The 82,590-nt window shown below is 57.1% G+C and carries 87 protein-coding genes, 1 tRNA gene and 1 pseudogene; 39 read left to right on the top strand and 50 right to left on the bottom strand.

The window, feature by feature from the left end; translation table 11 throughout:
* The 6 genes from ABLU88_RS22220 to ABLU88_RS22195 all read right to left on the bottom strand — a co-directional run.
* The coding region (locus ABLU88_RS22220; protein WP_117286265.1) for a BMC domain-containing protein at nucleotides 1-211 on the bottom strand (211 nt) is incomplete at its 3' end.
* Nucleotides 212-228: 17 nt separating this feature from the next.
* On the bottom strand, nucleotides 229-507 hold the full coding sequence (locus ABLU88_RS22215) for a BMC domain-containing protein (protein WP_004098239.1): 279 nt from the start codon (nucleotides 505-507) through the stop codon (nucleotides 229-231).
* A 404-nt stretch (nucleotides 508-911) separates the two neighbouring features.
* A complete protein-coding gene (locus ABLU88_RS22210) occupies nucleotides 912-1,430 on the bottom strand; it encodes a FidL-like protein (protein WP_004098240.1) in 519 nt (172 codons plus the stop codon).
* The gene (locus tag ABLU88_RS22205; RefSeq protein WP_046878031.1) at nucleotides 1,427-2,227 is read right to left on the bottom strand and encodes a winged helix-turn-helix domain-containing protein; all 801 of its coding nucleotides are present in this window, start codon (nucleotides 2,225-2,227) and stop codon (nucleotides 1,427-1,429) included. Before ABLU88_RS22205 ends, ABLU88_RS22210 begins: the two co-directional genes overlap by 4 nt.
* A gap of 17 nt (nucleotides 2,228-2,244) precedes the next feature.
* Nucleotides 2,245-2,829, bottom strand: a complete 585-nt coding sequence (locus tag ABLU88_RS22200; protein ID WP_004098242.1) for a TetR/AcrR family transcriptional regulator — start codon at nucleotides 2,827-2,829, stop codon at nucleotides 2,245-2,247.
* 147 nt (nucleotides 2,830-2,976) lie between these two features.
* The gene (locus ABLU88_RS22195; RefSeq protein WP_122117630.1) at nucleotides 2,977-3,759 is read right to left on the bottom strand and encodes an NAD(P)H-dependent oxidoreductase; all 783 of its coding nucleotides are present in this window, start codon (nucleotides 3,757-3,759) and stop codon (nucleotides 2,977-2,979) included.
* 87 nt (nucleotides 3,760-3,846) lie between these two features.
* On the opposite strand from ABLU88_RS22195, the gene ABLU88_RS22190 reads away from it, so the two are divergent.
* From ABLU88_RS22190 to ABLU88_RS22175, 4 genes are all read left to right on the top strand, one after another.
* Complete coding sequence (locus ABLU88_RS22190) at nucleotides 3,847-4,755, top strand: LysR family transcriptional regulator (RefSeq protein ID WP_014837311.1); 909 nt, start codon at nucleotides 3,847-3,849, stop codon at nucleotides 4,753-4,755.
* Nucleotides 4,749-5,192, top strand: coding sequence for a FosA family fosfomycin resistance glutathione transferase (locus ABLU88_RS22185; protein WP_064375701.1), 444 nt, complete (start codon nucleotides 4,749-4,751; stop codon nucleotides 5,190-5,192). The genes ABLU88_RS22190 and ABLU88_RS22185 overlap by 7 nt, the downstream gene beginning before the upstream one ends.
* 251 nt (nucleotides 5,193-5,443) lie before the next feature.
* Entirely contained in the window at nucleotides 5,444-5,731 is a 288-nt protein-coding gene (locus ABLU88_RS22180) for a BrnT family toxin (RefSeq protein WP_042933975.1), read from the top strand.
* Complete coding sequence (locus tag ABLU88_RS22175) at nucleotides 5,718-6,020, top strand: BrnA antitoxin family protein (RefSeq protein ID WP_025108476.1); 303 nt, start codon at nucleotides 5,718-5,720, stop codon at nucleotides 6,018-6,020. The genes ABLU88_RS22180 and ABLU88_RS22175 overlap by 14 nt, the downstream gene beginning before the upstream one ends.
* 120 nt (nucleotides 6,021-6,140) lie before the next feature.
* Here ABLU88_RS22175 and ABLU88_RS22170 read toward each other — a convergent pair whose 3' ends face one another.
* The 3 genes from ABLU88_RS22170 to ABLU88_RS22160 form a co-directional block, all read right to left on the bottom strand.
* Nucleotides 6,141-7,484: an APC family permease gene (locus ABLU88_RS22170; protein ID WP_004128506.1), complete on the bottom strand. Its 1,344-nt coding sequence runs from the start codon at nucleotides 7,482-7,484 to the stop codon at nucleotides 6,141-6,143.
* The gene (locus tag ABLU88_RS22165) at nucleotides 7,481-8,392 is read right to left on the bottom strand and encodes an acetamidase/formamidase family protein (RefSeq protein ID WP_185219634.1); all 912 of its coding nucleotides are present in this window, start codon (nucleotides 8,390-8,392) and stop codon (nucleotides 7,481-7,483) included. Before ABLU88_RS22165 ends, ABLU88_RS22170 begins: the two co-directional genes overlap by 4 nt.
* 441 nt (nucleotides 8,393-8,833) lie before the next feature.
* Nucleotides 8,834-10,258: a PLP-dependent aminotransferase family protein gene (locus ABLU88_RS22160; protein ID WP_038424026.1), complete on the bottom strand. Its 1,425-nt coding sequence runs from the start codon at nucleotides 10,256-10,258 to the stop codon at nucleotides 8,834-8,836.
* 177 nt (nucleotides 10,259-10,435) lie between these two features.
* Between ABLU88_RS22160 and ABLU88_RS22155 the strand changes: the two genes are divergently transcribed.
* The 4 genes from ABLU88_RS22155 (at nucleotide 10,436) to ABLU88_RS22140 (ending at nucleotide 13,586) form a co-directional block, all read left to right on the top strand.
* Nucleotides 10,436-10,600 carry a DUF1127 domain-containing protein gene (locus ABLU88_RS22155; protein WP_064507003.1) on the top strand — a complete coding sequence of 55 codons (165 nt, stop codon included), beginning with the start codon at nucleotides 10,436-10,438 and terminating at the stop codon, nucleotides 10,598-10,600.
* Nucleotides 10,601-10,993: 393 nt separating this feature from the next.
* The gene (locus ABLU88_RS22150; RefSeq protein WP_014227766.1) at nucleotides 10,994-11,458 is read left to right on the top strand and encodes a MarR family transcriptional regulator; all 465 of its coding nucleotides are present in this window, start codon (nucleotides 10,994-10,996) and stop codon (nucleotides 11,456-11,458) included.
* A gap of 6 nt (nucleotides 11,459-11,464) precedes the next feature.
* A complete protein-coding gene (locus ABLU88_RS22145; RefSeq protein ID WP_265810769.1) occupies nucleotides 11,465-12,532 on the top strand; it encodes an HlyD family secretion protein in 1,068 nt (355 codons plus the stop codon).
* Nucleotides 12,522-13,586: a DUF2955 domain-containing protein gene (locus ABLU88_RS22140; protein WP_004098265.1), complete on the top strand. Its 1,065-nt coding sequence runs from the start codon at nucleotides 12,522-12,524 to the stop codon at nucleotides 13,584-13,586. The genes ABLU88_RS22145 and ABLU88_RS22140 overlap by 11 nt, the downstream gene beginning before the upstream one ends.
* A 2-nt stretch (nucleotides 13,587-13,588) precedes the next feature.
* Here ABLU88_RS22140 and ABLU88_RS22135 read toward each other — a convergent pair whose 3' ends face one another.
* Complete coding sequence (locus ABLU88_RS22135) at nucleotides 13,589-14,503, bottom strand: LysR substrate-binding domain-containing protein (RefSeq protein WP_049102130.1); 915 nt, start codon at nucleotides 14,501-14,503, stop codon at nucleotides 13,589-13,591.
* Nucleotides 14,504-14,815: 312 nt separating this feature from the next.
* On the opposite strand from ABLU88_RS22135, the gene ABLU88_RS22130 reads away from it, so the two are divergent.
* The 3 genes from ABLU88_RS22130 to ABLU88_RS22120 are packed head-to-tail and all read left to right on the top strand — an operon-like array spanning nucleotide 14,816 to nucleotide 17,083.
* Entirely contained in the window at nucleotides 14,816-15,499 is a 684-nt protein-coding gene (locus ABLU88_RS22130; RefSeq protein WP_014227768.1) for a nucleoside recognition domain-containing protein, read from the top strand.
* Nucleotides 15,492-15,959 (top strand): YjiG family protein, encoded by a 468-nt coding sequence (locus tag ABLU88_RS22125; protein ID WP_004128539.1) that lies wholly within the window; start codon nucleotides 15,492-15,494, stop codon nucleotides 15,957-15,959. Before ABLU88_RS22130 ends, ABLU88_RS22125 begins: the two co-directional genes overlap by 8 nt.
* Nucleotides 15,960-15,979: 20 nt before the next feature.
* Nucleotides 15,980-17,083 (top strand): M20 peptidase aminoacylase family protein, encoded by a 1,104-nt coding sequence (locus ABLU88_RS22120; RefSeq protein WP_102803609.1) that lies wholly within the window; start codon nucleotides 15,980-15,982, stop codon nucleotides 17,081-17,083.
* Between the two features lie 59 nt (nucleotides 17,084-17,142).
* Here ABLU88_RS22120 and ABLU88_RS22115 read toward each other — a convergent pair whose 3' ends face one another.
* The 4 genes from ABLU88_RS22115 to ABLU88_RS22100 form a co-directional block, all read right to left on the bottom strand.
* The gene (locus ABLU88_RS22115; protein WP_014227770.1) at nucleotides 17,143-17,397 is read right to left on the bottom strand and encodes a DUF3343 domain-containing protein; all 255 of its coding nucleotides are present in this window, start codon (nucleotides 17,395-17,397) and stop codon (nucleotides 17,143-17,145) included.
* Nucleotides 17,394-18,161: a putative 2-hydroxyacyl-CoA dehydratase activator YjiL gene (gene yjiL, locus ABLU88_RS22110; RefSeq protein WP_102803610.1), complete on the bottom strand. Its 768-nt coding sequence runs from the start codon at nucleotides 18,159-18,161 to the stop codon at nucleotides 17,394-17,396. Before yjiL ends, ABLU88_RS22115 begins: the two co-directional genes overlap by 4 nt.
* A gap of 8 nt (nucleotides 18,162-18,169) precedes the next feature.
* Nucleotides 18,170-19,321, bottom strand: coding sequence for a double-cubane-cluster-containing anaerobic reductase (locus tag ABLU88_RS22105; protein ID WP_048262610.1), 1,152 nt, complete (start codon nucleotides 19,319-19,321; stop codon nucleotides 18,170-18,172).
* A gap of 82 nt (nucleotides 19,322-19,403) precedes the next feature.
* The gene (locus tag ABLU88_RS22100; RefSeq protein ID WP_009652824.1) at nucleotides 19,404-19,643 is read right to left on the bottom strand and encodes a DUF2164 domain-containing protein; all 240 of its coding nucleotides are present in this window, start codon (nucleotides 19,641-19,643) and stop codon (nucleotides 19,404-19,406) included.
* 374 nt (nucleotides 19,644-20,017) lie between these two features.
* Here ABLU88_RS22100 and ABLU88_RS22095 point away from each other — a divergent pair, with 374 nt between their 5' ends.
* Nucleotides 20,018-21,229 (top strand): DUF3440 domain-containing protein, encoded by a 1,212-nt coding sequence (locus ABLU88_RS22095; RefSeq protein ID WP_348837974.1) that lies wholly within the window; start codon nucleotides 20,018-20,020, stop codon nucleotides 21,227-21,229.
* On the top strand, nucleotides 21,229-21,855 hold the full coding sequence (locus ABLU88_RS22090; protein ID WP_348837972.1) for a ParB/RepB/Spo0J family partition protein: 627 nt from the start codon (nucleotides 21,229-21,231) through the stop codon (nucleotides 21,853-21,855). The genes ABLU88_RS22095 and ABLU88_RS22090 overlap by 1 nt, the downstream gene beginning before the upstream one ends.
* Before the next feature lie 10 nt (nucleotides 21,856-21,865).
* Here the strand turns inward: ABLU88_RS22090 and mdtM are convergent, their stop codons facing one another.
* Both mdtM and ABLU88_RS22080 read right to left on the bottom strand, forming a co-directional pair.
* Nucleotides 21,866-23,107: a multidrug efflux MFS transporter MdtM gene (gene mdtM / locus ABLU88_RS22085; protein ID WP_348837970.1), complete on the bottom strand. Its 1,242-nt coding sequence runs from the start codon at nucleotides 23,105-23,107 to the stop codon at nucleotides 21,866-21,868.
* A gap of 163 nt (nucleotides 23,108-23,270) precedes the next feature.
* Entirely contained in the window at nucleotides 23,271-24,560 is a 1,290-nt protein-coding gene (locus ABLU88_RS22080; RefSeq protein ID WP_265801736.1) for a DUF445 domain-containing protein, read from the bottom strand.
* A 300-nt stretch (nucleotides 24,561-24,860) separates the two neighbouring features.
* On the opposite strand from ABLU88_RS22080, the gene ABLU88_RS22075 reads away from it, so the two are divergent.
* Nucleotides 24,861-25,295, top strand: a complete 435-nt coding sequence (locus ABLU88_RS22075; RefSeq protein WP_348837967.1) for a hypothetical protein — start codon at nucleotides 24,861-24,863, stop codon at nucleotides 25,293-25,295.
* A gap of 89 nt (nucleotides 25,296-25,384) precedes the next feature.
* Here ABLU88_RS22075 and ABLU88_RS22070 read toward each other — a convergent pair whose 3' ends face one another.
* Nucleotides 25,385-26,026, bottom strand: coding sequence for a LysE family translocator (locus tag ABLU88_RS22070; protein ID WP_047724601.1), 642 nt, complete (start codon nucleotides 26,024-26,026; stop codon nucleotides 25,385-25,387).
* 46 nt (nucleotides 26,027-26,072) lie between these two features.
* Nucleotides 26,073-26,888: an AraC family transcriptional regulator gene (locus ABLU88_RS22065; RefSeq protein WP_049078854.1), complete on the bottom strand. Its 816-nt coding sequence runs from the start codon at nucleotides 26,886-26,888 to the stop codon at nucleotides 26,073-26,075.
* An 82-nt stretch (nucleotides 26,889-26,970) separates the two neighbouring features.
* Between ABLU88_RS22065 and ABLU88_RS22060 the strand changes: the two genes are divergently transcribed.
* Both ABLU88_RS22060 and ABLU88_RS22055 read left to right on the top strand, forming a co-directional pair.
* Complete coding sequence (locus tag ABLU88_RS22060) at nucleotides 26,971-27,426, top strand: Rpn family recombination-promoting nuclease/putative transposase (RefSeq protein WP_256662144.1); 456 nt, start codon at nucleotides 26,971-26,973, stop codon at nucleotides 27,424-27,426.
* Between the two features lie 178 nt (nucleotides 27,427-27,604).
* Nucleotides 27,605-28,975: an NAD-dependent succinate-semialdehyde dehydrogenase gene (locus ABLU88_RS22055; RefSeq protein WP_049082907.1), complete on the top strand. Its 1,371-nt coding sequence runs from the start codon at nucleotides 27,605-27,607 to the stop codon at nucleotides 28,973-28,975.
* Between the two features lie 44 nt (nucleotides 28,976-29,019).
* On the opposite strand, the gene ABLU88_RS22050 is transcribed toward ABLU88_RS22055, so the two are convergent.
* From ABLU88_RS22050 to ABLU88_RS21975, 16 genes are all read right to left on the bottom strand, one after another.
* A complete protein-coding gene (locus tag ABLU88_RS22050) occupies nucleotides 29,020-29,340 on the bottom strand; it encodes a hypothetical protein (protein WP_004098289.1) in 321 nt (106 codons plus the stop codon).
* Nucleotides 29,340-29,885, bottom strand: a complete 546-nt coding sequence (locus tag ABLU88_RS22045; RefSeq protein WP_014227782.1) for a YfaZ family outer membrane protein — start codon at nucleotides 29,883-29,885, stop codon at nucleotides 29,340-29,342. The genes ABLU88_RS22050 and ABLU88_RS22045 overlap by 1 nt, the downstream gene beginning before the upstream one ends.
* A 347-nt stretch (nucleotides 29,886-30,232) precedes the next feature.
* Entirely contained in the window at nucleotides 30,233-31,189 is a 957-nt protein-coding gene (gene yjiA / locus ABLU88_RS22040) for a GTPase (RefSeq protein WP_049082904.1), read from the bottom strand.
* Between the two features lie 11 nt (nucleotides 31,190-31,200).
* The gene (locus ABLU88_RS22035; RefSeq protein WP_004098292.1) at nucleotides 31,201-31,404 is read right to left on the bottom strand and encodes a YbdD/YjiX family protein; all 204 of its coding nucleotides are present in this window, start codon (nucleotides 31,402-31,404) and stop codon (nucleotides 31,201-31,203) included.
* Between the two features lie 109 nt (nucleotides 31,405-31,513).
* A complete protein-coding gene (gene btsT / locus ABLU88_RS22030) occupies nucleotides 31,514-33,664 on the bottom strand; it encodes a pyruvate/proton symporter BtsT (RefSeq protein WP_049078852.1) in 2,151 nt (716 codons plus the stop codon).
* A 297-nt stretch (nucleotides 33,665-33,961) separates the two neighbouring features.
* Nucleotides 33,962-34,474 carry a 4-hydroxyphenylacetate 3-monooxygenase reductase subunit gene (locus ABLU88_RS22025; protein WP_004098296.1) on the bottom strand — a complete coding sequence of 171 codons (513 nt, stop codon included), beginning with the start codon at nucleotides 34,472-34,474 and terminating at the stop codon, nucleotides 33,962-33,964.
* Between the two features lie 19 nt (nucleotides 34,475-34,493).
* Nucleotides 34,494-36,056: a 4-hydroxyphenylacetate 3-monooxygenase, oxygenase component gene (gene hpaB / locus ABLU88_RS22020; protein ID WP_049082901.1), complete on the bottom strand. Its 1,563-nt coding sequence runs from the start codon at nucleotides 36,054-36,056 to the stop codon at nucleotides 34,494-34,496.
* Between the two features lie 362 nt (nucleotides 36,057-36,418).
* Nucleotides 36,419-37,309, bottom strand: a complete 891-nt coding sequence (gene hpaA, locus ABLU88_RS22015; protein ID WP_009652862.1) for a 4-hydroxyphenylacetate catabolism regulatory protein HpaA — start codon at nucleotides 37,307-37,309, stop codon at nucleotides 36,419-36,421.
* 9 nt (nucleotides 37,310-37,318) lie between these two features.
* A complete protein-coding gene (gene hpaX / locus ABLU88_RS22010) occupies nucleotides 37,319-38,695 on the bottom strand; it encodes a 4-hydroxyphenylacetate permease (protein WP_014227785.1) in 1,377 nt (458 codons plus the stop codon).
* 43 nt (nucleotides 38,696-38,738) lie between these two features.
* Entirely contained in the window at nucleotides 38,739-39,530 is a 792-nt protein-coding gene (gene hpaI, locus ABLU88_RS22005; RefSeq protein WP_004098302.1) for a 4-hydroxy-2-oxoheptanedioate aldolase, read from the bottom strand.
* A gap of 10 nt (nucleotides 39,531-39,540) precedes the next feature.
* Nucleotides 39,541-40,344, bottom strand: a complete 804-nt coding sequence (gene hpaH, locus ABLU88_RS22000) for a 2-oxo-hept-4-ene-1,7-dioate hydratase (RefSeq protein WP_004098303.1) — start codon at nucleotides 40,342-40,344, stop codon at nucleotides 39,541-39,543.
* Between the two features lie 99 nt (nucleotides 40,345-40,443).
* Nucleotides 40,444-40,824: a 5-carboxymethyl-2-hydroxymuconate Delta-isomerase gene (locus tag ABLU88_RS21995; protein WP_014227786.1), complete on the bottom strand. Its 381-nt coding sequence runs from the start codon at nucleotides 40,822-40,824 to the stop codon at nucleotides 40,444-40,446.
* Between the two features lie 12 nt (nucleotides 40,825-40,836).
* Nucleotides 40,837-41,694 carry a 3,4-dihydroxyphenylacetate 2,3-dioxygenase gene (gene hpaD / locus ABLU88_RS21990; protein WP_004098307.1) on the bottom strand — a complete coding sequence of 286 codons (858 nt, stop codon included), beginning with the start codon at nucleotides 41,692-41,694 and terminating at the stop codon, nucleotides 40,837-40,839.
* A 1-nt stretch (nucleotide 41,695) separates the two neighbouring features.
* Nucleotides 41,696-43,162 (bottom strand): 5-carboxymethyl-2-hydroxymuconate semialdehyde dehydrogenase, encoded by a 1,467-nt coding sequence (gene hpaE, locus ABLU88_RS21985; protein ID WP_088168164.1) that lies wholly within the window; start codon nucleotides 43,160-43,162, stop codon nucleotides 41,696-41,698.
* Nucleotides 43,159-43,923 (bottom strand): fumarylacetoacetate hydrolase family protein, encoded by a 765-nt coding sequence (locus ABLU88_RS21980; RefSeq protein WP_032747783.1) that lies wholly within the window; start codon nucleotides 43,921-43,923, stop codon nucleotides 43,159-43,161. The genes hpaE and ABLU88_RS21980 overlap by 4 nt, the downstream gene beginning before the upstream one ends.
* Complete coding sequence (locus ABLU88_RS21975; RefSeq protein ID WP_088168163.1) at nucleotides 43,920-44,552, bottom strand: fumarylacetoacetate hydrolase family protein; 633 nt, start codon at nucleotides 44,550-44,552, stop codon at nucleotides 43,920-43,922. Before ABLU88_RS21975 ends, ABLU88_RS21980 begins: the two co-directional genes overlap by 4 nt.
* Before the next feature lie 285 nt (nucleotides 44,553-44,837).
* Here ABLU88_RS21975 and hpaR point away from each other — a divergent pair, with 285 nt between their 5' ends.
* A complete protein-coding gene (gene hpaR / locus ABLU88_RS21970) occupies nucleotides 44,838-45,275 on the top strand; it encodes a homoprotocatechuate degradation operon regulator HpaR (protein ID WP_014227790.1) in 438 nt (145 codons plus the stop codon).
* Nucleotides 45,276-45,396: 121 nt separating this feature from the next.
* On the opposite strand, the gene ABLU88_RS21965 is transcribed toward hpaR, so the two are convergent.
* Nucleotides 45,397-46,611, bottom strand: coding sequence for an amino acid deaminase (locus ABLU88_RS21965; RefSeq protein ID WP_088168162.1), 1,215 nt, complete (start codon nucleotides 46,609-46,611; stop codon nucleotides 45,397-45,399).
* Nucleotides 46,612-46,708: 97 nt separating this feature from the next.
* Nucleotides 46,709-46,835: pseudogene (locus ABLU88_RS21960) on the bottom strand (hypothetical protein); the annotation flags it as partial.
* Between ABLU88_RS21960 and ABLU88_RS21955 the strand changes: the two are divergent.
* The 5 genes from ABLU88_RS21955 (at nucleotide 46,813) to ABLU88_RS21935 (ending at nucleotide 51,701) form a co-directional block, all read left to right on the top strand.
* Entirely contained in the window at nucleotides 46,813-48,252 is a 1,440-nt protein-coding gene (locus ABLU88_RS21955; protein WP_049082892.1) for a D-aminoacylase, read from the top strand. The pseudogene ABLU88_RS21960 and the gene ABLU88_RS21955 overlap by 23 nt on opposite strands.
* Nucleotides 48,253-48,262: 10 nt before the next feature.
* Entirely contained in the window at nucleotides 48,263-48,655 is a 393-nt protein-coding gene (locus ABLU88_RS21950; protein WP_038424036.1) for a RidA family protein, read from the top strand.
* A 103-nt stretch (nucleotides 48,656-48,758) separates the two neighbouring features.
* The gene (locus tag ABLU88_RS21945) at nucleotides 48,759-50,243 is read left to right on the top strand and encodes a sodium:solute symporter family protein (protein ID WP_025106892.1); all 1,485 of its coding nucleotides are present in this window, start codon (nucleotides 48,759-48,761) and stop codon (nucleotides 50,241-50,243) included.
* Nucleotides 50,240-51,112, top strand: coding sequence for a 2-dehydro-3-deoxygalactonokinase (locus ABLU88_RS21940; protein ID WP_348837956.1), 873 nt, complete (start codon nucleotides 50,240-50,242; stop codon nucleotides 51,110-51,112). The genes ABLU88_RS21945 and ABLU88_RS21940 overlap by 4 nt, the downstream gene beginning before the upstream one ends.
* Nucleotides 51,099-51,701 carry a 2-dehydro-3-deoxy-6-phosphogalactonate aldolase gene (locus ABLU88_RS21935; protein WP_032747798.1) on the top strand — a complete coding sequence of 201 codons (603 nt, stop codon included), beginning with the start codon at nucleotides 51,099-51,101 and terminating at the stop codon, nucleotides 51,699-51,701. The genes ABLU88_RS21940 and ABLU88_RS21935 overlap by 14 nt, the downstream gene beginning before the upstream one ends.
* On the opposite strand, the gene ABLU88_RS21930 is transcribed toward ABLU88_RS21935, so the two are convergent.
* Nucleotides 51,698-52,561, bottom strand: a complete 864-nt coding sequence (locus ABLU88_RS21930) for a MurR/RpiR family transcriptional regulator (RefSeq protein ID WP_014227796.1) — start codon at nucleotides 52,559-52,561, stop codon at nucleotides 51,698-51,700. The two genes, ABLU88_RS21935 and ABLU88_RS21930, sit on opposite strands and share 4 nt — an antisense overlap.
* Nucleotides 52,562-52,631: 70 nt before the next feature.
* Nucleotides 52,632-53,165: a GNAT family N-acetyltransferase gene (locus ABLU88_RS21925; RefSeq protein WP_029946908.1), complete on the bottom strand. Its 534-nt coding sequence runs from the start codon at nucleotides 53,163-53,165 to the stop codon at nucleotides 52,632-52,634.
* 32 nt (nucleotides 53,166-53,197) lie between these two features.
* Between ABLU88_RS21925 and ABLU88_RS21920 the strand changes: the two genes are divergently transcribed.
* Nucleotides 53,198-54,034 carry a GNAT family N-acetyltransferase gene (locus ABLU88_RS21920; RefSeq protein WP_163461986.1) on the top strand — a complete coding sequence of 279 codons (837 nt, stop codon included), beginning with the start codon at nucleotides 53,198-53,200 and terminating at the stop codon, nucleotides 54,032-54,034.
* A 3-nt stretch (nucleotides 54,035-54,037) separates the two neighbouring features.
* On the opposite strand, the gene ABLU88_RS21915 is transcribed toward ABLU88_RS21920, so the two are convergent.
* Both ABLU88_RS21915 and ABLU88_RS21910 read right to left on the bottom strand, forming a co-directional pair.
* Nucleotides 54,038-55,399, bottom strand: a complete 1,362-nt coding sequence (locus tag ABLU88_RS21915) for an MFS transporter (RefSeq protein WP_014227799.1) — start codon at nucleotides 55,397-55,399, stop codon at nucleotides 54,038-54,040.
* Between the two features lie 179 nt (nucleotides 55,400-55,578).
* The gene (locus ABLU88_RS21910; protein ID WP_265801750.1) at nucleotides 55,579-56,493 is read right to left on the bottom strand and encodes a GntR family transcriptional regulator; all 915 of its coding nucleotides are present in this window, start codon (nucleotides 56,491-56,493) and stop codon (nucleotides 55,579-55,581) included.
* A gap of 139 nt (nucleotides 56,494-56,632) precedes the next feature.
* On the opposite strand from ABLU88_RS21910, the gene ABLU88_RS21905 reads away from it, so the two are divergent.
* The 10 genes from ABLU88_RS21905 (at nucleotide 56,633) to ABLU88_RS21860 (ending at nucleotide 68,048) form a co-directional block, all read left to right on the top strand.
* Entirely contained in the window at nucleotides 56,633-57,655 is a 1,023-nt protein-coding gene (locus tag ABLU88_RS21905; RefSeq protein WP_032692995.1) for a zinc-binding alcohol dehydrogenase family protein, read from the top strand.
* Nucleotides 57,656-57,666: 11 nt separating this feature from the next.
* On the top strand, nucleotides 57,667-59,112 hold the full coding sequence (locus tag ABLU88_RS21900) for a tagaturonate reductase (protein WP_064378330.1): 1,446 nt from the start codon (nucleotides 57,667-57,669) through the stop codon (nucleotides 59,110-59,112).
* Between the two features lie 344 nt (nucleotides 59,113-59,456).
* Nucleotides 59,457-62,222, top strand: a complete 2,766-nt coding sequence (locus ABLU88_RS21895; protein WP_348837951.1) for a sigma 54-interacting transcriptional regulator — start codon at nucleotides 59,457-59,459, stop codon at nucleotides 62,220-62,222.
* A gap of 99 nt (nucleotides 62,223-62,321) precedes the next feature.
* Complete coding sequence (locus ABLU88_RS21890; protein WP_004098345.1) at nucleotides 62,322-62,744, top strand: PTS sugar transporter subunit IIA; 423 nt, start codon at nucleotides 62,322-62,324, stop codon at nucleotides 62,742-62,744.
* A gap of 14 nt (nucleotides 62,745-62,758) precedes the next feature.
* Complete coding sequence (locus tag ABLU88_RS21885; protein WP_348837948.1) at nucleotides 62,759-63,229, top strand: PTS sugar transporter subunit IIB; 471 nt, start codon at nucleotides 62,759-62,761, stop codon at nucleotides 63,227-63,229.
* A gap of 18 nt (nucleotides 63,230-63,247) precedes the next feature.
* Nucleotides 63,248-64,027, top strand: coding sequence for a PTS mannose/fructose/sorbose/N-acetylgalactosamine transporter subunit IIC (locus ABLU88_RS21880; protein WP_025106880.1), 780 nt, complete (start codon nucleotides 63,248-63,250; stop codon nucleotides 64,025-64,027).
* A complete protein-coding gene (locus ABLU88_RS21875; protein WP_014227807.1) occupies nucleotides 64,005-64,856 on the top strand; it encodes a PTS system mannose/fructose/sorbose family transporter subunit IID in 852 nt (283 codons plus the stop codon). The genes ABLU88_RS21880 and ABLU88_RS21875 overlap by 23 nt, the downstream gene beginning before the upstream one ends.
* A gap of 12 nt (nucleotides 64,857-64,868) precedes the next feature.
* Entirely contained in the window at nucleotides 64,869-65,930 is a 1,062-nt protein-coding gene (locus ABLU88_RS21870) for an SIS domain-containing protein (protein ID WP_219557878.1), read from the top strand.
* 17 nt (nucleotides 65,931-65,947) lie between these two features.
* Complete coding sequence (locus tag ABLU88_RS21865) at nucleotides 65,948-66,958, top strand: SIS domain-containing protein (protein ID WP_025106878.1); 1,011 nt, start codon at nucleotides 65,948-65,950, stop codon at nucleotides 66,956-66,958.
* Between the two features lie 139 nt (nucleotides 66,959-67,097).
* Nucleotides 67,098-68,048, top strand: a complete 951-nt coding sequence (locus ABLU88_RS21860) for an Rpn family recombination-promoting nuclease/putative transposase (protein WP_201993268.1) — start codon at nucleotides 67,098-67,100, stop codon at nucleotides 68,046-68,048.
* Nucleotides 68,049-68,101: 53 nt separating this feature from the next.
* Here ABLU88_RS21860 and opgB read toward each other — a convergent pair whose 3' ends face one another.
* The 6 genes from opgB to ABLU88_RS21830 all read right to left on the bottom strand — a co-directional run bounded on the left by opgB (nucleotide 68,102) and on the right by ABLU88_RS21830 (nucleotide 73,839).
* A complete protein-coding gene (gene opgB, locus ABLU88_RS21855) occupies nucleotides 68,102-70,393 on the bottom strand; it encodes a phosphatidylglycerol--membrane-oligosaccharide glycerophosphotransferase (protein ID WP_348837944.1) in 2,292 nt (763 codons plus the stop codon).
* 257 nt (nucleotides 70,394-70,650) lie between these two features.
* Nucleotides 70,651-71,145: a DUF2501 domain-containing protein gene (locus ABLU88_RS21850; protein WP_014227812.1), complete on the bottom strand. Its 495-nt coding sequence runs from the start codon at nucleotides 71,143-71,145 to the stop codon at nucleotides 70,651-70,653.
* Nucleotides 71,146-71,210: 65 nt separating this feature from the next.
* The gene (gene dnaC / locus ABLU88_RS21845; protein WP_014227813.1) at nucleotides 71,211-71,948 is read right to left on the bottom strand and encodes a DNA replication protein DnaC; all 738 of its coding nucleotides are present in this window, start codon (nucleotides 71,946-71,948) and stop codon (nucleotides 71,211-71,213) included.
* A 2-nt stretch (nucleotides 71,949-71,950) separates the two neighbouring features.
* Complete coding sequence (gene dnaT / locus ABLU88_RS21840; RefSeq protein ID WP_009652817.1) at nucleotides 71,951-72,490, bottom strand: primosomal protein DnaT; 540 nt, start codon at nucleotides 72,488-72,490, stop codon at nucleotides 71,951-71,953.
* Nucleotides 72,491-72,598: 108 nt separating this feature from the next.
* Nucleotides 72,599-73,072 carry a threonine/serine exporter gene (locus tag ABLU88_RS21835; RefSeq protein ID WP_004098364.1) on the bottom strand — a complete coding sequence of 158 codons (474 nt, stop codon included), beginning with the start codon at nucleotides 73,070-73,072 and terminating at the stop codon, nucleotides 72,599-72,601.
* Nucleotides 73,063-73,839: a threonine/serine exporter ThrE family protein gene (locus ABLU88_RS21830; protein WP_025106875.1), complete on the bottom strand. Its 777-nt coding sequence runs from the start codon at nucleotides 73,837-73,839 to the stop codon at nucleotides 73,063-73,065. Before ABLU88_RS21830 ends, ABLU88_RS21835 begins: the two co-directional genes overlap by 10 nt.
* Before the next feature lie 283 nt (nucleotides 73,840-74,122).
* Between ABLU88_RS21830 and pobA the strand changes: the two genes are divergently transcribed.
* The 4 genes from pobA to bglJ all read left to right on the top strand — a co-directional run bounded on the left by pobA (nucleotide 74,123) and on the right by bglJ (nucleotide 77,841).
* Nucleotides 74,123-75,307: a 4-hydroxybenzoate 3-monooxygenase gene (gene pobA / locus ABLU88_RS21825; protein ID WP_032747826.1), complete on the top strand. Its 1,185-nt coding sequence runs from the start codon at nucleotides 74,123-74,125 to the stop codon at nucleotides 75,305-75,307.
* 22 nt (nucleotides 75,308-75,329) lie between these two features.
* Nucleotides 75,330-76,199 (top strand): helix-turn-helix domain-containing protein, encoded by an 870-nt coding sequence (locus ABLU88_RS21820; protein ID WP_064406235.1) that lies wholly within the window; start codon nucleotides 75,330-75,332, stop codon nucleotides 76,197-76,199.
* A gap of 278 nt (nucleotides 76,200-76,477) precedes the next feature.
* The gene (locus ABLU88_RS21815) at nucleotides 76,478-77,200 is read left to right on the top strand and encodes a LuxR C-terminal-related transcriptional regulator (protein ID WP_014227819.1); all 723 of its coding nucleotides are present in this window, start codon (nucleotides 76,478-76,480) and stop codon (nucleotides 77,198-77,200) included.
* Nucleotides 77,161-77,841, top strand: a complete 681-nt coding sequence (bglJ, locus tag ABLU88_RS21810) for a DNA-binding transcriptional activator BglJ (protein ID WP_025106872.1) — start codon at nucleotides 77,161-77,163, stop codon at nucleotides 77,839-77,841. Before ABLU88_RS21815 ends, bglJ begins: the two co-directional genes overlap by 40 nt.
* Before the next feature lie 13 nt (nucleotides 77,842-77,854).
* On the opposite strand, the gene ABLU88_RS21805 is transcribed toward bglJ, so the two are convergent.
* A complete protein-coding gene (locus tag ABLU88_RS21805) occupies nucleotides 77,855-78,307 on the bottom strand; it encodes a YbaK/EbsC family protein (RefSeq protein ID WP_348837939.1) in 453 nt (150 codons plus the stop codon).
* A gap of 340 nt (nucleotides 78,308-78,647) precedes the next feature.
* Here ABLU88_RS21805 and ABLU88_RS21800 point away from each other — a divergent pair, with 340 nt between their 5' ends.
* Complete coding sequence (locus tag ABLU88_RS21800; RefSeq protein WP_025106871.1) at nucleotides 78,648-79,991, top strand: PTS sugar transporter subunit IIC; 1,344 nt, start codon at nucleotides 78,648-78,650, stop codon at nucleotides 79,989-79,991.
* 46 nt (nucleotides 79,992-80,037) lie between these two features.
* Here the strand turns inward: ABLU88_RS21800 and fhuF are convergent, their stop codons facing one another.
* Together fhuF and ABLU88_RS21790 are read right to left on the bottom strand one after the other, a co-directional pair.
* Nucleotides 80,038-80,826: a siderophore-iron reductase FhuF gene (fhuF, locus tag ABLU88_RS21795; RefSeq protein WP_348837937.1), complete on the bottom strand. Its 789-nt coding sequence runs from the start codon at nucleotides 80,824-80,826 to the stop codon at nucleotides 80,038-80,040.
* Nucleotides 80,827-80,933: 107 nt separating this feature from the next.
* The gene (locus ABLU88_RS21790; protein WP_025106869.1) at nucleotides 80,934-81,980 is read right to left on the bottom strand and encodes a GGDEF domain-containing protein; all 1,047 of its coding nucleotides are present in this window, start codon (nucleotides 81,978-81,980) and stop codon (nucleotides 80,934-80,936) included.
* Nucleotides 81,981-82,243: 263 nt separating this feature from the next.
* Between ABLU88_RS21790 and ABLU88_RS21785 the strand changes: the two genes are divergently transcribed.
* Entirely contained in the window at nucleotides 82,244-82,483 is a 240-nt protein-coding gene (locus tag ABLU88_RS21785) for a DUF1435 domain-containing protein (RefSeq protein ID WP_049082693.1), read from the top strand.
* A gap of 19 nt (nucleotides 82,484-82,502) precedes the next feature.
* Here the strand turns inward: ABLU88_RS21785 and ABLU88_RS21780 are convergent.
* Nucleotides 82,503-82,589, bottom strand: a tRNA-Leu gene (locus ABLU88_RS21780).
* Nucleotide 82,590 lies beyond the last annotated feature (1 nt).

Raw genomic sequence — 82,590 nt, 5'->3', positions numbered from 1 at the left:
CCACTTCACCGATGCGCTGCGCGGATTCGACGCCGGAATCCACCGCCGCTTTCACCGCGCCGACGTCGCCTTTCACCATCGCGGTGACGAGGCCGGAGCCGACGTTTTCATAGCCAATCAGTTCCACGTTGGCGGCTTTACACATCGCATCCGCCGCTTCGATACAGGCCACCAGCCCTTTGGTTTCAATCAGACCTAATGCATCACCCATTTGCGTTCTCCTGGCCATCAGGCCTTGTGTTTAATGACGATTTTGTTGATGTCGTTATGCGGACGAGCGATAACCAGCGAGGTCACCACTTCACCGATGCGCTGCGCGGATTCGACGCCGGAATCCACCGCCGCTTTCACTGCGCCGACGTCGCCCTTCACCATCACGGTCACCAGCCCCGAGCCGATGTTTTCATAGCTAATCAGCTCGACGTTGGCGGCTTTACACATCGCATCCGCGGCTTCAATGCAGGCCACCAGACCTTTGGTTTCGATAAGCCCTAATGCATCACCCATGGTTTCTCCTCCAGAACAGTTTTGTGATTCGGAAAACCGACCGCGTAACGGCGTCAGGACGCGGATGCGGCGTTCGGAATTCACTATAGGGAATGGCGAGTGAAGGGAAATTTAAATCTGCTAGCGTGGTATTTTTAGTCTTTTGCTCTGTGATTTAGGTTGGTTAAGGCGCTGATTTATGCATTTGTGCTGCGATGGCGGGGCGAATTGAGTGACGATTGTGGCGCTTTTTTCACCATTTAACCGGAGGCGGATTGATGTTAATAAGTTGCTAATTTATTGCAGATCGGGGGTAATTTGACGATGTATGAAGTGTGGGGGGGATCGCGTTTTCTTCGGCAGGCTAAATGCAAAACGTGCGGTTTTACTAACGGGAAAGTGAGGAAGGAAAAGCGGGTGTGAGCTTAGTCAAGCTTGCTGCCGGACTTCAGCGTGCAGACGTAGAGCGGGGAGTTGATAGAGCTGAGAAGAATGGCTTTCTCATTGAGCTTCTGCGCGTTGAGAAACAGGCCATCGTGGCTGTCGGACATTTCACGCATAAAATAGTCGAAGATCACGTCAGGCGACTCATCGATGGACGAGGCGCTGGATTCCCACTTGCTGATGCGATAGTGGCGCTCGGTGGTGGAGATGCGTTTGCTGGTGTAGCTAAATTTGACGTAGCGCTGGAGATAAAGCCAGCCGGCGGCGGAATCGGTGTAGCCCTCGACGACCATCGACCCTTTGCCGTTGGCGGCAAAGTTGAAATGGATATTGCCGTTGACGTTCTCTTTCTCCATGTTCTCAAAGCGCATAATCGCTTTGGTCGAGCAGCTCATCACCCCGCCGTTTTCGACCGGCAGCAGCTTCCAGGCGCAGAACCCGGCGGCGGCAATAAATACCAGGCTGGAGAGGGCGAAAAAGGGGCGCGGGGCGAGTCTCATTGCGGTTTCCATGAATAGTAAAAATAGTTATCGCAGTAGCTGAACGGGTTATCTTCATGCATCGCGCAGTGGGCGAGGAATACCCGGCCCAGGCCGTTGGTTTCCAGCCGGTCGCCATAGAAGAAGACGAAGCGTTCGCCGGGCTTGCATTCCAGCTTCAGGCGCTGGCGCACGGCATCAAAATTCTTGCCGTAGGCGGTTCCGGCAACGGAGCGCAGCATCTCATCGCTGGCCAGCAGCTCGCACTGGCTGTGGCGCATTTGCGTCAGGGTGATGGGGTGCGATGTGCTGCCGCCGAGAAAACTGCAGACCACCAGCAGCAGGGCGATGGTGAGCAGGCAGCCGCCGGCGAGATACCAGCAGGTACCGCGCGCGTGGCGGCTGGAAACGGTCTTTTGTTCTTCCGGGACCGCGGCCGGGTCTGGCTCGGCTTCTGGCGCGGGCGGCTGCTCCGGCTCCGGGCTGGCGTCGAGCCTCTCGATGGTGAGATCAGGATTGAGCTGCAGCAGTCCGCGCGACACGGTGACGATAATGTTGTCGATATCGTAGTGGCGGAAGGTTTTGCGCAGCATGCTCAGGTACTGATTGAGATTGCTGTTGGATGAGGTTAACCCGTTGTCATCCCAGACTTTTTTAAGCACCTCATCGCGGCTGACCACCTCGGTGTGGCGCAGGAAGAACCACAGCAGCGCGTTGGCGGTGATGGACAGCTGGCTGTCCGCCTCATCGCTTCCCGGTAACGTTAGCGTGCCGTCCATTGCATCATAAATAAGACGGCCATGGATGTTATAGCGCATCGCGGCCTCAACATGCTTCACGCAGGAAGCGTCATCTTCGTCAGATCGCTGACCAGCGACTGCCGGTGCCCGGGGCTCATGGTGCGCCCCTCGGTTAATTCCGATAGCCAGATGCCGTCCGCCGCATAGCGCACCAGCGTGCCGGTATGGCTATTGTCCAGTTCATCGCCTTTCGCCAGATGGTCCAGCATCCAGTCGCGCCAGCATTTTCGCAGCACCGGTTCATCCGGCATGGCCAGCGACAGCACCATCAGCTGGCGGCTCTCCTGGGTATCCGTGAGTTCCGGCGCCGACAGATAGCGCAGATAGGCGCGGGTAAAGCGGCCATAAGAGACGTTATCCGCGGCCATAAGCTCTGCAATCGCCTCTTCCATAATCGCCAGCAGGCGGGCAAAGAGGGCGAAAATCAGCGCCTGCTTGTTGGGGAAATGGTGCAGTAAACCGCCTTTGCTGACGCCCGCTTCGCGCGCGACGGCGTTCAGCGACAGCGAGGCGATACCGTCCCGGCCGGCGATGGTGGCGGCGGATTCCAGCAGTTGCTTATGCAGGCGGACGGGATCTTTTTTACGATGTTGGGCTTCCATATTCATGGCCCGAATCATACCGACCAGACGGTATGATTATTCTTGATCGCTATCAATATGCGAAGGGGCGCAGCGGGGCGGGATGACGTTATTGCGTGGAGGCTCACAGTTCACCTTATGAATTGTGGTGATATTCGCCGCACCGCGAATATCACCCACCGAGATTCACACAGGCTTCACGTGGATAGCGAGGCCGTTTTCGCCCGGCGCCAGCTCCGGACGCAGGTTCAGAGAGGGGATCAGATAGTCGCCGTGATTCTGCCGACGGAAGGGAATGGGCGGCGTTTCGGATAGGGTATCCAGCCGCCGGGCCAGCGCCTCGCGCAGCGTGGCGAAGCGCTGTGCATCGAGTTTGTCGGTGCGGTAGAACACCACCGGCGGTAGCACCTCAAAGCCGGGATAGAACAGCATTCCGTGCTGAATGGGGAACAGGATGTCGTCGATAGACCCGTTAATTCCGCGCGGCGCGTAGTGTTCCGCCCATCCGCCGGCGGTAACGACCAGCATCGCCCGTTTCCCCGCGAACGTGCCTTCGCCGTAGCGATCGCCCCAGTGGGTTTCGCTGTGCTCGCCGACGCCGTAGGCAAAGCCGTAAGCGTAGACCCGATCAATCCAGCCCTTCATGATGGCGGGCAGCGAAAACCACCACAGCGGGAACTGAAAAATCACCGTATCGGCCCACAGCAGCTTCTCCTGTTCGCCCACGATATCCGCGCTTTGCGTGCCGTTAGCGAAGGCGTACTGCGAATCCCGCGTTGCCCGCCAGCTTTCACCGACCGGCGGGGCGCTGCTGTCATCGGCATCAAATCCTGCCTTCCAGCGCATGGCGTAGAGATCGGACACCTGCACGTCGTGGCCGGCGTTTTGCAGATGCTGGACGGTAAAATCTTTCAGCGCGCCGTTAAGCGAATGCGGTTCAGGATGGGCGTAAACCAGTAGTATTTTCATTGAAATCACCTCTGAGCAATGGAGAGCTGCAGAGTAGAGTCGGCGACGCTATAGTAGAAATGAATTGCTTCAATAACAGGTATAGCGATGATTAATCTCCAGGGGCTGGATCTCAATTTGCTGCGCACGCTGAACGTTCTGCTCAGCGAAAATAACGTCACCCGCGCGGCGCAGCGCCTCAACCTGTCGCAGCCTTCGGTCAGCGTGCAGCTGGCGCGACTGCGCGAGATTTTCGCCGACCCGCTGCTGCTGCCGGGGCCGCGCGGAATGCAGCCCACCGCCCGCGCCGATGAACTGCGCGGGCCGCTGCGCGATGCGCTGCTGGCGCTGGAGCTGGCGGTAGCGCCGGTTCAGCCCTTCGACCCGGCCACGGCGGCGCAGACCTGGCGGGTGGCGGCGACGGACTATATGGCGTCGGCGATTTTGCTGCCGGTGCTCAATACCCTGCGCATCGCCTCTCCGGCCAGCCGCCTGGCGCTGTTTGAGCTACAGCCCGCGCGGCTGGTACAGCAGGCGGATCGCGATGAAGTGGATCTGTTTTTTCACACGCGAGACGGCGCGCCGCCCGGGCTGCATCAGCGTTTGTTGTTCCGCGAACGCTACGTGCTGGCGGGCAGGGCCGGGCATCCGGCGCTGCGGTCGCCATTAAGCCTGGCGCAGTTCTGCCAGCTGGAGCAGGTGATTGTCTCGCCGGACGGCGGTGGATTCAGCGCCGCGACCGATAGCGCGCTGGCGAATCTCGGGCTGGCGCGGCGGGTTGTCCTTTCCGTGCCACATTTCCTGTTTATGCTGGAGACGCTGCGCAACAGCGAGCTGGTGGCGGTGCTGCCGGAGCGGCTGGTGCGTGGCGCTGGCGGCCTGACGGTGGTTGAACCGCCGCTGGCGGTCGCCGGGTTTGAGATGCTGATGCTGTGGCACGAGCGCTGGCACCGCGATCCGGCGCACCGGTGGCTGCGCCAGCAAATCGTAACGTCATTAGAGGAAAAGCCATGTTAAGCGGATTAAACCATCTGACCCTGGCGGTCAGCCAGCTGGCGCCGAGCGTGGCGTTTTATCAGCAGCTTCCGGGGATGACGCTGCGCGCGCGCTGGGATAACGGCGCATATTTTTCCTGCGGCGACCTCTGGCTGTGCCTGTCGCTGGACCCGCAGCGGCGCGTCATTTCGCCGGAGGAGAGCGACTACACCCACTACGCGTTCAGCATTGCGGAAGAGGATTTCGCGCTTGTTGTCGGGCGTCTGAATGCGGCTGGCGTTCCTGTTTGGAAAACCAATAAAAGCGAAGGCGCGTCGCACTATTTCCTCGACCCGGACGGCCACAAGCTGGAGCTGCACGTTGGCAATCTCGCCCAGCGCCTGGCGGCGTGCCGGGCGAAGCCCTATAAAGGTATGGTGTTTTTTGGCGAGGACGAACAGGCGGCCGGGAACCCGTAGCCCGGCTAAGCGCAGCGCGAGCCGGGGAAAAGTGGAGGCTGTATTGCGCGTTGTTTCCCCGGAGGCGGCGCTTGACGCGCCTTGTCCGGGCTACCGGCCCGTGCGCTCGGGTAGCCCGGCTAAACGCAGCGCGAGCCGGGAACATCTTTTACAATTCCTGCTTTAAAAATGTGAAGTTTTTTCCAACGTTGAGAGTATTATCCCTGGATAATTGTCTATACTTTTTTGTATATACAATCAGGATGAATATGATGCCAATGGAGTTTGAATGGGATGCAAACAAGGCAAGAAGTAATCTAAGAAAACATGGAATCCGGTTTGAAGAAGCGGTGCTCGTCTTTGACGATCCCCGGCATCTTTCCCGACAGGATCGTTATGAGAATGGTGAATATCGCTGGCAAACTATCGGTCTCGTTCATGGGGTCATTGTTATCATGGTTGCGCATTCGGTCCGTTTTGAAAGTGGAACAGAGGTCATTCGTATTATCAGCGCCCGGAAGGCGGACAGCAAAGAGAGAAATCGTTATGAACATGGTTAAACATAAACGTGACAATCCGGATACGCTTACGGCTAAGCGAGCTGATGAGCTTAAAGCGCTGGCCAACAAAACGGATGATGAAATCGATTATAGCGATATTCCCGCCACAGACGACGCACAGTGGTCAGATGCCGTACGCGGTAAATTTTACCGACCGCTAAAAACTCAGGCTTCTGTCCGTATTGATGCCGATATTATGGAGTGGCTTAAACGTCCCGGGAAAGGTTATCAAACGCGACTGAATGCGATCTTAAGAGAAGCGATGATTCGCGATCTTAACAAGAAATAGCCTGCCTCATGATTACCCCGGAGGCGGCGCTTGACGCGCCTTGTCCGGGCTACCGGCCCGCAGACGGCTGGGAACCTGTAGCCCGGCTAAGCGCAGCGCGAGCCGGGGAGATAAATCGCGTTAGCCTTCCAGCTTCAGTTCCACATTGCGCTTGAGCACCAGGCGCATCAGCAGGTAATAGACCACGCCAACCGCCAGCCAGCTCAGCCCCAGCACCTTGGCCTGCGCGTCCATTTCATAAATCACAAAGCCGATAATGCACAGCCCCACCACCGGGAACAGCAGGTGTACCACCAGATTGCGCGATTTCTGGCGAATGATGTAATGGTTTATCACGGCAATGTGCAGCACCAGGAAGCCCATCAGCGCCCCGAAGTTCACCAGACGGCTGAGGTTATCGATATCGCCGTAGAACCAGAGGCCGGAAGCCAGCGAAATCAGCGCCACAAACAGGGTGCTGACGTAAGGCGTTTTCAGCCGCGGGTGCACTTTCGCCAGCAGCTGCGGCAGCTGCTTGTCGCGCGCCATCGCAAACAGAATACGCGACACGGCGGCCTGCGCCACCAGGGCGTTAGCAATCCCCCAGGAGATCACCGTCGACCACATGGTGACGTACTTCAGCCAGCCGCCGCCCGCCAGATTCGCGGTATCGTAGAAGGCGGTATCGAGGCTGCTGAACGTCATGCCCTGCGCCAGGTCGGCGGCAATCCACGTTTGCAGGATAAACAGCGAACCGACCAGCATCAGCGCGCCCAGCGATGCCTTACCCACGGTATCCACGCCGCCTTTCGTTTCCTCGGACAGCGTGGAGATCCCGTCGAAGCCGAGGAACGAGAGCACGGCGATGGAGACCGCGCCCATCACCAGCGGCAGGCTGAACTTATCGGCGTTGTAGAGCGGGTCGAGGGTCAGATGGCCCGCCCCGGCGCCGGAGTAGAGCGCAATCAGCCCCAGCACGACGAACACTGACAGCACCACGATCTCCGCGATCAGAATCGTATTATTGGCGCGTGCGGTAAAGGTAATGCCGCGCAGGTTAATCAGGCTGTTAATCGCGATAAAGCCGACAATCCACAGCCAGCCCGGCACGCCCGGCAGCATGGGCGCCAGCGCCGCCGCGCTGACGATATAGAGCAGCGACGGCACCAGAATATAGTCCAGCAGGATCAGCCAGCCGGCAAAAAAGCCGACAATGGGATGAATACCGCGCTGGGCATAGGCGTATACCGAACCGGAAACCGGGAACGCGCGCGACATCGACCAGTAGCTCATGGCGGTAAAGAACATCGCCACCATGCCGATGAGATAGGCCAGCGCCACCATACCCTGCGCGCCGTCCCAGACGTAGCCAAAGACGCCAAACGGCGCGATGGGTACCATAAAAATCATGCCGTAGACCAGCAGGTCGCGGAACGTCAGCGCCCGGTGCAGCTCCTGCTTATAGCCAAACTGTTCGACGCTCATGCCTGCTCCCCTTCGATGCTCAGGGAGAGCTGCTTCGCCACCGATTTGGGTAACGCGTAGCGGCAGGTTTTCAGCGGGTCGACCACCTGACAGATTTGCAGGTCGCCGGCGATGCTCAGAATACTGATCGCTTCAGCCAGCGTCAGGGAGGTATTGTCGGCGATAAAGTGCGCCATATTGCGGGTGGCCAGGGCGGCGGCATCATCGAGGGTCAGCGCCGAGGCGAGGGTAAACAGGGTCTCGCTGTTTTCGAGCATCGGCAGCGGCAGGCGGCGGTTTTTAACCACCGTCAGTTCGACCAGCACTTCGCCAGGGATTTCCAGACCGCAGACCGAGACTTCACCATCGCCCATCGCGGCGTGTAAATCGCCCAGCCCGAACAGCGCGCCGGGGACGTTGACCGGCAGCCACAGGGTGCTGCCGGCGGTGATCATTTTGCAGTCCATATTGCCGCCGTGGCTATCCGGCGTGCCGCAGGAGATGGCTTCCCCGGCAGGCGCGACGCCGATCACGCCGACCATCGGGTTGAGCGGCACGCGCACGTTGCCGGGCAGTACGGCATGGTCGTTTTCAATGGGCACGATAGTGACCTTCGGGGCATCGAGCTCGTCGCCAATCACCCCCAGCTGCGGCGCGGTGACCATCACCGCCTGCTGGCTGCTCAGGGTGATGCGCTTGATGGTGACCTTGAGCGCATCGCCCGGCTCGGCGCCCTCGACGTAGACCGGCCCGGTCGCCGGGTTAATACGCTGCCAGTCCAGTTCGTTGAACACGGCATCGGCGGAGGTGATTTGGTCGGAGAAGCAGTCGCAGGTTTCGAACAGCACTTCACTTCCGCTGCTGACGGTAGCGACAGGAGCGTTATCCCGCGACATGGCGTAAACCACCCGATCTTTGGTTATTTTCATGACATTCATCCCGGTTATATTGTTGTGTTTTTTATATTTAGAGTTTCCCGTATAGGGAATGAGTGAATTTATCGGGATTATCACAGGAAGGCAATCAGGTCAGTTTTTTCAAAAATAAATGATATATATTTGCTGGTGAATCATGCGGTTGTATATTTTAATTTGATGTTTTTATATGCTGGTTATTAAGTCGTTTGACTATTCAATGTTTTATTACTGGTTGTCATTATTTCATTATTTACTGCTATTAATCGTTTATATAGCAGATTACTCTGCAAAAATTTACGTGCTGGTAATTTAGCGCAATATACCGTGGGGTATTGATGATAATGCCAGAGTATTTGGGCTCTCACAGAGGGGAACCCGGAGGCGGTGCTTGCGCACCTGTCCGGGCTACCGGCCCGCAGACGGCGGGGAACCGGTAGCACCGGCCAGCGCAGCTCACTCCGGCGCCCACTCCATCGCCACCTTCACCGCCATTCCCAGCTGCACCATCACCTCTTTATGTTTATCTGTCGGCGGCAGGGCGCAGTTGATCCTTAAGCAGTTGCGGTATTTCCCGGATGCTGAAAACAGCGATCCCGGCGCGACCTGGATCTTTAGCCGGCACAGCTGCTTCGCGACGCAGACCATGTCCACCTGCTCCGGCAGCTCGACCCACAGCATAAAGCCGCCTTTCGGGCGGGTAACGCAGATCCCGCAGGGGAAAAACTCCCGCAGCCAGCAGGTGTAAATCTCCATATTACGCTGGTAGATCTGCCGCATCCGCCGCACGTGGCGGTGATAGTGGCCTTCGCGAATAAAGTTACAGGCCGCCAGTTGGGTGGAGGGGACGTTGGTACCGCTGGCGGCATACTTCATCTGCAGCAGACGATCGTAATAACGGCCGGGGGCAATCCAGCCGATGCGCAGGCCGGGAGCGATGGTTTTGGTAAACGAACTGCAGAGCATCACCCGGCCGTCGATGTCCCAGGAATGGATCGTGCGCGGGCGCGGGTATTCGGTTGCCAGCTCGCCGTAGATATCATCCTCAAAGATAACGATATCGTGGCGCTGGGCGAGGCACAGCGCCGCTCGCTTGCGGGCATCCGGCATGATAAATCCCAGCGGATTATTGCAGTTGGGGACCAGGATCACCCCTTTGATCGGCCATTGATCGAGCGCCAGCTCTAACGCCTCGATGCTGATCCCGGTTTCCGGATCGGTGGGGATCTCGATGGTTTTTAGCCCTAATCCGCGCAGCATCTGCATGGTGCCGTAGTAGCAAGGGGATTCGACGGCAACGATATCACCGGGCTGGCACACCGACAGCAGCGCCAGCGACAGCGCGCTGTGGCAGCCGCTGGTGAGCACCAGGTCGTTGGCGGTGACCACCGATCCGCCGTCGAGCATCAGGCGGGCGATCTGTTCGCGCAGTTCGCGACGCCCGGCCAGCTCGTCGTAGTTCAGCACTTCGCTCAGGTTGTGCTGAATTGCCCGGCTCAGCTCGCGCCAGATAGGCTTCAGGCTCGGCTGAGTGACGTCCGGCGAGCCACCGCCGAAGGGGATAATCGATTTATCGTGGCGGGCGTCGAGCATGGTCAGCACCTGATCCCACTGGGTGATCTCGACGGGGCGCTGGACCGGACGCGACATCGGCGGTACCGGCGGCTGGGCTTTACGCGGAGCCACGAAATAGCCGGATCGCGGCTGCGGCACGATCAGCTGCTGCTGTTCCAGCATCTGGTAGGCCTGCTGAACGGTGCTGATGCTAACGCCGTGTTCCTGGCTCAGGCTGCGCACCGACGGCAGCTTTTCGCCGGGGCGATACAGCCCCTGTTCGATGCGTTCTGCCAGCAGGCTGGCCAGATGTTGATAGCGGGTCATGCTGTATCCTTGATCGTCGCCATACAGATCAATAAACCAGTACAGATTGGCGGTAAAAATGAGGTCTGCTGTACGTTTTAGCGAATCTGTATGTTAAAGAAAAGTATTTTGTGAATCTGTATTGTTTAGCCCCGGATCCGTGAAGATAAAGCCTCTGGCAAGGTGAGGAGGTAGAGGATGGAATTTCACGAGAATCGGGCAAGACAGCCGTTTATCGGCTTCGTATTTCTGGCGCGGGTGATCAAAAAATGGTGGCTTCGCGAACAAACGCGCAGAACATTGCAGCGTATGAGCGACGAACAGCTAAAAGATGTCGGGCTGCGTCGGGATCAGATCAATTAAAAAGTGCGATTTGTTACCCGGCATTTCCCCGGAGGCGGCGCTTGACGCGCCTGTCCGGGCGACCAGACCGCGCAGAGCCGTAGCCCCGGTAAGCGTGAGCGCGACCGGGGATTTTCCCGGAGGCGGCGCTTGACGCGCCTGGTCCGGGCGACCAGACCGCGCAGAGCTGTAGCCCCGGTAAGCGTGGGCGCGACCGGGGATTTTCCCGGAGGCGGCGCTTGACGCACCTGGTCCGGGCGACCATACCGCGCAGAGCTGTAGCCCCGGTAAGCGTGAGCGCGACCGGGGATAATACATTCACAGAATTTATCAATTCATGCTTATCCACTCTTCGTTTCTTGATACTTACCGTGATAAGTATTATTTTCCTCACCGTTAAGTGAGGAAAAAAAGATGACCGAAGACGACCTGTTTGCCCGCCGCCCGATGGGGATGCGCATGGCGATGGTGGTGCGCCAGTGGCGCGCGATTATTGATTCTGCCATTACCGACACCGGCCTGACCCAGTCAAGCTGGACGGTGCTAATGCAGCTGCATCAGCTGGGGGATAACGTCTCGGTCAGCGAGCTGGCGGAGGTGCAGGGCATTGAACTGCCGCCGCTGATGCGCACCCTCACGCAGCTGGAAAAGCAGGGCTATCTGCTGCGTTCTACATCGCCTTATGACAAACGCATACGCCTGCTGACGCTGACGGCGGAAGGCCGCGCTATTCTGGAGAAGCTGAACCGCGTGATTGAGACCTATCAACAGCGCGTCACCGAAACTATCCCTGAAGCGCAGCTCGCCGCCTTTAGCGCTACGTTAAATCAAATCGCCTGCAATCTGCGGACTATCCGCGAAGAAGATAACAAGATCTAAAACACTATGATGACCCCTGAACAGAAATTTGCCCGCTGGGTAAGGGTGAGTATTGCCGCCTTCCTGGCCATATTCGCCTGGTTTATCGTTGCCGATATCTGGATCCCGCTCACGCCGGACTCCACCGTGATGCGCGTGGTCACGCCGGTCTCGTCGCGCGTCTCCGGCTATGTCTCCCATGTCTATGTGCACAACAACAGCCAGGTGAAGAAGGGCGACCTGCTCTATGAACTGGACCCGACGCCGTTTATCAATAAAGTGGAAGCGGCGCAGATCGCCCTTGAACAGGCGAAACTCGGCAACCAGCAGCTGGACGCGCAGATCGCCTCTGCCCGCGCCAACCTGCGCACCGCCCAGTACACCGCGCGCAACGATAAGGTGACCTTCGAGCGCTACCAGCGCCTGAGCACCATGCAGAACGTTTCCCAGTCGGATCTGGATAAAGTGCGCACCACCTGGCAGACCAGCGAGCAGTCGGTCAGCGCGCTCAACGCCAGTATCCAGAATCTGCTGATCCAGCGCGGCGAGCGCGACGATGGGCGCAACGTCACGCTGCAGAAGTACCGCAATGCGCTGGAAGAGGCGCAGCTTAACCTCGGCTGGACGAAGGTCCGCGCGGAGACCGACGGGATGGTGAGCAACCTGCAGCTTAACCCCGGTCTGTACGCCACCGCCGCCACGCCGCTGCTGGCGCTGGTGAGCAATCAGACCGATATCGTCGCTGATTTCCGCGAGAAGAGCCTGCGCCACACCGGCGTCAATACCGATGCCGCGGTGGTGTTTGATGCGCTGCCGGGGAAAGTCTTCCCGGCGCACGTCACCAGCAGCGATGCCGGTATTCTGGCCGGACAGGAAGAGGTCAATGGCCAGCTGTCGCAGCCGGAGCAGTCCACCCGCTGGGTGCGCGACGCGCAGCGCATGCGTATTCACGTCGCCCTGGACGAGCCGCTGGATAAGCCGCTGCCCACCGGCGCCCGCGCGACGGTACAGCTCTATAACAGCGATGGCCCGTTCGCCCGTACCTTCGCCGGCGCGCAGATCCATCTGGTGAGCTTCCTGCACTATGTCTATTAATACCCTGGCGCGGGTCTTCACCCCGCACGGCAACATCGTCTACACGGCGAACGATTTTCGCCAGACGCTGCGCATCGCCGTGGCCGGCACTATCGCACTGAGCATTTCGACCTTCTACGACGTACAGTACGGCGTCTTTTTCGTGGTTTATCCGCTGATGCTGCTGTCGCTGGTGCCGGTATTTAACCGTCACGTGGCGCGGCAGTTTGTGTTCAGCGCAGCGGTGAACTGCGTCGAAATGGTGTTAATCGTCGGCTATCTGTCGCAGTGGCCGGTGATTATGACCCTGGTGGTGTTTGGCCTGTACGTGATGCGCTTTCGCTTTATGAGCCAGGGGCCGCTGTTTCTGCTGGGGTCGATGGGCGTGGTGTGTCAAAGCACGATGCTCAACTTTATGAGCTATCCCACCAGCAACTGGCACACCCTGATGTTCTCCAATATGGAGGCCTGCGTGATGGCGGTGGCGCTCAGCGCGCTGCTGAACTACTTCATCCCGGACGTTGAACCGCGCAAGCCGCCGCCGCGCATTGAAAAAGATGCTGCCCGTATTCGCCACGAATCGCTGCTCTCCGGCAGCGTGGCGACAATGATCTTTGTGATCTTTCAGGTCTGCGATCTGAGCGACTCGCTGTCGGCGCTGATGGCGGGAATTTTAATTCTGTTCCCGATGCACTATCGCGGCGCGGTGATTAGCTCGATCTGGCGCGTGGTGGGGGTGGTGCTGGCCTGCCTTTATATCCTGGTGGTGCAGCTGATTATCTACGACTTCAGCAATCATATGGTGCTGATGATGCCGCTGATTGGTCTCGGCCTGGCGTTTAGCGCCCGCCTGCACGTGATGGAGAAGGTGGGGGCCGGCGTTGGCTTCGCCAGCATTACCACCATCGGCATCATGTTCGGCCAGAACCTGCATCCGGACCAGGACCTGGTGTTCAGCGATCTGTACCGCATCACTTCCGTCACCGTGGCGCTGATCGTCACGCTGACCATGGTCTTCCTTATGCATCGGCTGCTGAACTGCTTTGCGCCAACCCGATTCGTAGTGACCGAATAAGCTCAGGCCGCCAGCGCCCGCTGCGCGTCCCGAAAAGCGTTGTGCAGCAGCCGCCACATATGATGCGCCGCCGGGGAAAAGCGGCGGTCGGAGTTGCGTAGCAGGTGGCACTGGGCGCTGCTGGCGATGGGATGATCGATGGGGACCGCGGTCAGAATACCGTGGGCTATTGCTTCCCGGGCGGCGTATGCGGTCATAAAAGAGATCCCCAATCCCGCCTGGCTCAGGCTCATGGCGGTGGAAAAGAGGTTGCAGCGATAGGCCGGATGAAACTGCCGTCCGGCGGTTTTAAACATGGCGTTCATATGGCGCTGCAGGCCAAAGCTGTCGGTGAGCGCGATCAGGCGATATTGCGTAAGCTCATCGATGGTGACGGCGGGCAGGGCAGCGATGGGATGCTGTGGCGAGACCACGGCGCAGATAGGGCCCCACTGAAAGCTGTGGCGTTTAAGCTCCGGGTTGCCGATGGGGCCGAAGGCGACCGCCATATCCGCTTCGCCGCTGGCGATATCGTTGAGCATCTCCTGCATGCTGCCGACAATAATATCCACGAACACGTTAGGCCAGGACTGAGAAAAGGTGCTCATCACCGATTCAATAAAGGTGGTGACCAGCCCGCCGCCAATCCTCACCGAGATAGTCCCGCCGCGCATATGGCGTAAATCCTTCAGGTGACTTTCCAGCTTTTCCCGGCGCTGACGGCTTTCGTAGTAGTCCTCCGCCAGCAGACGTCCGGCTTCGGTCAGCACCACGTTTCGTCCCTGGCGTTCCAGCAGCGGCAGCTCCAGCGCCCGTTCCAGCTGCGCTATCTGGCGGCTGATGACTGACGGGTTGATGCCCAGCATATCGGCGGCCCGGCGAATGCCTCCCTGAATCCCGACTTCATACAGATAGCTCATCGGCCTCTCATGCAACATCGTTTCTCGCTCCTTTGTTGACCTGTAGTCAACAATAACACCCTTTCACAGGTATTTATCATCCCGGCAAGTTATAGATAATCGTAATTCGGACAAAAACTGACAGGGAGGAAAATTCTCATCGCTTATTCCCGGCGCGCTATTAAGGCGGCAAGGCTCGGGGAGTTGAAGAATAAGAAATGGTGATGATGCTGATTAAGGGAATATGGAAAAGCTTATCAGTGAAAATAATAAATTCGAATAACAATAAATTGACATAATTTCAAATTGCAAACAACCGCACTAACATTTCATTATGTGAGAGGACAGGGTATGAGTGAAAATAAAACGTTGGAATGTTCCTCCGACGAAACGACAAATGAGTGGAAAGTCGGGCCCGGAGCCTGGATTTCACTGATCGTCGTATTGTTAGTTTTCTCCGGGTTGCTGTTTAAGGTTGAGGGCATGGCCTGGCTGGGGGCGTTTGACTTTACCACCCTCGGCGGCGCGTTCGGCACCATGAAAACGCCGGAAACCAACACCTTTATCGGCAGCGGCGGCATCAGCGCCAAGGCCGGCTTCCTGTTTGCCCTGTCGCTGGTGCCGACGGTGATGCTGGCGCTGGGGCTGCTGGAGATATTTACCCACTACGGCGCGATCCGCGCGGCGCATAAGCTGCTGACCCCGCTGCTTCGCCCGCTGCTCGGGATCCCGGGTTATACCGGCCTGGCGCTGATTACCGACTTACAGAGTACCGATGCCGGGGCGGCGCTGACCAAAGAGCTGTATGACAGCGACAAAATAAATCGTAAGGATCTGGTTATTATGGGCGCCTGGCAATATTCCGGCGCCGGTCTGATTAATAACTACTTCTCGATTGGCTCAGCGCTTTTCGCTTCGTTAACCATTCCTATCATTATTCCGCTGCTTTTAATGTTTGTGCTGAAGTTTGTCGGCGCGGCAATCACGCGTCTGGTTCTGAATACCGCTTATAAAAGGGATTTTGAAAATGAATAATTCGGCAAAAGTCGGCAGTAACCCGTTCGATATTTTCGTTATCGGCGCGCGCAAAGGATTTAATATCGCCATCAACAATCTGATGCCGAATGTATTAATGGCCTACGTGATCGCTGAAATGCTGAATTTGCTCGGCGTGATGCAGATCATCGGCCACGTCTGCGCGCCGCTGATGGGCCTGTTTGGCCTGCCGGGTGAAGCTATTACCGTATTGCTGACCTCCTGGCTTTCCGCCTCTGCGGGAACCGGCGTGGCGGTGAGCCTGTTGAGCAAAGGCACCCTCAACGTGGCGGATATCACGATTCTCATCCCGGCGATTTTCCTCATGGGTTCGCAGCTTCAGTACATGGGGCGCCTGCTCGGCGTGGCGGATGTCCCGAAAAAATATTGGCCGCTGCTGATGGCGGTGAGCATTATCAATGCCGTCATCGCCATGCTGGTCATGCGCGTGATTGCATAATAGAAGGCAAGGAGTAAGACGTGTCGCGAACTTTAGAGCATTTCAATTATCTGCATCAAATCCCTGAACTGGGCTTTGAGGAGCACAAAACGTCGGCATACATCGGCGATGCATTAGAAGCCGCGGGGTTTCAGGTTCAGCGCAACGTCGGCGGCACCACCGGCATTGTTGCACTGCTGGATAGCGGTAAGCCGGGGCCGGTCGTGGCGCTGCGGGCGGATATGGATGCGCTGGGCCATATCATCGATGGCCGCTTAGAGGCTCGCCATACCTGTGGTCATGACGGGCACTCTTCGGTGGTGTTGACCGCCGCGGAAGAGATCCTCGCCGAAGGGCTGGTGAAGCGCGGGAAGCTGAAAATACTCTTTCAGCCCGCCGAAGAGCTGGGCACCGGGGCGATCGCGCTGACGGACGCGGGCGCGCTGGACGACGTGGAGATGCTGTTCGGCTTCCACCTCAGGCCGCTGGAGGAGTGTCCGAAGGGCAAGGCGGTGCCGGCGATGTACTACTCCGCCTCGGCGACGGTGATGGTCGATTTCCACGGCAAAGCCGCGCATGCCGCCCGGCCTCACCTGGGCGTTAACGCGCTGGATGCCGCGTCGCACGCGGTGCAGGCGGTAAACGGGATTCATCTGGCGCCTTCGCTGACCTGGAGCGCTAAAGCGACGCGCTTTCTGTGCGATGCAGGGGTAACCAACTCGGTGCCGGCAAAAGCGCACGTGTGCTGGGATCTGCGCAGCGCGGAAAATGACGGCATGGCAACGCTGAAAGAGCGGGTGGTGCGGGCGATAGAGAGCAGCGCGGCGGCTTACGGCGCCACCGTCGATATCCAGATCGTCAAGGAGATGCCCGCCGCGATTATCGACGAACAGGCTACGGCTATCGTCAGCCAGGCGATCCGGGAAACGTTTGGCGAAACCGGCTTAACGGCGGCGAAGAGTACGCCGGGCAGCGAGGACTTTTTCCACTACCTGCGCCTGCGTCCACAGGTGAAGGGCGGGTTCTGGGGGCTGGGCTGCGACCTGCTGCCGGGGCTGCATCATCCGGAGATGCGCTTCGACCGCGCCGCGCTGGCGGATGGCGTGCGGGTGTTTAAATCCTGCGTTCGCCAGCTGCTGGGCTGAGGGAACAAACCCGGATATTGTGCTCGCTGTACGCCGCCGGGCGATGATTCGCGCCCTGGTTACGCCTGCGGCGGAAACTGAGCCAGCAGCTGATAATCATCCCCGGCGACGCGAAACAGAGCTTCCGTTTGGCCGGGGAGAATCCACTTCTGTTCTTCGCCCGGCTCACAGCTCAGATAAATGCAAAGCCCGCAGCCGCCGCGCAGCTGGCGCGGAATGTCCTTCACCCGGAAGGACGCTCCCGCCGCCTGCAGGGCTTTGCGCATCCGCACTACCCCCACCGTTGAGTGAAATAAAAACAGATATTCCGTCACCGGCGGCTCCTCTGACGTAAGCCGATCAGCGCCGCGCCGATCGCCCCGGCAAACTGCGCGTCGGGATGCGTCTGCACCGCCATACCCACGTGCCACTCCAGCCTCCGCGCGAAGGCCGCGCAGTGGCTGACGCCGCCGGTAAACAGCAGCGGCCCCTGCGCCGACAGACGGCCAATAAAATTGGCGCTGCGTCGGGCCATGGCGTTGATCACCCCGGCGAGGATCGCCTCCGGCGGCACCCCGGCCGAACGCAGGCTGATGACCTCGGATTCGGCGAATACCGTGCACATGCTGGTAATCGCATGGGGTTCAATACCGTCGGTGATGCTGTCGAGCTGCTCGACGCTGGCCCCCAGCGTACGCGAAATCACCTCCAGGAAGCGCCCGGTACCCGCCGCGCATTTATCGTTCATCAGGAAATCGGTGAGATTACCCGCTTCGTCCAGCTGGATAACCTTACTGTCCTGGCCGCCGATGTCGATGACCGTCCGGGTCTGCGGGGCCAGCAGGCGCGCGCCGAGCCCGTGGCACGAGATCTCAGTGACCTGCTTATCGGCGAAATCCACCAGCTGGCGACCGTAGCCGGTTAAGGTTAAAAAGGGGCGCTCGCTCAGGCCTGCGCGGAGCGTTTCCCACGCTTCAACGATGGCGTCGGCGGGGCGAAACGGCGTCGGGCAGAGAAAGCGGCGCTGAATCACGCCGTCTTCAAGCAGGATGCCTTTGGTGGCGGTCGATCCGGAATCAATCCCTACGGTAATGGTCACGCGCGCTCCTAAAGCATCTCGATAAAGGCCGCCACGCGGGTGCTGAGCTGGCCGATATCCGCCGTCGAATAGTCGGTCTCAATGGCGATATAGGGGATGTCGTGCTGCTGGCGCACGTGGCGTTTTATCGCCAGCGATTCCACTGCGTAGGTGTGGCAGGCCTGCAAAATGACATCCACCACGCCGTCCGCCTGATATTCATCCACCATCTGGCTGAGCAGGGACAGGCGCTGGTCGTTCGGCGAAATACAGGAGCAGCCGATGGCGAGATATTTCTCGGTCAGGGCGTCGTAAACGTCACCCGTCTCCTCCACGCAGCGCTCGGTGGCTTTCGCGCCGGTGCAGTTTTCAAAACCGACCACCCAGCCGCCGTTGTCCTCAATGGCTTTCACCACTTTTTCCGCCGCGCCGCCGATCGGGCAGCCGGTGATCAGAATACGCGGCCGCGCCTCCAGCCGTTTGCCCTCTTGCCACTGCAGGCGTACCCGATCGGCCATGTCGTTGAGCTCATCGATCAGCGCCGCTTTATCGAAGCGGAAGGTCGCGCCGTAAACCACTTTTAAGATATCGCTGCCGCTGAGCGCGGGCGGGTTGAGCTGCCCGACGCGATAAAAGTTCGCCAGCGCCCGCCGTTCGCGGTTCTTGAGGATAATCGCCTCGCGTAGGGCGGCTTCGGTAATCGGCGTACCAAAGCGATCTTCCACCACCTTCTGCAGGCGCAAAATTTCCGCTTTCCACAACGCTCGCGAGGCATCATCGCTGGCGCTGTTCGGCAGCTGCATCACGTGCACGGCTTTGAATTCGGCCATGTATTCGTACATTTTCTTTTTGCCATCGCAGGTGGTTTCGCCCACCACGAGGTCGGAAAAGTAGAAGTAGGGGCATTTGTCGGTCTTGCCAAAACCGTAGCTGCTTTTTATCAGCGGACAGAGGTTGCGCGGCAGATCCTTTTCCGCCTCTTCAATCGTCTCGTCGGAGGTGGAGCACAGCGACACCACCACCGCGCCGGCGGCCAGCGGAATTTCCTGCGGCATAAAGGTGCAGTAGGTGCCAACCAGCGGTATGTTTTGCTCTTTAAGCTCCATGACCGTGAGGAAACCCTGCTGGCGGGCTGCGGAGAAGTGGTCAAAAATGGCGGGTAGATCGGTGATAAGCGACATGGTTTTCCTTCCCCGTACACGGGAGATGATGAAAGAGGTCGCATTATAACCCTGTTTAATGTGGGTATTTATTGATCTTCCGCTAGTAGACTTTTTTCAGATCCATCTCTTCCTGAATCCGATCGCCCCACGCAAGGTGGGTGGCGATGGCCGCATCAATCCCGGCGTTATAAAACATTGGACCCAGCTCTTTCGCAATAAAGTCGACAAAGAATTCCGCGTCAAATTGCTCCAGTTCCAGCTCAAAATTCTCTTCGCAGTATTTAGACAGCTTCTCGCGCAGCAGATCGCGTTGCGGCGGGCTGAGATCGATATCGCTCATGGCGTTCCTTAATCAATATTGTTACGGTGGATCGGGGCTGCTGATTATATCCGATTGCGGAGAGTCAGTTGCGATATGGCGTGATGTTTTTGGCCGCAATAAAGGATATTGATGACCTCGCTCGGCGGAGAATTGTGACTGAGATCACAGTACTCCCGAGAAAACGAAGATAATAGGAGTTATTCTCGTAACTTTATGAATTTAAATGAGATAACATGATTTTTATGGTGTGAATAACATTTAGTCGCGCTCGCCTTTTTTCAGCATGTTCGGTATCTGGATGAATAATCTATGAACCTGATTTCAGGTTATCTGGCTTACGGAATTTTTCTATAAGTACATTCTGACGGCGATTCATTTATCAGGGGTGAAGGATGAAACGCGTAAAACTGAATATGAATGTTTTTGACGCTGCTCTGATGCGCCTGGATTGGGTATTTGATACTTTCGAGCAGGTCTGTTTATCTTTTTCGGGTGGTAAAGACTCGACGGTATTATTTCATCTGGCGGCAGCCGTTGCGCGTAAAAAAGGGAAAAAGTTTGCGGTATTGTTCGTGGACTGGGAAGCGCAATATTTATTAACCATCCAGCACGTACAAAATATGAAAGAGCGCTATCAGGACGTGGTAAGCCGCTTTTACTGGGTGGCGCTGCCGATGACCACGGTGAGCGGCGTATCGCAGCATGAGCCGGAATGGGTCGCCTGGCGGGCCGGGGAAGAATGGGTGAGGCAACCGCCGGATGACGCCATCACCGATGCCGGTTTTTTCCCTTTTTATCAGCCGGAAATGACCTTTGAAGCGTTTATACCGGCCTTTTCCCACTGGCTGGCTGCGGGGCGCAGTCTCGCTTCGCTGATCGGCATCCGCACCGACGAGTCGCTGCATCGCTATATGGCGCTCACCTCGCCGACCAAACTGCGCTTTGAGGAAGATAAACCCTGGACCACCGCCTCGCCGGAAGGGTTCAGCTATACCTGCTATCCCCTCTATGACTGGCGGACCCGCGACATCTGGATCTTTAATCATAAGTCGCGCCTCCCCTACAATCCGCTCTATGACCTGATGCACCGCGCCGGCGTACCGCTGAAAAATATGCGCGTCTGCGAGCCCTTCGGCCCCGAGCAGCGGCGCGGGCTGTGGCTCTATCACATTCTTGAGCCGGAGACCTGGGAGCGGATGTGCCGTCGGGTATGCGGCGCGCACAGCGGCGCGATTTACGCCAACGCCAGCGGCGACTACTTTGCGCTGAAGACCAAAATCCGTAAACCGGTGCATTTTAGCTGGCGCGAGTATGCGCTCTTTCTGCTCGACAGCATGCCGGCAAAAACCGCCGAGCATTACCGTAATAAAATCGCTATTTATCTGCACTGGTACCAGTCCCGCGGTTTCCCTGTCGATATTCCCGACGAGCAGGAAAAAGATCTCGGCTATCGCGATGTTCCCTCATGGCGCCGCATCTGCAAGACGCTGCTGAAAAACGATTTCTGGTGCCGGATGCTGTCGTTCAGCCCGACGCAGCCAAAGCACTATGAGCGCTACTGTCGGCTGGTGAGTAACAAACGTAAAGAGTGGAGGACGCTTTGATGTCGCCGGATGTGGCTAAGACAGTGATTGAATATCTCGAGTCGTTTGATGATGTTGACCTGAAAATCAAAGCGATTAACGAGCTGAAGAGCCTGATCCACCAGCACAGTCCCTTCTGCCGCGAGCCGGTGGACTGCGTGCTGTGGGTCGAGGCCAAAACGGTTGAGGCGAATGACTACAACCCCAACGTGATGGCGACGGTGGAAAAAAAGCTGCTGGAACGCTCTATCGAACTGGATGGTTTTACCCAACCGGTAGTGGTGGCTCGCCAGCAGCGACGGCACCTGGTCGTGGACGGTTTTCATCGCCATCTGATTGGTAAGAGTCGCCCGGAGCTGAACCGGCGCCTGCATGGTTATCTTCCGGTGACGCTCATCAATGCCGAACGCGAAGGGCAGAAAGAGCGCATCGCCGCCACCATTCGCTATAATCGCGCCAGGGGCAAACATCAGATCGCGGCAATGTCCGACATCGTCCGCGATTTACATCGCCAGGGCTGGGACGATCGGCGCATCGGCGAAGAGCTCGGTATGGATGCGGACGAGGTGCTGCGCCTGAAACAGATCAGCGGCCTGACGGAGCTGTTCGCCGACGAGAGCTTTAGTGAAGCCTGGACCGTGGAGTAGCCAATGTGCGCTACTCCTGCGCCAGCTCGGCTTCCGGCTGCTGGCGTATCTGGCTTAATAAACCCGCCAGACAGCACGCGGCCGCGATCCCCGCCGCCACCCCCAGCAGATGAAAAGGCAGCCTGCCGCCGTTAAACCACAGCCAGCGCGCCGCTTCGATAGAGAGCGCGCTGACGCTGAGGATCACGATATTCAGCGAAGCGGAAACGGTGCCCTTTGGCAGATCGTTTGAAAACAGGGTAAAGCGGAACAGGGTCGGGAAGATCAGCCCGATGCCGAAGGCGTAGAAGCAGGTGCCGATCACCGACCACAGCCAGACGTGCGGCCACAGCAGGTTGCCGAGGATCAGGATCGCCAGCCCGATCATCTGTATAGGGACCGCGCGCCAGATAAAGCGCGGACGCGTCGGGTCTTTTACCCAGCGCGCCACCGACAGGTTGGCAATAATCACCGCGCTGAAGACCGGCACCTGGGTCCAGGCGAACTCGGCGGTGGTCAGCCCGCCGTCGTCAATCAGGATAACTGGCGAGACCGCAACCCAGCTCATCAGTGGAATATAGCTGAGCGAGAGCGTGGCGGCGCCGAACAGAAAAACGCGGTTGCGGAAAACATCGCGGAAATCGCGCAGCACGCCGCTGGCGCTGAAGGGGACGTCGCCGCGCCGGACGGTCTCCGGCATATTCAGCAGCAGCCCCAGCCAGGCGATAAACCCCATGACGGCAATAATCCCGAACAGCACTTTCCAGTGCACGAAGTGCATCAGCGCCGCGCCGGAGAGCGGGCCAATTATTGGCGCGATCAGCACGATCGAGGTAATAATCGCCATCAGCTTAATGGCTTTTGTCTGGCCGAATGCCTCCTGCACGGTGACGTAGCCAACCGTAGCGATAAAACAGATGCTGGTGCCCTGAACAAAGCGCGCGGCGAGGAACTGCTCCATTGAGGTGGTGAACAGGGTCGCGAAGCAGGCCAGGGTAAAGATCAGCGCGCCGGTGAGCAGCACCGGACGGCGGCCGATACGATCGGAGAGCGGCCCGAGCAGCCACTGTAGCGCCATGCCGCCGGCCATATACAGGCTGACCGAGGCGGGAGCCAGCGCCACGTCGGCGTCAAAGTCGCGCACCACGTGAATAATCCCCGGCTGGATAAGATCGGTGGTCAGATAGGCGGCAAAGTCATACAGGATCAGCGCCGCCGGGAAGAACAGCGTGGCGGAATGGCGGGCGAAAAAACGGGTCATCCATTGCAACATCGGTGGGCTCCTTGTTGAGTCTCTACGCCATAAATAGCCGTTTATGCGCGCACTATTTCAGCACTTCACACTGCAATAAATTTAGGGTCAACATAAATATCCATGTGTTTTTAATGGTTAATATGTATTCATATAAGAAATACATTAAAAACAAAAAGTTGAATTAAATATGTAAATGCAGCAGCGAAGGAATTTGTGAAAACAGCCACAGCAGCAGACCGATAGTGCCGCCAACCAGCGTGCCGTTGATGCGGATAAACTGCAGATCCTTACCAATGTTCAGCTCGATTTGTCGCGACATATCGCGGGAGTCCCAGCTTTTGACCGTATCGCTGATATGGCGCGTCAGGAAGGCGGCAAACTCCGGGGCCACCCGGTGCGCCGCCTGCTCAAGATGTTCGTTCAGGGATTCGCGCAGCGCCTCATCGTGGAGCAGCGTTTCGCCAAACCACTGACCGGCTTCGGCAATGCGCTGCTTAATGCGTGAATCGTCGCTATTAACATCGTTTTTAACCCAGCCGCGCAGATCGGCCCATACCTCGCCCAGATAGCGGTTAAAGGTCTCATCGTTTTTCAGATACGCTTTGATATTGTCCGCTTTTTCCGCCATCAGCGGATCGGACTTCAGGTTGTCGATCAGCTTCAGCGCCGCGCGATCGAAGGCCTGGCGGATCTGATGGGCGCGATCCTGACTCACTTCGTCGAGCAGCGTGTTAACCGCGTCGGTAACCATTTCAGCGCTGTGCTCGCCGAGCCATTCGGTAGGCAGCAGCCTGGCTTTAAGCGGATGCTCGGTCTCCAGCCAGTGCACGATGCCGCGGGCAATAAACGCCCGCGAGCTGTCGCGTTGGAGCAGGGCGATCAGCTGGCTAATCAGCGAATCGAGCAGCTTCTGGTGGCGGTTATCGCGCGTCAGCCCTTCCAGCATCATCGCGCTGGTTTGGGTTAAATCGATCTTATCAATCGCTTTATGTACCGCCCGACGCAGCAGGCGCTGAATGCGCGCGTCATCGGTTAGCTCCAGAAAGCCGCTCATCACCTGCAGCAGATGCTGGCCGACCCGACGCGCGTTTTCCGGCTGGCTGAACCAGTTACCGAGCATCAGCGCCGGTTCATAGCGCCGGATCAGCGCGACCAGAGAGGGCGTATCGAGAAATTTTTCCTGCACGAAATAGCCGAGATTATCGGCAATCCGGTCCTTATTACGCGGAATAATCGCCGTATGCCGCGCAACGAACGGCAGCGGAATACGGCGAAACAGCGCCACGACCGCAAACCAGTCCGCCAGCGCGCCGACCATCGCCGCTTCGGAAATAGCCTTCAGCGCACCGACCCATGGCGTCGGCGGCAGCACGAGGGTAGTGATAAAAATAGCGGCTGCAATCAGCAGCAGCGAGAGCGCCAGCAGCTTGGCGCGTTTCAGTTCAACGAGTTTTTCCATAAGCTTAAGCATATAGCCTGACGGCTAATGCGTAAAATCTTGGCCATTTGACGCCCTGGTCATTCGGATTCCTCTTTTTCCGACGAGAGAGACGATGAGGGTTAATTTAATTTACGTAGCTTAAATTCTATTTTTAAATAATTAAACTTAAATGCATTCATAATATATATCCCACATGGGTTTTTTCTTAAGTTAGTTATTAATAAGTGATCTTGATCACATTATATTCAAGGTTAAATAAGGCATTGTTTATTTCAGGGAAAACGTTAATCAATTTCTCTTGCTACTGGTCTTTTATAAAAGGAGTTTTTCATGATTGGTATATTTAAATATGCAGCAAAAAAAGACATGGTATTAGGTATTAGCGATCAGCAAGCCGGGGCTAAGGCTGTTATCTTACCGACGTCCTCACCGTTAAATAAAATTCTGTGGTCGGTTGATGACAGGACCGGCGAGATCGTCCTGGCCGCCAGCGAGGAGCTGCTGCTGGGCATTTGCGGGGATCGTATAGGCTCAGGCGCAGCGATTGAGCTCCAGGTTCGCGGGAATAAAGCGACGCAGCGGTGGGATTTAGTCAGCTCACGTCGCTTTATTAAAAGCAAACAAAACCCGAGCTTTGTTATGGACAGCTACAACCGCGGCACGAACCAGGGGAATCCGATTATTCTTTTCGAATTTAACGGCTCGGAAGCACAGCAGTGGGTATTTGTACCGATGGATATGTTGACGGCAAATAGTCCGGAATAATTATTGTGTAAGATGGCGATAGAGTGAAGCCTCGTTTATTCCCTGCTGGGGAACGGCGAGGCTTTGTCCTTATTTGATGATTGGTAATATTAATTAAAAATAAACTGCCACACAATCCAACAACCAAAAGCCATCAATACGCCGCCGGCCGTGCGCTCGACTCGCCAGACGACGGCGGAAAGGCGGCGCTGCACCGACGGTAGCGCAATCAGCGTGACCAGCAACAGATCCCATATCAACACCACGCTGGTCATCCAGGCTCCGCTGACGGCCTGCTGCACCAGCGTGACGTTCGGGCCCAGCAGGGAGGTCATCAGCGCGAGGTAGAACAGCGCGTTTTTCGGATTGAGCAGCGAAGAACCCAGCCCGAGAAAAAGCTGTTTCACCAGCGGCGGGCGCGAAGCCGAGGCGCCGTGCAGCGCCAGCGTGGTCGGACGGCTTCTGAGCAGCAGGCTGCCAATCCACAGTAAATACGCCGCGCCCAGCAGCTCAATCACCGTAAACAGCAGCGGCGCCTGGCGCAGGATCCCCCAGCCGATAATGGCCAGAAGAATATACAGACCGTTTCCGGCGGCAATGCCGATACACAGGCCGACGCTGCCGCGCAGGCGATAGCGGATGGCGTAGCCCACCAGCAGAAAAAAATCCGGCCCGGGGCTCAGCAGGGCGACAAAATGGGAGAGCGCCAGCGCGGGGAAGGCGGAGGGAAAGAGCGTAGCGAGTATGTCCATAGCAACCTCAGTATTAATCTGAGGTCACCTTACGCCAGCGTAAACGCTAATTATTGTCTGTTATTGATCGGGACTGCGCATACTGGCGCGGCGTGGCGGCGGTATAGCTGACAAAGGTTTTATGAAAGTGGCTCTGGTCGGCAAACCCGGCCTGGTAGCCGACATCGGCGATATTATCCCCGGCCCGCAGGCGCGTTTTGGCGAACTCAATCCGCGCGATATTGATAAAGCTGGCGGGCGTCAGGCCGGTATCCTGCTTGAAGGCGCGGATCAGCGTCTCTTTGCGCAGCGCAAACTCATCGGCGAGGCTATCCAGCGTCGGCGGCGCCTGCAGATTGGTTGCCAGACGACTGAACAAACGCGCGCTGGTCTGACTAAGCGCCACAGGCGCGAGCGGGCGCAGCGGCAGGTCGCGCAGGAACCGGGCGACGCTGGCGGGTAGCGCGGCGGTGTTTTGCTGAGTCATCAACGCCACGATCTGCAGATACCGGGCAAAGAGCCCGGCATCGCGAATCACCGGCTGGGAGGTTATCAGCCGCTCGTGATGCGCATCGTTTGCCAGCTGCCGCCAGCACCAGCTTAGCTCGAGATAGAGCATATGGTAGCTGCGCGGCTGGCCGTCGCGCGGATTGCAGCTGTGGGGCGCCTGGGCGGGGATAATAATCAGATCGCCCGGCCGCAGCAGATACTCCTGCCCGTTGCAGATACAGCGCGTTTCCCCCTCGATAATCGCCCCCACGGAGAGCTGCGGATGGCGGTGACGTTTATAGGCCTGACGGCTTTGCCAGGTGCTGCGCAGCTCCAGCCAGGGCAGCTGTTCGTCGCGCCAGAAGGTTTGCTGAATATCGCGCGTATGGCTCACGGTGGGCTCCTTAGCTGAGGGGGATCGCTGTTTATAACATGCCTTCATCCTGCGGGAGAACCGCGAGTCGCGTTCAACAAAAATGTCTCGCTTGCAAACGAGGGATGAAATTGTCCAGCATCGAAGAGTCGCCTTACTGGAGCTGATGCAAAAACATATTCGTCAGCGCGATTTGCTGGGCATTGTGGAACATCTGACGGCCATTTTGCTTAGCGGATACGCTAATGACAGGCAGCTAAAAACGCTGTTTAATTACCTGATTCACTCGGGCAAAGCGCTTCGGTTGGGGAAATTTATCCGCGAAGTGGCTCAGCGTGTTCCGCAGCATAAGGAGAAGCTCATGACTATCGCCGAAAGGTTACGTGAAGTGGGGCGCAGGCAGGGGAAGCGGGAAGGTCGACTGGAGGGCGTTGAGGAGGGGCAGCGCGCCGAAGCGCAGCGTATTGCTCAAACGATGCTCGCCGAAGGTATGGCCCTGGAAACGGTGCTGAGAATTACCGGTTTGTCGGAGGCGGATATCCGGGGTGTTACTCACTAACTTATTGATATTACGCTGTTATTTATGGGCGATTTATGCCGAGAGCGCGCTCCGTTCCATTTCGGGAAAATTCCGTATCTCTCTGAGTTTGGCCGCATCCTCAGTTATCTCGACTACCCTTAATATCCTGTGCGGTATTTATGACTGCGTTAACAGCGATAACAAGGAGACATGCGATATGGCTTATCAGACGGTGAATCCTGCAAACAATCAGCTTATCAAAGCGTACCCGGCACACAGCGACGCGGACGTGGAAGCGGCTCTGCAGAAGGCGGATGCGCTATATCATTCGTCGTGGTCGAAAGGCGATATAGCGCAGCGGCTATCGGTGCTGTACAAGCTGGCGGATCTGATCGACGGCCGGGTTGACGAGCTGGCGAAAATCGCCAGCCAGGAAATGGGCAAACTCATTGAGCAAAGCCGCGGTGAAGTGAAGCTGTGCGCGCAAATTGCCCGCTACTACGCCGACAACGCCAAACAGTTTTTGGCGCCGGTAAAGTATCCGTCCGAGCTGGGTGAAGCCTGGGTCGAACACCATCCCATCGGCGTACTGATGGCGGTAGAACCGTGGAACTTCCCTTATTATCAGCTTATGCGCGTGCTGGCACCGAACCTGGCGGCGGGGAACCCGGTTATCGCCAAACATGCCAGCATCGTCCCGCACTGTGCGGAAACCTTCGCCCACCTGGTACGCGAAGCCGGTGCGCCGGAGGGCGCGTGGACTAACCTTTTTATTTCTCAGGATCAGGTGGCGAAGATTATCGCCGACGATCGCGTACAGGGTGCGGCCCTGACCGGCTCGGAAAAAGCCGGTAGCGTGGTGGCGGCGCAGGCGGCTAAACACATCAAGAAAGCGACGCTTGAACTGGGCGGCAACGATGTCTTTGTGGTCCTGGACGACGCCGATCTGGAGAAGGCGGTGAAGATCGGCGTGCAGGCGCGGCTCAACAACGCAGGCCAGGTGTGCACCGCGGCGAAGCGCTTTATCCTGCATGAAAAAATTGCCGACTCGTTCCTGAGCCAGTTTACCGAGGCCTTCCGTCAGGTGAAAATCGGCGATCCGCTGGACGAAAGTACCACGCTGGGGCCGCTCTCTTCAAAAGACGCGCTGGAAACGTTGACCAAACAGGTTGACGAGGCGGTGAAAAACGGCGCGAAACTGCATCTGGGCGGCAAACCCGCGCAGCGGGAAGGCAGCTTTTTCGAGCCCACTATACTGACCGGCATTACCCGCGATAATCCGGCTTATTTTGAAGAGTTCTTCGGCCCGGTCGCGCAAATCTACGTGGTGAAAGATGACGATGAGGCGGTGAAGCTGGCCAATGATTCGCACTATGGCCTCGGCGGAGCCGTATTCAGCCAGGATATCGAAAGGGCGAAACGCATGGCGTCGCGGATTGAAACCGGTATGGTCTATATCAACTGGCTAACCGATACCGCTCCGGAGCTGCCGTTTGGCGGCGTTAAGCGCTCCGGGTTCGGCCGCGAGCTTTCCGATCTCGGGATTAAAGAGTTTGTGAATCAGAAGCTGGTGGTCGTGTATAAATAACGGCGTGAAGACAAAAACCTGCCATCTGGCAGGTTTTTTGGCGTTCACTGAACTTCAATCTTATCCCAGCCGCTCTTAAACATGCAGCTGTCGACGAGCGTATCCCTGCGCCCCTCATTGGCGTCCTCAACCGTATAGCTGGTGGAAATATCCTTTTTCTTGTTCTTTTTGTCCGTTTTTTCCGAGCTTGAACCGGTGACGACGTTATCCGGGGGGAGATCGATCAGCGCCTGCGCTTCGCACTCCGTGAGCTTTTTATTCATCTCCGTATCGCTGACTCCCGGCTTCACCCATTTGTACTGGACGCAGCCTGACAGCAGCACGGTGAAGCTCAGAACGCAAAGCGCGGCGAAGCGGCCGTTCATCAGAAGGTAACCCCGCCGCCGACATAGGCGCCGTCAATCAGCGTGTGGCCCGGGCGGCCATCTTTGCCGTCGACGCTGACATGGCGATAGCCCACTTTCAGCGTGACTGGGGTGATTGGCGTCCAGCTTACGCCGCCGTTGGCTTCAACGTAGTTTTTGACGCTATTGTTCAGGCCCTCCGGTGCGGCATAGCCCTCACCATAGAGATGGATGCTGTCGGTCAGGGCCACGTTGACGCCGCCGCCGATGGGGAAGGCCACGCCGTTATCGCCTTTTTTAGGGCCGAGGTAGATGGCTTTCGCGCCGGCATTGAACATCACCGGGCCGAGTTCCAGGTTATAACCCGCGCCTACGCCGCCTGTCTGGGTACCGTCATCGGTATTTTTGAGCCAGTTGCTTTCCACATACAGGCCAGAAGAGGATTTCCCCATTTCCAGATTCAGGTTGGTGAAGTTCTTGCCCTGCTCAACGGTGCCGCCCATCGCGAGTGCGGATCCCGAGACGGCAGCCAACGCCGAGAGAAGAAGGATATTCAGCTTTTTCATGTTTTATGCCTCATCATTACATTACGCGGAGGGCACCTTAACAATCGATTTTTATGACTGCAAATCAGCGAGTGATGGCTGTTTTATGCTAATTTTGTTATTAGATATATTTATTTGTGTTGTTTGTTAGTTGTTTTTACTGCGGAGTCAACGGGTAATCTTTAGCCGTTGAGCGTGAGTTGAATCTTTTGGCTAAATATTCGCTGAACAGGCGCGAAAAAGCGGTTGTGGACGCAATAATTGGCTTTCTAATTATTTCCAAAAGCATTTCTATTGTTACATATAAGAACAGAATTTTACATTTCATTCGCGCATTCCCCCTCCAGAAGAGGGGGCGGGCGACATGACTACTTGCGCAGGCTCGCAAATGCGGTGCGAATCTCATCTTCCGGAAGCTGTATCCCAATAAACACCAGGGTACTGTGCGGCCGCTCATCGCCCCACGGCCGGTCCCAGTCGGCGCTGTATAGCCGTTGAACGCCCTGGAACAGCAGGCGGTTGGGCTCGCCGTCGATCCACAGCATCCCTTTATAGCGCATCAGCTGTTCAGCAAAGGTGAGCAGCAGGTTTTCCATCACCCGCGAGACGTCGCTGATATCCACCGGATAATCCAGCTCCACCACGATAGACGACACGTCGTTCTGCTTATCGGCCATAAAGTGGAAGCGCGGTTTGCTGCTGACCACGTTCTCTTCCAGCATAAAGCCGCTGGTGTTAAACAGTAGATTCAGGTCGATATCGCCGTGGGTGACGTTGTAAATCGGCGCGCGGGCGTTAATACGCATCAGCCGTTCGCGGAGCTTGTCGCTGTCGCCCGCCATGTCAGTTTTGGTGAGCAGGATACGATCGGCGTAGCCCACCTGCGACTGGGCAATGGTGAACTGATTCATCTGCTGGTCGGCATGCACCGCGTCAACCAGCGCAATCACGCCATCCAGCAGATAGCGTTCACACAGCACATCGTGAGAGAAAAAGGTCTGGATAATCGGGCCGGGGTCGGCCATGCCGGTACATTCGATCACCAGCCGGTCAAAATCAATTTCTCCGCGATCGCGGCTGTCGAGCAGATCGAGCAGGGCGTCTTCCAGTTCGTTGGAACGGGTACAGCAGATGCAGCCGTTGGTCAGGGTTTTAATCTGCGTGGCGCGATCGCCGATAAGCTGGTCATCGACGGCGACTTCGCCAAATTCGTTTTCGATAACGGCAATTTTAAAGCCGTGCCGTTCGTTCAGGATATGGCGCAGCAGGGTGGTTTTACCCGCGCCAAGAAAACCGGTGAGCAGGGTGACTGCAATCGGTGCCATGTTTGCCTCCATTAGCAGCAGCGTACGCCGCCTTTGCCGTCGCCGCCGTAGCGGGCCTGCTGGCGTTCGCGAAAGAATTCATCGTAGGTCATGTACGGCTTGTCCGGATGGTTAGTCTGCATATGCTCGACGTAATTATCGTAATCCGGAATGCCAATCAGCATTTTCGCTGCCTGACCGAGGTATTTTTTTGCCTGACCTAAGTTACCAAACATTCTGAGTCCCAGAGAACGAATAAAGCCGGATGGCGGCTAGCGCCTCATCCGGCCTACAAACATTCGTTTGTGTAGACCGGATAAGCGTAGCGCCATCCGGCATTAAGGTTTAGTGATGCGAAGAGGTCTTCACGCCGCCTTCCGGTACCGGCACGTACGGGGTCTCTTTGTCGGTACGCACTTTATTGTTGCGCACGTTGAGCCAGGTTTTGATGCCGTAGAAGATGATGCTGTAGACCACCACCAGGAACAGAATGCTCAGACCCGCGTTGGTGTAGTTGTTCACCACGATATGGTTCATGTTGGCAATCTGCTGCGCGGTCAGTTCGCCGCCGGCGGCGATCTTCTCTTTATACTGCTGCGCCATGAAGAAGAAGCCTTCCATCTGCGGGTTGGTGCTGAACAGTTTCAGGCCCAGCGCCCAGGTGGTGCACAGCAGCAGCCATGCGGCCGGGATCACGGTGACCCAGATATATTTGGTGCGCTGCATTTTGACCAGCACCACGGTGCCGAGCACCAGCGCCACGGCGGCCAGCATCTGGTTAGAGATACCGAACAGCGGCCACAGGCTCTTCACGCCGCCCAGCGGGTCGACCACGCCCTGATACAGCAGGTAGCCCCACAGGCCGACGCAGCCCGCGGTACCGATAACACCGGCCACCAGCGAGTCGGTTTTCTTGAGGAACGGCACGAAGTTGCCCAGCAGATCCTGCAGCATAAAGCGGCCTGCACGGGTACCGGCATCCAGCGCGGTGAGGATAAACAGCGCTTCAAACAGAATACCGAAGTGGTACCAGAAGCCCATATCCGCCATCGGGATGATTTTGTGGAACACGTGAGCGATACCCACGGCCAGCGTCGGCGCGCCGCCCGCGCGGTTCAGTACCGACGGTTCGCCGATATCTTTCGCGGTTTGCAGGATTTGCTCAGGTGAGATCACGAAGCCCCAGGAGCTGACGGTCGCCGCCGCGTGTGCGGTGACATCCCTCAGCTGCGCGGCAATCAGCGCGGCGTTCTCACCGCCCATTTCGTGCAGGTTCGGCATGGTGATGCCCAGACCCGCTGGCGGGGTGTTCATCGCGAAGTAGAGGCCCGGTTCGATAATTGAGGCCGCTACCAGCGCCATGATAGCGACGAAAGATTCCATCAGCATCGCGCCGTAGCCGATAAAGCGGGCGTCGGTTTCGTTAGCCAGCAGCTTCGGCGTGGTGCCGGAGGCGATCAGGGCGTGGAAGCCGGAGACCGCGCCGCAGGCGATAGTGATAAACAGGAACGGGAACAGCGCGCCTTTCCACAGCGGACCGGTACCGTCAATGTACTGGGTCACCGCCGGCATTTTCAGGTCCGGGTTGAGGATAACAATGCCCAGCGCCAGGCCGACGATAACGCCAATTTTCAGGAAGGTCGCCAGGTAGTCGCGCGGCGCCAGAATCAGCCAGACCGGCAGCAGCGCCGAGATAAACGCGTAGCCAATCAGGGTAAAGGTAATAGTGGTGTCTTTAAAGGTCAGCGCCGGGCCCCAGTACGGGTCGTGGGCAATCACGCCGCCGAAGTAAATCGACGCTACCAGCAGGACGATACCAATCACCGATACTTCGCCTACGCGGCCCGGGCGCAGGAAGCGCATGTAGATCCCCATAAACAGGGCGATCGGCACGGTCGAGCAGACGGTGAAGACGCCCCACGGGCTTTCCGCCAGCGCTTTCACCACGATTAACGCCAGCACCGCAAGGATGATGATCATTATCAGGAAGCAGCCGAACAGCGCGATGGAGCCCGGTACCGGACCCATCTCCTGCTTGATCATTTCTCCCAGCGAGGCACCGTTACGGCGCGAGGAGATAAACAGCACCATAAAGTCCTGCACCGCCCCTGCCAGCACGACGCCCGCCAGCAGCCACAGGGTACCCGGCAGGTAGCCCATCTGCGCGGCGAGCACCGGGCCCACCAGCGGACCGGCGCCGGCAATCGCGGCAAAGTGGTGGCCGAACAGCACGTAGCGGTTGGTCGGAACGTAGTTCAGGCCATCGTTGTTAATCACCGCAGGCGTGGAGCGCGTAGGATCGAGCTTCATGACCTTTTGCGCAATGTACAGGCTGTAATAACGGTAGGCGACGAGGTAGACGGAAACCGAGGCCACCACGATCCACAGCGCACTGACGTGCTCGCCGCGGCGCAGAGCGACGACCGAGAGGCAAAATGCCCCGATGATTCCAAGAATCACCCAGGGTATGTGCTTGAATAACTTTTTAGTATCCATAGTAAAACCTGGCTTAATAAGATGAATAATGGGCCGAAGCCGTCTGGGTTTAGTTAGTGTTTGAGGAGGCATTGATTAGCTATGCTGGGGACCATCTTGCCAGAACGTCGCGCGCGTAAAGTTGGGTAAATCTGTGAGTGGTTATATTCGGGGTTAAGCGGTCACTTGCGAGGGTAAGCGGTTGGGCAGGAATCCCGGCAGGCTTAAATATGTGATTGAGATCACAGGAATATTCCCGCCGTGACGATGGGGGGAAGCGAGGTAATCCCCTCTCCCGCGAGAGAGGGGAAGGCAAAACTACGCCACGACGTCCATCTCCATCATCACCGGATGGAAGCGGCGCTTAAAGTAGATCAGCCCGTGGCCCTGCTGGCTCAGGGTAATGTTCCTGATTTCCACCAGATAGACCAGGTGGCTACCGATGGTCTGCACCTGGCTAATCTCGCCCTCAAGGCTCGCCAGCGCGCCTTTTAGCACCGGCTGGCCCAGCGCGCCTTTTTGCCAGCCGCTGAGGCCGAAACGGTCGTCCATCGTCATCCCGGTCATGCCGGCGAAGTGGCGGGCCATCTCCTCTTGCTCGTGGTTCAGCACGTTGATGCACAGCTTGCCGTTGCCCTGGAACACCGGATTCATCGCGCTGTTAGCGTTGATGCAGACCATTACCGACGGCGGCGTATCGGTCACCGAACAGACCGCGGTGGCGGTGATACCGCAGCGGCCCGCCTCGCCTTCGGTGGTGATGACGTTAACGGCGGCCGACAGACTGGCCATGGCATCGCGAAAACGCAGACGTTGTTCATCTAATTGCATTGTGACCTCCCGCTGCCGGTTACTTCAGCAGCTTATCCAGCATGTTGATATCGGTATTGTTGTGCAGATGCGGCACCGTCCAGCCGTTCTGGTCGTACTCGGACAGGCAGCGATCCACCATCGCCATCATTTTGTCCATGTTGCCGGAGCTCTGCGCCTGACGCAGGCACTGCAGGCGAATCTCATCCTGGCTACCGGAGTAGTTGATTTCGTACAGTTCATGACGGCCGCCAAACTCGCTGCCGATGGCGTCCCACATCAGTTTGAGGATCTTGATGCGCTCGACGTGATCCATGCCGTTCGATCCGCGCACGTATTTCGCCAGGTATTCGTTGATCTGCGGATTATTGAGATCGCGGGCGCTGGACGGCAGATAGATCAGGCCGCTGGTGACGTTGCGTTCAATAATGTTTTTGATTTTGGCGTAGGCCATCGGCGCCATCACGCGATAGGTTTGCAGCGCGGCGTGATCCGGCAGATACGCGCCGTTAACCCACGGCGTGGCTTCGGCGCACATCGAATCGCTCAGCGCCCAGAACATATTGCGCCAGGCCACCACTTCGCCGAGATCCGCCTGCACGCCGCGGAACTCCAGGGTTCCGGTACACTCCAGCGAGCGCTTGAGCAGGGCGGTGATGAAATCGAGCTTCACGGCCAGACGCACGCAGGCCTGTAGCGGATACATGCGGGCGAAACCGCCCTCCATCGTCCAGCGGCGGCAGCGATCGAAGTCGCGATAGATCAGCACGTTTTCCCATGGGATCAGCACATTATCCATCACCAGGATCGCATCGTTTTCGTCGAAGCGGCTGGAGAGCGGATAATCGTAGGGCGATCCGGTTGCTCCGGCGACCAGCTCATAGGAGGCGCGGGAGATAAGCTTGACCCCTTCGGCGTCCATCGGCGCGACGAACATCAGCGCGAAGTCCGGGTTTTCGCCCATCACCTGCGCCGAGCCGAAGCCAATCATGTTGTAGTGGGTGAGCGCCGAGTTGGTGGCTACCACTTTCGCGCCGCTGACGATGATCCCGGCATCGGTCTCTTTTTCCAGCTTGATATAGACGTCTTTCACTTCGTCGGCTGGCTTATGGCGGTCGATGGGCGGGTTGACGATGGCGTGGTTAAAGTAGAGGCCTGTTTCCTGGATGCGGGTGTACCAGCTGCGGGCGTTCTGTTCAAACTGACCATAAAACGCCGGGTTTGCGCCGAGCGCGCAGCCGAACGCGGCTTTGTAGTCCGGGGTACGTCCCATCCAGCCGTAGCTCAGGCGCGACCATTCGGCGATAGCGTCGCGCTGCTGGCGCAGATCGTCGGCGCTTTTCGCGACGCGGAAGAACTTGTGGGTATAGCCGCCGCTGCCGGTATCGGTGCCCCAGCACAGGGTATCCTGCAGCTCGGGTTTATGCAGCGCGTCGTACATCTGGGCGACGGAGGCGGCGGCGTTGCGGAACGCCGGGTGGGTGGTCACGTCCTTAACGCGTTCGCCGTAGATATAGATTTCGCGGCCGTCCTGCAGGCTCTTCAGGTACTCTTCACCGGTTAACGGGCGTTTAGCGTCGGCACGGAAATTTTCAGGTTTCATAGGTGACCTCTTCAGTATTAATCGGAATGCGATGTTAAATTTATGTTTTGTTTTTGTTGTTCAATTGAAGCGGTTAACGCGGCTTTCGTGAAGAGACTTTTAGGTCAACGGTCGGTACTTTTCAGGCGGGGTTGGGTTATGTGATCGGGGGTTGGTTTTTCTATTTTCCGGCCTGGCTCCCCGATGATCCGACGACAAGCCAGAGCGGGTTTTGAATTTGTAGGCCGGACAGATGCGCAGCATCGCCTCCGGGAAATTCAGCGACTCTGCGCTCTGCTCCCGGGGGCGGCGCCTGACGCGCTTTGCCCGGGCTACCGCCTCTCAGACGGCTGCGAACTCGCCGCGCCGTCCCCGGTAAGATCTTATGATACCGGTACTTTTTGCGTTCTGAACGCGCTCGGCGAGCAGCCGACTAAGCGGTTAAAAAAGCGGGCAAAATAGGCCGGATCCTTAAAGCCCAGCTGCCAGGCTATCTCGTTGACCGCGCTGTCGGAAAAGAGCAGCAGCCTCTTGGCTTCGCGCAGCTGCCTGTCGAAAATCAGCCGTTTGGGCGGCCGGTTGGCGAAGCGGCGGCAGATATCGGTTAACCGGGATTCGGTCAGATGCAGCTCGCTGGCGTAATCCGGCACCGTCCAGTGCTGATGGTAGTGGCCGTCGATCAGCTGGTTAAACCGCTGGAACAGCTTGAGCTCGCCGCGTATCCCGCTGGCCGCGTGATCGTCAAGCTTCGCGTTGCGCAGCAGCAGGGTGAACACCGCCTGCGCCAGCAGCGTCAGGGTATGTTCCCGCCCCGGCAGCTGCGACGTCGATTCCCGTTCAATCAGCCGCCAGTAGTGCGCCAGCGCCGCCAGCTCCTCGGGCCTGTCGGCCAGCGACAGGCAGATGCCCGGCAGACCGAAAGCCTCCCGCGTGCCGGGATAGAGCACCTCCAGCAGCGGCCAGACCAGATCCTCGCGCACCGTCAGCACGTGACCGTCGCTATCGGACTCGGTGATAAAAGCGTGCGGCACCGAGGGCGGCGTCAGGACAAACAGCGGCGCCTGCACCGAATAGCGATGATCGTCGAGCTGCAGCTCAATCTGCCCGGTATCGAGAAAGTGCATCTGAAAATACTGGTCGTGACGGTGCGCCTGCATATCGCGGCCAAAGAACTCCGCCATCCTGGCAAACGATTGATAATGCACATCTTCCGTCCCCAGGCTCTCATCGTACTCTTTATTAATATCGATATTGGCTATCGGGCTCTGGCACATGGCGGCTCCTTACGGCGTCGCGCGCGGACGCGTTCCTTTCATCGGAATCACCCAGATAATCATCGCGCCGATGACCAGCAGGGCGGCGACGAACCACAGGCCGCTGCTGAAGCTGCCGGTAATATCCTTCAGCCAGCCGATCATAAAGGGGCTGAGCGCCGATCCGATATTACCCGTCGCGTTGATCACCGCGATGCCGATCGCTCTGGCGCGCAGGCTGATCGACTGATCCGGCGTGGTCCAGAAAATGGCCATTGCGCTAAACGATCCGGTGGAGGCCATCACGATCCCGAGCAGCTGGATCAGGTTGTGATCGGTGGCCGACGCCAGCAGCCAGCCCGCGGCGGCGAACAGGAACGGCAGGGCGGTGTGGTGCTTACGCTCCTGATGTTTATCGGAGTGGCGGCTCCAGTAGATCATCCCCAGAATGGTACAAATCTGCGGGATCGCCGCCAGCAGGCCGATGGTGATATTGCTGCTGCTTTCGTTAAAGCTTTTGAGGATCTGCGGCGTCCAGATGCTGATCGCGCTGAGCGTATTGGTCAGGCAGAAGTAGGCCAGGGTGTACATCAGCACGATCGGCGTGAACACTTCCCGCCACAGGCTGCGCTGCTGCATGGCGTGATGGCTGATCGCCCCTTCCGGCTGGACCAGCGTCAGGCGGTCGTTATCCATCATCTCCTGCAGGCATTTTTTATCGTCCGCGGTCAGCCATTTCGCCTTCGACGGCGAATCATCAAGCCAGAACCAGACCATAATACCGAGCAGCACCGACGGGAAGCCTTCCAGCAGGAACAGCCACTGCCAGCCGTGCAGGTTCAGCAGGCCGTCCATCGACAGGATATAGCCGGAGACGATCGACCCCAGCGCGGTGGTCACCGGCATCGCGATCATAAACAGCGCGTTGGCGCGGGCGCGGAAAAAGGCCGGGAACCAGTAGGTCAGATAGAGCAGAATGCCGGGCAGAAAACCGGCCTCGGTGATCCCCACCAGCATGCGCAGGATATAGAGGCTGTTCGGCCCGGTCGCGAACATGGTGGCGGTGGAGGCGATGCCCCACAGCACCATGATGGTGGCGATCCAGCGGCGAGCGCCAACGATGCTGAGCATCACGTTGCTGGGAATGCCGAATATCACGTAGGTGGCGTAAAACAGGGTGGTGGCAAGACCAAACATGGTGGCGTTAAGGCCCAGATCCTGGCCCATGGTCAGCCCGGCAAAGCCGATATTGATGCGATCTAAAAACGAAAAGATAAACAGCACGAACAAAAAGACGATCAGGCGGCGAAAGAGCTTGTTGATAACCGACTGCTGCTGCGCCGTCAGCTGCTTGTGCTGATTAGCCGGATCGAACTTTTCCGGGATGGCAGATGATGTATCGCTCATTATCATTTTCCTCTAATGGGAATTTTGTAGGGTACTGCGGGTATTAATAGACGCCTGACGAACCCTGGGCGGTTTTTTCCGCGCCAAATCGCGCCGCCAGCGCTTCCGCGCCGCGGGCCAGCAGGGTGGTATCGACGCCGACGGCGACAAACAGCGCGCCGAGTTCCAGGTAGCGCTTCGCCAGCGGCTCGCTGGCCATCAGGATCCCCGGCGCTTTGCCCGCCGCGCGAATTTGCCCGATGGCGCGCTCAATGGCGGCCTGCACTTCCGGGTGCTGCGGGTTGCCGCTGAAGCCCATATCGGCGCTCAGATCCGCCGGGCCAATAAACACGCCGTCCACGCCCTCGACATCGAGGATCTGCGGCAGATTGTTGAGCGCTTCGCGGGTTTCGATCTGCACCAGCACGCACATCGCGTCGTTGGCCTGATGGAGATAATCCGGGACGCGGTTCCAGCGCGAGGCGCGGGCCAGCGCGCTGCCGACGCCGCGAATGCCCGCGGGCGGGTAGCGGGTGGCTTTCACCGCCAGCCGCGCTTCGTCGGCGTTCTGCACCATCGGCACCAGCAGGGTTTGCGCGCCGATATCCAGCAGCTGTTTAATCTGCACCGGGTCGTTCCACGACGGCCGCACCACCGGCTGGCTGGGGTAGGGAGCGATCGCCTGTAGCTGGGTCAGGATTGTCTGCACGCTGTTTGGCGCATGCTCGCCGTCGATCAGCAGCCAGTCGAACCCGGCCCCGGCCAGCAGCTCGGCGCTGTAGCTGCTGGTCAGCCCCAGCCACAGGCCAATCTGCGGACGACCCGCTTTTAAGGCGTCTTTAAAGGCGTTATGCATCATGTTTCTCCTAGACAAAGCGGCAGCTAATCGCGCCCATGTTGCCGTAGTCGACGTGGAAGGTGTCGCCTTTGCGCGCCGGTACCGGCCGGGTAAAGGAGCCGCCGAGAATAATCTGCCCGGCTTCCAGCTGGACGTCGTACGGCGCCAGCTTGTTCGCCAGCCAGGCCACGCCGTTGGCCGGGTGATTCAGCACCCCCGCGGCGACGCCGGTCTCTTCAATCACGCCGTTGCGATAGAGCAGGGCGGCGATCCAGCGCAGATCCAGCTCGTCGGGTTTAATCGGGCGGCCGCCGAGGATCACCCCGGCGTTGGCGGCGTTATCGGAGATGGTGTCGAAGACTTTGCGCGGGCGCTGGGTTTCCGGGTCGATGTTGTGGCAGCGGGCGTCAATCAGCTCCAGCGCCGGGATCACGTAGTCGGTGGCGTTATACACGTCGAACAGGGTGCAGTGGGGGCCGCGCAGCGGTTTGGCCAGCACGAAGGCCAGCTCCACTTCGATACGCGGGACGATAAAGCGGTCGGTAGGAATATCGCCGCCGTCGTGGAAAAACATATCGTCCAGCAGCGCGCCGTAGTCCGGTTCGCTGATTTGCGAACTGGCCTGCATTGCTTTTGAGGTCAGGCCGATTTTATGTCCTTTCAGCACGCGGCCTTCGGCGATTTTCATATTTACCCATTCGCGCTGTACCGCGTAGGCGTCTTCGATAGTGATCGTCGGGTGATCCAGCGAAATAGCGCGGATCTGTTCACGCTGTTTTTCCGCCTGGTTTAGCCGCTGGGCGATCAGGGTATGGGTATGTTTATCGAGCATAGTTGCTTCCTGTTACGTCATTCGGTGCTGCTGCGCCGGAAATAAAAGCCGGCGTCGTTTCACCCTCTCCCGGCGGGAGAGGGCCTGACCGGCCGCACGCTATTTAAACAAGGCGTGCACGTTGTTCTGCTTGTAGTTCAGCGTCGGGTGCAGTTCATCAATCTCAAACGACAGCGCCAGATAGCGGCTCTCCATCAGCGCGGCGAAATGGGCTTTGATCAGCGTGAACAGCATATCGCCCACGTCCTGGCGGCTTTCCTGGCTGCGTCCGGCGCCAATTTTCAGCGTCATATGCACAAAGGCGTAATCGTGCTGGCCGTCGGCCATCTGCCAGGTATCCAGCCAGATGGCGCGGCTGCGAATGCCGCCGATGGGGAAGATGCCGGTGGCCGCCAGCGCGGCGTTCACTTTGCCGAACAGGCCCGGTAAATCAGCCTGCTCGCGGATGTTGTCGGTACATTCAGCGATAAAATGCGGCATTCTGCGTGCTCCTTACGCCGTTTCCGGCAGCGGGAAGACGGCGTTGACCTGACCGGTGCCGGAGCTGGCGAACAGCTCGGTAATAAACTCTACTTTGCCGTCGTATTTGTCCCAGCCGAGCAGGCCCAGCAGCATCACCGTGTCGTGCATATTGCCTTCGCCGAAGCAGTAGTCGGCGTACTCCGGCAGCATGGTGCAGAACTCTTTGAATTTGCCTTCGCGCCACAGCTTCACGACCCGTTCGTCCATCTGGTGATCGAACTCGCGGGTATAGCTGTTCATCCCCTCTTCGGCGCGCTGGTCGTCGATAAAACGGTGCGACAGCGAGCCGCTGGCAAAGACCGCCACGGTGCCGTCATATTTCTCGATAGCTTTAAGAATGGCTTCGCCCAGCCTGCGGCTGTCGGCAAAATCATGGACAGTACAGAACGCCGAGATAGAGACCACTTTGAAATGCTTATCGCTGTTCATATAGCGCATCGGTACCAGGGTGCCGTACTCCAGCTTCAGGCTTGGAATGTTATGCGCTTTGGCGCGGACCCCGAGTTTGACCGCTTCGTCGGCGATCAGGTGGCCGAGCGCCGGGTTACCGTCGTAGTCATAGGTCATGTCGCGAATAAAATGCGGCAGCTCGTTGCTGGTGTAGACGCCCTGGAAATGGTCGGCACAGTTGATGTGGTAGGCGCTGTTAACCAGCCAGTGGGTATCAAAGACGATGATGGTATCCACGCCCAGCTCGCGGCACCGCTTGCCGATTTCTTTATGCCCATCGATGGCTCCCTGGCGGCAGCCGTGGTTTTTACCCGGCAGTTCAGAGAGATACATAGACGGTACGTGAGTGATTTTTGCTGCTAACGCTAACTTTCCCATATCAGACTCCCCATTTTGGGATCGGATGGTCGCCCATCGAGATGCAGACGTTTTTCATTTCAGCGAACACTTCAAAACTGTATTCGCCGCCTTCGCGGCCGGTACCGGAGGCCTTCACGCCGCCGAACGGCTGACGCAGGTCGCGGACGTTCTGGGTGTTGACGAACACCATTCCGGCTTCGATGCCGCGCGCCAGGCGCAGCACTTTGCTGACGTCCTGGGTCCAGATATAAGAGGCGAGGCCGTACTCCACGTCGTTGGCCAGGCGCAGACCTTCCGCCTCGTCTTTAAACGGCAGCAGACAGGCTACCGGGCCAAAAATCTCTTCCTGCGCCACGCGCATGCGGTTATCGACGTCCGCCAGCACCGTTGGCCGCAGGAAGTTGCCGTTTCTCAGATGGGCGGGCAGATCGGCGGGTTTATCCGCGCCGCCGGCCAGCAGGGTCGCCCCTTCTTCAATGCCGAGGCGGATATAGCCGGAGACTTTCTCCCAGTGCTGCTGGCTAATCAGCGCGCCCACCTGGGTGTTCGGGTCGGTCGGGTCGCCGACGCGCAGGCGGTTCGCCCGCTCGGCGAAGCGTTTAACGAACTCGGGGTAGATGCTCTGTTGAATGAAAATACGCGAACCGGCTGTGCAGCGTTCGCCGTTGATTGAGAAAATGGTGAACAGCGCGGCGTCCAGGGCGCGCTCAATATCGGCGTCTTCGAAAATCAGCACCGGCGATTTGCCGCCCAGCTCCATGGAGTACTTTTTCAGCCCGGCGTTTTTCATGATGTTGCGCCCGGTGGCGGTACCGCCGGTGAACGAGACCGCGCGTACGTCATGGTGGCGGACCAGCGCATCGCCCGCCGTCGCGCCGTAGCCCTGAACCACGTTCAGCACCCCCGGCGGAATACCCGCTTCCAGCGCCAGCTCGCCAAGACGGTCAGCGGTTAGCGGCGACAGTTCGGACATCTTCAGCACCGCGGTATTGCCCAGCGCGAGGCACGGCGCCACCTTCCAGGTGGCGGTCATAAACGGCACGTTCCACGGCGACACCAGCGCGCAGACGCCGACCGGCTGCACGAGGGTGTAGTTGAGCATCTTGTCGTCAACCGGGTAGGTCTTGCCGTTCATCTGCTGGCACACTTCGGCGAAGAATTCGAAGTTGTGCGAGGCGCGCGGGATCAGCACGTTTTTGGTCTGGTGGATCGGCAGGCCGGTATCGGCGGTCTCCATGGCGGCGATCTCCGGGACGTTCTGGTCGATCAGATCTCCCAGCCGGCGCATCAGACGCGCGCGCTCTTTCATCGGCAGATTGGCCCATTTCGGGAACGCCTCTTTCGCCGCCGCCACCGCCTGATTCACCTCGTCGGCGCCGCCGGAGGCGACTTCCGCCTGCACTTCGCCGGTCGCCGGGTTAGTGGTATGGAAATATTCCGCGGCGGCGACGTTTTTGCCGTTGATCCAGTGGTTAATTTTTTTCATGACAGCTTCTCCTCATATGCCTGCTGGCTAATGATGTGGTTGACCAGGCGGCCGACGCCTTCCACTTCGACGATCACTTCATCGCCCGGCACCACGTCCGACAGCCCCTTCGGCGTGCCGGTGGCGATCATGTCGCCCGGCTGCAGGGTCATAAATTCGCTGAGGTAAGCGATCAGGAACGGAATGCTGAAGATCAGATCGGCGGTGGTGCCCTGCTGGCGCAGTTCGCCGTTGACCCAGGTGCACAGCGCCAGGTTGTGCGGATCGGGGATCGCCTCTTTGCTGACGATCCACGGGCCTATCGGCGTCAGGGTGTCGCGGCTTTTGACCCGCAGGTTGGGACGATAGTAGTTTTCCAGGTAGTCGCGGATGGCGTAGTCGTTGCAGACGGTGTACCCGGCTACGTACGCCATGGCGTCGGCTTCGGTGACCTTACGCGCGGTTTTGCCGATCACCACCACCAGTTCAGCCTCGTAGTGCATGTACTCGACGTTATCCGGGCGCACCGACTCCTGCCGGTGGCCGATAAAGGTGTTGGGCGCTTTGATAAACACCAGCGGCTCGGTTGGCGGCGTAAACGCCAGCTCGCTGGCGTGATCGGCGTAGTTCAGGCCCAGCGCGAACAGGGTGCCGTCGGCGGGCGGCAGCCAGCGAAACTCGCCTTCCTGAAGTAACCTGCCGTTGGCGAGCTGGACCTGACCGCGTTCATCAACCTGGACATCGTGCCGTTGCCCCTGCCACTCAATACGTGCCTGTTTCATGCCAGTTCTCCTTCAGCAACCACCGGGTTTTCCAGCGCCGGGAAGCCCTCGGCGAGAATGCGTACGCGATCGCCGGGGCGCAGCGTAACGCGGGAGTGGGGCGTACCGATCAGAATCGCATCGCCGGGATTGAGGGTAGCGAATTCGCTCAGGGCGCTCAGCAGCTCGGCGGCGGAGCGCTGGAGATCGACGGTATTCCAGCTGTCCGCCTCGCGACCGTTGATTTCGGTGATGATGGTCAGGTTATCGACGTTGCTGAGCGGCGCGAGCGCGCCAAGCGGGCAGAAGCCGTCGCGGCATTTGGCTTTGATGGCCGGACGATAGAAGCTCTCTTCCGGCAGGCTGACGTCGTTCGCCAGCGCGTACCCGGCGATATAAGCCGCGGCGTCTTCCGCGGTGATTTTGCGTGCGGTTTTACCGACGATTAGCGCCACGGTGGCGCCGTTATGCACGGTTTCGCCTTGCGGATAGGGAATGCTCTCGCCGTCGCCGATAACGGTGTTGCGCGGTTTGATAAACCAGACCGCGGTCTTCGGCGGGGTTTTATACGGGGCCTGCTGGAACGCTTCGCGCCAGGCGTCGAGCTGGCTGCGGTGGTTAAGCGCCACGGCGAAGATGGTACCTTTCATTGACCACTCCTCTGCTACGGAATTAGGAAGTTAGCTAATTCATTAATATGTTAATGATCATCTTTTATGCTTTGCGGAAAGGTTTGGCAAACAGAAGTGAATGTTTTGTGATCTGATTAACAATAAATTTACAGTTATATTTTTTATTTGTTGTTAATCAATTAGATAATTAATTTTCTTGTACCTTCTGGTACTTTTCAGAGGCAGAAACCGGTTGCCTTCAGAAGGAATTAGCGCTAATTATTAACTTATTAACAGATTGGGGATTTATTTCAGAGGTATGTGATGCATGATTCGTTAACTATCGCGCTGCTGCAGGCGCGGGAAGCGGCGATGGCCCACTTTCGGCCCATCGTTAAACGCCACAATCTGACCGAGCAGCAGTGGCGTATCGTGCGCATCCTCGCCGAAAATCCGTCGATGGATTTTCACGATCTGGCCTTTCGCGCCTGTATTTTACGTCCGAGCCTGACCGGTATTCTGACCCGCATGGAGCGCGACGGCCTGGTGCTGCGTTTAAAACCGGTTAACGATCAGCGCAAGCTGTACGTTTCGCTGACGCCTGCGGGCCTGAAGCTGTATGAAAGCGCCCAGGCCCAGGTGGAAGAAGCCTATCGCCAGATAGAAGCCCAATTTACCGTCGAAAAAATGCGTCAGCTTACCGCGCTGCTGGAGGAGTTTATCGCCCTGGGGAATGGGGTGGGTGGAGAGGAAGAAGCGTAATTTTCCTTCCGTGAAGCTAGAAATATTCCCCCGGTCGCGCTGTGCTTACCGGGGCTACGGGCCGGTGCCATCCCGTAGCCCGGATAAGGCGCCAGCCGCCATCCGGGGAGTTCCCTGCCGCTCAGAACAGGGTATCGAGCTCTTCCAGCACGTTATACTGCTCGTCCACCAGCAGTAGGGTTTTCCATTTATCAAACGTCAGGCACGGATGCGAGGTGCCGAACACCAGAATATCGCCGACCTGCACGTTGCTGCCTGGCGCGAGGCGCAGCATACAGTGCTGATCCATGATCCCCACGCTCTCGATCCCCGCCGCAGACAGCTGCGCGCCGTTGCGATAGCGAGCGATCGGCTGCGGCAGTCCGGCGTCGAAGGCGCAGTCGCGCTTGCCGAAGTTGACCACCGCGCGATCCGCTTCCGGCACCGACTGGACCATCGCCATCAGCTCCAGCGCCGAGGTTAAATCACCGCCCAGATCGCAGGCGATCGGATCGCGCGCCACCAGCGCTTTCTGCGCGATATCGTAGATCCCCCGATCGTGGGTGATATAGCAGCCGGGGCGGATAACGATCCGGCAGCGCGCCGGTTTCTTCGCCGCCAGCCAGATATTGCACACCACGTCATACCAGACGGTACCGGCGCCGGTCAGCACAAACTCCCCCTCAACCAGATGTTCCATCCGGCAAGCCAAATCGGCGGCCTGGCGCAGCAGAGCCTCCACCTGCGGCTGCGGATCGTCGCCGTGCAACACCCCTTCATACAGCTCTAGTCCGCGCAGCTTAAGGCCCGGAAGGTCCGCGACGGCCTCCGCCATAGCCTGTGCATCCTCAACGCTGCGGCAGCCGCAGCGCCCGCCGGCCACGCCCAGCTCAATCAGCACGTCCAGCGTTTGCCGCCGTTCGCTGAAAAAGGCCGACAGCGCGCGGGCGTTGGCGAGGCTATCGATGCAGCAGATAAACTCCGCCGCCCGGTAATGCGCCTTCAGGCGCGATACCGCCTGCATATTCGCCCTGCCGACCAGCTGATTGACCATCAGAACGCGCTCAACGCCGCTGGCCATCGCCGCGCTGGCCTGCCAGGCGCTGCCCACGCCGATTCCCCATGCGCCCGCCCGCTGCTGGGCCTGAAAAATCCACGGCGTCATCGTTGTTTTACCGTGCGGCGCCAGCGAGACGCCGCGCGCGTCGGCGTAGCGCTGCATCCAGGCGATGTTATTTTCCAGCGCCGTTTTTTTCAGCAGCGCGGCGGGGAGGCAGACTTCCTCCGCCAGCAGATTTGCCGGAGCGGCCATCACGGCGGCTTTGTGCGGAATAAGCGTATCGGAGTGGTATTTCATAACACTATCCTTTTAGGGTTTATGCTCGGAATAAAGCTGGGTATCAATTTTAATTAATTGAAAAATATAAATTTAATATGTGATTTTTATTGTTTGTGAATAAAAGTATCACAATTTGATCTGGTTTTTGCGTAGTTTTCCACTGTTTTTCCGCCTTGTAAATGGTTAACTTGTCGACAGAGTTGAAAGGGAGTCATTGCGATGAAAGTTAACTGGCTTTTCAAAAACGTCACGGTCATTGACGGCAGCGGCGGACCGCAGTTTCGCGGCGACGTGGCGGTGAAGGGCGATCGGATTGTAGATATGGCCCCGGCGCTGAACCTGCCGGCGGAGCAGGTGATTGACGGGCAGGGGCGCGTGCTGGCGCCCGGGTTTATCGATGTGCATACCCATGACGACATCAACGTCATTCGTATGCCAGCCTATTTGCCCAAGCTGAGCCAGGGGGTGACGACGGTGATTGTCGGCAACTGCGGGATCAGCGCGGCGACGGCGACCCTGCGCGACGGCGTGCCTGACCCGATGAACCTGCTGGGCGAGCAGGAACATTTTGTTTACCCCACCGTTGACGCTTACGCCCAGGCGGTGGAGGCGGCGAAGCCGTCATTGAACGTCGGCACGCTGATTGGCCATACCGCGCTGCGCAATAACCATATGGACGATCTGTTCCGTCCGGCGACGGACACCGAGATCGCCGGAATGCGGGTGCAGCTGCGCGACGCGCTGCGCCAGGGGGCGCTGGGTCTGAGCAGCGGGCTGGCCTACGCCAGCGCGTTTCAGTCCACCACCGAAGAGGTGATGGCGCTGGCCGAGGAGCTGGCGGCGGAGGGGGGAATTTATACCACCCACCTGCGTTCGGAGTTCGAGCCGATTCTGGAGGCGCTCGACGAGGCGTTCCGCATTGGCCGCCACGGCAACGTGCCGGTGGTGGTCTCGCACCATAAGTGCGCCGGCGCGAAAAACTGGGGCCGCACCCGCGAGACGCTGGCCTTCTTCGATGAGATGCGTCAGCGCCAGGAGATTGCCTGCGACTGCTATCCCTACTCCGCCAGCTCATCGACGCTGGATATGAAGCAGGTGACCGATGAGTTCGATATCGTCATCACCTGGTCGGAAGCGCAGCCCGAGCAGGCCGGGAAAACCCTGCGGCAGATTGCCGACGGCTGGCAGGTTAGCCTGCACGAGGCGGCGGCGCGGCTGATGCCCGCAGGCGCCATCTACTACAACATGGACGAGCAGGACGTGCGGCGGGTGCTGCGTTACCCGGTGACCATGATCGGCTCCGACGGTCTGCCGAACGACCCGATGCCGCATCCGCGGCTGTGGGGCGCGTTCCCGCGAGTCCTGGGCCACTACTGCCGCGATGAACGGCTGTTTCCGCTGACCATCGCTATCCACAAAATGACCGGGCTGTCGGCGGCGCGTTTCCAGCTGGCGGATCGTGGGTTGGTGAAAGTGGGCTACTTTGCCGATCTGGTGCTGTTCGATCCGCAGACGGTGCGCGATGTCGCCAGCTTCTCCGACCCGAAACAACCGGCGGAGGGGATCGAGGCGGTGATGGTCAACGGCGTGATGAGCTACGGCAGCGACAAAAAGATTATCGGGCGCGCGGGGCGTTTCCTGCGCCGCCAAATGAACTAAGGAGTGCAAAATGAGTATTAAACGTTATGGCGTAGAAGGCGGTACCGGCACCGGCGGGCAGCATCTGCCGTTCGCGCGCGCGGTGGAGGCGGGGGGCTGGCTGTACGTTTCCGGCCAGACGCCGATGAAGGATGGTGAAGTGGTGGAAGGCGGGATTGTCGACCAGGCGCGTCTGGCGATTCAGAACTGCGTGGATATCATGACCGAAGCGGGCTACACCCTGGCCGACGTGGTGCATGTCAAGGTGATCCTCACCGATGCGCGCTATTTCCAGTCTTTCAATAAAGTGTTCCGCGAGTTCTTTGGCGACAACCCGCCCGCCCGTATCTGCTGCGTCGCGGACCTGGTGGTGGATTGTAAAGTCGAAGTAGATGTGACCTGTTATAACGCGACTCGCGTATAAAAATTTATTAACCAGAAATATAAACAGGATTTTTGAGCGCTGAATTCATTCAGCGCTTCGTAGCCTTTTACCTTTTACATACTCAACTGGCAGGATGTGAATAATGAATAGTCATATCTTTTTAGTCGGCTTTATTATTTACGCGCTGGCCATGATTTGGCTTGGCTGGTACGTGTCGCGTAATCAAAAAAGCGGTGAAGATTTTTTACTCGGCGGCCGTTCCTTACCGCTGTTCCTGACGCTGGGCTCCACCGTGGCGACCATGGTGGGGACCGGTTCAAGCATGGGCGCCGTAGGCTTCGGCTACAGCAACGGCTGGGCCGGAATGCTCTACGGCGTGGGCGGAGCCATCGGTATTTTGCTGGTGGCCTGGCTGTTTGCCCCGGTGCGTAAACTGCGCTTTATGACCATGAGCGAAGAGCTCTCTTATTATACGGGCGGCAGCCATTTAATTAAAAATATCGTTGGCATAATGATATTTGTTGCCTCGATTGGCTGGCTGGGGGCGCATATTCTTGGCGGCAGCATGTATTTATCCTGGGCGACGGGGATAAATCTGACGGTGGCCAAAATTATTATTGCCCTGGCCTTTGCGATTTACGTCATCATCGGCGGTTATTCTGCGGTGGTATGGACGGATACCATTCAGGCATTAATTCTCTTTTTCGGCTTTATCCTGATGGCGATTCTGGCGGTGGTTCACGTCGGCGGATGGGATGCCATCGTACAGGCGATGGATCCCAGGGCGATGAGCCTGTTTGCGGTCGATAAGCTGGGCGTCATTCCGGCGCTATCGCTGGCGATGGTCATCGGCGTCGGCGTGCTGGCGACCCCTTCCTATCGTCAGCGTATTTATTCGGGGAAAGATGTCTCTTCAGTGCGCCGCTCGTTTGTCTATACCGGCGTGCTGTATCTGTTTTTCTCGGTGCTGCCGGCGATTATCGGCATGGCGGCATGGACCATGAACCCCCATCTTGAGAACAGCAACTACGCCTTCCTGTTCGCCACCAGCTTCCTGCCGGCGATACTGGGGCTGGTGGTGCTGATTGCCGGGCTTTCCGCCACCATGTCCTCGGCCAGCTCCGATGCGATAGCCGCCGTGGCCATCATGATGCGCGATGTCTACACCCTTGTTACCGGAAAAATGCCGCCGGCGCATAAGGCGATAACGCTCTCCCGCTGGATGCTGGCGTTCGTCATCGGCCTGGCGATGATCTTCGCCCTGACCTCGAACGATATCATCAGCTATATCACCAAAATGATCTCCATGCTGATGTCCGGGCTGTTCGTCTGTTCAATTCTGGGCCGCTTCTGGCTGCGCTTTAACTGGCAGGGCGCGCTCACCGCGCTGCTGAGCGGCATGCTGGTGTCGATTGTGGTTCTGGTTAAGGCAGACTGGCTGGCTTACTGGGGCAATCCGTGCATACCGTCGGTCGTCGGCAGCTTCGTTTCCGCCATTTTTGTCACCGTCATGACGCCAGCCAGCAAAATCAGCCGTCAGCAGGCGCTGGAAATGATTACGCAAGAGCGGGAAGGGCAGGCGATCCCGGCGAAGACGGCGGTGCAGGCCTCGGGAGAAGCACCATGAAGGACTATATTGCCGTCGACTGGGGCTCTACCCAGCTGCGCGGCTGGCTGATTCGCAACGGCCAGTGCGTCGGGACGAAGCAGCTGCCGCTGGGCATCACCCGCCTGAACGGACGATCGCCCGCCGACGTATTCGCGGAGCATGTGGCCCCCTGGCGCGGCGCCGAAATGCTGCCGGTGCTGATGGCCGGGATGATCGGCAGCGATGCGGGCTGGCAAGCGGTGCCGTATGTGGCCTGCCCGGCGGCGATCGACGCGCCGGGGCAGCAGCGATGCGCCGTGGCTGAAGGCGTGTGGATTATTCCCGGGCTCAAGATTGCCCAGGGCGGGGAGTTCAACGTGATGCGCGGCGAAGAGACGCAGCTGCTGGGGGCTATGGAGCTGGCGCCGGCGGAGTGCTACGTGCTGCCGGGCACCCACTGCAAATGGGTACAGGTGACGGACGGCATGGTGCGTCATTTTACCACGGCGATGACCGGCGAACTGCACCATCTGCTGATGACGCAATCGCTTATCGGCAAAGGGCTGCCGGCCCAGCAGGCGGACGAGGCGGCCTTTGAACAGGGGCTGGAAAAAGGGCTGGCGCAGCCGTCGCTGATTAGCGAACTGTTTGTCGCCAGAGCCGCCCGGGTACTCGGGGCGCTGGCGACAACCTCGGTCAGCGACTATCTCTCCGGGCTGCTGATTGGCGCGGAGGTGGCGACCCTCGGGCAGCGTTACCGTACCTCCGGCGTCACGCTGGTTGGCGACCCGGCGCTGAATGCCCGCTACAGCCGGGCGATGAGGGCGCGCGGAATGACGGTTAACAGCTGTAACGGCGATGAGGCGCTGCTGGGCGGCATGGCGAGGATAATGCATGGACAAGATTAAACTGGTAGCGATTTTACGCGGTATTCGCCCCGCTGAGGCGGCGGAGCATATTGAGACGCTGATAAAGGCGGGATTTCGCTATATCGAAATTCCGCTCAATTCACCGGACTGGCAGCAGAGCATTCCGCAGATGGCCGCGCGCTTCGGCGAGCAGGCGGTGATTGGCGCGGGAACGGTGCTTAAGGTGGAGCAGGTCGATTTTCTGGCCGATGCCGGGGCGAAGCTTATCGTGACGCCGAATACTCAGCCGGCGACCATCCGCCGGGCGGTGGCGCGCGGAATGCGGGTCTGCGCAGGATGCGCTACCGCGACCGAGGCGTTTAGCGCGCTGGACGCCGGGGCGCAGTGGCTGAAGATTTTCCCGTCTTCCACCTTCGGCCCGGACTATATTCGGGCGCTGAAAGCGGTGCTGCCGCCGGAGGTGCCGGTGCTGGCGGTCGGCGGCGTGACGCCGGAGAATCTGGCGAGCTGGGTCGAGGCGGGATGCGCCGGCGCCGGTCTGGGAAGCGATCTGTATCGCGCCGGGCAGGCCGTGGAGCGTACCCGTCAGCAGGCGGAGAGGTTTATCGCCGCCGCCCGCAGCGGTTAATCGCCCAGCGGCTGCCTGTCGACGCCGCCGCGATGGCTGTCGAGCGCCAGCTTAATCCGGCGCAGCCTGCCCTTTGCCTGGGTTTTGTTGGCCATCGCCAGTTCGGTGGCCAGCACGTCAACCATCGCCAGCATCGCATAGCGTGAAGTGCTGGGCTTGAAGATATAGTCGTTTTCGCGCACCAGCAGCGGCAGCACCAGATCCGCCTGCTCCGCCAGCGGCGTTCCGGCGGGGGTGATGGCAATGACCTTTGCGCCGTACTGCCTGGCAATCGCCGCGCTTTCAATGATTTCCTGGGTATAGCCGCCTAAGGACAGCACGATAACCACATCCTTTGGCGTGACCGCCGAGCTCATCATGCGCACCAGCAGACCGTCGTTCTGACTGACCACCGGCAGGCCGAGGCGAAACAGACGGTACTGGATCTCCTGAGCGCAGATGGTGGAGCCGCCGCCCATCCCGAGGGCCAGGATCTGCCGCGCGTCGCTCAGCCAGCTCACCGCGCGCTTCAGCGCTTCAATGTCCAGCGCCCGGCGGTTGGTTTCCAGCACGCCGATGATCGACTCGTAGATCCCCTGCACGCCCTCAAGGTCCGGAACATCGAGGATAAATCGCTGCCCGACCGCCAGGGATTGCGCGAGCTTCATCTTCAGCTCGCGGACGTCTTTGCAGCCGAGCGCCCGGGCAAAGCGGGTGACCGAGGCCTGGCTGGTGTGGGTCAGGCGCGCCATCTCCGCGATGGGCAGCTCCGCCGCCGCCGCGACATCATCGAGAATAAACTGCGCGATGCGTTTTTCGGTCGCCGTGAGTTCCACAAAGCGATCGGTAATGCAGGAAATGATATCGATTGACCAGGACATACGGGTATCAACGGGTAAGTTTTGAATGGTACTTTGTACCATATTCTGCCGCTGAAATCAGCGCCGGAGGCTACAGCGCTAAGCGCATGGCGCAGCGCGTTTCCGGCGGCAGGCCGTGTTCCGTTTCCAGCTCCCTTTTCGCCGCCAGCCCTGCCGGTAGCCTTAGCTCGCTTAACATTGAAAACCCCAGGCGCGTGTAAAACGGCGCGTTCCACGGCACGTCGCGGAAGGTGGTGAGCGTGACCGCCGGATACGCCGCCTGGCGGGCTGTCTCTATAACCTGCTCCAGCATCATGCGGCCAACGCCTCGTCCCTGCCACGCCTGATGAACGGCGATCTCCACGATAAACAGCGCATCGTCCAGCGGTTCGCTCAGCAGGAAGCCTATCGGTTGGTCATCGGCCACGGCCAGCAGGCTATGGTCAGTTTCAAGAAACAGCCGGTGGCGCTCGGGGCTTATCACTTCGCTTTCCGCCAGCCAGGCCAGCGCCGGGATCTGGCGAAAAGCCTGGGCCGCCGAGCGCTCAATGGCGGGCAGAAGAGGGATGTCTCTCTCCTCAGTCAGGCGTAACGTCGCGGCGGCGGTTATAGTGTTAGTTTTCATCACCTCAGCATAGCAGCCTCCGGGAGAAATGTATGGAGCTTACCGCCGTTTCCGCCACCCAGTTCAGCGTCGCGCAGCTGACGACGATCCTTTGCGACTGTTTCGAAGATTACCTGGTTCCCGTCACGCTATCGGTAGAGGTTTTTGTCCAGCGTTTTAGCGCTGAAGGGCTGAGCCTGCTGGATTCCTGCGTCTGGCTGGATGGAGATGTCCCCGCGGCGATGGCGGTCGTCGCCCGCCGCGGCGATGAAGCCAGGCTGGCGGCGTTCGCGGTGCGGCCTGCCTATCGCGGAAAGGGCGTTGGCCGCCGGCTGATGTCGCCGCTTATCGACGCGCTGCGCGAGCAGGGCGTACGGCGGATGTGGCTGGAGGTTATCCGCGACAACCACGCCGCGGTGGCGCTGTATCAATCGCTGGGCTTCGAGGTGCGGCACGGGCTGTGCGGCTATCTGAGCGCGCAGGCCGCGAGCGAGGAGTCATCCGTATTGCAGGAGTATGACGTGCTGGCGCTGACGCGCAGGGCCGGCGCCGAGATTAACGGCCAGCTGCCGTGGCTGATGGACCCGCTCACCTTCAGCACCCTGCCGTGCCGGGCGCTGAGCCTACATCAACAGGCTTTCGCCGTGCTGGCGACCTTATCCAGCAGGCCGCAGCTGCAGTTTTTATGGGTCGATCCCGCCGCCCGCGGGCGCGGGCTGGGACGGGAAATGCTGATGGCGCTCGCCAAACGCTTTCCGGGGCTCGGGACCTCGGTGACCATCCCGGAGCGCTTTACGCCGCTGTTTCACGCCGCCGGCTATACGCCCATGGCATTAAAACAGTATGAAATGAGCGCAACGTTGAGCGCCCCGCCGCCAGCAGGGCGTTGAGATTCAGCCGTTACGCGGGTCGCTAATCGGCTGACGAACCAGGAAAATATAGGCCAGCGCGCCGAGGGCGGTCACGCAGCCGCAGATAATCAGCGCCAGCTGGAATGAGTGGGTGGTATCGACGATAAACCCGGTCACCACCGGCGCGAAGGAGGCGCAGATAAAGCTGGCGAAGTTCTGGATGCTGCCGACGGACGCGGTCATTCTCGAGGCCACCGCGACGTGAATCAACCCCCAGCAGGAGGTGCCGGCAAAGTGGATGCAGAACAGCGCCATACCGATTAACAGCACCGCGGCGATAGAGGTAGTGGCCTGCGGCACAATTAACGTAAACGCGGCGGAGCAGAACATCCCGGCAATAATGCAAATTTTACGGCTTTTGATCGGCGCCATGCCGCCTTTAACCAGCCAGTCGGTGACGTAGCCGTTGATAAGCATACCGGCGGCGCCGAACAGGAACGGAATGGCGGCCATAAAACCGGTACTTTTCAGATCGAGGCTATACGCCGTTTGCAGGTAGCCCGGCAGCCAGGCCAGATACAGCCACGCGGTATAGTTGATGCCGCTGAAGCCCAGCATCATTCCCCACATGGTTTTGTTTTTAAACAGGCTGCGCCATTCGGCAAAGCTCAGCGGGTCGCGGCGAACGTTGACGCTTCCGGCGTTAAGGTAGGCCTGCTCGTCGGCGGTGAGAGAGATATCTTCCCGGTTGCGATAGAGCATATACCAGCCGATAGCGACGAAGATCCCCAGCACGCCGATGGTGATAAACATCCCGCGCCAGCCCATCATCAGCATCATGGCGGCAAGGATCGGCGGGCTGATCGCGACGCCAATCGTCGAGGCGGCGTTAAAAAAGCCCATCGGGCGGCCGCGCTCTTTGATATTAAACCAGTCGTTGATCACCTTGACGCCGCAGGGGTTCATCGGCGCTTCGCCGATCCCCATGCCGATACGCACCAGCACGAACTGGGTAAAGCTGTGCACCATCCCCGAGACCGCCTGAAACAGCGACCAGAAAAACATCCCCAGCCCCAGCATGATGCGCGGACCTTTACGGTCCAGCAGCGGCCCGCAGGGGAGCTGGGCGATGCCGTAGGCCAGCGAGAAAACGGACAGCAGCGCCCCGATTTCGGTGGCGCTGAGCCCCAGATCCTCGCGAATCGTTAAGTTCGCGACGGACAATGAACTTCTGTCGAGGTAATTAATCACCGCCGCCAGAAATAACAGGATCATTGCCGTTGTCTGAATTTTTTTAATGCGAGTACTACGCGTTAACGTATTATCTAACGGAACAGTCATCGTCTCCGCCTTTCCTTTATCAAAGGTTGTCTGCGGGTCGATAGTGATATTTCGTGATTCCACGCCTGACTCCTGGTTATTCTATTTGAACGACAAGTGACATCGAATGGTTTAAACCCCACCCACCTATTTCACAGTAAAGTAAGTCGACTTGTTTTCAGCATAAATAACCTTTTTTCTGGCGCTGGTTTATGTTTTGAGATCTGTGCTGCTGATTATCATTTTCTGTTTTTAATCGGTACTTAATAAGCCCGGGATTCGCTCTGCCTGAGCGAGTTAATCATTGATTGCTTCGCCGAGTTCAGGTGGTTACGCAGCGCCAGGTTGGCGTCCAGATCGCTGCGGCAGATAAGCGCGCTCAGGATAGTCATATGTTCATCAATGGCGATGATATTGCGCTGTTTAAGGTCGCTCTCATCCCACTGATAGTGAAAGTGAAAAATTACGGAAATAATCTCAAGTGATTGATTAAAAAATATATTCTCAGCCGCGGACAGGAGCAGAGAATGAAAGTCGCGATCGAGCTGGGAAAACATACGAAAGCTGTCGCCGATGCTGTCACGCAGGGCGCGATGGCGCTCAAGCAGGGTTTTCGCCTGCAGCCAGCGGGCGTCGTTGTCCGGGAGGTTGAGGAAGTGCTGTAGCGCGTGGGTTTCCAGCATTTCCCGCAGTTCGAACAGCTGCTCGGCCCAGGATTGCTCAAACTTCTTCATATTCCACTGGCCGCGCTTTTCGCTTTCAATCAGGTTGTAGCGGCTGAATTTCAACAAAAACTCCCTGACCACGACCGGGCTGACGCCGGCAGCACGCGCCAGCTGTAGCTCGGAAAAAATCTCTCCGGCGCGCAGCTGGCGCTGGTTAATCATGGTGTAAAACGCCTGCTCGAAGAGACGGTTCTGTTCGGCCAGCGAGGCGCTGGAGCCATCGAAGCCGTCCTGCATCTCCGGCTGGCGAAGGATCTGGTAGTCCTGACCGCTCTGGCGCAGCACGCCGCGCTCGCACAGGTGGCTGAGGATATGGCGCACGGTGGTGCGGCTGATGTTGTACATCTCCGCCAGCGCGCTTTGTGAGGGCAGCGGCGACGGAAGAAAACCGCGCGCCATATCGTTTATGACCTGGTTAATGACGTTGTGACGAAGGTTTTGCGAGCGGCTCATTATGCATCTCCATTTTTTTAGCTATTAAAACCGGATTTAAAACAGTTTTGTGCGCGAGATTTCACAATTTTTGCAATGAATTTATTCTCACCTCTGTTTTTCATCGATATCTAAACCAACAAATACGGAGGAAATTATTATGACGTCGATGAATACATTAGTGTGTCAGGAACCCAAAATATTGCGCTGGGAAAAACGCCAGATTCCCATTCCCGGCGATGATGAAGTGCTTATTAAAATAAAAACGGTGGGGATTTGTGGTACGGATATTCATGCCTGGGGAGGGAATCAACCTTTTTTTAGCTATCCGCGCGTACTCGGTCATGAAATATGCGGTGAGATTATCGGTCTGGGTAAAAATATTCTTAATCTGAAAAGCGGACAGCAGGTTGCCGTCATACCCTACGTCGCCTGCGGTCAGTGTCCGGCCTGCCTGAGCGGCCGGACAAACTGCTGCGAGAAAATTTCCGTGATCGGCGTACATCGGGACGGCGGGTTTAGCGAGTACCTCTGCGTGCCGGTAAAAAATCTGCTGGTGGTGGATGACGTCGAGCCGGAAGCCGCGGCGCTGATTGAGCCTTTTGCTATCAGCGCCCACGCGGTGCGTCGCGCCGCTATCCAGCCGGGAGAGCAGGTGCTGGTGGTCGGCGCGGGCCCCATTGGTCTCGGGGCGGCGGCGATCGCCAAAGCCGACGGGGCGCAGGTGGTGGTGGCGGATACCAGCCCGGCGCGGCGCGACCACGTGGCGCAGCACCTTGGTCTGGCCACGCTCGACCCTTCCGACCCGCAGTTCACCGAAAAGCTGTGTGCCGCGTTTGGTGGTTCGCTGGCGCAGAAGGTGATCGACGCCACGGGGAATCAGCAGGCGATGAACAATACGGTGAATTTAATCCGCCACGGCGGCAGCATCATCTTTGTTGGCCTGTTTAAAGGTGAGCTGCAGATCCCGGACCCGGAGTTTCATAAGAAAGAGACGACCATGATGGGCAGCCGTAATGCGACGGAAGAAGATTTTGCCAAAGTCGGGCGGCTGATGGCCGAGGGGAAAGTGACCGCCGGGATGATGCTGACTCACCGCTACGATTTCAGGTCGCTGGCCGAGATTTACGAAAACGACGTGATTAACAATCGCCAGCTTATCAAAGGCGTCATTCATTTTTAGCAGGAAAGGCTATGAAATCGTTAAACAGAAAAGATTTTCCCGGGCCGCGGTACCCGACGCGCGTGATTCAGTTCGGCGAAGGCAACTTCCTGCGGGCGTTTATCGACTGGCAGCTGGACCTGCTGAATGAGCAAACCGATCTGGCGGCAGGCGTGACCATCATTCGCCCGATTAACACCGAGTTTCCGCCGTCGCTTAATATCCAGGACGGACTCTACACCACGGCGATCCGCGGGCTGGACGAACGCGGCGAGGCGGTGAGCGAGGCGCGGATTATTCGATCGGTGAATAACGAGATCAACCCGTGGCAGGATTTTGCCGGCTATCTGGCGCTGGCTCGTAATCCGGCGATCGCGTTCGTATTTTCAAATACCACCGAAGCGGGCATCAGCTATCACGCCGGAGACCGGCCTGACGATAAGCCGCCGGTCAGCTTTCCGGCGAAGCTGACCCAGCTGCTGTTCGAACGGTTCCGCCATTTCAACGGCGCAGCGGATAAGGGATGGACGATGATTCCGTGTGAGCTGATCGACTACAACGGCGAAGCGCTGAAGGCGCTGGTGCTGCGCTATGCCGAAGAGTGGCAATTGCCCGCGGCTTTTCGCGACTGGGTTGAGACCGCCAATACGTTTTGTTCAACGCTGGTTGATCGCATCGTCACCGGCTACCCGCGCGAGGAAGCGGAAAAGCTCGAAGCGGAGCTGGGCTACCATGATGCTTTCCTGGATACCGCCGAATACTTCTGGCTGTTCGTTATCCAGGGGCCGCAGGCGCTGGCGAAGACGCTGCGGCTCGAACGTTACCCGCTCAATATCCGTCTCGTAGAGGATATCCGGCCCTATAAAGAGCGCAAAGTCGCCATTCTTAACGGCGCGCACACCGCGCTGGTGCCGGTGGCGTGGCTGTGCGGCGTCGATACCGTTGGCGAAGCGATGCAGGACGAAGCCATTCGCCATTATGTGCAGCAAACTATCGACGAGGAGATTATTCCGGCGCTGGATTTACCGGCCGATGAGCTGAGGCAGTTTGCCGATGCCGTGACCGGGCGCTTTCTTAATCCCTGGATTCGCCATCAGCTGCTCTCTATCGCCCTGAACGGCATGACCAAATTTCGCACCCGGATCCTGCCGCAGCTGCTGACGCATATCCGCCAGCACGGCGCAATCCCGCCGCGGCTAACGTTCGCCCTGGCGGCGCTCATCGCCTTCTATCGCGGGCAGCGCGACGGGCAGGCGTATCCGCTGCAGGATGATGACGTCTGGCTAAGCCGTTTTGCCGCAGGATGGGCGCAGGTGGCGCAAGGCCGCCCGCTGCATGAACTGGTCACCGAAGTCCTGCAGGATACCGGGCACTGGGGTGAAGATCTGACGGCAATACCGGGGCTTGCCGAACAGGTCACGCGGTATCTGGAAGTCATTTTGAGCGCGGGGATGCGGGAGGCCCTGTCGCGGCTGTAATCGGTTTGTTGTGCGGCGCCCGCGGATTTGGGCGTCGTTTTTTTTGTGCTCTGAACCGCAAATAATGAATTAAGCGCCAATGGTTGGTGGATTTCCCGCATCATAAGAGCCTATCCCATTAGGGCTATTTTGCTTGCCATTTTGAACCTGGGCAGTGCTCAGACAAAACTCACAGAGTTTTGAACGCCCTTCAGGGCGGCCCGAAGGGGGAGCGTAGCGAATTATCCTCACGTACTACGTGTACGCTCCGGTTCTTCCGCGCTGGCCGTGTTCAAACTGCCTGCGCCAATAACGCCTACTGGAAGAGGCTCTAAGTACCTATGATTGCATTGATGGGGGATGCGATGCGTAAAACGGAACTGTTGGCTTTTCTGCAAAATCAGACCGATTTTTTTGATCCGGATAACCTGAGCGAGGTCTTCACTGCCGGCTACCTGGCCCGGCGTTTTGCGATGCAAAGAAACACCGCCAGCCACTATCTGAATCAGCTGGTGGCCCAGGATGTGCTGGTGAAGATTAATACCCGTCCGGTCTATTTCCTGCATAAGGCCGCCTTCTGCCAGCAGTTTTTCCCCCTTTCCCGCAGCGAGTACGCCAGCATGGCGGAGCTGCTCGCGGAGAGCGATCGGCAGCCGGAACAGGCGGATCATTTTTCATTGCTTACCGGCCATGACGGTAGCCTGCGCAAGCCTATCGAACAGATGAAAACCGCGCTGTTTTATCCCAACGGCGGGCTGCCGCTGCTGATCGTCGGCGACAGCGGAACCGGCAAAAGCTATATGGCGGAGCTGATGCATGAGTTTGCTATCGCCCAGGGACTGCTGGCGCCCGATGCGCCCTTTGTCAGCTTCAACTGCGCCCAGTACGCCAGCAACCCGGAGCTGCTGGCCGCCAACCTGTTTGGCTACGTCAAAGGCGCGTTTACCGGCGCGCAGGGCGATAAGGCCGGGGCGTTTGAGGCGGCAAACGGCGGCGTGCTGTTTCTCGATGAGGTCCACCGCCTCGATGCGCAGGGCCAGGAGAAGCTCTTCACCTGGCTGGACCGCAAAGAGATCTATCGGGTGGGAGAGACGGCGCAGGGGATGCCTATTTCGCTGCGGCTGGTGTTTGCCACCACCGAAGATATTCACAGCACGTTTCTGACCACCTTTATTCGTCGTATTCCGATCCTCATTAGCCTGCCTGATTTACAAAACCGCAGCCGCGGCGAGAAAGAAGCGTTAACGCTGCAGTTTTTCTGGCAGGAGGCCCGCACGCTGTCCGCCCGGCTGCAGCTGACGCCCCGGCTTTTACAGGTGCTGACGCACTACGTTTATCGCGGCAACGTCGGTGAGCTGAAGAATGTCGTCAAGTACGCCGTCGCGTCGGCGTGGGCCAGGTCTCCGGGCAGCGAGAGGCTAAACGTCACGCTGCACGATCTGCCGGAAAATATCATGGCCGCGACGCCGGCGCTTAGCGAACCGATGGGCCAGCAGGAGCCGCTGCTTATTGAACCGCAGACCAGCCTGGTCTGGCTGCTGCGCGCGCGCGACCCGGTTCAGGGGCTGATCTATGATGCTCAGTGCCGCGTTCTCGCGCTGTATGAGGCGGTGCTGAGTAAAAAAACGGTCTGGGAAGAGGCGCAAAAAAGCATGGGCGAGGAGATGGAAACCCTCTTCGATCGGCTGATTTTCGATAATCATGATGCCAACAGCTCGCATCTGCTGCTGCTGATAACCCATCAGGTGCGGGAGGAGTTTTATCGCCTTGAAAAGCGCTTCAATATTCAGTTTAACGGCAACTGTATCTACGCCCTGAGCCACTACCTGATTCATCGTTCTCGCCAGGCGCAGTCGACGATGAGCAATGAGAAAAGCCGCCAGCTGGAGGATTTCCTGGCGCAGAAATACCCGCTGCTGTATCGCTTTTGTGAAGAGATCCTCGCCGCGCTGGCGCTGAAACTGGATATTGAACCCCGACGCATTGACCTGCTGCTGCTGGTGCTGTGGTTACAGAAAAACGGCGCTATCAGTCAGCAGCAGGTGACCCGGGCGGTTATCCTCGCCCACGGTTACGCCACCGCCAGCAGCATCGCCAACGTGGCGAATCGGTTGCTGAAAAGCCAGCTGTTTGAGTCATTCGATATGCCGCTCGACGTGACGCCGGAGGCTATCGCCGATCAGGTGATGGCCTGGATTGAGAGCCACGCGCTGGCCTCCGGGCTGATCATCCTGGTCGATATGGGATCGCTGAACGCCATTCACAGCCACTTCAACCGCCGGCTGTCCACGCCGATGGCGATTATTAATAACGTCTCGACCGGGATGGCGATGTACGTCGGGGAGCGGGTTTTGCAGGGCGATATGCTGGAAGATATCGTCCGGGAGATAGGCGATGACCTCGCGGTTGAGCATCAGCTCTATTACCCGCAAACGGACAAACCGCGGGCGATTCTTACAACCTGCGCCACCGGTCTGGGGGCGGCGGCGAATCTGTCGGCGCTGTTAAAAGCCAGCATTCCTGAGACGCTCGGCATTGATATTGTGGCATGCGATGTGGAAACCCTCGCCGATCCCGCGCGGCGGGCGCCGATGCTCAGCCGCTATGAGGTGCTGGCGATCGTCGGCACCCTCGATCCGCATCTCGCCGATCTGCCGTGGATCTCGCTGGATTCGCTGATTTCCGGCGAAGGAAGCCGCCCGCTGATGCGTATCTTCGGCGAACTGGCCTCCGCTGAGCAGGTCAGCGAGATCAATAACCTGATCCTGAAAAATTTCTCGCTGCGCCGGGTGATCGAGTCGGTGACGATCCTCGATACCGGTAAAGTGATCAATCAGGTCGAGCAGTTTTTACTGCGCTATGAGCATCTGGCCGGCTGCGATGTGCCTAACGATCGCAAGGTGGCGCTGTACGTGCATATCAGCTGTCTGATAGAGCGCCTGATCCGTAACGCTTCGCCATCCCATTATTCCGGCAAACAGTGTCCGGAGAGCGAGCTGGTTATTCTGCGCGAGGCCTTTAGTGTCATTGAGAACGGATATAGTGTCAAAATCCCCGCCGTTGAGCTGTATTACATTCACGATATCCTGACGCGAGAAACGGAATTTATTCAGGAAGATCAAGAGTTTTAAGACTCTTCATCGGTTCGTCCTTGCGCTAACCGGCACGCCACTGTTTCTGGCACGCCGGTTGCAATTAAGAAAGCAGTGGAATGCGCTTTCGAGGTAAGGATGAAACGACACTATATTTTTGCCAGCCATGGCACCTTTGCTAACGGTTTGCTGAACTCCGTGGAGCTGATCCTCGGTAAGCAGCCGGATATTCATACTCTCTGCGCCTATGTCGAAGAGGAGGCCGATCTGACGCAGCAGGTGGAGACGCTGCTGGCGCGTTTCCCCACCCAGGATGAGCTGATTGTCATTACGGATATTTTCGCCGGTAGCGTCAATAATGAGTTTGTGCGTTTTTTATCGCGCCCTAATTTTCATTTATTGTCCGGTTTAAACCTGCCGCTGATTATTGATTTACTTATTTCCGCAGGCGAAGAAAATACCGAGAAATTAATTTCTGAAGCATTAACAAGCGCCAAAGAGAGCATTCAGTACTGCAATCAGACGATTGCCAGTGCGATGACTATTGATAAAGACTTCTGAAATGAGGGAACACCATGATTACGCTATTAAGGGTTGACCATCGATTACTTCACGGCCAGGTGGCCTTTTCCTGGACCCAGTATGTCGGCGCCGATTGTATTTTAATCGCCAACGATAATGTCCCTGAAGATGAGTTGCGGAAAACCACAATTAAGCTCGCTAAACCGCCTTCGGTAAAACTGGTGATTAAAAATATTAACGACGCTATCGAATCGATAAAAAGCGGCGTGACGGATAAATATCATCTTTTTATCGTCGTGGAATCGGTCAATGACGCCTGGCGTATTGCCAACGCCGTCGAGGGGATAAAAAGTATTAATCTCGGCGGAATAAAAGCCAAAGCGGGCAGTAAAAATATTTCTAAGGCGATTAATTTACTGCCGGAAGAAATTGAACAACTGCAGCAGCTGGTCGGGAAAGGCGTCGAAGTTGAGATCCGCCAGGTCCCTAACGATCGCAAACAGCTTTTTGCGCAATGCGTTTAACTCCGCGGAGGACAGATTATGGTAGAGGCTCTCTTACTGGGTCTGGTGGCGTTTATCGCGCAATCGGAATATGCCCTGGGGACGTCGCTGATTTCGCGGCCTATCGTCACCGGGCTGCTGACCGGGCTGGTGCTGGGGGATGTACAGACCGGCGTCATCATGGGCGCGACGCTCGAGCTGGCGTTTATCGGCTCTTTCTCCGTCGGCGCATCGATCCCGCCTGATGTGGTAACCGGCGGTATTCTCGGCGTGGCGTTCGCTATTACCTCCGGCGCAGGAACGGAAACGGCGCTGCTGCTTGGCCTGCCCATCGCCACCCTGACGCTGATCCTGAAAAACGTCTATCTGGGGATGTTTATCCCGATGCTCAGCCAGAAGGCTGACGGCTACGCGGAGCGGGCGGATACGGGCGGCATTGAGCGCATGCATCTGATTGCCGGCTTCGGGCTGTCGCTGATGCTCGCCACGGTGGTGACCATCTCATTCCTGGTCGGCAGCAATGCGGTGAAATCCCTGCTCGATACCATCCCGGAATTTATCAAACACGGGCTCAGCGTCGCTACCGGCATTATTCCGGCACTCGGCTTCGCAATGCTCGCCAGGCTGCTGATTAATAAGAAAGTCGCGCCGTACTTTTTCCTCGGCTTTGTGCTGATGGCCTACCTGAAAATCCCGGTGACCGGCATCGCTATTCTCGGCGCTATCGTGGCGGTGGTGATGGTTAACGTCACCGCGCTGAGCTCACCTCGTACGACGACAGAACAAGGAGTCAGCGATGACGACGAAGATGATTTCTGAAGAGACTCTGCAACCGCAGGCGCAGGAAGAGGCCCGTATCACGCCGCGCGATCTACGCCGGGTATTCTGGCGCTCCTTCCAGATGGAGTTCTCGTGGAACTATGAGCGGCAGATGAATCTCGCCTTTGTTTACGCGCTGATTCCGGTGCTGAAAAAGCTCTATCCGCGCAAAGAGGAGCTGGCCGGGGCGTTGAAACGGCATCTGGTGTTCTTCAATACCACGCCGCATATCGTCACCCTGCTGCTGGGGATCACCACGGCGATGGAGGAGAAGAATAGCCAGCAGAAGAACATGGACGCCAACGCGATTGATAACGTCAAAGCGTCGCTGATGGGGCCGCTGGCCGGGCTGGGGGACTCCTTTTTCTGGGGCACGCTGCGCCTGATCGCTACCGGCATCGGCACCAGCCTGGCGCTAAAGGGCAACATTCTCGGTCCCATTCTGTTTCTGCTGGTGTTCAACGTGCCGCACATCCTGGTGCGCTGGTTCTTTACCCGCTGGGGCTATGTGCTGGGCACCGGGGTTCTGCAGCGGATCCAGAAGAGCGGAATGATGGAGAGCCTGACCTACGGCGCGTCGATTATCGGCCTGATGGTGGTCGGGGCGATGACCGCCTCAATGATTGATATCACCATCCCCCTCTCATTCGGCGCCGGAGAGGCGAAAACCCAGGTGCAGGACATTATCAACGACATCCTGCCCTGCATGCTGCCGCTGGTGAGTTTTGGCATCGTTTACTGGCTGCTGGGGCGCAAGGTTAAACCGCTTTCTATTATCGGCGGAATGGCGCTGGTGGGCATTCTGGGGTCGTGGATAGGTTTATTTTAACGGGAGTCGAAAATGGTACCAACGATGATGACCTATATCAGCGAAGAGTCGGCCTGTCTGACGCAGATCCTGCGCGACTACCGGCAAAAGCTGGCGGCGATTGAGACCTTTGCCCGCCAGCACCCGGTGCGCCGCATTCTGCTGTTGGCGACCGGCTCGTCGCTGAACGCCGCCCTGTGCGCGCGCTATTTCTTTGAGCAGCGCTTCGGCGTCCTGGTTGAGATTAAAGAGCCGTACAACTTTACGCACTACGAGGCGGTCGATCCGCATACCGATCTGGTGGTGGCGATTTCGCAGAGCGGTAAAAGCGCCTCGACGCTGGCGGCGATGCGTAAGGTGCAGGCATTGAACCTGCCGGTTTTTGCGCTGACTTCCGATCCGCAAAGTCCGATCGCCCGGGCCTGCGATGGGATACTGGATATCAATACCGGTATCGAGAGCGTGGGGTTTGTCACCCGCGGGTTTAGCGCGACGGTGCTGAATTTGCTGCTGATGGCGCTGATGATTGCCCGTGCCCAGGGGAAAGCCAGCGAGGCCGAGGAGCAGCGCTATCTTGCCGAACTGCAGCGGCTGGCGGCGGCGATCCCGGATGTCATTGACCGCACCTCGCGGTTTATCGACAGGCATGGCGAAGCGCTGCGGGGCGGCGAGCGCTTTGTCGCCACCGGCTATGGCGCGCTGGTGGGCGTCGCGAAGGAGTTCGAAACCAAATTTACCGAAACGGTACGCGTGCCTTCCAGCGGTTTTGAACTTGAGGCCTATATGCACGGCCCCTATCTGGAAGCCAATGCCCGCCATGTGATGCTGTTTATTGAAGATGCGCCGGATGCGCGGACCCGGGCGCTGCGGGACTATATGGCGCCGTCCATTGCCCGCGCCTTTACGCTGACGCTGAGCGACGAAGAGGATGCGCAGACGCTGGCGCTAAGCTGCCCGTGTGAACATCATCTGGCGCCGCTGCTGCTGATTGTTCCCGTCCAGATGCTGGCCTGGCATACCGCCGGCCTGAAAGGCATCGATCTGGCTAAACGTATTTTTGACGATTTTGATCGCGTCTTAAAAAGTAAAATCTGATTATTCAGGAGAAAACTATGTTGGGTTTTAATCAGGACGAGTACCTGACCAGTGCTCGCGAGATCATCGCTGCGCGCAAACAGGCGGAAACCGTTGCCGATGATATTTATCAGAGCGGCTGTAGTGCCTTATTTTTCGCCTCGGTGGGCGGTTCTTTGGCGCCGATGATGGCAATAAATGAGTTTGCAAAAGAATTAACCAGCGTGCCGGTTTACCTTGAGCAGGCGGCGGAATTAATTCATCGCGGACATAAAAAATTAAATAAAGATGCGGTGGTGGTGACGCTATCTAAATCCGGCGATACCAAAGAGTCGGTGGCCATTGCCGAATGGTGCAAAGCGCAGGGGATTCGCGTGGTGGCCATCACCCGTAACGCCGATTCGCCATTAGCCGAGGCGGCGAGCTGGCATATTCCGATGTGCCACAAGAACGGCGTGGAATATGAATATATGCTGCTCTACTGGTTATTCTTCCGCGTCATTTATCGTCACGGTGATTTCGCGAATTACGATCGTTTTGCACGCCAGCTGGAGTTGCTGCCGGAAAATCTTCTGCAGGCCAAACGCCAGTTCGATCCGCAGGCGGATAAAATCGCCGCTCAGTATCACGGCTGCGACTATATGATGTGGATCGGCGGGGCGGAAATGTGGGGTGAGGTCTATCTGTTCTCAATGTGTATTCTCGAAGAGATGCAGTGGAAGCGGACCAAATCGGTGAGTTCAGCCGAGTTTTTCCACGGCACCCTGGAGCTGCTGGAAAAAGAGGTCCCGCTGTTCCTGGTCAAAGGCGAGGGTAAATGCCGGGCGCTGGATGAGCGCGTTGAACGCTTCGCTGAGAAGATCACCGACCATCTGGTGGTGATTGACCCGCGCGACTATCCGCTGAACGGCATTGATGAGGCTTTCCGCTGGATTATGGCGCCGTGCGTGGTTTCCACCCTGCTGGTGGACAGGCTGGCGGCCCATTTTGAACACCATACCGGGCATGACCTTAATATCCGCCGTTATTACCGTCAGTTTGATTACTAAGCTTTGCTGATGGCGGCCAGCCGGGCTGGCCGCTGCGCGATTCTCCGAGGCGCTTCCCATAAAATCATCGCCAAAACCAACGAAGTAAAAACCGATGGTAGAGTCCGGCTTTCCTTCTCTTTCAGGCAAGCGGACGGCCATGAAAAAACGGATGACCTCGACGCCGCACGATGCGGTCTTTAAGCGATTTCTTCGCCACCCGGAGACGGCGAATGATTTTCTCACGCTGCATCTGCCGGAAGCGATCCGCCAGCGGTGTGATTTTTCTACCCTACGGCTGGAGCCGGCGAGCTTTATTGATGAAGATCTGCGCGCCTGGTATTCGGACGTACTGTGGTCGGTACAAACCCCCTGCGGCCTGGGATATGTGTATGTGGTGATAGAGCACCAGAGTTCGCCGGATAACCATATGGCTTTTCGCCTGATGCGCTATGCGATTGCCGCGATGCAGCGGCACCTCGACGCCGGGCACAAAACGCTGCCGCTGGTGGTGCCGATGCTTTTTTATCACGGCGCGACCAGTCCTTATCCCTTTTCCCTGAACTGGCTGGACGAATTTGCCGACCCGCAGATGGCGAGGACGCTGTACGCCTGCCCGTTTCCGCTGGTTGACGTAACGGTGATGCCGGACGATGAAATCGTTCAGCACCGGCGGGTCGCTCTGCTGGAGCTGATGCAAAAGCATATTCGTCAGCGCGATCTCAGCGGGATTACGGAGTCGTTGGCGACCCTTGTGATGCTGGGATACACTAACCGCAGGCAGTTAAGAGTGCTGTTTCATTATATGCTGCAGTACGGCAATAGCGCCGATCCGAGCGTGTTTCTCCGCCGGTTGGCCCGCCGTCTGCCACACTATGAGGAGAGGTTGATGTCTATCGCTCAAAAGCTCAAGCAGGAAGGTCGGCAAGAGGGAAGGCAGGAAGGGATACAGGAAGGCCGACAAGAAGGGCGCCTGGAAGGCCTGCAGGAAGGGAGCCGGCGGGAAGCGCTGCGCATTGCCGGCAGTATGCTGCAGAACGGTTTAGATACCGAGACGGTACAGCGGATTACCGGACTGTCGGCGGATGAGCTAAAGCCGCTGCATAGCTAATTTCCACCCACCGTCACCACGGCCCGGCGCAAAAAGCCGCCGGGCACGATGGCTTATCCTTCGCTTTTCACCACTTTGATTTCAACCATGCCGATGCCCAGCTGACGCGGAGAGTGGCCGAGAATATTGCCCTCGTTCGTGGACTGCGGGTCCGGCGGCGCAATCGTCAACGTACTGCTGCGCGACGGATTATCGAAATGCAGGGTGGTGGTGGTGACATCATTGGCCAGCGTTAGCGTTTGTTCGCTGTTGCCCACCCGTACCGGAATCGGCTTATTGGCATTCGGCCCGTAGGCTTTGGCGGTAATCACCAGATCGAATTTCTCCGGCAGCGGCTCTTTATATTCAATTTTCACTTCACTGCCGAGCTGGGCATTAGACCAGCGCCCCCAGGTTTCCGGTCGGGAGATGCCGCTGAACTGCTTCACCTCTTCCGGCGCGCCGGCGACGTTAAACAGGAAGCTGTCGGCTTTATAGCGAATATCGTTATCGACGATCTTCAGCGTATCGACGTTGCCTTTATAACGCTCCATATCGATAAGGGTATCTTTGAACGCGGTTTTACCTTGCCACTGGGCTTTGTCGACGCGCTGGACTTTCTGTTCGCCCCCCAGCTGGCCCTGCGAGACGCACCAGTCGGTGGAGAGCGCCACTTCCGGCGACCACAGCTGACCCATCTTATAGCAGCGGTCGACCCAGACGAAGTTATCGCGCGGCGCGAAATCGGCCAGCTGGAAACGCAGCGGCGCGGAGTATTCGCTTTCCGGCAGCGGCTCAACGCGCTTATCGGAGATACGCAGCAGCAGCGGCAGGCGGAAATGGCTGCCGGAGAAGGAGATCATATTCTTCTGTGAATCCACGGTGAAATTCTTCATCTCTTTGGGGAAATTCCACAGGCGGATGATATCCGGCTTCCACGCCAGCACCTTCTCTTTCATATTGAGGAACACGGCGGAGAGCGACTCGCCGGAAAGGCTGCTGCGGCCAAGGCCAATAAAGTTATCGCCGCCGAGGATATCGAGCACCGTCGCGCCGTTATCCATGGTATTACGCTTGATGGCCAGCGTATCCTGCCGGGGCTCATCGCCGCGCAGAACGAAAAACAGGTTGCTGCGATCCTGCTTATTCAGATAGTCCCAGGCGCTGTTTTTCATTGCCAGGTGATCGGATGACACCACGATGACCGTATTTTTGAACCACGGCGAAGCTTTAATCTTCTCGATTAACGCCGCGACATGCTCCTGACTACAGGAGACGGCGCTGAACGAAAGATTCTTTTTACCGTCCATATCGTAGCTTTTACGCTGGCAGGTGCGGGAGATAAAGCCATCCGGATGATGGGTATCGACCGTCAGCGCAAACAGCGAAAAGCGTTTTCCTGACTGCGAAAGCGCTTCGAATTTTTTCCAGGTTTCATCAAGAACCGTATCATCGTAGAACCCCCAGTCGTTACGATAGGTCGGATCGGCGACCGTGGTTTTTAGCTCTTCCGCGCCGTACAGATGATCGAAGCCGTGAGATTTAAGGAAAACGTCTTTTCCGGCGAAGCGCAGATTAGCGCCCTGCACAAAGTAGTTCTCATAACCCGAGTTTTTCAGTATATCTCCAAGGCAGATATTCTGCGGGAAAAAGCTGGAAACCGAGGCCGAGGCGTTGCCTTCAAACGGCGCAAACAGCGGGATCCCGCACTGGGAGGCGACCATTCCGGCAATCGTGTAGTCGGTACCGGGGAGCTGGGCGGTGTTGCTAAAGTCCAGCCCCTCGCTTTTCAGTTTGCCGAGCTCTGGGGTCAGGTTCGGGAACGCATCGTTATTAAAATAAGTGCGCTCAAGGCTTTCGCCGTAAATGTACACCAGGTTCAGTTTCGGGTTGGCGATGCTTTTTGACGGCTCTTTGTAGTAAGCCGCAAAGTCAGGATCGCCATCGCGGGACTGGGATTTAACCAACTCGCTAATCTGGCGGAAGGCGGGGCTGGCATCCACTGACGCCAGCGCCAGAACCAGCGCCACCAGGCTGTAACCAAAGTGATGAGGATGATGCCGGCGACGGCGGAGCACCCAGCCGAGTGCGCCAAATACCGCGACCAGCGCGACGACCAGCCCCACGCCCGGCAGAATATATTTGCCCACGCCGGCGCCCGTCAGGCTGTTGGTCAACGTATAAAGTACCGCGTCATTGATACCGTCGCCGGTGAAGTAATTGCTGGCGTAGAGGGTAATATTCAGAACAACGAACAGGCCCAGCACCGTGAGGGTGGCGGCGAACCACCAGGTATTACGACCGGCTTTTAATGCGTAAATCATCACCGAAGCAAGAAACAGGGCGATGGATAACAACTCTGACACAGCTCATCCTCATTCACGCCAGCTGTCGGCTGGCCAGATAGATCTTTTTTCACGCTACACTGTAATTGCAGCGCAATATTGCCGCAATTGTATCGTCATGAATTTGTGCTGTGGTTCAGAATTGGTTTAGAAATCGCCGTTTTTGAACTGCCTCACATCCAGTCAGCCAGGGGATTTGGGGGAAAGATGTTAAAAAACAGACGTTGCCGCCGCGCAGGCAAGGGTAACGCGCCAAACGCGGCATTAAGAGGATAAAATCAGGAGAGGAAGCTCACGCCCTGTTTTAAGACCAGATCGCAGGCTTTGGTTTTCACTTTTTCCGCCAGCGGGCTGCTGCCAAGGGTGTTCAGATTCAGCTGCTGGCCGTCTTTACTGGTCAGCAAGCCCTGAAGGCCCTCAAGATAGCTGGTGTCCTCTTTTTGTTTTTCCGGCGTGCTGAGACCCAGCTTATCCAGAACCTGATTTTTAACGTTTTCGGTATTGGTAACCGAAGCCAGCTTCTGTTTCGCGCAGTAAGACATAATCCCGGCGGCATTATTCATGCTGCTGGAAGTCAACGACTGGCTGCCGCCGTTGAGCAAACCGGTCAGCGAAGAGAGGGACATACCGCCGCTTTGCTGGCTTCCGCTCTGACTGCTGAGCTGGTTAGCGGCGCTGGAGAGCGAATCCTGCCAGGAGGTGGCGTGCGCGCCAAAGGTCAATAAAGCGCCGGCCACCATTGCCGTGCGGAACAACGTTTTTGCAGATTTCATAGACGTACTCTTCGCCGTGACTGAATAATCCCCTGATTATAACGCCGGCGGGGTTCAGAAATATCTTAATACTCTTTTCCGGTTACGCGATCGCGGTAGCTGTCCCAGTTGAAGTTAACCCACAGGCTATTGCCCAGCCGCATCCGGTCCATCACGCGCTCGCCGAGCAGCTTGTTCATCTCGTCCATGGTGCTGTTGGTTAGCATACCGGTAGGGCGCTTTGACGAAGAGCGGCGATCGACGATCTGGTTAATAATCACCTTTTCGTAGCGTGATTCCGTTTGCATGCCGATTTCGTCAATCACCAGCAGGTCCACCTTGCTCAGGTCGGTGAGCAGCTGCTCTTCGCTGGTTTCCCGGTTGCCAAAGGTATCTTTCATCGCTGACATGATATCGGCGACGGTGATAATCAACACCGACTTACCCCGAAGCAGCAGTTCGTTGCAGATAGCGGCGGCGAGATGGTTTTTTCCGGTACCCGGTTTGCCGGAGAAGATAAAGCTGGCGATATTGCCGTCGAACTCCTCGACGTACTGGCGCGCTCGGGACAGCGCAATCATCTGGCCTTCACACTCCACCCGGTAGTTATCCAGCGAGCAGTTCTGATGCAGCGGGCGGATGCCGGAGCGGTTAAAGGTTCGCTGCATTTTCATGGCCCGGTTTTCGCGTTCCAGCGCCTCAGAACGCAGCTTGCCCTGTTCTTTTTGCCATGCCAGCAGCTCCTCACCTGTCTTAAACGCGGGTTCGACATGGGCTGGCATCATCTTTTGCAGGCGCTTCATTAAATCGCCGACATTTTTCATGCTCATCCTCGGAATCCTCGTGGAATGTGATTATCAGGTTCGCTAATCGCGTTGACGTCCCGGCGCGGCTGGCCGCCGTTGCTGGCCCGGCCAATCTGTACGCTGCGCGCCAGCTTCTGCTGCCACTGGACATGATGAAAGACTTTACCTTCAGCCTGCCAGTAAGCGACAAATGCCGCCAACTCTTCCGGCGTAACGGGCTGGCTCAGGGCGATGCCCCACAGCGCGGCCAGGCGCTGAAAATCCGCATCCGGCTGCCAGTCGGCGTACATCGGAAATTTCCCCATCGGAACCGCAACGGGGGTCGCCGTCGGCTCGTCAAAAAACTGCGCGTCCAGCGCAATATCGCTGTTAGGACGCGCGAGTTTTGCTTCCAGCTCCAGCAGCTGCGCCAGACGCTCCGGCGTCAGCGCATAGAATGCGGGGGCGTTGTTGGCAAATACGGCGACGGCGCCGCTGGCCGATTTTGCCAGTACCGCAGCGTGATCCTGCATGAAGTCATCCAGACCGCTAAAATCGGTAGTTAATATTCGTGAAGACATAAATCAATCTCAACTCTGAACAACTAAAAAGAGAGGGGTAGCTGCACACATAGTAGCATAGAGGTCGCTCAGGAAGGAGCGCCGCGGGCGACCCGGCGGCGCGATTAGCTAGACGCGCGGACGCTTGCGATACAGCCAAAGCCCGGGGATAGACAAGCCAATGGATAATGCGCCAACGATCGATGAAGCCTTAAGGAAGTTGCTCAGCAGCATAATCATCATCTCTTCCGAGTAGCCGAAATGGCTGATTTTCACCGCTGAAATCATCGCGGTATAGGCGGAGATGCCGGGGAACATCGGGATCACCGCCGCTACGGTAAAAATCTTCGGGTGCGCCAGATACCAGCGGGACCACTGGATACCGATGCTACCAACCAGCAGGGCCGCCATAAACGTCGCCCACTCAATATTAAAACCCGCCGTCATCATGACCATGCGCGAGCCGTGGCCGATAGCGCCCAGCAGCGCGCACCAGCGCAGCGCCCGCTGCGGGACGTTGAACACCATGGCGAACCCGACGGCGGGAATGGCTGCCAGCATCATATCCAGCGCCAGTTCGTAGAGATAGAAAATTATGCCCATCCGCGTAGTCCCCACATCGTCATCGCCATCACCACGCCGATACAGGTGGCGAGCGTCAGCAGGCTGGCAATGGCCCAGCGCGCCAGACCGGTGTTGATATGCCCCTTAAACATGTCGGCAACGGCGTTGATCAGCGGAAAACCGGGTACCAGCAGCAGCACGCTGGCGGCCATCGCGATCGTTGGCGTGCTGGCGAAAGCCGGCAGGCGCAGCATCAGCCCGGAGATAGTCGTTGCGACGAAGGCGGTGAGGCAAAAGTTGATTTGCGGATGCATTGAACGATGGGTGAGTACCTGGCGAATATACATGGCTACCGTACTGGCGCAGAAGGTGACCAGCGCACCGTCCCAGCCGCCGTTGTTAAGTTTGCAAAAGCAGGCGCAGGAGAGGCCGACCATGAAAACCAGCAGCCAGCGCGGATAGCGCAGCGGCTTGATTTGCGCGAATCGTTTTTCGACATCCTTATAATCCAGCAGCTTATGCTCTGCCATAATCACAATATGCTGAACCTCCGTGACGACGTGCATGTTGATGCCGCGATCGGTGTTTTTTCGCGTTGAGGTCAGACACTCCCCGTCCTTAATGGTGGTGAGAACAATCGCATTCGAAGAGATGGCGCTTTCCACGCTATCCATCCCTAAGGCCAGACCCAGACGGGTTGAGAGCTCCTCAACCAGCGCGCTTTCCGCGCCGTGTTGTAATAAGAAAAGACCACATTGAATACACAATCGCGTGATAGCGCGCTGAGTTGCCCGATCTGCTTGCATAAATACCTGCTGTCCGTGATGCCCGTTGCCGTAGTGTCTGGCGTTACTTTTACCTGAAGTCTTGTTTTAGCTGAGCGGTCAGGATCAAACAATGTGTAAAAAACCACCCGCTCTACGGGAACCCTGAAATTTGAACTCTGCCACACTTCCGCAAGATTGGTGAAAAGTCCAATTTTTGCACCCGTTTCTCCCTTCTTTTTCCCATCAGAGTTATCAAAAATGCAAATTCAAACTTTTAATAAACAAAAAACAAACAAATAATTAACCATGCTGAGGCGATGCGATGAAAACACAGGTGGCGATTATCGGAGCGGGCCCGTCGGGACTCCTGCTGGGGCAGTTATTACATCACGCCGGGATTCAGACCGTCATCCTTGAGCGACAGACGCCTGAGTATGTGCTGGGGAGGATCCGCGCGGGAATTCTGGAAAGCGGAACGGTAGAACTGCTGCGCGAAGCCGGGGCGGCCCGGCGAATGGATGCGGAAGGGCTGATCCATCACGGCGTCGAATTTTTGTTTGAGGGCAAGCGCGTACCGGTTCCGCTAACGGAACTGACGGCAGGCAAAAGCGTGATGGTGTATGGCCAGACCGAAGTGACGCGGGATTTGATGGCGGCGAGGGAGGCATGCGGGGCAGCGACGATTTATGGCGTCAGCGATGTCACCATTAATGAGGCAAAAAGCGATCGACCGTCGGTCTCTTTTATCAGCAATGGCGAAAACTGCCGCCTTGAGTGCGACTTTATCGCCGGCTGCGACGGCTTTCACGGCGTGTCCCGCCAGAGCATCCCGGCAGGGGTGCTGAAAGAGTACGAGAGCGTCTGGCCGTTTGGCTGGCTCGGGCTGCTGGCCGATACGCCACCGGTGAACCCGGAGCTGATTTACGCCCACCACGAGCGGGGGTTTGTGCTCTGTAGTCAGCGCTCACTAACTCGAAGCCGCTATTATCTGCAGGTACCGCTTAGCGAAAAGGTGGAGGAGTGGTCTGATGAACGCTTCTGGACTGAGCTCAAGCGGCGTCTCCCTGATGAGCTGACCAATAAGTTAGTAACCGGTCACTCACTTGAGAAGAGTATCGCGCCGCTGCGCAGCTATGTAGTGGAGCCGATGCAGTACGGGAGGCTATTTCTGCTGGGAGATGCGGCGCATATCGTACCGCCTACCGGGGCGAAGGGGCTGAATCTCGCGGCGTCCGATGTGAACTATCTTTGGCGGATCCTGCGTGAGTATTATCACCATGGCCGTATTGACCTCTTAGCCAGCTACTCGCGTTTGGCGCTGGATCGGGTGTGGAAAGGTGAGCGATTCAGCTGGTTTATGACGCGTCTGCTGCATGATTTTCCGCAACAAAGCGAGTTCGACAGAAAAATGCAGGCGGCGGATCGTCGCTACTATCTTGAATCACGCGCCGGGTTAACCACTATCGCTGAAAACTATGTGGGTCTGCCGATGGAACGCGTGGCGTAATAGAAAAGGCTCTGGAGTCGTGATGCAGGCAGCGAGTACCATTCCCGTTTTCAAACTGTATGGCGAAGATCAGGGCTGGCCAACGCCCGATCTTCTGCACTGTGAGTCCATACTCCAGCGCAGCCATCTTTATGAATGGCATATCCGCGTGCATCAGCACGCAGAGCTGGTGCAGCTACTGTATCTGCATAAAGGGCGGGCGGAGATTGAAATCGAAGGCGCGACGACCGTGATGACGGAGTCCTGTATTCAGGTGGTTCCGGCGCTATGTATTCATGGATTTCGCTTTTCGCCGGGTACGGAGGGCTACGTTTTGTCGCTGGCGCTGCCGCTGCTCGGAAGCCTTGAAAATCAGTTTGGCAGTCAGCTGGATGTGCTCGGCCAACCGCGTTGCGTGCCGGTGAAGAGCTCCCGGGGCCATATCCGGGCGCTGTTTACCGCTTTGCAAGAGGAGTACCGCGAAGATTACGATGCGCGCGAAATGATGCTTCATTCACTGCTGGGAGCGCTGTTGGTCTGGCTGAATCGGCAATATCAACCGCAGCTCATAACGGAGGACAAAGCGGAACGTAAGCGGAGCGTCATGCGTCATTTCTCGCGCCTTATCGAAAGCCACTATCGTGAACATATGCCATTAGCCGGGTATGCCAGGGAGGTGGGGGTGTCTGCGACTCATTTGAATTATTTGTGTCATGAATTTTATGGCTGCAGCGCACTGGGAGTTTTACATCAAAGGTTGATGCTTGAGGCGCGTCGCAACCTGCAGTACACCAGCATGACTATCGCTCAACTTTCTGATTACTTAGGGTTTACTGATGCGGCCTATTTTTCTCGCTTCTTTCGCCGCTATAGCGGTGAATCACCAAAAGTATTTAGGAAAAAAATAAAATAAATAAATCTTTATTTAATATATCTTAAGTTAGCGTATCTAACGACGATGTTAACCATTTCTAATTTATTGATGACAACTACCTGTGTTAATGTTAATCATTGGTATGGATAACAGCAATATGTTACTCCTCATTATTAAGTTGGCTTTAGGGTGCGATATCGCGCACCCGCCAGGGATGATAAAGATTCATTTGGGCAAAATAATTACGATGACTATTAAATTATGCATCCAATTGTTTTTCCGCCGGCGGTGAGTCTTCGACAGGAAGCGGAGGGTTTATGTTACCAGGACAAGGTAAGTTCGGCATTATTATCAGCAGAATACCGGTTATGCAGTCCGGCTTAAAAGCCATCGTTGGGGAGCATCTCCCTGATTATGAATTGAGTTTTTGTCGTTCTCAGGATGAGCTAACCCTGCTGCAGCTGCGTCGTGCAGTGTTAGTCATTGCTGACTTGTCCGGTGAAATAGAGCATCCAAGAAATATTTGCGAACATTACTACTCTTTAATGACTCAATACAGGGATATACACTGGGTCTTTATGGTAGGCAACGCCTGTTTTCCGTTAGCTGTTCAATTATTAATGCGTCCTGAAAGTACATTAATTTCGGACAGCGAGCCGGTAAAACGTCTCATTGAGGTTGTGCGCGCGGGTGGACTTGCCGCTGAACGAATTAGCCAGACGTTGTTCTCTCCTGAGGTAGAACGCATCGATGAAGAACCGCAAAAGCTGGTTATTCTGACTCTTTCTGAGCGTAAGGTGTTGAGGCTTCTTGCAAAAGGATGGGGAATTAATCAAATTGCTGCTTTATTGAAGAAGAGCAATAAAACCATAAGTGCGCAGAAAAATAGTGCTATGCGCCGCTTATCTTTGCGTAGTAATGCAGAGATGTATGCCTGGATTAATAGTGCACAGGGAATGAAGGAGCTGAATATTTATTCAGCCTATGGAGATCAAACAGAATGGAAAAAGACCTCACAACAAGATATGTCGCTATCGTAGAGAAATGTGCGATGACAGAAGTGGCGCTTCGCCACATATTAATTAATGAAAGTGGTAAGAATTATCGTATTCAGTTCTTTAAAGATACGATGGCATTAAAACGGGAGTTTCAGGCGAGAGATTTTTCTGCGATTATTTTTTCACTTTCAGGTAACCGCAGATCCCGACTTGAAAGCTTGCTCTTTCTCCATGAGATCGCGCGTTATTGTCCCGACACGCAAAGAATTATCTTAGCTAATGATGAAGCGGAAATGCGTTTGGTCAGCCATCTGACGCCTTCTCGCTTACACGGTATTTTGAATAAATCGGCCTGTCGGCTACAGCTGCAGGAGTGCTTGCTTCAGCTTCTCGATCGTAGCTATCCGGCGAATGAGAGCTCGTTAAGCCAAAAGCAGAGTATCTATAGCCAACTTTTGAGCCCAACGGAACATACCATCCTGCGATATATGTCTTATGGCTACTCGTTGCCGGAAATAGCGACGCAGCTGGAACGCAATATCAAAACGATTCGGGCCCATAAGTTTAACGCCATGACCAAGCTCGGCGTCAGTTCTGATATGGGACTACTGAGCGCGGCAGACATACTCATGCGCCTGTCGGCGAATAATGATGATGCCACGGTGATGCGCCTTGCTCAGTAACCTCAGCGGTCTGTTAAAGACACACGTCAATCCACTTAGCATCAGTCAGCTGCGCCAACCGTTCAGGTGAAATACGAACGGCGCTATATATTGAACCTGCTGCTGGCAGCACTTCCGGGTACTGCCTCAGTGAGATATCGCAGTACACAGCCAGCGGAACTTCCAGGCCAAATGGGCAGACGCCGCCAATGGGGTGTCCCGTTAGCGTAATGACCTCATTTAGCATACGGGCTTTAGCGCCAAAGGCTTCCTTTAGCTTTTTATTATCCAGGCGCGCATCGCCTTTCGCGACAACGAGAACAACCCTTTCTTTTATTTTTAAAGACAGGGTCTTGGCGATTTGCCCGGGTTCAACGTTATGCGCCGCTGCGGCTAACGCTACCGTGGCCGTGCTCTGAGTAAGTTCGATGATTTCGATATCGGGGGCGTGGTCAGTAAAAAACTGCCGCACGGACTGCAGACTCATTGGAATCTCCTGATTAAGGCTTGTTAAAAATCTGTCACAAGCTTCGCAAAGTGTAAATATCCATGGTAGAGAATCAAGATTCTTTTTAATTTCTGGATCTCCTTCACATTCACCGCAACCGGTTACTGTAACCGGTTGCGGTTATTCACGGAGACAGGAATACTGACAAGGTAACTTCCCTGCGTCACCTATAACAAAGAGCCGAAGATGAATCGAACCTGGTTGAGCAGTCGGGCCAGCAGGCTACCCGATTGGGTAACCCCCTCGCCGAAGCGGGTTTATCATAACGGCAAGATAATCGTTGTTGGGCCTGTTCATCTAGCCTGTCAGGAGGGCTGCTATGTCTGCTAACCATGCTGCATTTAATCTGATATTTCGCTTCGTAGAAAATTACATCAGCCCTGTCGCTGGACGCATCTCGTCTCAGCGCCACGTTATGGCAATCCGCGACGGTTTTATCTCCGCCATGCCGTTTATGATTGTCGGCTCTTTTCTGCTGGTATTTGCGTATCCGCCGTTTTCACCGGATACCACATGGGGATTTGCCCGCGCCTGGCTGGATCTGGCAAAAGAGTTTGAAGGACGAATTCTGACGCCGTTCGATATGACGATGGGCATTATGTCGATCTACATTTGCGCCGCGATCGCCTATAACCTCGGCAAGCATTACGAAAAAACCAATCAGCTCGACCCCTTTATGTGCGCCATGCTGTCGATCATGGCCTTCCTGCTGGTGGCGGCGCCAAAAACGAACGGCAACCTGCCGGTAGATAGCCTGGGAGGAACGGGCATATTTACGGCGATTCTGGTGGCGGTCTACTGCGTTGAAATGATGCGCTTCCTGAAGGCGCATAATATCGGTATTCGCTTGCCGGATCAGGTGCCGCCGATGATCAAAAACTCGTTTGATCTGTTGATCCCGGTACTGGTTGTCGTCCTGACGCTCTATCCCCTGAGCCTGCTTATTCAGCATCATTTCGATATGCTGATCCCTCAGGCGATTATGGCTATCTTTAAGCCGCTGGTTTCCGCAGCGGACTCCTTACCCGCAATTTTGTTGGCGGTTCTGGTGGGCCACCTGCTGTGGTTTGCAGGGATCCACGGTGCGGCCATTGTTTCCGGCATGCTGCAAATGTTCTGGCTCACTAACCTCGGCATGAACCAGCAGGCCCTGGCTCAGGGGGCTCCGCTGCCGCATATCTTTATGGAAGCGTTCTGGACATTCTTTATTGTGATTGGCGGTTCAGGGGCGACGATGGGGCTGGTATTCTGCTATCTGCGCAGCCGCTCCGCGCATCTGCGTTCGATTGGCCGTCTGAGCGTGGTGCCAAGCCTGTTTAACATTAACGAGCCGGTTATTTTTGGCACCCCTATCGTGATGAACCCGGTGTTCTTTATTCCCTTCCTGCTGGCGCCGATGGTTAACGCCGTACTGGCCTGGGCGGCAATGAAGCTGGATCTTATCGGCCGGGTGATTTCGGTTGTTCCGTGGACTGCTCCGGCGCCGATTGGCGGCGCGTGGGCGCTGGGGTGGGATTTCCGGGCGGCGATTCTGGTGGTCGTCCTGGCCTGCGTTTCGGCGATTATCTACTTCCCGTTCTTCAAGGTGTACGAGAAACAGCTGCTCGCGCAGGAGGCCGAAGAGGCGCAGCGCATGGCGGAAGAGAGTCAGCAAACGGCATAAAAACAAACGGGCGGCTGAATAGCCGCCCGTTTGTTTTCACCATCGATTATTTCAGCGTACAGTCCCCGCACTGCTGTACGTCCGGCAGGCGATAGCGCTGGCAGCAGGTGCGGCGCACGAGCTGCCCTTCACGTAAAACCACCGTACGCCACAGCGGGTTATCCTCACCGCCTGATAGCTGTTTGTTGAAGAAGAAGAGCTGACGCAGCGCGGCCACTTTTTCATCTCCGACCAGGGTTCTCATTTCCCCGAGATACCAGTTAATCAAATAACCCGTATTGCTCCAGATAAGTTTGCCATTGATATCGCCAGTGGCTTCAAGCGCCTGCACCACGGGTTGCAAAGCGGTGGTGACCAGCTTTTCCATCCGGGACTGCGCGGATTCTGCCGGGGAAGTACCTGCTGAATGGATATCAATCCAGAAACAGGCGGCACGGCCTGTTTCATGAAACTCGACGCGAAAATGCTCCGGCGCCAGGCTAACGGCGCGTTCTTCACTCAACAGCGCCAGCATTAAAGGGGGCACCAGTAAACCGATGTACCATTGTGCCCAGAGGGATAGCAGCGGTTTTTGCTCACGGGCTTGCCCGGGCTGGTTGCGATAAATATGGTCAGAATACGTCGCGATTAACGAACTCAGCGTCGCGGGCTGCGACCACTCAGCCAAGGTGAGGGCATGGTGAGGGGCTTCTTCATTCAGACGGATAAAATCCAGCAGATGCGGACGTAACGCGTTAATCTTGTCCCGTATTGCGTTCGCCAGTTCACGCTCAGCCGAAGGGAGCGGAGCCCGCCAGATGATCTCATTGTTGAATGCAAGTGAACGGTAAGCCATCGGTGCCAGATACAAATCTAAATGATAATGATTTCTGATACTAATGCCGCGGCACCGGCTTGGCAAGAGATTTGTCCGCGCGGCGACGCCTGCCGCGCGGTAAAGGCCTAGCTGGTGAGAATAATGTTACGTCCCATATTTTTGGCTTCGTAGAGCGCGTTGTCCGCCCGTTTCAGCGCACTGTCGATATCCGCATCCATCAGCGGCGTCATGCCGATACTGATGGTCACGTTGGTCGCGACGCTTTCATTAAACATATGCGGGATTTTTAGATCGTAGACCCGCTGGCGGATGCGCTCTGCGGCCTGAAGGGCGTTTTCCGCACAGCTGCTGGTCAACAGCACCATAAACTCCTCGCCGCCAAAGCGGGCAACGATGTCGCGCGAGCGCACGGCGTTACGAATGGCGGCGGAGACCTGAATCAAAGCCTGGTCGCCCATCATATGCCCGTAGTGGTCGTTGTAGGCTTTGAAATGATCAATGTCCAGTAGCAGAACGTAATGCCCGGCGCCGTCGAGAGAAAGAATGGTGTCCAGCCGGTTTTGTAAGCCCCGCCGATTATACAAACCGGTAAGCGGATCCAACATACTGAGATCGTTAAGGGTATTGCGTTCCTTCAGCAGCTTATCCATGAGCCCCTGCGTGAATACATCGCTGCGTTTCTGAATAAGGCTTTGCAGGGTGATACCGGCAATAGGCAACAGAAAGCACCAGGACATGCGCAGCCATTGTTCTCCTCCGCCAAGAATCAGGCAGATAAGGTATGTGGGTAAAGAGTGCAAAGTAAAGCCAATGATATTGCTGGAAAAAGCAATGGTGCCAATAAATAACACGCTTAATAAGGCGATCACCAGGTAGTTAAAATGCGGCGGCCCCATCACCATTGCTTTTAGCGCAACGTGCCACGCCCAAAGCAGGCCAAATAGCAGAGAAATAACCGGAATATTTATTTTGTGCTGAGAGAATTTACAGTGCCATAGCAGCAGGACCGTGCTGCAGGCAACTATCAGAAAACAGGGTAATGTAAAAGTGATGACGGTAAAGAGCGGGCTGACAAGGGATAAGACGGATGAAACTAAATTAAGCAGTAAAAATAGCCGTAAGGAATACTGATATTTCTGTTCGTAATGGGAGCGCCAGGATTGTGCAGTCATGTCGGAGTTGTCATTATTAATCGTTAAAATTCAATGTGATGTTAGTTTGAAGTGAATAATAAAAAACAGTGCGCAAAATAAGGTTTTTACGAAATAATCAGATAATTTAATATATTATTTTTTGCCGCTTAATTTATCACCTTCATGAATGTATGTCATTACCACAAACGTAAAGAATAAGGACGCGCTATTTTCCCGGGATGACAAATGATAAAAATTACCATATGATATTGGTTATCATTATCGTTGTGAGAGGCGAAAACATGTTGCAGCGAACTTTAGGGAGTGGATGGGGCGTGTTGATCCCTGGCGTACTGATTGCCGTCCTCGGATTTGCCGATTTGTCGGTAGATGCCTGGCGCGGATTGGTGACGCTGGGAATGCTCATGTCAGCGGTGATGATTTGGCACCGTCAGCTAAGGCACTTTGTTCTGCTGCCATCATGCGTGGCGCTGGTCAGTGGGATGATGCTGGTAATAATCAATTTGAAGCTGATGGGATAAAACGGAAGGGTAAGAATATTGGTGCGAGGGGGGGGACTTGAACCCCCACGTCCGTAAGGACACTAACACCTGAAGCTAGCGCGTCTACCAATTCCGCCACCTTCGCA

Source organism: Klebsiella sp. GW_Kp182, from assembly GCF_040062275.1.
Taxonomy (GTDB): Bacteria; Pseudomonadota; Gammaproteobacteria; order Enterobacterales; family Enterobacteriaceae; genus Klebsiella; species Klebsiella michiganensis.
Note: the sequence above shows the minus strand (reverse complement) of the source record. Positions and strands in the feature narration are given on the sequence as shown.

What these genes read in the sequence shown, in the direction of transcription:
- ABLU88_RS22215 (WP_004098239.1), bottom strand. Translation starts at nt 507, where the DNA reads ATGGGTGATGCATTAGGGCTTATCGAAACCAAAGGTCTGGTGGCCTGC.
- ABLU88_RS22210 (WP_004098240.1), bottom strand. Translation starts at nt 1,430, where the DNA reads ATGAGACTCGCCCCGCGCCCCTTTTTCGCCCTCTCCAGCCTGGTATTT.
- ABLU88_RS22205 (WP_046878031.1), bottom strand. Translation starts at nt 2,227, where the DNA reads ATGCGCTATAACATCCATGGCCGTCTTATTTATGATGCAATGGACGGC.
- ABLU88_RS22200 (WP_004098242.1), bottom strand. Translation starts at nt 2,829, where the DNA reads ATGATTCGGGCCATGAATATGGAAGCCCAACATCGTAAAAAAGATCCC.
- ABLU88_RS22195 (WP_122117630.1), bottom strand. Translation starts at nt 3,759, where the DNA reads ATGAAAATACTACTGGTTTACGCCCATCCTGAACCGCATTCGCTTAAC.
- ABLU88_RS22190 (WP_014837311.1), top strand. Translation starts at nt 3,847, where the DNA reads ATGATTAATCTCCAGGGGCTGGATCTCAATTTGCTGCGCACGCTGAAC.
- ABLU88_RS22185 (WP_064375701.1), top strand. Translation starts at nt 4,749, where the DNA reads ATGTTAAGCGGATTAAACCATCTGACCCTGGCGGTCAGCCAGCTGGCG.
- ABLU88_RS22180 (WP_042933975.1), top strand. Translation starts at nt 5,444, where the DNA reads ATGCCAATGGAGTTTGAATGGGATGCAAACAAGGCAAGAAGTAATCTA.
- ABLU88_RS22175 (WP_025108476.1), top strand. Translation starts at nt 5,718, where the DNA reads ATGAACATGGTTAAACATAAACGTGACAATCCGGATACGCTTACGGCT.
- ABLU88_RS22170 (WP_004128506.1), bottom strand. Translation starts at nt 7,484, where the DNA reads ATGAGCGTCGAACAGTTTGGCTATAAGCAGGAGCTGCACCGGGCGCTG.
- ABLU88_RS22165 (WP_185219634.1), bottom strand. Translation starts at nt 8,392, where the DNA reads ATGAAAATAACCAAAGATCGGGTGGTTTACGCCATGTCGCGGGATAAC.
- ABLU88_RS22160 (WP_038424026.1), bottom strand. Translation starts at nt 10,258, where the DNA reads ATGACCCGCTATCAACATCTGGCCAGCCTGCTGGCAGAACGCATCGAA.
- ABLU88_RS22155 (WP_064507003.1), top strand. Translation starts at nt 10,436, where the DNA reads ATGGAATTTCACGAGAATCGGGCAAGACAGCCGTTTATCGGCTTCGTA.
- ABLU88_RS22150 (WP_014227766.1), top strand. Translation starts at nt 10,994, where the DNA reads ATGACCGAAGACGACCTGTTTGCCCGCCGCCCGATGGGGATGCGCATG.
- ABLU88_RS22145 (WP_265810769.1), top strand. Translation starts at nt 11,465, where the DNA reads ATGATGACCCCTGAACAGAAATTTGCCCGCTGGGTAAGGGTGAGTATT.
- ABLU88_RS22140 (WP_004098265.1), top strand. Translation starts at nt 12,522, where the DNA reads ATGTCTATTAATACCCTGGCGCGGGTCTTCACCCCGCACGGCAACATC.
- ABLU88_RS22135 (WP_049102130.1), bottom strand. Translation starts at nt 14,503, where the DNA reads ATGTTGCATGAGAGGCCGATGAGCTATCTGTATGAAGTCGGGATTCAG.
- ABLU88_RS22130 (WP_014227768.1), top strand. Translation starts at nt 14,816, where the DNA reads ATGAGTGAAAATAAAACGTTGGAATGTTCCTCCGACGAAACGACAAAT.
- ABLU88_RS22125 (WP_004128539.1), top strand. Translation starts at nt 15,492, where the DNA reads ATGAATAATTCGGCAAAAGTCGGCAGTAACCCGTTCGATATTTTCGTT.
- ABLU88_RS22105 (WP_048262610.1), bottom strand. Translation starts at nt 19,321, where the DNA reads ATGTCGCTTATCACCGATCTACCCGCCATTTTTGACCACTTCTCCGCA.
- ABLU88_RS22100 (WP_009652824.1), bottom strand. Translation starts at nt 19,643, where the DNA reads ATGAGCGATATCGATCTCAGCCCGCCGCAACGCGATCTGCTGCGCGAG.
- ABLU88_RS22095 (WP_348837974.1), top strand. Translation starts at nt 20,018, where the DNA reads ATGAAACGCGTAAAACTGAATATGAATGTTTTTGACGCTGCTCTGATG.
- ABLU88_RS22090 (WP_348837972.1), top strand. Translation starts at nt 21,229, where the DNA reads ATGTCGCCGGATGTGGCTAAGACAGTGATTGAATATCTCGAGTCGTTT.
- mdtM (WP_348837970.1), bottom strand. Translation starts at nt 23,107, where the DNA reads ATGTTGCAATGGATGACCCGTTTTTTCGCCCGCCATTCCGCCACGCTG.
- ABLU88_RS22080 (WP_265801736.1), bottom strand. Translation starts at nt 24,560, where the DNA reads ATGCTTAAGCTTATGGAAAAACTCGTTGAACTGAAACGCGCCAAGCTG.
- ABLU88_RS22075 (WP_348837967.1), top strand. Translation starts at nt 24,861, where the DNA reads ATGATTGGTATATTTAAATATGCAGCAAAAAAAGACATGGTATTAGGT.
- ABLU88_RS22070 (WP_047724601.1), bottom strand. Translation starts at nt 26,026, where the DNA reads ATGGACATACTCGCTACGCTCTTTCCCTCCGCCTTCCCCGCGCTGGCG.
- ABLU88_RS22060 (WP_256662144.1), top strand. Translation starts at nt 26,971, where the DNA reads ATGTCTCGCTTGCAAACGAGGGATGAAATTGTCCAGCATCGAAGAGTC.
- ABLU88_RS22055 (WP_049082907.1), top strand. Translation starts at nt 27,605, where the DNA reads ATGGCTTATCAGACGGTGAATCCTGCAAACAATCAGCTTATCAAAGCG.
- ABLU88_RS22050 (WP_004098289.1), bottom strand. Translation starts at nt 29,340, where the DNA reads ATGAACGGCCGCTTCGCCGCGCTTTGCGTTCTGAGCTTCACCGTGCTG.
- ABLU88_RS22045 (WP_014227782.1), bottom strand. Translation starts at nt 29,885, where the DNA reads ATGAAAAAGCTGAATATCCTTCTTCTCTCGGCGTTGGCTGCCGTCTCG.
- yjiA (WP_049082904.1), bottom strand. Translation starts at nt 31,189, where the DNA reads ATGGCACCGATTGCAGTCACCCTGCTCACCGGTTTTCTTGGCGCGGGT.
- ABLU88_RS22035 (WP_004098292.1), bottom strand. Translation starts at nt 31,404, where the DNA reads ATGTTTGGTAACTTAGGTCAGGCAAAAAAATACCTCGGTCAGGCAGCG.
- btsT (WP_049078852.1), bottom strand. Translation starts at nt 33,664, where the DNA reads ATGGATACTAAAAAGTTATTCAAGCACATACCCTGGGTGATTCTTGGA.
- ABLU88_RS22025 (WP_004098296.1), bottom strand. Translation starts at nt 34,474, where the DNA reads ATGCAATTAGATGAACAACGTCTGCGTTTTCGCGATGCCATGGCCAGT.
- hpaB (WP_049082901.1), bottom strand. Translation starts at nt 36,056, where the DNA reads ATGAAACCTGAAAATTTCCGTGCCGACGCTAAACGCCCGTTAACCGGT.
- hpaA (WP_009652862.1), bottom strand. Translation starts at nt 37,309, where the DNA reads ATGTGCCAGAGCCCGATAGCCAATATCGATATTAATAAAGAGTACGAT.
- hpaX (WP_014227785.1), bottom strand. Translation starts at nt 38,695, where the DNA reads ATGAGCGATACATCATCTGCCATCCCGGAAAAGTTCGATCCGGCTAAT.
- hpaI (WP_004098302.1), bottom strand. Translation starts at nt 39,530, where the DNA reads ATGCATAACGCCTTTAAAGACGCCTTAAAAGCGGGTCGTCCGCAGATT.
- hpaH (WP_004098303.1), bottom strand. Translation starts at nt 40,344, where the DNA reads ATGCTCGATAAACATACCCATACCCTGATCGCCCAGCGGCTAAACCAG.
- ABLU88_RS21995 (WP_014227786.1), bottom strand. Translation starts at nt 40,824, where the DNA reads ATGCCGCATTTTATCGCTGAATGTACCGACAACATCCGCGAGCAGGCT.
- hpaD (WP_004098307.1), bottom strand. Translation starts at nt 41,694, where the DNA reads ATGGGAAAGTTAGCGTTAGCAGCAAAAATCACTCACGTACCGTCTATG.
- hpaE (WP_088168164.1), bottom strand. Translation starts at nt 43,162, where the DNA reads ATGAAAAAAATTAACCACTGGATCAACGGCAAAAACGTCGCCGCCGCG.
- ABLU88_RS21980 (WP_032747783.1), bottom strand. Translation starts at nt 43,923, where the DNA reads ATGAAACAGGCACGTATTGAGTGGCAGGGGCAACGGCACGATGTCCAG.
- ABLU88_RS21975 (WP_088168163.1), bottom strand. Translation starts at nt 44,552, where the DNA reads ATGAAAGGTACCATCTTCGCCGTGGCGCTTAACCACCGCAGCCAGCTC.
- hpaR (WP_014227790.1), top strand. Translation starts at nt 44,838, where the DNA reads ATGCATGATTCGTTAACTATCGCGCTGCTGCAGGCGCGGGAAGCGGCG.
- ABLU88_RS21965 (WP_088168162.1), bottom strand. Translation starts at nt 46,611, where the DNA reads ATGAAATACCACTCCGATACGCTTATTCCGCACAAAGCCGCCGTGATG.
- ABLU88_RS21955 (WP_049082892.1), top strand. Translation starts at nt 46,813, where the DNA reads ATGAAAGTTAACTGGCTTTTCAAAAACGTCACGGTCATTGACGGCAGC.
- ABLU88_RS21950 (WP_038424036.1), top strand. Translation starts at nt 48,263, where the DNA reads ATGAGTATTAAACGTTATGGCGTAGAAGGCGGTACCGGCACCGGCGGG.
- ABLU88_RS21945 (WP_025106892.1), top strand. Translation starts at nt 48,759, where the DNA reads ATGAATAGTCATATCTTTTTAGTCGGCTTTATTATTTACGCGCTGGCC.
- ABLU88_RS21940 (WP_348837956.1), top strand. Translation starts at nt 50,240, where the DNA reads ATGAAGGACTATATTGCCGTCGACTGGGGCTCTACCCAGCTGCGCGGC.
- ABLU88_RS21935 (WP_032747798.1), top strand. Translation starts at nt 51,099, where the DNA reads ATGGACAAGATTAAACTGGTAGCGATTTTACGCGGTATTCGCCCCGCT.
- ABLU88_RS21930 (WP_014227796.1), bottom strand. Translation starts at nt 52,561, where the DNA reads ATGTCCTGGTCAATCGATATCATTTCCTGCATTACCGATCGCTTTGTG.
- ABLU88_RS21925 (WP_029946908.1), bottom strand. Translation starts at nt 53,165, where the DNA reads ATGAAAACTAACACTATAACCGCCGCCGCGACGTTACGCCTGACTGAG.
- ABLU88_RS21920 (WP_163461986.1), top strand. Translation starts at nt 53,198, where the DNA reads ATGGAGCTTACCGCCGTTTCCGCCACCCAGTTCAGCGTCGCGCAGCTG.
- ABLU88_RS21910 (WP_265801750.1), bottom strand. Translation starts at nt 56,493, where the DNA reads ATGAGCCGCTCGCAAAACCTTCGTCACAACGTCATTAACCAGGTCATA.
- ABLU88_RS21905 (WP_032692995.1), top strand. Translation starts at nt 56,633, where the DNA reads ATGACGTCGATGAATACATTAGTGTGTCAGGAACCCAAAATATTGCGC.
- ABLU88_RS21900 (WP_064378330.1), top strand. Translation starts at nt 57,667, where the DNA reads ATGAAATCGTTAAACAGAAAAGATTTTCCCGGGCCGCGGTACCCGACG.
- ABLU88_RS21895 (WP_348837951.1), top strand. Translation starts at nt 59,457, where the DNA reads ATGCGTAAAACGGAACTGTTGGCTTTTCTGCAAAATCAGACCGATTTT.
- ABLU88_RS21890 (WP_004098345.1), top strand. Translation starts at nt 62,322, where the DNA reads ATGAAACGACACTATATTTTTGCCAGCCATGGCACCTTTGCTAACGGT.
- ABLU88_RS21885 (WP_348837948.1), top strand. Translation starts at nt 62,759, where the DNA reads ATGATTACGCTATTAAGGGTTGACCATCGATTACTTCACGGCCAGGTG.
- ABLU88_RS21880 (WP_025106880.1), top strand. Translation starts at nt 63,248, where the DNA reads ATGGTAGAGGCTCTCTTACTGGGTCTGGTGGCGTTTATCGCGCAATCG.
- ABLU88_RS21875 (WP_014227807.1), top strand. Translation starts at nt 64,005, where the DNA reads ATGACGACGAAGATGATTTCTGAAGAGACTCTGCAACCGCAGGCGCAG.
- ABLU88_RS21870 (WP_219557878.1), top strand. Translation starts at nt 64,869, where the DNA reads ATGGTACCAACGATGATGACCTATATCAGCGAAGAGTCGGCCTGTCTG.
- ABLU88_RS21865 (WP_025106878.1), top strand. Translation starts at nt 65,948, where the DNA reads ATGTTGGGTTTTAATCAGGACGAGTACCTGACCAGTGCTCGCGAGATC.
- ABLU88_RS21860 (WP_201993268.1), top strand. Translation starts at nt 67,098, where the DNA reads ATGAAAAAACGGATGACCTCGACGCCGCACGATGCGGTCTTTAAGCGA.
- ABLU88_RS21850 (WP_014227812.1), bottom strand. Translation starts at nt 71,145, where the DNA reads ATGAAATCTGCAAAAACGTTGTTCCGCACGGCAATGGTGGCCGGCGCT.
- dnaC (WP_014227813.1), bottom strand. Translation starts at nt 71,948, where the DNA reads ATGAAAAATGTCGGCGATTTAATGAAGCGCCTGCAAAAGATGATGCCA.
- dnaT (WP_009652817.1), bottom strand. Translation starts at nt 72,490, where the DNA reads ATGTCTTCACGAATATTAACTACCGATTTTAGCGGTCTGGATGACTTC.
- ABLU88_RS21835 (WP_004098364.1), bottom strand. Translation starts at nt 73,072, where the DNA reads ATGGGCATAATTTTCTATCTCTACGAACTGGCGCTGGATATGATGCTG.
- ABLU88_RS21830 (WP_025106875.1), bottom strand. Translation starts at nt 73,839, where the DNA reads ATGCAAGCAGATCGGGCAACTCAGCGCGCTATCACGCGATTGTGTATT.
- pobA (WP_032747826.1), top strand. Translation starts at nt 74,123, where the DNA reads ATGAAAACACAGGTGGCGATTATCGGAGCGGGCCCGTCGGGACTCCTG.
- ABLU88_RS21820 (WP_064406235.1), top strand. Translation starts at nt 75,330, where the DNA reads ATGCAGGCAGCGAGTACCATTCCCGTTTTCAAACTGTATGGCGAAGAT.
- ABLU88_RS21815 (WP_014227819.1), top strand. Translation starts at nt 76,478, where the DNA reads ATGTTACCAGGACAAGGTAAGTTCGGCATTATTATCAGCAGAATACCG.
- bglJ (WP_025106872.1), top strand. Translation starts at nt 77,161, where the DNA reads ATGGAAAAAGACCTCACAACAAGATATGTCGCTATCGTAGAGAAATGT.
- ABLU88_RS21805 (WP_348837939.1), bottom strand. Translation starts at nt 78,307, where the DNA reads ATGAGTCTGCAGTCCGTGCGGCAGTTTTTTACTGACCACGCCCCCGAT.
- ABLU88_RS21800 (WP_025106871.1), top strand. Translation starts at nt 78,648, where the DNA reads ATGTCTGCTAACCATGCTGCATTTAATCTGATATTTCGCTTCGTAGAA.
- fhuF (WP_348837937.1), bottom strand. Translation starts at nt 80,826, where the DNA reads ATGGCTTACCGTTCACTTGCATTCAACAATGAGATCATCTGGCGGGCT.
- ABLU88_RS21790 (WP_025106869.1), bottom strand. Translation starts at nt 81,980, where the DNA reads ATGACTGCACAATCCTGGCGCTCCCATTACGAACAGAAATATCAGTAT.
- ABLU88_RS21785 (WP_049082693.1), top strand. Translation starts at nt 82,244, where the DNA reads ATGTTGCAGCGAACTTTAGGGAGTGGATGGGGCGTGTTGATCCCTGGC.